Origin of the sequence: Arthrobacter gandavensis (assembly GCF_015355785.1) — a bacterium.
Lineage (GTDB): Bacteria > Actinomycetota > Actinomycetes > Actinomycetales > Micrococcaceae > Arthrobacter_B > Arthrobacter_B gandavensis_A.
In genome coordinates, this window is record NZ_JADKYW010000003.1 from 470028 (window position 1) to 583919 (window position 113892).

The window sequence follows — 113892 nt, forward strand, 5'->3', positions numbered from 1 at the left end:
AGCTCAACCTCCACGAAGGAGAACTCAGTGTCCGTCTTGTTGATGACGTTGTGTTTGCTGCCGGCTTCGCGTGCGTAGGAATCCCCCACTACCAGGTCCCGGGTGGCCTGGCCGCCGTAGGCCGTTTCGTAGCTCATGTGCCCGGCAGCGGTGGGAACCACCACGTAGTCCAGCTCATGCCGGTGCCAGCCGGTCTGGGTACCGGGAGGGAACCGCCATTCCGTGACGCGGACCCTGTCGTTGTCGATCTGCACGGTGGCAACGGCCTGTCCATAGTCCAGCGATGATGAGTTCATGGGTTGAACCTACCGTGGCAGGATCGGCCCCTCTGACCAGACGGGAGTTTGTTACCGCACCCATCAGCCCGCAGGCGAAAGCGACTGCAGCTGGCGCAGCAGAACTGCCACGTGCAGCGAGGTCCGGGACTCCGGATCGTCCAGCGAGACCCCCAGCCGAGACTCAAGCTTCTGCAGCCGGGCGTACAGCGTTGGACGGCTGAGGTAGCCGCTGCGGGCAAGCGCCGTCTTGTTGCCCCCGCACTCCAGGAACCGGGCCAGGAGCGCGAGGTCATCCGGTGCATCAATCCCCCGCAGCTCCGCCTCCGCAAAGGAAACCGCCCGCGGGTCTTCCCGCAGCAGCGCCAGGAGCCCGCGGAGCCGGACGTCGGTGGACCGGAAATACCGGTTGGCTCCCGCGGAAAGCGTGCTCGCCGTCTGCGCGACGTGCGCTGCCTCGTCCAGGCCGGCAGCGGCATCGGACAGCCGGGACCTGGCCCGGCCCACGCCGGCGGTCCAGCGCAGTTCCCCCGCCCCGGCGGAGGTACGCGCCGCAAGGTCCCCGCAGATGCGCTCCAGCAGGCTGTCCTCCAGCATCCGGGCCGGAAGCGCGAGCAGCACCGCCACCTGCCCGGTCCGCAGTGCAGCCGCGAGCGCGCTGTTCCGGGTGGCCGCAAGCACTGACTCGAGCATCTCCAGCAGGGCGCGTTCCTTGCGCTGCATTGACATCGGATCCTTGCCGGACCCGGAGTCAAGGTGGAGCACCAGCGGCAGGTAGGCCGGTGAAGGCTTCAGTCCCAGTGCGGATGCGCGGGTGAGGGCCTCATCCTCGTCCTGGGCCCGGGCGCCCCGCAGCTCATGAATCAGCCCGGCCTGTGCCTGCTGGGCCAGGCCGGCCTGGTCCCGTTCGGCCAGGCGGTTGATGGACAGCGCCTGCCCGCCACGCTCCAGGACCATGGAGGCCTCGGCGGCAGCGGCCGGACCCACCGGGACGCCGGGCAGCACCAGCCTGCCCCACTGAGCGCTGCCCAGCCCCACCGGTGTCTGCAGCCAGCGCTCGTCACCGGCCACCTTCGTCTCCGGGTAGGCGTGTACGGCCCGCGAGCGCCGCTGCCAGTCCCGCAGGAGTTCCTGGGCCGGCCAGCCGGCGGCGGCGAACGCCACTACCAGGTGCGAACTGTCCTCCAGTACCACCGGCGCTCCCAGCAGCTCAGCGGTGCGGTCCACAATCTCCTGCACGTCGGCGCTCTCTAGGCTCAGCATGGTGAAGACTTCATGCACCTGGCGGGCTTTTTCAACCTGCTCAAGCTGGCCGGCAACAATCCTGCGGTGCACCACCTCGGTGACCTCCACGAACCGCACGGTCCGGTGCAGGCGGACCACCGGCAGCCCGCGCCCGGCGGCAGAACTCACCGCCCGTGCCCCGGCGGCCAGTGCCTCCGCAGCCCTCGGCCGTTCCGCTGGAATCTCGACGACGACGCCGGCCACTCCCGCGGCCTGGAGCCCCGCGAGGTACTCCGCAGCCTGGTCCGCCGACTCTCCGAAGGCCAGACCGGTGGTCAGCACCAGCTCCCCGCCTTCGAGGAGATCTGCCAGGCTGAACAGCTCGGCCACGTGCACCCAGCGGACCGGCACATCCAGGATGTCCCTTCCCGCGAGGACTTCCGGTTCCCCGGCCCGGACCACGTCGAGGTCCAGGACGGTGCTCAGCTGCAGGCTCATGCTGGGAGTCTAGGCAGGACCCGCACAATCCGCCCGACGAAGTGTAAAGATTTCCGAATATTTCCTGACACCATGGCAATGTCCGCCATACGGCAGCTGCGGCTTAGATGGTGTCCAGCCCACCTTCTACGCCCCAAGGAGCAAACGTGCAGACCACGCAGCACTGGATCAACGGCGCCTTCACGGCACCGGCAGACACCCGCCTCGCCGACGTCACCAACCCGGCCACCGGCAAGACCACCTCCCAGGTAGCCCTGGCCAGCGAGGAAACCGTCAACGACGCCGTTGCAGCGGCCGCTGCCGCCTTCCCGGCCTGGCGCGACACATCCCTGGCCCGCCGGGTGCAGATCCTGTTCAACTTCCGCGAGCTGCTCAACGCCCGCAAGCCGGAGCTGGCCGCCATCATCACCGCGGAGCACGGCAAGGTCCTCGACGACGCACTCGGCGAAATCAGCCGCGGCCAGGAAGTGGTCGAATTCGCCTGCGGCATCCCCCACCTGCTCAAGGGCGGCTTCACGGAGAACGCCTCCACCAAGGTTGACGTCCACTCCATCCGCCAGCCGGTTGGGCCCGCAGCCATCATCAGCCCGTTCAACTTCCCGGCCATGGTTCCCATGTGGTTCTTCCCGGTGGCCATCGCCACCGGCAATACCGTTGTGGTCAAGCCCAGCGAGAAGGACCCGACGGCCGTCAACTGGATCGCCGAGCTGTGGAAGGAAGCCGGCCTGCCGGACGGCGTCTTCAATGTGGTGCACGGCGACAAGGTTGCCGTGGACACCCTGCTGCACCATCCGGACATCAAGTCCGTCTCCTTCGTGGGCTCCACCCCGATCGCGCAGTACGTCTACCGTGAAGGCACGGCCAGCGGCAAGCGCGTCCAGGCCCTGGGCGGCGCCAAGAACCACATGATCGTCCTGCCCGATGCCGACCTGGACCTGGCAGCCGATGCCGCTGTCAACGCCGGCTTCGGTTCCGCCGGGGAGCGCTGCATGGCCATCTCCGCGCTCGTCGCCGTCGGGCCCGTGGGTGACGAACTGGTTGCCAAGATCGCCGAGCGCACCCGCACGCTGCGCATTGGCGACGGCCTGCGCGGCACCGACATGGGCCCGCTGGTCACCTCCGCCCACCGGGACAAGGTTGCAGGCTACATCGACGCCGGCGAAGCCGCCGGAGCCACCGTTGTCCTGGACGGACGCAAGGTGGAAGCCGACGCGGACGGTGAAGGCTTCTTCCTGGGCCCGACCCTCTTCGACCACGTCACCCCTGAGATGTCCATCTACACCGATGAAATCTTCGGTCCCGTGCTCTCCGTGGTCCGCGCGGACAGCTATGACGAGGCACTCGCCCTCATCAACGCCAACCAGTACGGCAACGGCACCGCGATCTTCACCAACGACGGCGGTGCCGCCCGCCGTTTCCAGAACGAAGTCCAGGTGGGCATGGTGGGCATCAACGTGCCGATCCCCGTTCCCATGGCCTACTACTCCTTCGGCGGCTGGAAGAACTCGCTCTTCGGCGATTCCCACGCCCACGGCACCGAGGGCGTGCACTTCTTCACCCGCGGCAAGGTTGTCACCACCCGCTGGCTCGACCCGAGCCACGGTGGCCTGAACCTCGGCTTCCCGCAGAACGCCTAGGCACACGGAAGGATTTCAGAATGAGCACAACCGCCGAAACGGCAGTCACCGAAGAGGAACTGGCCGCAGGACGCCGCGCCCATGAGCTGGACCGCAAGCACGTGTTTCACTCCTGGTCCGCCCAGAAGCAGATCAACCCGATGACCATCACCCGGGCCGAAGGGTCCTACGTCTGGGACGGCGAGGGCCGCAAGCTGCTGGACTTCTCCTCCCAGCTGGTCAACACCAACATTGGCCACCAGCACCCCAAGGTAGTAGCGGCCATCCAGGAACAGGCCGGCAAGCTCTGCACCATTGCTCCGCAGTACGTCAACGATGCCCGGTCCGAAGCGGCGCGCCTGGTCTCCGAGCTGACCCCGGGGAACCTGGACACGGTGTTCTTCACCAACGGCGGCGCCGACGCCATTGAGCACGCCATTCGCATGGCCCGCCTGCACACGGGACGCTACAAGGTCCTGTCCGCGTACCGTTCCTACCACGGCGGCACCGCACTGGCCGTGAACGTGACGGGCGACCCGCGCCGGATTCCCAATGACTACGGCACCTCCGGAACCGTGCACTTCCATATTCCGTTCCTGTACCGCAGCCAGTTCCACGCCGCCACGCAGGAAGAAGAGGTCCAGCGGGCACTGGACCACCTGGAGCAGCTCATCCTCCTGGAAGGTCCCGGTGCCTTCGCCGCCCTGGTCCTTGAGTCGATTCCGGGAACCGCCGGGATCATGGTTCCCCCGCCCGGCTACCTGGCCGGAGTCCGGGAGCTGACCCGCAAGTACGGAATCGTGTTCATTGCCGACGAGGTCATGGCCGGTTTCGGCCGGTCCGGCAAGTGGTTCGCCGTAGAGCACGCCGACGGCGTGGAACCTGACCTGCTCACCTTCGCCAAGGGCGTGAACTCGGGCTACGTCCCGCTGGGCGGCGTGGCAATCTCCGACGAGATCGCCGGCACCTTTGCCAACTCGCCCTACCCGGGCGGCCTGACGTACTCCGGCCATCCGCTGGCCTGTGCGGCTGCCGTAGCCACCATCAATGCCATGCGCGAAGAAGGCATGGTGGAACACGCCGCGAACCTCGGTGAAACGGTCTTCGGACCGGCCCTGGCCGAACTCGCGCAGAAGCACCCTTCTGTGGGCGAAGTCCGCGGAACGGGCGCGTTCTGGGCCATTGAGTTCGTCCAAAACCGCGAAACCCGTGAACCGCTGGCCCCGTACGGCGGGTCCAGCCCGGCGATGAACGAACTCATTGCCGGCTGCAAGGAACGCGGACTCCTGCCGTTCGCCAATTTCAACCGCATCCATGTGGTGCCGCCGCTGAATATCACCGAGGAGGACGCCCGCACCGGCCTGGGCATCCTCGATGAAGTCATGGCGATTGCGGACGGTTACACCGAGTAATCCGGTACGCGGCATGTGTCCAGCGGCGGGATCATTCCGGATCCCGCCGCTGGACTCGCGCATGCAAAGACAGAATGAACGCCCCAACTACGCAGGCTTTCCGCGAGATTGCCGCCGTTGACAAGCCTGCAGGGCTCCCGTTTGATAAGAGCAGCCGTTGCTTATGAATGGCATTCATTTAAATGCCGGATCCGGCAAAGTGCTGGCTGCTGAACCCAATATCGACTGAAAGCATTCGAAGCGAAGCGAGGTTTTTGTGCCACAGTTCGAATGGATTTTCCATTCCGGGGCGGTCTTCGACGGCCACCGCCTGGTCCCCGGGGCCAGCGCCGTGGCCGTGTCCGGCGGCGTCGTCTCAGCAGTCGGAACAGACGCAGGGCTCAAAGCCCAGGCCGGCCCTGCGACCCGGACGGTGGACCTGGCCGGAAGGCTGATCACCCCGGGGTTCACCGATGCCCACATCCACGCTGCCTACGCCGGCGTGGAACGCCTGGGCTGCGACCTCGCTGAACTTAGCGGCGCACAGGCCTGCCTGGACCGCATCGCCGAGCACGCGGGACAGCCGGCCGGACCGGAGAACCCCGCCGGCTGGGTCACCGGCGGCGGCTGGTACAAAGGTGATTTTCCCGGCGGCTACCCGGACCGGCACGCGCTCGACGCCGTCGCACCCCACCGCCCGGTATACCTGATCAACCGGGACCACCACAGTGCCTGGGTAAACACCCTCGCCCTGGAGCTGGCCGGCATTGACGCTTCCACACCGGATCCCGCGGACGGGCGCATAGAGCGCGATGCGGACGGCTTCCCCTCCGGCACCCTGCACGAGGGCGCCATGGACCTGGTGGCCCGGGTGCTGCCGCCGGTGACGGACGAGTTGCTCGCGGCCGGAATCCGCCACGCCCAGGAACACCTCTTCTCGGCGGGCGTGACCGGCTGGCAGGAGGCCATTCTTGGCAGCTACGGCGGCTACCCTGATGCCTCCGCCGCGTACCGGTCCCTCGCCGCGGACGGAACGCTGAAGGCCCGCGCGGCCGGGGCGCTGTGGGTGCCGCGGGACACCACCGTGGATTCGGTTCCGGCCCTGGTGGAGTCTTTCGTGGAACGCCGGGAAGCAAACGCTGCAGCGGGTTTCCGGACCACCAGCGCGAAAATCATGGTGGACGGAGTTCCGGAAAACTACACCGCTGCCATGCTGGACCCCTACCTGCGCCCCTGCGCCTGCGCCGGCGACGCCCCGGCGGATGAACGGGGCCTGCTCTATCTCTCGCCCGAGGTCCTCACCGCTGTGTCCATCGCCCTGGACGCTGCCGGGTTCGACCTCCATTTGCACGTGATTGGGGACCGCGCGGTCCGTACCGGGCTCGACGCCGTTGCTGCCGCCCGCGCCGCCAACCCGGGCTCCGCCGGACGGCATCACATGGCGCACCTGCAGGTCATCCACCCCCGGGACGTTGGCCGGTTCGCCGAACTGGACGTAACTGTCAACGCCCAGGCGCTGTGGGCCTGCAACGATGACCAGATGACGGAGCTGACACTTCCCCTGCTCGGCGAGGAACGTTCGGGCTGGCAGTATCCTTTCGCCAGCCTCGAAGCTGCCGGTGCCAGGCTGGCGATGGGATCCGACTGGCCCGTGTCCAGCCCCGATCCATGGCAGGCGATCCATGTGGCCGTCAACCGTACCCACCCGGACTATCCCGATGCACCGCCGCTGGTCCCGGACCAGGCACTTGCCCTCACCAGCGCCCTCGCTGCCTACACCTCCGGCTCGGCCTGGCTCAACCGGTCCCGCGGCGGGACCCTGGCCCCGGGCACACCGGCGGACCTCGCCGTACACTCCGCCAATCCCTTCGACCTGGACCCCTCAGGCCTGTCCTCGCTGCAGAGCGACATGGTCCTGGTGGGCGGCGAACCCGTCTATATCCGTTCCACTGCCGATTCCGGCGAAGCATTACTCCAAAGGACCGCACCATGATGACCGTTTACGACCTCGCCGAGAACCAGTACGGCAAGCCGCGCGCCGCGAAGGCCCTCGCCGGAGCTGCCCGCGAGCCGTACTGGCTGGACGACCCGGAGCGGCCGGATGCCCTGCCCGCCCTGGAGATCGACACGGAGACGGACCTCGCCGTCGTCGGCGGCGGGTACACGGGCCTGTGGACGGCGCTGATGGCCAAGGAACGCGATCCCGGCCGCCGCGTGGTGCTGCTGGAGGCCTCCCGCATCGCCTGGGCGGCCTCCGGCCGCAACGGTGGTTTCTGCGAGGCGTCGCTGACCCACGGTGAGTCGAACGGGTTGAAGCATCTCCCGGACGAGGCCGAGCAGCTGGACCGGCTGGGCCGGGAAAACCTGCGCGAAATGGCCGAAACCATCCAGCGCTACGGCATCGACTGCGGCTTTGAACTCACCGGAAGCCTGTCCGTGGCCACCGAAGCCCACCAGGTCCGGTGGCTGGAGGAAGAAGCAGACGCGGACAATCCTGACCTGGTGTTCCTGGACCGGGACGAGGTGCGCAAGGAAGTTGCTTCCCCGCTCTACCTCGCCGGCCTCTGGGACCGCACCAGTACGGCGCTGCTCAACCCGGCCCGGCTCGCCTGGGGGCTGCAGCGGGCAGCCCTGGAAGCCGGCGTCGAAATCTACGAGGACTCTCCGGTGCGGGACCTCAGGAACGCGGGCGGAAAGGTCCGGGTACTGACCGACGGCGGGACCGTCACCGCTGCCCGGGTTGCCCTGGCCACCAACGTGTTTCCGTCCCTGCTCAGGCGCACCCGGCTGTTCACTGTCCCGGTCTACGACTATGCGCTGATGACCGAGCCCCTTTCCGCAGACCAGCTCGCAGCCATTGGCTGGCACAACCGCCAGGGCCTGAGCGACCTCAACAACCGGTTCCACTATTACCGGCTCACCACGGACCGCGACGGCGCGGCCCGCATCCTGTTCGGCGGCTACGACGCCGTGTACAACTACGGCCGCCGCATGAAGCCGGAGTATGAGCACCGGCAGGAAACCTACGAGCGGCTCGCGTCCCATTTCGCCGCCACCTTCCCCCAGCTCGCCGACGTGGGCTTCAGCCACGCCTGGGGCGGGGCGATCGATACCTGCAGCCGGTTCTTCGCCTTTTTCACCACCGCGTTCGGCGGAAAAGTCGCCTACTCCGCCGGTTACACCGGCCTCGGAGTGGGTGCAACGCGCTTCGGTGCCAACGTTCTGCTGGACCTGCTCTCCGGCGAGAAAACCGAACGAACGGAACTGCAGATGGTCAGACGCAAACCGCTCCCGTTCCCTCCCGAACCGGTGGCCTGGCTGGGCGTCAAGATCACCACCGCGGCCATGGTCCGGGCCGACCGCCGGCAGGGCCGCCGCGGCCCGTGGCTGAAGGTTATGGACGCAGTCGGGATGGGGTTCGACTCATGACCACCACCTTGCTGCCCGCCGGCGTGCCCGTGCAGCCCGAGGCCCTGGACCTGGTCCGCGAACCCGTCCCCGCCGAGGCTGTTGCCTCCGGAACCCCTGCCACCGCGGTCCACCCGCTGGGGAACTTCGGCGGAGTGGACCTGGGCGTCTGGGAGATGACCGAAGGCGGCATGTACGACACCGAAGCCGACGAGGTCTTCCTGGTGCTCTCCGGCGCCGCGGCCGTCGATTTCCTGGCCGAAGACGGCACGGTCGCCTCCACCGCCGCGCTGGGTCCGCACACCCTGATGCGGCTGGCCGCCGGAACCCGAACCCGCTGGACGGTCACCGAAACCCTTCGCAAGGTCTATCTGACCAGTTAGCGTCCGGAACCCCGGCCGCGACCAGTAACCCCAACACCTTCACGGAGTAAGACATGCACCAGTTTTCCGACGGACACCTCTTCATCAACGGCAGCTACCGGCAGGGCCGCGGAGAGGAGGCCAAGCGCATCAACCCGGCCACCGGGAACGCAGACGAGACCCTGCGCTACGCGGACGCAGCAGATGTAGACGACGCCGTTGCTGCTGCCAAGGCGGCGTTCGCCGGCTGGTCCCGCCGCACGCCCGGAGAGCGGTCCGAGGCAATGCTGGCGCTGGCCGCGGAGCTGGAGAAGCGCTCCGCGGAGCTGGCTGAACTGGAGACCGCGCAGACCGGCAAGTCCATCCGCATGTCCACCGAATTCGATGTGCCCGGAACCGTGGACAACGTGTCCTTCTTCGCTGGCGCGGCGCGCCAGCTGCACGGCCTCGCCGCGGGCGAGTACGGTGCCGGGGGCACGTCCATGATCCGCCGGGAGCCCATCGGCGTGATCGGATCCATCTCGCCGTGGAACTACCCGCTGCAGATGGCGGGGTGGAAGATCCTGCCCGCGATCGCCGCCGGCAACACCATCGTGCTCAAGCCCAGTGAGCTCACCCCCGGCACGTCCCTGATCTTCGCCGAGGCTGCCGCGGCGGCGGGAATTCCCGACGGCGTGATCAACGTGGTCACCGGTTCCGGCCCGGTGGCCGGCGAAGCCCTGGTAACCCACCCGGATGTTGTGATGACCTCGTTCACCGGTTCCACCGCCGTCGGCCGGAAGATCATGGCGATGGCGGCGCAGACCGGCAAGCGGGTGCACCTGGAGCTCGGCGGCAAGGCGCCGTTCCTGGTGTTCGACGACGCCGACGTCGAGGCCGCAGCCCACGGCGCCGTCGCCGGGTCCATCATCAACGGCGGGCAGGACTGCACCGCCGCTACCCGCGCCTACGTCCAGGCCCCGCTGTTCGACGCGTTCACTGCCCGGGTGGCCGAACTGATGGACGCCGTTGTGGTGGGCGACCCGACAGATCCGGACACCGACCTCGGTTCCCTGATCAGCCACGCCCACCGGGACAAGGTGGCCGGGTTCGTGGACCGGGCCCGCGAAGCCGGTGCCCGGATCATGGCGGGCGGCGTCGCCCCCGGAGGCGACCTCGCCGCGGGCGCCTACTACCGCCCCACCCTCGTTACCGGCGCGGCGCAGGACTCCGAGATTGTGCAGGACGAGATCTTCGGCCCGGTGCTCACCGTCCTGCCGTTCGGCTCCGATGACGAGGGTATTGCCCTGGCCAATGACACCCCCTACGGGCTGGCGGCCTCCGCCTGGACCCGGGACCTGAACCGGTCCCTGCGCGCCAGCGGGGAAATCGCCGCCGGCTGCGTGTGGGTGAACGACCACATTCCGATCGTGTCCGAAATGCCGCACGGCGGCTACAAGGCCTCCGGGTTCGGCAAGGACATGTCCGTGTACTCCTTCGAGGAATACACCAACGTCAAGCACGTGATGATGAGCCGCGACGCTGCCGCCCACAAGGAATGGCAGGACACGGTCTTCAGGGAGCGCTGACTGTCGCCTAGATTCCCAGCGAGGCGAGGTTCTGCTTCAGGGTCTCCGCGGAGTCCTGCAGCAGCTGCTCCTCCTGCTCGTCCAGCGGCATTTCCAGCATCTTGTACACGCCGCCGGACCCCACGATCGAGGGTAGGGACAGGGCGACGCCGGAGATCCCGTGCACGCCGCGCAGCAGCGCCGAGACCGGCAGGACGGCATTCTCGGCCTGGAAGACCGCCTCGACGATCCGTACTCCGGCCAGGCCGATCGCGTAGTTTGTTGCTCCCTTGCCTTCGATCACCTTGTAGGCCGCGTTGACGACGTCGTCCGTAATGGACGCCAGCACCTCGTCGGTAAAGACCTGCCGACCGCTGATGGTCCATTCGCGGATGGGGACGGGCCCAATGGTGGCACTGGACCAGACCGGGAATTCGCTGTCCCCGTGCTCGCCGATGATGGTGGCATGCACGCTGGTCATCAGCACGTGTGCCTGCCGGGCCACCAGCAGGCGCAGCCTCGAGGTGTCCAGCACCGTGCCGGAAGAGAAGATCCGGTTTGGCGGCAGGCCGGTGATCTTCTGCGCCGCGACCGTCAGCACATCGCACGGGTTAGTCACGAGGATGTAGACGGCCTCCGGTGCCTGCTCCATCAGGGCCGGCATCAGGGTCTCCATGATCCGGACGTTGGCGGCCGCCAGGTCCAGCCTGCTCTGCCCCGGCTTCTGCCGCGCCCCGGCGGTCACGACGATGACGTCCGACCCCGCCAGCGCTTCGATCCTGCCGCCGCCGGCCACGGTATTGGCGCCGGTGAACTGGGTTCCGTGGGAAAGGTCCAGCGCCTCCGCCTCGGCACGGGTCGCATCGATGTCATAGATGACGATTTCCCGGGCCGCCTCCCGGATCAGGGCAGCGTACGCGAGCGCGGTGCCCACGCTTCCCGCCCCGACAATTCCAAGTTTGGTGACTGGTCTGGTGGTGATGTTGGCCATGGCCCTGCGCCCCGCTCACGATAGGAGGATCCCCCTTTATGGCACTATAGGGTCGACTCCCCCGGCGGCGGAACGGCTTTCGGCACGGGCAGCGCCTCAGTTCGGGAAACGGCTCAGGAAGGACTGCTTTGACTGCTGGATGTGGGCACGCATCAGCGCCTCCGCCTCGGCAGCGCTGCCGGCGTCCACGGCCGCCAGGATGGGGCGGTGTTCGGACCATGAGTCCCGTCCGCGGAACCCGACGTCCGACGCGTAGAGCCACTCAATCTTTCCGGCCAGCTGGGCCAGCAGAGCCTGCAGGGACGCGCTGCCCGCCAGTTCGGCGATGCCCCGGTGGAAGTCAAGGTTCAGTTCCGGCAGGGCGTCCAGCCGGCCGTCTGCCGCGGCGGCATCCCCGGCAGCCAGGATTTCCCCGAGCCGGCGGCGAACCGCCCACCAGTCCGGATCCGGGGAACCCGCAGCTGCCTGCCGGGCAGCACGCTCCGCGGCCCGCCGCGCCGTCGCGCCTTCCACCGCTTCCCGGACCTCGAACAGGTCCCCGGCTTCTCCCGGGTCCAGCCGGGCAACACGGGACCCGGCGTAGGGCCGGGATTCAACGAACCCTTCTGCGGCGAGTGTCCGCAGCGCTTCGCGCACCGGAACCCGGGAGGATCCGTAGCGCGCGGCCAGGGCTGCCTCGGTGATCTTGGCCCCCGGTGCCAGTTCGCCGCGGATGATGTCTTGCCGGATCCGGTCCCGGATACCCGGCTCGCCGGGAAGCTCAGCGGCCCGCGGCATAGCCCTGCGCCCCGCGCGGATTGGCGGCCGCCATCAGCACGCCGGTCCGCGGATCACGCACGACGGCGGAAAGCCGGCCGAGTGCCCAGTCCCCGGCCCGGGTGATGACGTGTCCGCGGTCTGCCAGGGCCTCGATGACCCCATTCCCCAGCCGGTCTTCCACCACCGCGCCGCCCGGCGTCCAGGTCCGCGGCCAGAACGAGCCGGGCAGGGAGGTGGTATGGAAGGCCGGCGCGTCGATGGCCTGCTGCGGCGTGTACCCGCCCACGATCGTGCGCAGCAGGTACAGCAGCTGCCACTGGTCCTGCTGGTCTCCCCCGGGTGAGCCGAGGGCGGCAACCGGCTTTCCGTCCTTCAGGACGAGGGTGGGCGTCAGCGTGGTCCGCGGCCGTTTTCCCGCCCGCAGGGTCGAGGGCGCTCCTTCTTCCAGCCAGGTCATCTGCAGGCGCGTGCCCAAACAGAACCCAAGTTCCGGAACCGCGGGCGAGGACTGCAGCCACCCGCCGGACGGGGTGACCGAGACCATGTTGCCCCAGCGGTCAACCACGTCCACGTGGCAGGTGTCCCCGCGGGTTTCCCCGGTGGGAGAGACTGTCGGTTCGCCGGTTCCGTCACCGCCCGCTGCGGCGTCGCCCGCCAGTGCCGGCGGGACGTACCCGGTGCGCAGCGGCGGCAGGAACGGAGAGCGGCCGGGAACCTGTCCGGGACGGAATTCACGCGAGGCCTGAGGGGTGATCGCTTCGCGGCGCTGCGCTGCGTACTCTTCGCTGAGCAGGTAGTCCAGCGGGACGTGACTGTCCCCGTAGTAGGCCTCCCGGTCCGCGATGGCGAGTTTCTGCGCCTCCAGGATCGTGTGCGCTCCCAGCTCGGTGGAGGGGTCAAGGTATTCATCGGCGAACCCGTCCAGGATCGCCAGTGTCTGCAGCAGAGCCGGCCCCTGGCCCCAGGCGCCGGTCTTGGCGATGGTGTAGCCGCGGAACTCGAACGTGACCGCCGGCTCGTATCCGGCTTCGGACGCCGCGAAATCGGATGCCGTGATCACCCCGGCGTGGTCTGTTCCGGAGGAATGCCGGTGCGGTTTGGCGGCGAACCCTGCGGCAGCCTGCGCCACGAATCCGGTGCTCCACTCCCGGCGTGCGGCATCAATGCGCTCCTCGCGGGTGCCCGCACCGGCTCCGGCTTCGGCGAGCCGGTCAAGCACCTCGGCGTAGGCCGGGTTGGTAACCAGCTCCCCTTCTTCCGGCGGCCGGCCTTCGGGCATCCACAGTTGGGCGGAGGTGGGCCAGTGTTCCTGGAACAGCTTGGACACCTGCCCGATGGTGCGCCCCACCTGGGCCAGCACCGGGTGCCCGTCCCGGGCGTAGCCGGCGGCGTAGGCCAGCACATCCGCCAGCTCCCAGGTTCCGTGATCCCGGATCAGCAGCAGCCAGGCATCCACGGCGGCCGGAACAGCGGCCGCCAGCGCGCCGGACCCGGGAACCAGTTCCAGGCCCTCGGCCAGGAAGTGCTCCCGGGTCGCTGCTGCCGGAGCGCTTCCCTGTCCCATCAGGACCACCGGCTCGGACGGGTTGTCCGCGGTGGCAAAGACTCCGGTGAGGTCGCCGCCGGGACCATTCAGGTGCGGCTCCACAACGTGCAGGACAAAGCCGGCTGCCGCGGCGGCGTCGAACGCGTTTCCGCCGCGTTCAAGAACGGACTGCGCGGCGGCGGTGGCGAGCCAGTGGGTGGAAGCGCTCATCCCGAAGGTTCCCTGCAGGGTGGGCCGGGTGGTGAAGGTGCCGGGTTCGGTGAAGGACATGGTTTCGCTTTCGTAGGTTACGGCGGCGGCTGGAGTGCGGCGAATTGACTGAAGATTGAATACAAAACCCACATGTCAGTCGGTTTCGTATACATTAGGCGGCGTTACTGCGGAAAGGGAAGTTCATGAAACGCCTGAATGCCGTGCCTACCGAGCGGGTTCACTTATGGTTGATGCTGGCGCTGACGTTTTCCACCGGGGTGATCGACGCCGTCGGCTACCTCGGCCTGGACAACGTCTTCACCGGGAACATGACCGGCAACGTGGTGCTTCTTGGCATGGCCTTTGCCGGCGGCGCAGACCTGCCGGTGCTCCGGCCGGCCCTGGCCCTGGTGTTCTTTATGCTTGGGGCTGCACTGGCCGGGCGGATGCTGCGCAAGGGGCCCGAAGGATGGTCAGGCCGCGTTTCCGGGGCACTGATGGTCGTGGCCGGAGGGATTACCGCACTCGCCGTGTTCACCGCGGTGGTGGACGTGCAGGCGAACGATGCCCTCGGCAGCATCACCACCTCCTCCATGGCCACGCTGATGGGCGTCCAGGCAGCCACTGCCAAACGGCTGAAGGTCGCTGAGGTGACCACCGTCGTCGTTACCTCCACGATTACCGGCCTGGCCTCCGAATCGCGGCTGGCCGGCGGGGACGGCAAGTTCTGGGCGCGGCGGGCGCTGGCGATCGCACTGATCCTGGCCGGCGCCGTAGCCGGTGCGGCGGCCCTGAACGTGGGGCTGTGGCTGGGCCTGGCTCTGTCCGCCCTCCTCTCGACTTCGGTGGCCGTGTTCGGCTACGTCCGCCACCACCGCGAGCTGCGCGCCCTCCCCCAACCATCCAGATGACAGAAACTGCTCGACAGAGGGGCCTGACGAGCAGTTGCTGCAATCTCGATGAGGGCGGGAGGGGCTAGTAGCTGGCGGGAGCGGAATCGGATCCGGCGGAATCCTGCGGCACGTATGTAGCCGCGAGCGCCTCCGACGCGCGGGCCAGCAGTGCCACGTCCGCGCCCACGGCGATGAAGTCCGCTCCGGCGTCAAGGTAGCGCCGGGCCGTGGCCTCCACGAAGGCGTTCACACCCACGGGAACGCCGAGTTCCCTCGCGGTGCGGACACAGTGCTCGACGGCGGCAACGACGTCCGGGTGGTCCTGCCGGCCCAGATGCCCCATGGACGCCGCTAGGTCCGAGGGGCCGATGAAGATGCCGTCCACGCCGTCGGTCCCGGCGATCTGCGCCACATTGGCAACGGCTTCGGCGGTCTCAACCTGCACCAGCAGGGTGATGGTCTCCTCGGCACGGTCCAGGTAGCCCTCAATCCGGTTCCAGCGCGCTCCGCGGGCGAGCGCGCTGCCCACGCCGCGGACGCCGCGCGGCGGGTACCGGACCGCGGCAACGGCCTGTTCCGCCTGCTCCGCGTTATCCACCATGGGAACGATCAGGTTCTGGGCCCCGAGGTCCAGATACTGCTTGATCAGCACCGTGTCGTTGGACGGCACCCGCACCACGGGGAATACCGGGTAACCGGCCATCACCTGCAGCTGGATACTGATGGACTCCAGCGAATTGATGCTGTGTTCGCCGTCAACCAGCACCCAGTCGAAGCCTGATCCGGCGCAGATCTCCGCGAGCAGCGGGTTGCCGGTGCAGGCCCACATCCCCGCCTGGGCGCGCCGGCCGCTGCCCAGGACGGTCTTGAACGAGGGGGCAGGTTCTACTCGAAACGGCATGTCACCGACCCCAGCTGTCCGTAGTCTGCGTGGACGGTGTCCCCCTTATGGACCCACATCGGGCGGGTGAAGGAACCGGCCAGGATGATCTCACCGGCGCCAAGGCTCGCTCCGTGGGCCGCGATCTTGTTCGCCAGCCAGTAGACACCGGCGGCCGGGTGGTTCAGCACGCCGGCGGCCACACCGGTTTCCTCGATGGTCTGGTTCTTGTACAGCAGGGCGGAGATCCAGCGGAGGTCGACGTCGTCCACCTTCACCGGGCGTCCGCCCACCACCATGGCCCCCATCGCTGCGTTGTCCGCGATGGTGTCCACAATGGTGCGGCCTTCCATCTCGATCCGGGAGTCGAGGATTTCCAGGGCCGGAACCACATACTCCGTGGCATCCAAGACGTCGAAAATCGAGCAGTTCGGTCCGGAGAGGGGCTTGCCCAGCACGAAGGCCAGCTCCACTTCGATGCGCGGATGCGTGTACGCGTCCCACTGAACCGTGCAGCCGTTTTCCAGGACCATGTTGTCGAAGATGACGCCGTAGTCGGGCTCCGTGATTCCGGTAGCGTCCTGCATGGCCTTCGACGTCAGGCCAATCTTGCGGCCTGCCAGCTTTCGGCCCTGCTCCTGCATCCGGCGGCTCCACAGTTCCTGGACGGCGTAGGAGTCCTCCACCGTCATCTCCGGATACCGGGCCGTGAGCCGGGGCACCGGCGTGCGGCTGGCGCCCGCGGCCACCAGCTCATCGGCGATCTTTTCTATGGTCTGTTTCTCGAGCACGCTCACTGCACCACTTTCGAAGGAACACTGGTCCGATCCATACGGCTGAAAAGGATTGTATATGATCCAGGACACATTTCAGCTGAAACAGACCCGCTGCGCACCGCTACATTACGCTGAGGAGATGCCTGCTCCCCGCTTCCATCGCCTGCTGCCCGTGACCGCGGCGGCGGCCGCAGCAGGGGCCGTGGCCGCCTGCCTGCTCACGCCCCGGCCGGCAGCATTGCTGATCCGGGCGGTCTTTCACCGCGGCGCACAGGAGCTGGTCCGCCAGATGCGCCCGTACGCGCCAGCCGTGAGCGAGCACCGCGGCCTGGCTTATACGTCCGACGGCGGGACCCGCCGGCTGGACCTCTTCCTGCCTGCCGGGCACTCTGCCCGTACCGGCAAGAAAGTGCCCGTGATTCTCTGGGTGCACGGAGGGGCCTGGATTTCCGGTACACGCCACGATGTTGCCCCCTACCTGCGGATGCTGGCGGCCCGCGGGTACGCCGCCGTAGGAGTGGACTATTCGGTGGCTCCGGGAAGCAGGTACCCCCGGGCACTGCGGGACGTGGACGACGCGGCGTCGTTCCTGCAGGAGGCGGCCTCACGTTACGGCCTGGACATGGACCAGGTGATCCTGGCCGGAGACTCCGCCGGTGCACAGCTGGCCGCCCAGCTTGCCGCCGCGGTGGCCTCCCCCGGGTACGCCGCCGCGCTGGGCTTCTCACCGGCCCTGTCCCGGCAGCAGCTCCGCGCAGCCGTCCTGCACTGCGGCGTCTACGACCTGCGGGCCATGGGCCGGCTGACCGGTGTCCCGGGCTGGGGGTTCCGGACGGCGCTCTGGGCGTACATCGGCAAGCGGCGGTTCAGCGGCAGCGCCGCAGCCGAGCAGATGTCCGTCATTTCCCACGCCTCGCCCGCGTTTCCGCCCACGTATATCAGCGGCGGGAACGGAGACGGCCTGACTCTGCAGCAGTCGATGCCCTTTGCGGACCGGCTGCAGGACCTGGGCGTGCCCGTCACCAGGAAGTTCTGGCCGGCAGCGCTCTCTCCCGCACTGCCGCACGAAGCGCAGTTCCAGTTTTCCCGCCCCGAGGCACGGGCCGTCGTCGACGAGACGGCCGCCTTCCTCGCCGCAGTCCTGTCCGGCCGGGACGCGGCTCCGGCAAAGATCCCGGCAGGCATACCGGAAGCACCAGCCGTTGCCGGCAGCCTCCGTTCCGCCGCCAAGCAGCCCGCCTAACCGAACCGCCCGCCTATCCGAACCACACAAGGATTAGCCCATGCGCCGAATTCTGCTGACTCTCCTGACCGCCCTGCTGGCGGTAGCCGCACCGGCATCGGCGGCCATCGCCGTCGAACCCGTGGACATTGTGGTGGATGACAACGCCGGGGTCCTCGACCGGAACACGCTGCTGCCGGCGCTGGAACAGATCCAGTTCCGCGACCCCACCACCGTGGCCATCTACACCTACCGCGGCAATCCCGATTTTGAGTACGCCGACGATGACACCGTGATGAACGAAGAGACACTCCGCTACGCGCGGGCTGAGCACCCGGAGTGGATCAGTGCCGACGGACAGAAGTGGGCGGACGGCCTGTTCCTGTTCACGCTGGACCCGGACGGCCGCTGGATAGGCACCTATTTCGGGGAGGACCGGAAAGTGGACAGCTCCCAGGCGCAGCAGATCAGGGATGAAGCAGCGGAGCTGTTCAGGGACGCGCAATGGACAGACGGCACAATCGCCGCGGTGGAAGAGGCAGCCAAACTGATCAACCGGCCCTGGTACCTGGACCCGTTTGCCTGGTTCCTGGGCGGAGCCGCACTGCTGCTGGCGGGCGGCACCTGGGTGGCAGTGGTCCTGGTTCGGCGCAGCCGGCTAAAGACCAACCGAGCGCTTATTGCCGCAGGCGAGAAGTCCTATGCCAGTGTCAGCATGGATCTGGACGCTACTGAGCTGAACGCCCACACCATTCCCGACACCTCGCGGTACGGCGCAAAGGTGCTGGAAGAGCACCGCACGTTCCGCGCCCGCTACAACCGGGCCACAGAGCTGGGCAACACCGTGCGTGCTTTCACCGACAAGGACCTCAAACGGGCCAGGGCACGCAAGCCGGCGGAGGAGTTCGCCGAACTGTCCGCAGCGCTGGACGGCATTGACGACGTCATAGCGGACACCAACACACTGCTGAACATGGGTCCGGGCTGGCAGGCGGCCTGGGACCGCCAGTCCGGGCCGCTGCTGGAGGAACTGGACAAGCTTGAAGACCTGTTCGAAAAGGACAAGACCGCCGGTACGGCAACTGCGGCAGCGTTGCTCGCTTTCCGAACGGAATGCCGACGCCGGATGCAGGCGGCCGCTGCCGGCCTCGCGGATGGAAGCATGTCCCCGGAATCAGGACTCGACGTCATCCATGACTGCGGCCGGGAGCTCGCCGCACTCCTGAAGAACCACTCGGAAACCGTCATTGAGAAGGCCGCGAAGAACAGTGCCGAGAAGAAGATGATGCGGGAGGCACTGGAGGATCAGCGCACCCGCACCCCCAGATACCGGAACGGCTACCGCCCGGGCATCCTGGACACCGCCTACCCGAAATACTTTTGGAGCGTGGCGTCCTTCAACGCCGGGGTGCAGACCGGAACCAGCAAGATCGAGTCAGCCCGGAGCTCCGCTTCCTCGGGCTCGTCCTCCGGCTACGGTGCAAGCGGCGGCAGCTTCAGCGGTTCGGGCAGCTCCTCCCGGTTCTAGGTCTCGTCTCCCGCCAGGCCTCCGGGCCGGGCTCCCGTCCGGTCTCCGGGCCGGGCACGGAACCCAGTGCCCGGGCGCCTGCCCGGGACGTTAAACCGACCGTGGACACCGGACCGCCCGCTGGCTAGGGTGTTCGGCATGAACCCCGTGGACCCTGCCTCTTCGCTGCTGGCTGACTTCTCGCTCGAAATGACCGGAAAGGACGTCCCCGCCCTCACCGAAGCGCAGGACGTCCTGCCCTCCGGCACCCGCATCAATGTGACGTTCCTGGGCAATGAGGACCTGCCCATGCGCCTGGCCGCCGCCTCGGCGGTCAAGGCCGGCGGGCATGTGCCGGTGCCGCACATCTCCGCACGGCGGCTGGGATCTGCGGCAGAGCTGGAGAAGTTCCTCGGTGCCTTGTCCGAGGCCGGGGTCGTGGAGAACGTCTTTGTGGTGGCCGGGGATCCGGCGGAGCCTATGGGACCGTATGAGGATTCGCTGGCCGTCATCGCGTCCGGACTGCCGGCGGCGCACGGCGCCCGTCACATCAGCGTCTCCGGCTACCCCGAAGGCCATCCGGACATTGATGACCAAACCCTGTGGTCCGCCCTGGAGCAGAAGCTCGCAGCCGTCCGGGACCAGGGACTGGAGGCATCGATCATCACCCAGTTCGGCTTCGACACCGCCCCCGTGCTGGCGTGGCTGGAAGAACTGCGCAGCCGGGGCATCGACGTCCCGGTCCGGATCGGCGTTCCGGGGCCTGCCGGCGTCAAACGGCTGCTGGGCTACGCCCGGCGGTTCGGCGTCGGGACCTCCGCGTCCATCGCGCACAAGTACGGTTTCTCCCTGACGAACCTGCTCGGCACCGCAGGCCCGGACCGTTTCCTGAACCAGCTCTCTGCCGAGCATGATCCGGCCCGGCACGGCGTGGTGAAGCTGCACTTCTACACCTTTGGCGGCCTGCGCCCCACAGCCGAGTGGGTGCGCAGCTTCCGCGGCTACTAGGGACGCGAAAACGCTCCGCTTTGTGCTGTTCGCTCCGCCGCGGGGCGGAGCGTCAGGCACAAAGCGGAGCGTTGCTGCGAGACCTGTGGCCGGACTTAGTCCTGCGGCAGGAGCTCGTCCATGGCAGGCAGTTCCTCCACCAGGCCGCGGTCCTGGGAAATTCGGGCCACTTCCTCGACCGACGCGCGGTTCACCTCGGTGCCGTACCGCGGAAGGGTCAGCTGCTCGATGACCGCGGGTTCAAGCGAGGTGTACGCGGGCAGCACGGCCCGGACCTTGTCCGGGTTCTGCTCCGCGAACTCCTGCGAGGCGTTCATCGCCCGGGCAAACTTCTCCACGATTTCCGGGTTCTCCTGGACGTACTGGTCCGAGGTGAAGTAGACGGCCACCGTCAGGTCATCCACCGGCTCGGCGTAGTTGGAGAACACCGGCACGGCGCCGTCGGCCCCGGCAATGGTGACGAAGGGCTCGACGGCGGCGATCGCGTCCACGGTACCGGCCGCCAGCTGCCCGGACAGCTCCGGGAACGGAATCTCGACGAACTCGATGCTCTCGTACTCCCCGCCGGCCTGCTTTACTGCTTCCGAGATGGTGGAGTCGGAGATGTTGTTCAGCGTATTCACTCCGATTTTCTTGCCGGCCAGGTCCGTGACCGTCTCGATCCCTGAGTCCGGGAGCGTCATGACGGACGCGAAATCCGCGTCCGTGTCGCCCGTGGAGCTGCCTCCGGGGGCGACCATCGTCACCGGCAGTCCCTTGGACCGGCCAACGATCATGGACGTGATGTTGGAGAAACCGAAGTCCATCTGTCCGGCTGTCACGGCCGGAACAATCGCGGCCCCGCCCTGGGCCAGGGTGAGCGTGACGTCCAGGCCTTCCTCTTCGAAGAGCCCTTCCTGCACACCCAGGTAGATGGGTGCGACGTCGACGATGGGAATGACGCCCACCTCGATGGGAGTGAGTCCCTCCGCTCCCCCGGACGCCGATGCCGATTCCTCGCCCGAAGTCAGCGACCCCGATCCGCAGGCCGTCAGGCCGAGCAGCGCCGCCGTTGCCGCTGCCGCCAGCAGTTTCCTCATGGTGTGCCTCCTCGTTCGGGTACGGCCGTGCCGCACCGCGGGTGTGATGCAGCCCACACTATCTATCCAGATAGGCATTCACCAGACATTTCTTTGTGTTCCCGCAGACCCTCGACTTACCTATGTCGATAGATATAAAGTCGGCGGCACCGGCGTGCGGCCGGTCCCCCGTCCGACAGAAACAGAGGTTCACTGTGGCACCAAAGAATCTGCAGGAAGTCCTGGATGCGTCCGGGTCTGTGGTCGATCTGCTCCGCAACTCGCAGATCGGCGCGTACATCTACCCCGTCGTCGCCCCTGAATTCACGAACTGGCGCAGCGAGCAGCGCGCCTGGCGGGAAACCGCCGTGCTCTTCGACCAGTCGCACCACATGGACAATGTGTTCATCAAGGGCCCCGACGCCTTGAAACTCATTTCCGACACCGCCATCAACTCCGTGGCCAGCTTCCCGGTGAACAAGGCGAAGCAGTACGTGCCGACGACGCCGTCCGGCCACGTGATCGGCGACGGCATCCTCTTCCATCAGGACGAGGACGAGTACGTCTACGTGGGCCGCGCCCCCGCCGCCAACTGGCTGCTGTTCCACGCGGAGACCAGCGGCTACAACCTGGAGATCGAGGTGGACCGCCGCTCGTTGTCGCGCCCCATGGGCAAGCCGGTGAGCAGGCGCTACTGGCGGTTCCAGGTCCAGGGACCCAGCGCCTGGGACATCATCGAGAAGGCCAACGGCGGCCCGCTGGAACAGCTCAAGTTCTTCAACATGGACACCATGAACATTGCCGGCGAGCAGGTGCGCACGCTGCGGCACGGCATGGCCGGCGCGCCCGGGCTCGAAATCTGGGGCGACTACGCCTCCTATGACAAAGTCCGCGATGCCCTGATGGAAGCCGGCGCCGAGTTTGGCATGGCTGCCGTGGGTGCCCGCGCCTATCCCTCCAACACGCTCGAATCCGGCTGGATTCCCTCCCCGCTGCCGGCCATCTACACCGACGAGCGGTTGCGCCCGTACCGTGAATGGCTCGGAGCAGACAGCTATGAAGCGACCAACGCCGTCGCCGGCAGCTTCGTCTCCGACAACATCGAGGACTACTACCTGACCCCGTGGGAGCTGGGCTACGGTTCCTTCGTGAAGTTCGACCATGACTTCATTGGCCGGGAGGCGCTCGAAGCCATGAACCCGGCAGCGCAGCGGCGCAAGGTCACCCTCGCGTGGAACCCGGAGGACCTGGGCAGGATCTTCACCTCGCAGCTGGACACCGAGCAGACGCCGTACAAGTATTTCGACCTGCCGCTGGCCAACTACGGCTCCTCGAATTACGACTCGGTGATCGACGCCGACGGCAACGTAGTGGGCGTGTCGATGTTCACCGGCTACTCCGCCAACGAACGCCGCGGACTCTCACTGGCAACGGTGAACCCGGACGTCCCCGAAGGCAGCGAGCTGCGCGTGGTCTGGGGCGAGCCCGACGGCGGCACGGCCAAGACCACCGTTGAACCGCACCGCCAGCTTGAGGTGCGCGCGGTGGTCAGCCCGGTTCCGTATTCAGAGACCGTGCGGAAGGAGTACAAGGGCGGCTGGCGCACCGGCTACACGGAAGCCTGAGCGCGCAGAACCGAGAAGGAGGCCGGACCCGGCGGGCCCGGCCTCCTTCGGTAGACCCGTGCAGGTTCAGCGCGAACCGGCTAGCTGCGGACGATAATCACGTCCAGGGTGCGGGGACCGTGCACGCCCTCGACCCGTTCAAGCTCGATGTCGCTCGTGGCACTCGGACCGCTGATCCAGGTCAGCGGCCGGGTGCCGTCCAGGCGCCGCAGCGCTTCCGGCAGGATCATGGTGATGTCAGCGGCCCGCACCACGCACACGTGGTGGTCCGGAATCAGGGAGATGGCACGCCGGCCCACGCCTTCGCTGCCGTCCAGGATGATGGTTCCGGTCTCGGCCACCGAGACGGCGCTGACGGTCACCACAGCGGATGTACCGTCCAGTTCGGTGACGGTCAGCGGTTCGGTGCGGGAGTCGCTGCGGCGCCGGCCCGGCTGGGCCGCATCGGCGTCAGCGAACCAGGCTTCCTCGATCCCTGCCGGCACCACATAGCTGGCAGCACCGTCGAGCAGTTCCGCAATGCGGGGTCCGACGCCGGACTCCTCCACCACGGTGACGCCCGCCTTGTAGTCTTCCAGCCGGTCCACCAGCACGCTGATGCGTTCGTCTTCCGGAGCGTCGACGGCGGTGCGGTAGGTGCGGGGCACCTCGGGGACAGCCGGGGCGTCCTTCAGGGCACCGCGCAGGCGTTCCAGGATTTCTTCGCGTGCGCTCATGCCTTCTTCTCCCCCTGGGCCGGTTCCGCGGCCGCCCGGCCGCCCTCATGTTCCCTGGCCCACCAGTCCCGGAAAGACTGGGCGGGCGGCGCCGGAATGTCCCGGCTATGGGTCCAGCCGGCGGCGATGCCGGGGAGCTTGGTGATTTTGCGCTTCCGTCCGGCCGCCAGCCTGCCCAGCGGCAGGCCCTTTTCCAGCAGGCCGAGGTTCCGGCCGCGGGAGAACGCCCAGGAGGCGCCCTTCATCATCAGGTCCATCTGGGTGGGAACCTTCTTGGCGCGCTTGCTCTCCACGTCCACGGAGCGCAGGTGAACGAGGATTTCCGGAATGTTGATCTTCACCGGGCAGGCGTCGTAGCAGGCGCCGCAAAGGGACGAGGCGTAGGGCAGCGAGCTGTTTTCCTCGCTCTGGATGCCGGTCATCATCGGGGAGAGGATGGCTCCGATTGGCCCCGGGTAGGTGGAGCCGTAGGCGTGGCCGCCGGTGCGCTCGTAGACCGGGCAGACGTTCATGCAGGCGCTGCAGCGGATGCAATGCAGCGCGGAACGGCCCATTTCATCCGCCAGCGCGGCGCTGCGGCCGTTGTCCACCAGGACCAAGTGAACGTTCTGCGGCCCGTCTCCTTCGGTGACGCCGGTCCACAGCGAGGTGTACGGGTTCATCCGTTCCCCCGTGGAGGACCGCGGCAGCAGCTGCATGAAGACTTCGAGGTCGCTCCAGGCCGGCAGCAGCTTCTCCACGCCCATCACCGTGATCAGGGTTTCCGGCAGGGTCAGGCACATGCGGCCGTTGCCCTCGGATTCGACTACGGCAAGGGTGCCGGACTCGGCAATGGCGAAGTTGGCGCCGGAGATGGCGACCTTTGAGGACAGGAACTTGCGCCTCAGGTGGGAGCGGGCGGCTTCGGCCAGTTTTGCCGGCTCGTTGGTGAGGTCAGGATCCACGCCGGGCATCTCGCGCAGGAAGATATCCCGCACCTGGGTGCGGTTCTTGTGGATCGCGGGCACCAGGATGTGGCTTGGCTTGTCATGGTCCAGCTGGACGATCAGTTCCGCGAGGTCCGTCTCGAAGGCGGCGATGCCCTGCTCTTCGAGGTATTCATTCAGGCCGATTTCCTGCGTGGCCATGGACTTCACCTTGACCACCTCGTCCACGCCCTCGGCACGGATCAGGTCAGCGACAATTCCGTTGGCCTCGCCAGCGTCGCGGGCCCAGTGGATGATGCCGCCGCGGGCGGTGAAGTTCTTCTCGAACTCCTCCAGCAGTTCCGGCAGCCGCGCCATGACGGATTCCTTGACGGCACTGCCGGCACTGCGCAGGTCCTCCCAGTCCGCGAGTTCGCCGACCACGCGCAGCCGCTTGTCGCGGATGGTGTGCGTGGCGTGTTCGAGGTTGGCGCGGAGCTGGGTGTTGCCCAGTTCCCTGCGGGCAGCCGCGGGGAAGGAGTCGACGGCGTTGAGGTTGCCCTTGCCGTAGACCGGCAGGGTCGGCATGCCAAGGTAGGTGCTCATCGGACGGCCTTTCCGCTGACCAGGACGTCGCCGGTGATGGAAACGGGGTTTTCCCGGGTGCTGGCCAGGATCTCTGCAAAGTGCAGGGTGGAGACGTCGCTGCCCTCGCGGGACAGCCCGCCGCCGATGTGCAGCAGGCAGGAGGCATCGCCGCCGGAGCACAGCGAGGCGCCGGTGGCTTTGATGTTGGCTGCTTTGTCCTCGAGCATCGCGGAGGAGACGTCGGCGTTCTTCAGGGAGAAGGTTCCGCCGAATCCGCAGCACTGGTCTGCCTGCGGCAGTTCGGCAACCTCGATGCCGCCCACGCTTTGCAGCAGGTTCAGCTGCCGGTCGCCCAGCCGCAGCAGGCGCATGCCGTGGCAGCTGGGGTGGTAGGTGATCTTGTGCGGGAACCAGGAGCCAAGCTGCTCTGCGGCATTGGTGATGCCCATGACGTCCGTCAGCAGTTCGGAGAGTTCGTAGGTGCGGGCGCCTACGGCCTCGGCCCGGGCTTCCAGGTCCTTGTCCCCGGCGGAGCGGGCAACCATTGGGTGCTGATGCTTCACCGAGCCGACGCAGGAACCCGACGGCGCAACCGCGACGTCGTAGTCAGCGGCGGTGAATGCCTCAACGTGGTTGCGGACTACGGGCACCGCCTCGGGCAGGTAACCGGAATTGACGTGCATCTGGCCGCAGCAGGCCTGGCCGGAGGGGAACACCACTTCGTGTCCCAGCCGCTCCAGGATCTCTACGGTGGCGCGCGCCGTCCGCGGATACATCGCATCCACGATGCAGGTGGCAAATAGTGCAATTCTCATGGGTGCCTCTCAACGGGGATGCCCCGAAGCTCGTGTGGTCAGACCATAGTAGGCACGTTGCCTGCGACACACCAAAGCATCCGGAGCAGGTGGCCATGATCACATGCGCCGCAGGAGTGCGCTAGAGTTCCTTGGTCTGACCATTGTGGTCTGACCAACTTCCAACCAGTTCACCATTCCCCCGGAGGTCCCCCGTGGATCACTTCACCGCCACCACTGACCCGGTGTTCGGCAGCGTCGCCGCATCCGCCGTCGTGGCGCTTATTCCCCTGCTCACATTCTTTGTCCTGCTGGCCTTCGTGAAGGTGAAAGCCCATGTGGCAGGCGGACTGTCCCTGCTGGTGGCAATCGCCGTCGCCATCTGGGCCTTCAAGATGCCCGCCGGACTGGCACTGCTTTCCGCGTCCCAGGGCGCGGTGTTCGGCGCGTTCCCCGTGGTCTGGATCGTCATCATGGCCATCTGGCTCTACCAGGTCACCGTGGTCAGCGGCCGGTTCGAGGACCTACGCCGCGTCTTCGACGTCATCGGCGGCGGAGACGTCCGCATCCAGGCCATCCTGGTGGCGTTCTGCTTCGGCGGCCTGCTGGAAGCCCTGGCCGGATTTGGTGCCCCCGTGGCGATCACCGCCACCATGCTGGTAGCGCTGGGACTGAAGCCGATGAAGGCCGCAGCCGCCGTGCTGGTGGCCAACACCGCACCGGTCGCCTTCGGCGCCATGGCCATCCCGATCACTACTGCCGCCAACCTCACCGGCCTCGATGCGGACCACATCGGTGCCGTCGTCGGCCGCCAGGCGCCGCTGCTCGCCGTCGTGGTTCCGCTGATCCTGGTCTTCATCCTGGACGGTTTCCGGGGTATCCGGGAGACCTGGCCCGCCGCCGCCGTTACCGGTGTTGCCTTCTCCGCCGCGCAGGTGCTGTGCTCCACCTACTTCTCCTACGAACTCACCGACATTGTTGCCGCACTGGCAGGCCTGGGTGCCGCCGTCGTGTTCCTGCGCTTCTGGCAGCCGCGCGGCGTGGAGGGCGCACGGGTGCGCATGGGCCTCTCGGAAATGGCCGTATCCGGTGCCGGCACGTCCGGTTCCGCCGGCGGTTCCGTAGCCGTCCGCGACGGGAACTCGCTGACCGCGTCCCGCACCTGGCTGGCCCTGTTCCCGTACTTCCTGGTGATCATCATCTTCGGCGTCGCCAAGCTCTGGAAGATCGGCGTGGACATCCCCGCGTTCCTGGCGTCGACTGACGTCAAGGTTCCGTGGCCCATCCTGCACGAACGCCTGGTCGATGCGGCCGGGGAACCGGTCTCCTCCACCATCTACACGTTCAACTGGCTGTCCACCCCCGGCACGCTGCTGCTGATCACCGGCCTGATCGTCTCCTTGGTGTACTCCAGGTTCGACGACGGCGGACGCTACACCATGTCCGTGGGCGCCGGTGTGGCAGAGATCGGCCGGACCGTGTGGAACATGCGCTGGGCGGGCCTGACCATCCTCTCCGTGCTGTCCCTGGCCTACGTCATGAACTTCTCCGGGCAGACCGTTTCGATCGGCACCTGGCTGGCCGGTACCGGTGCGTTCTTCGCGTTCCTCTCCCCCGTGCTGGGCTGGGTGGGTACGGCCGTCACCGGTTCCGATACCTCCGCGAACGCACTGTTCGCCCGCCTGCAGCAGACCGCCGGCCTGGAAGCCGGGATTGATCCGAACCTGCTGGTGGCGGCGAACACTACCGGCGGCGTCGTAGGCAAGCTGATCAGTCCGCAGAACCTGGCCATTGCCGTGACGGCGGTCAAGCTGGACGGCCAGGAATCGGTGCTGTTGCGCAAGGTGGTGGGCTGGAGCGTCGCCCTGCTGCTGGTTCTCTGCACCGTTGTGTACCTGCAGTCCACGCCGGTCCTCGGCTGGATGCTTCCGTAACTGGACGAACGGCGGCCGGGCGAACCCTTAACCGGTTCTTCCGGCCGCCCTTTTTGTACCCTTACGACCAGCAGGACCAGCCTGCCCGCCGCGCCCGTGCAAGGATATTGCAGTGACTTCTCCCGCCTCCCTTCCGCCCCGCCGCAGCTATGACCTGCTGCTGGAGAACATCGAAGCCGACCTGCGCTCCGGTGCCATCAAACTCGGTGACCAGCTCCCGGGCGAGCGGACACTGGCCGAAACCTACGGCATCTCACGGGCATCTGTCCGGGAAGGCATCCGGATCCTGGACGCCATGGGGGTGCTGCGCTCCTCCGCCGGTTCCGGCCCCAAGTCCGGGGCGATCATCGTTTCCGAGCCTTCCGCCGGCCTCTCCTCCGCGCTGCGCCTGCATATGGCCAGCAGCAGGCTGTCTGTGGAAGACATCGTGGAGACCCGCGTGCTGCTGGAAACCTGGGCCGCGCAGGCTGCCGCCGGCGCCCCGGACAGCCCGGAAAAACAGGCGGCCCTGGACCGCGCCCGCGACCTGCTCGAGGCCATGGACCGCCCGGACCTGGACCGGGACACCTTTCACACCCTGGACGCCCGCTTCCACGTGGAGCTCAGTTCCCTGGCCGGAAACTCCGTCATCGAAACCATGATGGACTCCCTCAGCGGTGCGATCCGCGGGTACGTCAAGGAAGCCATGGACAACTTCGATGACTGGCCGCGCGTCCTCGCCTCGCTGCGGGAGCAGCACCACGGGATCTACGACGCCGTTGCTGCCCGCGACGGTGCACTGGCTGCCGACCGCCTGCGCGAGCACATCACCTGGTTCTACGCCCAGATTCCGGCAGCGGAGGGGTAGGGGCGGACCTGGCTGCCGGGTGCTGTCCCGTGCGGCACGTTTCCCTCCGGTTCGGGACATCCCCAAGTGAAGTGAAAAGGAAGTCAGCCGGCTCGCTCGGGGCGGTCATGCCTGGCAGGGCATCCGCAGCGCACTCTCCAACGCACCACCGAGCTGCACCCGGATAGCGCCGCCACACCGACCGAGACTGCGCCACGGCACGGCGACTGCACCCGGGCTTGCCGCCGCACCACCGGCAAAATCCCGCCTCCCCCGAAATACCCGGGGGAAAACCCCATGGTCCAAGCACACGGACACATAGGAAGCTGGATCCATGACCAACATCTACTCCGACCCCGGTGCCGTGCCGGAACCCGTGTTCGCACCCGCTCCAGCGCCCGCTCCCGGACAGGACAGGCAGCTCCGCCGGCCCGCGTTCTTCCGCAGCACCACCTGGCGTGCCTTCTGCTACCACTGCGTGAGCCTGCTCCTGGCACCTCTGGCCTTCACCTATGCGGTAACCACGGTGTCCCTCGGAGCTTCCCTGCTGGTGACCGTCGTGGGCCTGATCGTTGTCGCCGCCATGGTGGTCGCCGCCAGATACTGGGGCACCGTCAACCGCGGCCTTACCCGGTCCCTCCTGGACCGGCACGTCCCGGCACCGGTCCCCTTTGCCTCCCGGCCCGGATTCTTCGGCTTCCTGCGCTCCGGACTCGCTGACACTGCCGGCTGGCGTGCCATCGCCCACATGGGCGTCAGTTTCGTGACGTCCATAACCGCGGCCGTCCTCAGCATCACCTTCCTGGTCACCGGCCTGGGGTGCATGACGCACTGGTACTGGTCCCAGTGGCTCCCGCCGATGCAGGCCTCCGACGGCAGCTGGCACCGCGGCAGCATGATCGCCCCGGACGTGTTCGTAGACGGTTTCTGGTGGCAGGCGGCCTATGCGGGCGCCGGAGTGCTGCTGACCTTTGTACTCTGGCCAGCTGTCAACAACGGAGCCGCCAAGCTCCAGGGCCTCCTCGCGGCGTCGCTGCTGGGTCCTACCGCCGCGCAGGAGCGGGTCCGGGATCTGGAAGCCAGCCGCAGCAGCTCCGTCAACACCGCGGACGCACGGCTCGCCCGGATTGAACGCGACCTGCACGACGGCACGCAGGCGCAGCTGGTTGCCATCGCCATGAAACTCGGCGACGCCCGGGACCGGCTCTCCGCCGGGGACACGAACGAAGACCTGCAGCGCCTGCTGGACAGCGCCCACGGAACGGCAAAGGACGCTTTGGCGGACCTGCGCGGAATTGCCCGCGGCATCCGCCCTGCAGTTCTGAACGACGGACTCGACGCCGCCCTGGAGTCACTCGCTGCAACGGCACCGCTGCCGGTGGAGCTGGACTACCAGCTTGGCGTCCGGCCCGCTCCCGCAGTGGAGGCCATCGCCTATTACAGCGCGGCTGAAGTGCTGAACAACGCCGTCAAGCACTCCCGCGGCACCGGTGCCTGGATTTCAGTTTCCGGCCAGGACAACCGGCTCTTCCTCACCGTCACTGACAACGGGACCGGCGGCGCCGATCCGGCAGCCGGCACCGGACTTGCCGGTCTGGCCGAACGGGTCCGCACCGTGGACGGCACACTGCACATCTCTTCTCCGGCAGGCGGTCCCACAGCGGTGACGGTCAGCCTTCCGCTTGGGTAGCGGCACCGGGATGCAGGCGTACGGCAGTTCCATGCGGCAGGCTACAGGTATGAGGATTGCGATTGCCGAGGATTCGGCGCTGCTGCGCGCCGGACTGGTGGAACTGCTGGCCGGCCGCGGCCACGAGGTGGTGGCCGCAGCCGGGGACGCCGAACAGCTGTTCGCTGCACTTGAAACCGCACGGCCCGACGTCGTCATCCTGGACAACCGGATGCCGCCCACCCACACCAGCGAAGGCATCCGGGCTGCGCTAACCTTAAGGGAAACCCGGCCGGAGATCGGAGTCCTGCTGCTGTCCCAGTACGTGGAGACCCGCTACGCCACCCGGCTCTTTGCCGGCGAGCCCAGTGGCACAGGCTACCTGCTCAAGGACCGGGTGGCGGATGTGCGCACCTTCCTGGACACACTCGAACGGATCCGGGCCGGGGAAACCGTGCTGGACCCCGAAGTGGTGCGGCAGCTGATGGGTGCAGGGAAGGCCGCTGGCCTTGGATCGCTCACCCCGCGGGAGACGGATGTCCTGGACCTCATGGCGCAGGGACGGACAAATGCCGGCATTTGTGCTGAACTGTTCCTCTCCGCCGGCGCGGTGGAGAAGCACATCACTTCCATTTTCAGCAAGCTGAACCTGGCACCGGCGGCAGGGGACCATAGACGCGTCCTGGCCGTCCTGCAGTACCTCCAGGCCGCCTCGCCGGGTTTGGCCTGACCATTCCACCGTGTCCCGGGCATAGAGTTGAATCGGGAGACCAATCCCCGTCTATGTCATGGATCAGGATCGTATGTCAGTTACAGCACAGGAAACCGCCACCGCCATCTCCGAACTGGGGAGCGGAGGAATCAGCACCCGGGAAATCGACCGCCGGAAAATGGCACACGATGCATCCCATTACCTCCTGATCCCGCAGGCGGTCGCCACGCCCTCCACCACGGATGAAGTGGCACAGCTGATGCGCCGCAGCCGCGAACTGGGCATCCCGGCAACGTTCCGCTCCGGCGGCACCTCACTCTCCGGCCAGGCCGTGAGCGACAGCCTCCTGATCGATACCCGCCACCACTTCCGGGACATCGGAGTGCTCGACGGCGGCGCCCGCGTCCGCGTGGCTCCCGGCGCCACCGTACGCTCGGTCAACTCCAGGCTGGCAGCATTCGGCCGGAAGCTTGGCCCCGATCCCGCCAGCGAAATCGCCTGCACGATTGGCGGCGTCGTGGCCAACAACTCTTCCGGCATGGCCTGCGGCACCGAGTTCAACACCTACCGGACCCTCGAATCGATGGTCCTGGTGCTGGCCAGCGGCACGGTCCTGGACACCGGAGCGCCGGACGCCGAGGAGAGGCTGCGCGCCCTGGAACCCGAACTCTTCGAAGGACTGCTCCGCCTGCGCGGCCGGATCGTGGCGAACACGGACTCCGTTGCCACCATCACCCGCCTGTTCTCGATGAAAAACACCATGGGCTACGGGCTGAATTCATTCCTTGACTTCGAGAGCCCGGCAGACATCCTGGCGCACCTGATGATCGGCAGCGAGGGCACCCTGGGCTTCGTGGCGCAGGCGACCTTCCGCACGGTACCTGCCCTGCCCAAGGTCGCCACCGGCCTGATGTTCTTTGACACGCTCGACGCCGCTGCCACCGCCCTGCCCAGCCTCACCGCCACGGGCCTGGCAACCGTTGAGCTCATGGACGCCACCTCCCTGCGCGTGGCCCAGCTGGCAGCGGATGCACCGCTTGAACTGCGGGACCTGGAACTCAAGTCCCACGCCGCCCTCCTCGTGGAGCACCAGGCGGCCACTGCCGAGGAGCTGGAGGCCAAGCGGAATGCATCCCTGCCGCTCTTCGAGTCACTGAGCCTGGCAGCACCGTTCGCCATGACCACCGATGCCCGGGACCGCGCCGGCATGTGGCACATGCGCAAGGGCCTCTACACCACGGTGGCCGGTGCCCGCCCCTCCGGCACCAATGCCCTGCTGGAGGACATTGTGGTTCCGGTGCCGTCGCTGGCACGGACCTGCGCCGAGCTGGCCACCCTGTTCGCGGCCCACCACTACAAAGACTCCGTGATCTTCGGGCATGCCAAGGACGGCAACATCCACTTCATGCTCAATGAGAACTTCAGCGATCCGGCCGAGCTGGCCCGCTACGAGGCCTTCACCGAGGAGATGGTGGACCTGGTCCTCGGCGAAGGCGGCTCGCTGAAGGCCGAGCACGGCACCGGCCGGATCATGGCCCCCTACGTCCGGCGCCAGTACGGCGATGAGCTGTACGAAATCATGGTGGAGGTCAAGCGCCTGATCGACCCCGCGAACCTGCTCAACCCGGGCGTGCTGATCAATGAGGATCCGCGGTCCTACGTGCAGAACCTCAAGGTTGCGCCCACGGTCGAGACGGAAGTGGACCGCTGCGTCGAGTGCGGCTACTGCGAACCGGTATGCCCCAGCAAGGACCTGACCACCACGCCCCGCCAGCGCATTGTGCTCCGCCGCGAAATTGCCGACGCCGAAGCCCGCGGCGATTCGGAGCTCGCCGCCACCCTGCGGGCGGACTACGACTACGACGGCGTGCAGACCTGCGCCGTGGACGGAATGTGCGGCACGGCCTGCCCCGTGCTGATCAACACCGGCGACCTTGTTCGCCGGCTCCGCGCGGAGAACACCAGCAAGGCAGCAGACGCCGGCTGGAAAGCTGCCGCCGGACGCTGGGGGACCATGACCTCCGCGGGCGGCAAGGCCCTGACCCTGGCCAAGGCCGTCCCCCCTTCCCTGCCCAGGCTCGCCACCGCCGTCGGGCGTGCGGTCCTCGGTGCCGACAACGTGCAGTCCTACGAGACCGTGCTTCCCGCCGGAGGCACCCGGCGCACCCCGCATGAGGACGCGGATCCGGTGGCTGTGTTCTTCCCTGCCTGCATCGGCACCATGTTCGGGCCGGCCGCAGGCGGAGAAGGATCCGCCCCGGCGTTCATGGAAGTCTGCGGGCGCGCCGGGGTTGGGCTGCGCATCCCCAAGGGCATTGAAAACCTCTGCTGCGGCACTCCGTGGAAGTCCAAGGGCTTCTCCTCCGGCTACTCGGTGATGACGGAGAAGGTCCTGGCCAACCTGTGGGTGGCCACCAACGGCGGACAGCTCCCGGTGGTGTGCGACGCCGCATCCTGCACTGAAGGACTGGACACCATGAAGCGCCTGGCCGGGGAGAGCCCGGTCTACCCGGGCCTGAGGTTCGTGGACTCCGTTGACTTTGTCCGGGAGAGCATCCTTCCCCGGCTGGAAGTGACCCGAAAGCTGGGCTCGCTGGCGCTGCACCCCACCTGCTCCTCCACCCAGCTGGGGGCCAATGACGCGCTCAGCGAGATTGCCGCTGCCGTCAGCTCCGAGGTCTTCGTGCCGCCGAGCTGGGGCTGCTGCGCCTTCGCCGGGGACCGCGGCCTGCTGCATCCCGAGCTCACTGCGTCCGCAACCCGGAAGCAGGCCGGGGAAATCAATGCCCGGACCTTCGACGGGTACGCCTCGGTGAACCGCACCTGCGAAATCGGCATGAGCAAGGCCACGGGGCAGAGCTACCGCCACATCCTGGAGTACCTGGCCGAAGCCACGCGCTAATGTGCGCGCTGGCCGTCGGCGATTCCGCCGGGGCCGGCGCCGTTTCCATCGTCCCGCGCCGGTTCGCTAACCGGCGCGGGGTCCCCTGCTTCGAACACTGAGCGGGACATCCCCCCTCGGCGCACCGCCGTCGTCACGCAGGAAAAATTCCTTGCAATCTTACTTTCTTCACCGTATAAAGTAAGAATGTCGTCCACCTCACATGCACCAACCGGCCGCCGGGAACTCCGGCGGATCCGGGTGGAGTCCGTAATGGGGGCCCTGCTGTCCCACGGCCCCATCTCCCGCACCGACCTCGCTGCGGCCACCGGATACAGCCCCTCCACCGTCACCGGAATAGTGCATGAGCTGCAGGAACTGGGATACCTCCAGGAAGTCGGCCAGCGCGAATCCACCGGCGGGCGCCGGCGCACGCTGATGGAGATCGACCGCTCCGCCGTGGTCCTGGTGGTGGCCGAGGTGTCCCGCGGAGCCGTCCGCGCCAGCCTGGTGGACCTGGACGCCGCAGTCCTTGAAACCCGGGAGTCGGTGTTCGACGCCGGGGACCCCGTGTCCTCCACCGCCCGGGCAGTAGCGGAACTGGCTGCCGCCGCGCCCCGCAGGCCTGCCCGCCTCGTCCTGGCGCTCCCGGGCGTCGTAGGCACGGACGGTACGGTCAGCCTCGCACCGGATTTCGCCGCAGCCAACGGCTCCGAACTCGCCGGTGAACTGCAGCGCCGGACCGGACTGCAGGTCACGCTCGAGAATGACGTCAACCTGGTAGCCCTCGGCGAGCGCAGTGCCGGTGCCGCCGCCGGCGTCGATGACCTGGTGCTGATCCACGTGGCCGAGGGCATTGGCGCCACAATCCTGAGCGGCGGCAGGCTCCTCCACGGGGCGACGCGTTCCGCCGGTGAGGTTGGCTTCCTGCCCGTGGCGCCCCGCCCGCTCCCCCACGGAAACCGCGGCCCCTTCGAAGCTGCCTGGAGCACCCCCGCGATTGCAGCGGCTGCCTCCTCTGCAGGGCTCGACGCCGGCGGGCCGGTGATCGCACGGATCTGCAGCGACGAACGCACCCGTGCCCTGCGCGACGAGGTACTGGACGCCTGGGCGTGGGCCGCCGTCGTCTGCGCCTGTGTCCTGAACCCTGCGCTCGTTGTTTTCTCCGGCGACGCCGTGGACCTGGACAACCCGGCCCGCGCCGCACTGGCCGGCCGGATCCGCGCCGCAGCGCCGTCGGCCCCGGATGTCACTTTCGCGTCCCTGGGCGATGCCGGCATCCTGCACGGTGCCGTGGCCCGCGTCCTGGAAGACCCCTCAGCCCTCCTCACACCCGGCAGCTAACCCCGCCGGCATTACCAACCACCCGCACCACCCACACCCAAGGAGAAGTACATGATCCGCACTGTCCGCAAGCCGCTCGGCGCCGTTGCCGGCGGCCTCGCGCTGATGCTCGCTCTCTCGTCCTGCGGCCTGGACGATTCGTCCTCCGGTTCCGAAGGTTCCGACGGCGGCACCCTCACCATCTACACCGCCCGGGACAAGGGCCTGGCCGAAGCGGTCGTGGCCGATTTCGAGGCAGCCAACCCGGATTACGCCGGCAAGGTGGAGATCCTTACCCTCGGTGCCCAGGAAGCACTGGAGCGCATCCGTGCGGAGAAGGCCAACCCGCAGGGCGACATCTGGTGGGGCGGCACCGGCCAGCAGATGAAGCAGGCAGCCGGGGATGACATCCTCGCCGCCGCTCCGGAAGCAGTGATCGACGCCGTTCCCGAAGACCTGCGTGACCCCGCCGGCCTCTGGGTTGGCGAAATGCAGCTCGCCGAGGTGATCTTCTACAACCACGACATGCTCGGCGAAGAAGAAGCCCCCAAGGACTGGGATGACCTGGTTGCTCCGGAAATGGCGGACAAGCTGGCCATCCGCGACGTCGAGGCCTCCGGCACCATGCGCAGCATCTACTCCGCCATGATCGACCGCCAGTACGACGCCGCGGGCTCGCCCGAGGCAGGCTACGACTGGCTGCGCAAGCTCGACGCGAACACCAAGGTCTACGCTGCCAACCCCACCGATCTCTACCTGCGGGTAACCCGGCAGGAAGCCGCAGCCAGCGCCTGGAACCTGCAGGACGTCATGCTGCAGATCGAGAGCCAGAATGCCCCCTACACTCCGGTGATTCCCGAGTCCGGCGCTCCGATGCTCGTGGACGGCGTGGCCAAGATCAAGAACGGCCCGTCCAGCGACGCCGCTGACGCGTTCCTCGAGTTCCTCTTCAGCGAGGAGACCCAGAAGGACCTCTCCGAGACCTACTACCAGATCCCCTCGATCGAAATGACCGAGACCCCGGCCTGGCTGGCCGAACTGGACCTGGTTGAAATGGACGTCGACTGGGACCGCATTGGCCAGAACGAATCCGAGTGGATCGGCTACTGGGCCGAAAACATCAAGGGCAAGGGCTAACCCAGCCCGGACAGGCAGCCGGCGCCCCGGCGCCGGCTGCCTCCCCCACCTTCCAACCCCCTACCCCCTGCGGAGAGCAGCCATGACACGAGTCCTCCTCGAATCGATCGAAAAACGGTACCCGGGTGCCGCGCCTTCAGTGGCAGACCTTAACCTCACCATCGAAGACGGCGAGTTCTTCACCCTCCTGGGCCCGTCGGGGTGCGGCAAATCCACCACCCTGCGCATGGTTGCCGGCTTCATCCAGCCCTCCCGCGGGCGGATCCTGTTTAACGACCGCGATGTCACGAACACCGCGCCCAACCGCCGCGACACCGGCATGGTGTTCCAGAACTACGCCCTGTTCCCGCATATGACGGTGCGCGCCAACGTGGGCTACGGCCTCAGCGTGCGGCGCACCGCGCGGGCAGAGAAAAACAAGCGCGTGGACCGCGCCCTGCAGCAGGTTGGCCTAGACGGCTACGCAGAGCGCCGCATCGACATGCTCTCCGGCGGACAGCAGCAGCGCGTGGCGCTGGCCAGGGCCCTGGTCATCCAGCCCTCGGTCCTGCTGCTTGACGAGCCGCTCTCCAACCTGGACGCGAAGCTCCGCGAGGAAACACGGGCAGAAATCCGCGGGACCCAGAAGGCTGCCGGCATCACCAGCATCTATGTCACCCACGACCAGGCGGAAGCCATGGCCATGAGCGACCGCGTCGCCATCCTCGAGTCCGGCCGGCTGCACCAGGTTGCTCCCCCGCGCGAGGTTTACCACCGTCCGGCAACATCCTTCGTGGCCCGGTTCATCGGCCGTTCCAACGTGCTTGAATGCACCGTGCTGGAAACCGGCACCGACTCCGTGCACCTCAAGCTGGCCGACGGTTCGGTGCTGCGCGCCCCGCGGGTAGCCGGCACTGTCTCCGGAAGCGCCGGCGCCGGGGACATCGCCGCCGTCAGCCTGCGCCCCGAATCATTCACCATGCACACCGATGCCGGCGGCGAGAGCCGCCCGGGCACCCTGCGCGGCACGGTCAAGACAGCCGAGTTCACCGGTGCCGTCAACGTTTACGAAGTTGAATGGAACGGCCAGGACCTGGTGGTCTCCGTTCCCGATTCCGAGGACCGGGCACAGCCCGGGGACAGGGTCACCCTGTTCCCGCATCCGGACCGGGTCTGGCTGGTGGCCCCGTGACCGGCCTCGCTGCGAAGCTGCGCAACCGCAGCGGAACCACGTCCTCAGACCGGTTCATCTACTGGCTGGCCGTTCCGCTGGCCCTCATCCTCCTGCTGTACATCGTCATTCCCATGTTCGCGACCGCCCGCACCAGCGTCGACGGTGGAATCGGCAACTACAGCGGCTTCTTCGGCGGGAACTCCGGCCGGGCACTGGGCCTCTCCGTAGGCATCTCCGTGGTCTCCGTGATCACCACCGGCGTGATCGGCACGGCGCTGGCCGTGCTGCTGACCCGCTTCGACTTCCCCGGACGCAACGTGCTGCGGCTGTTCGCGATGCTGCCCATGGCACTGCCGCCGCTGATCGGTGCCGTCTCCTTCTACTTCCTCTACGCGGAAAGCGGGATCCTGCCGCGCTTCCTGGCGCAGTACTTCGGGGCAGACCCCGGAGCGGTTTCCGCCAACGGCGTCCTGGGCGTACTGCTGGTCCACACCATGACCATGTACCCCTACTTCTATCTGGCCGTCTCCTCCGGCCTGGCCGGTTCCGACGCCTCCATGGAAGAAGCCGCGCTGAACCTGGGTGCCAGCCGCTACACCATGTGGCGCACGGTGCTGCTGCCCATGCTGACTCCGGCCCTGGTTTCCGGCGCCCTGCTGACCTTCATGGTCTCCATGGCGTCCTTCACCGCACCGCAGTTCTACAACGTGCAGACGCTGACCATGCAGATCGTGGCCTCGCGGACCTCCGGTGCCTACGAACTCGCCGCTGCCCAGTCCACGGTGCTGTCCGTCGTCTCCATCCTGTTCCTGCTGGCAATGCGCTGGTACCAGAACCGGCGGGTGCACCGCAGTGCTTCCAAGGGGACGCCGCAGGCAGTGAAGGTCATCCACGGAGCCCTTCCCCGCCTTGGTGCGGGACTCGGTTCCGCCGTCCTGGTGCTAATCCTGATGGCACCGGCCGCCGTCATTGTGCTGCTGGCCTTCACCGTGGACGGTTCCTGGACCGTGCAGATCCTGCCCAGCCAGTACACGCTGGGGAACTTCTCCCGGATCTTCACCGATCCGGCGACCCTGCGCCCCATCCTGGTGAGCAGCCAGATGGCGTTCATCGCCATGATCGCGTGCACCGTCGTCGGCGTCATTGCCTCCTGGGTCGTCACGCGGTGGAAGGGTCCGGGCAAGGGACTGCTGGACGTGATGGTCATGATTCCCTGGGCACTGCCCGGCACCGTCGTCGGCGTCAACCTGGTGACCGCATTCGCCAGTCCCTCGCCCTTCAACCTGGGACAGGTGCTGATCGGTTCGCTGTGGATCCTCCCGGTCGCCTACTTTGTGCGGTTCCTTCCGCTGGTCTTCCGGTCCGCCAACGCGGCGCTGGCCCAGATTGACCCCTCCGTGGAGGAAGCGGCCCGCAACCTTGGTGCCGGCCACTGGCGGGTGCTGCGGACCGTGACGGTTCCGCTGATGTACCGCGGCATCCTGGCCGGCGCACTGATGGCGTTCATCCAGGGCTTCGGGGAGTACGTGGCTTCCGTGGTGATCTATCCGGCGCGCTTCGCACCGCTGTCCGTGGAGATCTACAACCGGATCTACTCCAACGAGTTCGGCACCGCCGCAGCGTACGGCACCCTGCAGATGGGCCTGATCCTGATTGTCCTGATCATCTCGCAGCGGCTTGAAAACCCGGGCAGCGGCGGCATCGCCAAGATGCTCAAGCGCCGCCGCCGCCCCACCGTGGAGACTCCGCTGGTTGGACCCATGCCGCCCACCGCCACCCCGCTGCCGATTCCCTCTTCCGCCGCCCCCGACCTGAAGCCGGTGAAATAAGCATGACTATCCCCTCCCGTCCCCTCCTGACCGACCGCCCGGACCTCTCCGTTTACTGGGACAACCACCTCCGCGATGCCTTCGAGGAAGCGGCAGCCAACATCTATCCGCCCATGGTGGAAGCCTCCCTGGCGCATGTCTGGATGCTCGACGACGAAGGCATCCTGCCGCGCGAACGCTCGGCCCGGCTGGAGAAGGGCCTGCTGGAACTCTGGGAACGGATTACCGACGGCCGGCAGGAATACGTCTTCGACGGCTCCGTGGAGGACCCGTACTACTTCATGGAACAGCAGCTGGCCGCTGCCTGCGGCATCTCCACCTCGGAGCTGGACGTCCAGCTGGCCCGCAGCCGCAACGACCTCGACGCGGGTGCCTTCCGGATGGTGCTCCGGCGCCAGATCCTGGACCAGGCGGACCTGGTGTTCCAGGCTGCCGCCGACGCCGCTGAACTGGCCCGCCGGCATGCGGACGCACTGATCATCGGCTTCACCCACCGCCGCCCGGCCCAGCCCACCACCATCGGCCATGTTCTGGGAGGCCTGGCCGAAGCCCTGCTGAGCCAGGGGCGGGAGCTGCTGGACATCTACGCGGAAATGAACGTTTCCCCGCTGGGTTCCGCCGCGTTCACCGGATCCGATGTGCCGATCAACCCGCAGACCGTCGCCGGCCTGCTGGGCTTCGATTCAACGTTCACGTCCAGCTACGAGGCGGTGGCCGGGGCGGAGCACTTCATGCGCCTGGCCGCTGCCCAGGCCCGGATCTGCGCCACCGGGGCCCGGTTCTCCCGCGTGCTGCTGGAATGGATGACTTTCGGCTGGGTGGCCACCCCGAATGCCTACACCCAGGGCTCCTCGATCATGCCGCAGAAGAAGAACCCCGTGGTCCTGGAGCACATGGTCTCCATGGCCGGTGCCGCCGCCGCGGACATGTCCGCCACCTACGCGAACATCAACTCCGGCTGGTACGAGGACTCCAACAACGCCACCACGGATGTGCAGAAGCACCTGTGGCGCGCCTCGGACCGGGTGATCCGGTTCGTGCGGATGCTGGACGGCCTGCTGGGCGAATTCACCGTGCTGCGGCTTCCGGACAAGGCGGAGATCGTCCGCTCGGGTGCCACCACCACGTCCGTTGCGGAGGCGCTGGCAGTCGCCGGGGTGCCCTGGCGCGGAGCGCATGACGTCGTCGGGCGGCTGTTCAAGTCCGCTGACCCCACGGCGTGGTCGCGGGAGCAGGTGACCGGGGCCCTGGCCGCCGGGAACATCAGCGCGGACCTGGCCGATCTGGTGCTCGCCGCCGGAACCGATCCGGGACGCATCCTGGACCGGCCGCAGGCCGGCAGCCCCGGTATCAAGGCCGTCACCGCAACCGCCGACCTGGCGGCGGAAGCTGCCCGCACCCTGGCCGTCCGTACCGCCGAACTGCGCGCCGGCATCGACGCAGCCCGCGCTGGCCTGCTGGAACGCGCCCGGGCGCTGGCGGCCGCGGCATGAGCGGTGCGCAGGCCGGCATCACCGTTGTAGGGAACACCAACCTGGACATCATGGTGTCCGGGACAGCAGAACTCCCGAAACCCGGAACCGAAGCGATCGTGCCGGGCATCGACATCCGGCTGGGCGGGTCTGCCGGGAACCTCGCTGTCCGCTGCGCCGGGCTGGGACAGGACACCGTCCTGGTCAGCAGGGTCGGAGACGACGCGTCCACCCGGCTGGTAGAGCAGGAACTGGCCCTGCCCGGGCTGTCGGCGATACTGGTGCGGGACACTGCGCTGCCCAGCGGCATCACCGTGGCCGTTGAGGCACCCGGCCGGGACCGTGCCTTCATATCCTCACTGGGAGCCATGGCGGAGCTGACGCCGCGGGATGTTCCTGCCTCCGCCCTCGGCGCCGGCACGGTGGTGCTGGCCGGCTACTTCCTGCTGCCCAAACTGCGCGGGAACGCCGCCGCTGGACTCTTCGCCGCGGCCCGTTCAAACGGGGCCCTCACCGTGCTGGACACGGGCTGGCCTGCCGAAGGCTGGACCGAAGAGGTCCGGGCGGAGGTCCGCGGCGTGCTTGATTCCGTTGACCTGTTCCTGCCGAACAACGATGAGCTCACCGGCCTGACCGGGAACCCGGATCCGCAGGCCGCCGCCCTGCTGCTGGCGGGGCAGACGTCCACGCTGGTGGCCGTGAAACTCGGAGCCGACGGCGCCGGGCTGGCGCTGCCTGACGGAACCTGGCTGCACTCGGCTGCCCGGCCGGTAATGCCGGTGGACAGCACCGGCGCCGGGGACGGCTTCAACGCCGCGTTCCTGGCCTGCCTCGCCCGCCGGGACACCCCCGCGCAGGCCCTGGCCGCCGCGGTCAGCTACGCCACCGAGCTGGTGGCCACCGCTCCCGAGCGGCGCAGCGCCGTCGTCCTGCCCGAAACCCAGCCGCTGTCCCTGTAGGAGGACCCCGTGCACGTCTCCCGCATTGGGAACCGCCCTGTAGTGCAGGGCCTGTCAATCGTCGATTTCCATCTGCATTTCAGGATGCCCTTCGATCCGCTGACCCGTCAGCTCTCCGGCGGCCAATTTGCCTGTGAGGAGTCCAGCGCCGCCGCCGCGGAACGGGCCGCCAAGGTGGCCGGAATGTCAGCGCAGTGGCGGCGCAGCTGGGACTTCGCTGACCCGGAGAGCACCGCGAAGGACGCCGGGTGGGAAGCGGAAGCAGACCGCTGGACGGCCGAGCTGGACCAGCACCATATTGAACACGCCACGTTCGTCACCGCCGGCGGGAACAAGGAAATGGCTGCGCTGGTGGAGCACGGAGCCGGGCGGTTCCTCGGCCTGGTGGCCATGGCCGATCCCTTCGCGCCGGGTGCGGTGGAGGAATTCCGGCGCGCGGTCCGCGACGACGGACTGCGCGGCCTGAAGCTCTTCGCCCCGCTGATGTCTTCCCGGATCGATGACCCCGCTGCGGATCCGCTCTGGCGGGTCGCCGCGGAGTACCAGGTGCCGGTGCTGATCCACTTTGGGCACTGCGGCTCCGCCGGCGGGATTGCGCACAACGCGATGATTGAACCGGCCTGGCTGGAGGCCGTGGCCAAACGGCATCCGGACGTGACGTTCGTGATTCCGCACTTCGGAATCCAGCACGTGCAGCAGGTGCTGTTCCTGATGTGGGCCTGCCCCAACGTGCTGGTAGATACCTCCGGCTCGAACCAGTGGGTGCGGTTCATGGCCCAAAAACTGACCCTTGAGGACCTGTTCCGCCGGTTCTACGAAACCCACGGACCGGAACGGATAGTCTTCGGCACCGATTCCTCCTGGTTCCCCCGCGGTTACGCCCGGCGCTACCTGGTGGACCAGCTGCGGACCTGCTGGGAGATGGGCATGCCTGCAGCTGACGTGCAGAAGATCTTCGGGGCCAACGCCGCCCGCCTGCTCGGACTGGCGGACTGGGCACCGGCAGATCCGGAGCTGGCGCGGGCTCTCTCCCGGGAAGGAGCCGGAGCATGAGCGTGCAGATTCTGGTTGCTTCCTCTGTTCAGGATCAGGGCGTTGCCGCAGCGGATGCCGTGCTTGACCGCCTGGCTGTCCGCCCCGACCCCGTGCTGGGCATCGCCACCGGTTCCTCCCCGCTGCCGCTGTACGCGCAGCTCGCCGGGCGGGCCGGGGAGCTGCCGCGCCTTCGCTGCTTCGCGCTCGATGAATACCTCGGCCTGCCGGCGGACCATCCGCAGAGCTACCACGCCGTGGTCCGGCGGGAGGTCATTGAACCGCTGGGCCTGGATCCGGCTGATGTGAAGGTGCCCGACGGCGCCGCGCCTGCTCCGGAACGCGCCGCCGCTGCCTACGAAGCCGCCATTCGGGCCGCCGGGGGCATCGACGTCCAAATCCTCGGTATTGGCAACAACGGGCACCTGGCCTTCAACGAACCCGGGTCCGCTCTGGATTCCCGCACTCGCGTGGTGGAGCTGACTCCCAGCACCCGCGAAGCGAACGCCCGCTTCTTTGCCTCGCCGGAGGACGTTCCCACGCACGCACTGACGCAGGGGCTGGGAACCATCCGTGAAGCGCGGTCCCTCGTCCTGCTGGCTTCTGGCCCGGCGAAGGCAGAGGCGATCGCCGCAGCACTGACCGGTCCGGTGACCCCGGACATTCCGGCGTCGGTCCTGCAGCTGCATCCGGATGTGACGGTGCTGCTTGCCGGCGGCGCCGAGACCCGGCTGGACCCGGGCAGTTACAGCCTGGTTAGAGAAACCCGTACCGCCGGGCGCTGACTACGCTGCTTCAGGTGCCCTGCTGCTTCCGGCTCCGCGCGCTTATTGGGCGGGCAGGGCCGGAAGTTCCTGCAGGAACCACTGGTTGCCGTCCGGGTCGCTGAAGTACACGAAGGTTCCCCAGTCCAGCGGCGTCACGTCGCTCACTCCCGCCACCCCGCCGTCGAGCAGGTGCTGGCGCGCTTCAGCGGCACTGGGCACCACTATTTGGATGCGTTGCGTGCCGGGAACCATATCCGTGGTTCCCTCACCGATCACTACCGAACAGGCCGAGCCGGGCGGGGTCAGCTGCACGAAACGCAGGGATTCATTTACCCGCTGATCATGGTCGGCAGCGAAACCCACCTGCTCGACGTAGAAGTGTTTGGCGGCGTCGACGTCGGACACCGGCACGGGCACTAGCTCAATTTTCCAGTCCATGCGCGGGAACATACGCCCGGCTGGAACCTGAAAAAACACCTGCGCGGACAGCTTTGGTCCGCATTGCCGCACACCACGGAATAAGCCTGCTTAGTATTGGGTTGTAACCCGACATGACTGAGCAGAGGAACAACACTTTGTCCGCAACCATCGACTTGAAGGATCTGGGCACCGTGAACCGGCTGGGCTTCGGTGCCATGCGCATCGTGGGTCCCGGAGTCTGGGGCGAACCCGAAAGCCGCGGCAGCGCCGTCGAGGTAGTGCGCCGCGCCGTCGAACTGGGCGTCGATTTCATCGACACCGCCGACTCCTACGGCCCCAACATCAGTGAAGAGATCATCGCCGAAGCGCTTTACCCCTATCCGGACGGCCTGAGGATCGGCACCAAGGCAGGGTTCGTGCGCACGGGACCGGATGAGTGGATTCCGCTGGGACGCCCCGAGTACCTTCGCCAGCAGGCCGAGCTGAGCCTGCGCAAGCTGAAGGTGGATTCCCTGGACCTGCTGCAGCTGCATCGGATCGATCCCACGGTGGACGCCGAAGAGCAGTTCGGCGTGCTGGCCGAGCTCCAGAAGGAAGGCAAGGTCAAGGCGCTCGGGCTCTCCCAGGTGAGCGTCGGGCAGCTGGAGGCAGCCGGCAGGCACTTCACCGTCTCCACCGTGCAGAACCGCTACAATCTCACGGACCGGTCTTCCGAGGACGTACTTGAATACGCCACTGCCAACGGAATCGGGTTCATCCCGTGGGCACCGATTTCAGCCGGTGAACTTGCCCGGCCGGGAGGCGTGCTGGACGACGCCGCCAAAAAGCTCGGCGCCACCACGTCCCAGGTGGCCCTGGCCTGGCTCCTGAAGCGTTCGCCGGTCATGATGCCTATTCCGGGCACCGGCTCGGTGGCCCACCTCGAAGAGAACCTGGGCGCCCGGGAGCTGGTGCTGGACGACGCCACGTTCGACGCGATCGACGCCGCCGCACGCTAGCAACCCCTACCCCGTGCTCCACACCCCCAAAGGAAGGACCCCCATGAACAACATCCTGATGGTTGTCTCCGCCGCTGATTCCCTCACCATGAAGGACGGCTCCGAACACCCCACCGGCTTCTGGGCCGAGGAACTGGTTGAGGCTCACCGCACGCTGACCGAGGCCGGGCACCGCATCACCTTCGCCACTCCCGGAGCCAAGGCGCCCACCGTTGATCAGGTCAGCCTGCAGCCGGACCAGGCCGGCGGTGAAGAGAAGGCCGAGCACCTGAAGTCCTACCTGGAGGAGCTGCGTCCGGAACTGAACTCCCCCATGGCCCTGGCGGACGTCGCGCCCCTCGAATACGACGCCGTCGTCATCCCCGGCGGGCACGGCCCCATGGCGGACCTTGCCAGCGACTGGGACATGGGACGGATCCTGATCGCAGCCAACGACGCCGGTATGCTCATTGCCCCGTTCTGCCACGGCCCGGCAGCGCTGCTCAGCGCCGAAACCCCCGAGACCGGCTTCGCCTTTTCCGGCCGCCGGCTCACCGTCTTCACCAACGAAGAGGAATTGAACGGCGGCACAGGGGAAAACACTCCCTGGATGGTTGCCGACGCGCTGGCCGAAAAGGGCGCGGTCGTCGATGGCGGACCTGCCTGGGAAAGCTTCGTGGTCACCGACGGCAACCTGATCACCGGACAGAACCCCCAGTCCAGCGTGGATGTGGCCCGCCAGGTCCTCGCGTCCCTGCCCGACTAGATCTTTGGCAGACTAAAGCCATGACTGTCCTGATTGCCGGCTGCGGCGACCTGGGCACGGAAGCCGGCCTGCGGTTCGCCGCGGCCGGCTTTTCCGTGCTGGGCTGGCGCCGTTCCGCCGAGAAGATTCCCGCTCCCCTTACCGGCCAGGCTGCCGACCTCACCGGCCGGCTGCCTGAAATCCCCGCTGACACCGGGATCGTGGTGATTTCGACTGCCGCCCGGGAACGTTCAGAAGCCGCCTACCGCGCGGCCTACGTGGACGGTACGGCAAACGTCCTGGATGCCCTGGAACGCGACGGCGTCCGGCCGGACCGGATCCTCTTCGTGTCCTCCACGGCCGTCTACGGCGACGCCGGCGGCGGCTGGCTGGAGGAGGACTCCCCCACCGCTCCCGCATCGGTGACCGGCGCCGTCATCCGCGAAGCCGAGGACCTGCTGCACTCCCGCCGGCCGGATGCGATCGTGCTGCGCCTGGCCGGGATCTACGGCCCCGGGCGCACCCGGCTGATGGACCGGGTCCGTGCCGGAGCGGCGGATCCAGGCCCGGGACAGCTGACCAACCGCATCCACCGGGATGACGCCGCCGCGGCGATCGTGCACCTGACCACCGCCGTTGCTGATCCCGCTCCGCTGTACTTGGGCGTCGACGACGAACCCGTGGAACAGCGCGAAGTGCTTCAGTTCCTGGCCGGTGAACTTGGTACGGAACTGGGTCCGGAAGAGCCGGCGAACCCGTCCCGCGGCGGCAACCGGCGCCTGTCCAACGCCCGGCTGCGTTCCACCGGGTTCGAGTTCAGGTACCCGACGTTCCGCGAGGGATACCGGGCGGTGCTGGCCGGGGACGGCGTGCGGCACGGCTGAACCGGAACCAGACGGCCGTTACAGCTCCGGGTACGTTCCAGCCCAGGGACGAAGCGCCTCAATGGCAGCACCGACGCGGAAGACGGATTCCTCCGCGAACGGGTGGCCCACTACCTGCACACCGGTGGGAACGCCGTCGGCTCCAAAACCGGAGGGCACGGCCAGAACCGGGCAGCGGTTGGTGATGTTGAACGGCGCCGTCAGGTGGCCTTCCCAGTAGTGCTGCAGCGTCCACCCGGCCACCGAAATGCCGTCCAGATAGTCCCCGTCCGCGGCGAGGGATCCGGCTCCCGAGGTGGGGCAGAGCAGCACGTCGAAGCCGGCCATTGCCGTTGCCAGCTCCGCCTGGATCCTGGCCTCCTCCGCCAGTCCCTCCACCAGCGTCCTTCGCTGCGCTGCGGAACGGGCGTCCGCCATGAACCGGCGGGTATAGGCAGCCAGTGAGTCAGCATTCCCGGCGGTGGCCTCCTCCATGGCTGGTCCCAGGATGTGGCCAAAGTGGGTGAAGATGGTTTCCCGAATGCCCGCGGTGGTCCACGGCAGGTCAACTTCTTCCACCACGGCACCGGCCGCCTGCAGCATGGCGGCAACGGCTTGGGTGTTGGCTTCGACCGCCGCGTCCAGCGGATAGTCCCCCAGCCGAAGACACAGCGCCACGCGCAGCCCGGCTGCTTCGCCGGCGTCGGGATAGCGCAGCGGCAGCACGCCTGGACCGCCGACGGAGGCGTGGTCCCCCGGGTGGCGTCCGGACATCACGTTGGCCAGCAGGGCGGTGTCCGCAACCGTGCGCGCCATGGGCCCGTCCCCGCGGTACCAGTCGGCGGAGAGCGGAGCCTGTCCGGGGATCCTGCCGTAGGGCGCCTTGTAGCCGACGGTTCCGGTGAACGCTGCCGGCAGGCGGGTGGATCCCGCTATATCCGACGCCGTTGCCAGCGGCGCCAGGCCCGCGGCCAGTGCCGCTCCCGCTCCACCGGAGGACCCCCCGGGTGAGCGGTCCAGGTTCCAGGGGTTGCGAGTGACGCCCCACATGGGACTGTGCGTCACAGTGGCGCAGCTGAACTCCGGAGACGTAGTGCGGGCGTGCACGATTCCGCCGGCGGCACGGATGCGCGCCACCACGGGATGGTCGGCCGGGGCCAGCGTGCCGGTGTGGGCAAGCAGCCCCTGGGAGAGGCTGCGCCCGGCCAGGGCGTGCTTCTCCTTGGTCGCCACGGGCAGTCCCAGGAGCGGAAGCTCCCCTGTGTCGCCGTTCAGGTACGCCGCTTCGGCTTCCCGTGCCTGCACCATGGCGTCGTCGAACAGCGTTTCAGTCAAGGCATTCACGGTCGGGTTCGCCGTGTCCGTCCGCTCCGCGACCGCCGTCAGCAGTTCAACGGGCGAGAGGGTGCCGGAGCGGAACAGCTCCAGCGCGGAGACGGCGTCCAGGTAATGCAGCGGCGGGTCCGCTGCGGGACGTGCGGCGAGGCCTTCGCCGGTCACCGGCGTGCTCATGCTGCCGGACCCGTGGCCTGGTCAGTCAGGGCACCGTGGATCAGCTTCCAGCCGAGTTCGGTGAGGGCATCCAGGCCGGTAGCCATGTCCTCGTCCGTGGTGAACTCGCGTTCGCAGTGGGAAACCCCGTCAACGGAGGGAATGAACATCATCACCGTGGGGGCGATGCGGTTCAGCGCCACGGAGTCGTGGCCTGCCATGGTCTGGATCCGGCGGATGCCGAGGCCCAGCCCGGCGGCAACCTTCTCGGCCAGCTCCAGCCCGTCCTCGGGGTAGTACTGGATGCCGCGGATATCGAAGTCGTTCACATTGATGGTGATGTCGTGTTCCCGGGCGATGGCGTCGATGTCCGCGAGCAGGGACGCACGGGCTTCGGCAACGATCTCCGGCGAGGCCGAGCGCAGGTCCGCCACCAGGTGGACGCGGCGGGCGACGACGATCGGCGAGTTCGGTTCCAGGGTCATCCGCCCCACCGAGGACACCAGTGCCTCATCCGCGAACTGCTTCGTCACGTCGTGGACCAGCAGCACCACCTTGGAGGCAGCCACCAGGGCATCGTGCCGGTCCGCCATGGCAGTGGCTCCGGTATGCGACTGTTCGCCAAGCACCTCGATATCCAGTTTCTGGGTGTACCAGGAATAGTCGACGGCGCCCAGCGGGAGCTGCTCTCGCTCCAGGATGCGGCCCTGTTCAATGTGGATCTCCGCGTAGCTGGCCACTTGGGGCCGCAGATCCGTGCCGAGGTACCCGATGCCGGAGAGTGCCTCCCGGACGGAAATCCCGGCAAGGTCGCGGACCTCCAGCATGGCTTCCTCTTCCATGAGTCCGGCAAATACGGAGCTGCCCATGATGGACGGTGCGAACCGCCCGCCTTCCTCGTTGAACCAGTTCACGACCGCCAGGTTGAAGACCGGCGTGCCCCCGGAGGCCCGCAGGCGTTCGGTGATCCGGGACGCCGCGTGCAGGCCCGCGATCACCCCGTACGCGCCATCGAACCTCCCGCCCAGCGGCTGGCTGTCCAGATGGGAGCCGACCAGGACGTACGGTGCGCCTGGAACCAGCTCGATCAGCGCGAACATGTTGCCGATGCCGTCCACCCGCACCTCCCAGCCGCGGGTCTCGGCATAGGCGGCAAACCAGTCCCTGGTCTGCTTGTCTTCAGCGGTGGCTGCTTGCCGGTCGACGCCGTTGGCAGCGGTGGCGCCAATGGCGGCGACGTCATGGAAGTCCTTCAGGAAGGCCTGGGGTGAAGTCATGGTTCTGGTCCTTTGAATCAGGCGGGCGCGGTCCGTGCGGTGTACGGGGCGGTGCTAGCCCATGCGGCCGCGGGTTTCCGGCACTTTGGTAAGGGTGAGCAGGAGCAGCACGATCACGGCTGCGGCACTCATGTAGAAGCCCGGCGAGTACGCCACGTCCGTGGCTGCCACCAGTGCGGTGCCCACGAACGGCGCGGTGCCGCCGAAGATGGCGTAGGCAACGTTGTAGCTGATGGCCGCGGAGGTGAAGCGGGTCTTGGTGGTGAAGATTTCCACGAAGAAGGTGTAGCAGCCGCCGCCGTAGATGCAGAGCGGAATAACGAAGAGCAGCTGGCCCAGAATGGCCAGTCCCAGCACGCCGCTGGTCACCAGCATGAAACAGGGAACGGCGAAGACGGCCAGTGCGGCCGAGCCGGCGATCAGCATGGGCTTGCGGCCCACCCGGTCGCCGAGAATTCCGCCCAGCGGCAGCAGGATTGCGTAGAACGCCATGGCGGCGGCGTTGGCCAGCAGTGACTGGTCCCGGCTGAGGTTTCCGGTGGTCTGGACGTAGGAGACGAAGTAGCCGGAGAGGAAGTAGAAGCCCATGGCGGTCAGGCCCATAACGAAGATGACCTGCAGCATGCGCACCTTGTTGGTGCGGAAGGTCTCGCGGATGGGGCTGTATTCCTTGGTCTGGTTCTTGGCCAGGACTGCCTTGAAGACTTCGCTTTCCTCGGTCTTGGCGCGGATCCACAGGCCAAAGAGGGACAGCGGCAGCGCCAGCAGGAACGGGATGCGCCAGCCCCAGCTCTGGAAGTCGGCTTCGCTCATGGACTGGCTGAGGACCAGGATCAGGGTTCCGGCCACCACTGAAGGCAGTGCGGTGGCCGCCAGGGTGATGTTGAGCCAGAAGCCGCGGCGGTTCGCCGGTGCGTGTTCAAAGACGAACGACGGCGCGCCTACCGATTCGCCGCCGGCCGAGAAGCCCTGCACCAGCCGGCACAGCACCAGCAGGGCCGGGGCCAGCGCGCCGATGGTGGCGTAGGTTGGCAGCAGGCCGATGCCGGCGGTGGCTGCACCGATGGAAACCAGCGTGATGTACAGGACGCGGCGCCGGCCGATCCGGTCCCCCAGCGCACCGAAGAAGAGTCCGCCCAGCGGCCGGATGAGGAAGGCGACGCCGAAGGTCGCGAAGGTGGAGAGCAGGCCGATGAAGGCGCTTTCGCTGGGGAAGAAAAGTTGGGAGAGCACCACGGCGGAGAGGCCGTAAAGGGCGAAGTCGTAGAACTCAATGAACTGGCCAACGCTGCCGCCGGCCAGGACACGCTTCTGCATCCCGGTGAGGCGGGGCTTGGTACCTTCCGCCGGAGCGGACTGGACACTGGTGTCCTTCGGAGTCACTTCGTTCGTAGTCATGGGAGCCACCGTACGCAAACCGGGTTTTGGCGGCGTTGCCCGCGGTTTCCGGAAAGTAACGCCTGGCTGAAGCGTATGTCGGCGGCGTTTCCCGCGGCCGGGCCGTGCTCCGCGGGTTGTGTAATGCCGCGGAAACGTGGGTCTGATCTGTTCAACTGCGCTCCTGGGGGATTCAGTACCGGCTTGGGCCGGGATCTCCGCGGCGTTGCGGGGATCCAGCGGCCTGCCACCGTCGGGCAGAGATGATGATGGGTCAACTCTGGTGACCTGCGTCACAGATGTCCAGTTGATGTTTCTGAAGTTACTAATCGATTTTTTCGATGCGAGGGTCAGTTGCCCGCGCCGTACAGCCTGCCGCAGACGGCTTCGAACGCCAGGGCGCGGCGGGTGGGGCGAACCCCCGCCGGACGGACCAGCATCACTTCGATTCCGGGAAGGTCGTCGGTCAGGCGAAGCGGAACCACCCGCCCGCCGGCATAGGTCTGGTCATGGTGCAGCCGCTGGTTCAGCACCGAGTAGCCGTGTCCACGGCCCACGAATGAGCGCACGGTCTCGTAGCCGGAGGCGCGGTGGCGGATCTTCGGGCGCACTCCGGCCGCCGCGAAAAGACTCATGAAGTACTCCCGGGTGTGCGGAAGGTCCAGCAGGATCAGCGGTTCATCTTCAAACTGGGCCAGGGACACCTCACCGTCCGGGCTGGCCGCCAGGGGATGGTCTTCCGCGACGATCACGTGTGCGGAAATCCGCTCGACAACCTTGGTGGTGAAACCTTCATCCAGCCCCAGGCCATACATCAGCGCGAGTTCGCACTCGCCTTCCAGCAGCGAACGGCGGAGGTATTCCTGGTCTCCTTCCAGGAATGAGAGCTGCACTCCCGGATGGGCTGTTTCGAAAGCCTGCAGGATCACCGGGGCCCGGAAAGCCGCCAGCGGCGCAAAGACCCCTACGCGCAGTTCGCCCGTGAGAGCATCCGAATAACCCCGCGCGGCTTCGTAGAGTGCATCGGCTTCTTCAAGGAAGGGCGCCAGGTCCTTGGCGAACTGCCTGCCGGGCGCAGTCAGCCGCATTCCCCGCTGCTGTCCACGGATGAACAGCTGGACGTCCAGGTCTCTCTCCAGCTGCGAGATCGCAGCGGAGAGCGCCGACTGGGTGACGTTGAGTTCCTTCGACGCCGCAGTCATGCTCTCTGCCGCCGCCACCGCGGAGAAGTAGCGCAGCTGCACCAGGGTAAACGGTTTGGCCATGCGCCCATCCTGCCAGCCCGGGTGTGCGCGGGGACGTCACATGACGCGGGTACATGACATCCGTGTCCACGGCCGGGATCACCGGGGCACGGCCGGGCAGCCGCAGCTGCCGGCCGCGCCCTGGCTGCGGCAATCAGCCGATGGGCTCGGCCATCCGGCGCACACCGTAGCCCAGCGAGAGGGTTTCACCGGTAACCGGATCAGACATTTCTACTTTCCAGCTGCGGGCAAACTGGTCCACTCCGTGCAGCATGGCCACGGTCCCGGAAATCAGGACAGTCCCGGGCTTGTCCAACCCGCGCCCAGCGAGGATGTCCAGCCAATAGTCAGGCGTCAGCAGGGCTGCCAGCGAGCTGTCCTGGATCAGGGTGTCCGGCGTTTCCCCTGCCCCAACCCAGGCCTTCAGCGTGATCTCATCCAGGTGGTCCCGGACGTCGTCCAGCCGCCAGGCCCGGCGGCCCAGGACGTCGGGGCTGGCATTCTTGCTCCAGGCAACGCCGTGGACTTCCAGTTCACGGTCCGTGTGGTCACATGCCACAGTGAGCAGCGTCCCGGCATCGCTGATGACCAGCGCCCATTCCGCCTCGCCGGACGTTTTGCCATGCTGAACGCTGACCTCATCCACCTGCTGGGCGAGGTACGGGGACACCGGATAGAGCGCCGGAGTTGCGGACGGGCCGGGGACGCCCAGTTCCGCCAGTTCCTGGATGTGCGCCTGGACTTCATCCTGTTCACGGCCTGCGTAACCGGCGTTGAGCAGGTGCTGGACGTCTACGGCAACGTCGGCGCCGTCCGGAAGCTCGAATGTCAGCGTTGTCATGTTTGGGCCCTTCGAAAGTGAGATTTTACAAACCGGAAATGGAAACCCTCGCCAATCTACATCAAGTATGCGTAATGTATACATCGTTCACACAAGTGGCTTGCATCACTCCCGTCCATACCCCGGAGGTCCAACAACCGTGACAACCACCCCCGCCCCCGGCGCCAGCCGGCCGCCGCAAACGTCCTCGCCGGACAGACCAGCAGGCCTCTACAAGGCCTTCGCCGCCAGCCTCACGGGGACCGCCCTGGAGTGGTACGACTTCGCGGTCTATTCAGCTGCAGCCGCTGTTGTCTTTCCCATCATCTTCTTCCCCTCCTCGGACCCGCTGACGGGCACCATCCTCGCCTTCTCCACCTACGCCGTGGGCTACGTGTCCCGCCCGGTCGGCGGAATCATCTTCGGCCGCCTCGGAGACCGGATCGGACGGAAGAAGGTGCTGGTTGCCACGCTGATGATCATCGGCGTGGCCACAGTGCTGATCGGCATCCTCCCCGGCTACGGCACCATCGGTATCGCTGCACCGCTCATCCTCGTCCTGCTCCGGTTTGCCCAGGGCGTGGGCGTGGGCGGGGAATGGGGTGGCGCCGTCCTGCTCTCAAGCGAATACGGGGATCCGAAGAAGCGCGGCTTCTGGGCTTCCGCTGCGCAGGTTGGTCCGCCGGCCGGCAACCTGATGGCAAACGGCGCCCTGGCCATCCTCACGGTTGCCATGACCGAGGACGCCTTCATCAGCTACGGCTGGCGCATTGCCTTCCTGTTCTCCGCCGTCCTGGTGGGCTTCGGACTCTGGATCCGCCTCAAGCTGGAAGACACCCCCGTCTTCAAGGCAATCGAAGCCCACGGTGACCGTCCGCAGGCGCCGGTCAAGGAAGTCTTCACCACCCAGCTGCGGCCCCTCGTTGCAGCCATCCTGAGCCGCGTGGGACCCGATGTACTCTATGCACTCTTCACCGTCTTCACCCTGACGTACGGCATCCAGTTCCTCGGTTACGAGCGCAACCAGGTCCTCACTGCCGTCCTGGTCGGATCCGCTTTCCAGCTCATCACCATTCCGCTGGCGGGAGCCGTTTCGGACCGCATCAACCGCCGGGTGGTCTACGCGGCAGCGGCGATCCTCGGCGCTGCGTGGACCTTTATCTTCTTCGGCATCCTGGGCAGCAACAACCAGGCAATCCTGGTTATCGGCATCGTCCTCGGCCTGACCTGCCACTCATTCATGTACGGACCGCAGGCCGCGTTCGTCGTCGAGCAGTTCTCCCCGCGGCTCCGCTCCACGGGCAGCTCACTGGCCTACACGTTTGCCGGTGTCATTGGCGGCGCCATTGCCCCGCTGATGTTCACGCTCCTGCTCAGCGAGTTCGGCAGCTGGGTCCCTGTTGCCGCCTACGTTGGCGTGGCAGGCATCCTGACCCTGATCGGCCTCGCACTCGGACGCGACCCGCACAACACCGAGGACGAGGAATACCGGACCATGCTGGAGAGCGAAAAGGTCTAGCCGCGGAGCAGGAGGCCCAGCGTCACGTCAAGGTGGCGGCTGATGGCCTCCTGCGCCGCGTCGGCACTCCCTGCAGCCAGCGCGTCGAGGATCCCCTGGTGCTCGCCGCACACCTGCCGCCTGCGGCCGGAGGTCCGGAAGAGCGCTTCAACGCCAACGAGGATCTGCCGGACCTGCAGCTTGGCGTAGGTGCTGGATATCAGCTCGTTGCCCACCGCATCCACGAGCAGCTGGTGGAAGGCCGCGTCGAGGCGGATGAACTCGCGGGCACTGGCCGCGTCCAGCAGGTCCGGGAGTCCGGCCTGCTGCTCGAGGGTAGCGCGCATCGCCTCTTCCGGAACGGTGCCCGCACCAATGGTGTGGACTGCAGCGTGGCGCTCCAGCACGCCGCGCAGCTCCATCAGCTCGGAGATCTGCCTGCCGGTGACCGCGGGAACGTAGGCTCCGCGCTGCGGGATCAGCTCCACCAGGCCGTCCGCCACCAGCAGGAGCAGCGCTTCACGCACGGGCGTCCGTGAGACTCCGATCTCAGCCGCCAGCTCCTGCTCATTGAGGAACGTACCCTGGCGCGCAGGGTCCACCAGGATGTTCTCCCGGAGGTAGGAAAAGGCTTTCTCGCGGCTGGATGCGGCTGTCCCCGTGATTTTAGGCATACATTATGTATACAACAAGGAAAGGGGAATCCCATGCGCATCGCGCTTGCCCAAGTTATCAGCAGTTCAGATCCGTCCTCCAACCTTGACCTGGTTAGCGACTACGCCGGCCGGGCGAAGGCGGCCGGTGCCGAGCTGGTTGTCTTCCCCGAAGCTGCCATGTGCGCGTTCGGGAATCCGCTCGGCTCTGTCGCGGAGCCGCTGGACGGGCCCTGGGCTTCCACGGTCCGGCAGATCGCCGCAGATCTCAGCATCACCATTGTGGCCGGCATGTTCACTCCCGGCAGCGACGGCCGGGTCCGCAACACCCTGCTGGTCACGGGCCCGGAGGCCGAGACTTCCTACGACAAGATCCACCTCTTCGACGCCTTCGGCTTCGCCGAGTCCGACGCCGTGGACGGCGGGGACGCACCGGTGACCTTCACCGTGGGCGGTATGACGTTCGGGCTGGCAACCTGCTACGACGTCCGCTTCCCTGCCCTCTTCACCGCGAACGCGCGTGCCGGTGCGGACGTAAACATTGTGTGCGCCTCCTGGGGGGCCGGCCCGGGAAAGACGGAGCAGTGGGACCTGCTCGTCCGGGCACGCGCACTGGACAGCACCACCTACGTCCTTGCCTGCGGACAGGGCGACCCGGCCTCGCTCGGCCGGCCCCAGGAAGGAACCGCACCCACCGGCGTCGGGCACAGCGCCGTCGTCTCGCCGCTGGGCGAGGAGCTGGCCTCCCTCGGGGAGGCACCCGGGCTGGCTGTCCTCGACCTGGATCCGGAGCTGGTAGCCCAGGTCCGCGAGCGCCTTCCGGTGCTGGCCAATGCGAAGGATTTCGCGGCGGCCTAGGCTGCAGGCACAAAAACGCGCCGGCGGTTCCCGATGGGGATCCGCCGGCGCGTTTTCTATAACAGCTCTTAGCCCTTCGGGATGGGCGGGCCCAGATACAGCAGGATGGAAAAGACGACGGCGACTCCGGCGACGGCAACCAGGGCGGCCGCCACGGGGCGGCGCAGCACCAGGGCCTGGACCTTGTCCACGAAGTTCTTCGGCTCCTCGCCGCCCGGGCCAAGGCGCCAGCCGCCGTCGAGCAGTCCGCGCTTATCCAGCGACTTCTCGAACGGAATGGTGGCCCAGGGAACGACGGCGAGCGCAACGCCCAGCACACCGGTAGCCGCTGACCACTTCTGGTTAACCCACACGAACACGGTCACCGCGGCATAGGAGAGGAACACGAAGCCGTGCAGTCCGCCGGCAGCGGGGGTGAACGCCTCGTTGCCGAAGGCATATTTGGCCACCAGGGCCGCGATCAGGAGGGTCCATGTGACGGCCTCGGCGAAGGCCAGGGTGGTGAACAGCTTGCGTGGAGTCATGGAGCAGGGCCGCCTTCCGAAGGGGGTTTACCAACATTATGTCAGCATGCCCCCGGATGGCCCTAATCGGGAAAGCCCCGCCTACCGCTGAGCCGGGGCCGGATAAGTCAGCGGTTCAGTGATCCACTCCAGGTCCGCCCAGCGGTCCATTCGCTGCACAATCTCGAAGCTCGAGCGGCACATGTCCAGCACCGCCTGTTCCGGATCCGGATAGGAGAAGGCGTCCTCCAGGGTGAGGATGAACTCGCTCATCTGCGGCTGGAACTCCGCACGGTCCGGCTTCAGCATGGACGCGTAGCTTCCGATGCCGGAAAAGAACGGATACGGCATGCCGAAGAACCCCGGCTGGGACATCTTCACGTCCCCGGGCCAGAACCCGTACTCCACGAACTTCTCGTCAAAGCAGTTCACTCCGATCACGTCGGTCCCGCTGTACGGTGCGGCCTGCCCGGCGAACACCGAGCCGGAGAGGTCCATGGTGCCAAACCAGAACTCCGGCATGTCCACCTTGCCGCGGAAGGGCGAGAGGAACCGGGACAGGCAGCGGTAGGCGAAGTGCAGGTTCTCCAGATAGGCCTCCACCGCTTGCCGGTCCCAGGAGCGGTGCTTGGTGTCCTCATCGAACGGCGTCTCGTCGTAGAACTCCTGCGGAGTGGTGTTGATCGTCGTCGGCGCCCCGATGTAGTCCAGTGCAGCCATCAGCTGCGAGTGGAACTCGGCCACGCTCAGTCCGTCACCGAGCGGAATACGTGACGTGACGCCGTCGGTGTTCTGCACGTCCACGTGGTGCCGGCGCAGGTTGAAGTAGATCTCAAAGCTGAATCCGCCGGCCGGAATGATCCCTGTGCCGATCCCGTTGATGGTCAGCGGCAGCCGCACATGGGCCCAGCCCGGCCGCTTGCTGCTGCGTTCAACCTTGACCTTGCCTGCCATCTGGAGGAACAGGTGCAGGGTGTCTGCCGTGTCCTGCCAGTCGGTGTAATCGAGGATCCGTTTTTCCATGCGTATCGCCTCAGCTCGGGTGGCAGCCAACGGGGGGACTCAACGGGGGCGGACTGTTCCTCCAGTGTGAAACCCCGTCCTGCCCCGGTCAACGCTTCCGTCCCCTCCCCGCCGAGATGACAGAAACTGCACGTATCAGCGCTGTAACGGGCAGTTTCTGTTATTTCGGCGGGACTATACTGGCCGAGGCCCACCGTCTTCATCATCCTGCTTAGGAGCGCTTACCCGGTGTCCAAAACCTCCCCCGCACGCACCTCCTCCCGCTCCCGCAGCCTGAAGTACATCCTGATGCTCGGTGCCCTCGCCGCGCTGCCCGCCGTGACCACCGACATGTACCTTCCGGCATTGCCTGAAGTCGCCTCGGACCTGGCAACGACGACGACGGCGGCCCAGTTCACGCTCTCCGGCACCCTGCTCGGAACCGCCGTGGGCCAGCTGGTGATCGGCCCGCTGTCCGACCGCTTCGGCCGGAGGCTGCCGCTGCTGATCGGCATCTCAATGCACGTGGTGACGTCGCTGCTGTGTGCGATTGCCCCGAACATCGGCCTGCTGATCGGCCTGCGCATTATGCAGGGCTTCTTCAACGCTGCTGCCTCCGTGGTGGCCATTGCGGTAATCCGCGACCGGTTCACCGGATCCGATGCCGCCCGCCTGCTGTCCCGGCTGATGCTGATGATCGGCCTCGCGCCGCTGCTGGCACCCACCCTGGGGCAGGCCGTTGCCGGGATCTGGGCCTGGCGGGCTGTGTTCTACGCGCTGGCGCTGATCGGGATCATCCTGGTGGTCATTGTCTGGCGCTGGATGCCCGAAACGCTTCCGCCCGAACGGCGCCTGGCCAAGGCGAAGAAGGGAACCCCGAACTCCGGCAGGCCCGGCGGCTACCGGATCCTGCTGCGCGACCGCCGTTTCCTGGCATTCGCCGTCATTCCCGGCCTGTCCATGGGCATCATCATGAGCTACGTGGTCGGTTCACCGTTCGTGATGCAGGAGGAGTACGGCCTTTCCCCCGCGACGTTCGCGCTGGTTTTCGCCATCAACGGCGTCGCCATGGTGACCTCCTCACAGGTGAATGCGTCCCTGCTGAACCGGTTCCCGTCCGCAGGAATCCTGCGCGTCGCCGCGCCGGTGCTGCTCCTGCTGGCCGTGATCCTGCCGATCATCATCGCCACCGGCTTCGGCGGTGTGGTCGGCCTGGTTGCCGGACTCTGGGTTACGCTGGGCATGCTCGGCTTCATCTTCTCCAACGCCACCTCCCTGGCACTGGACGGCTACGGGCACATGGCCGGAACAGCCGCGGCGCTGCTGGGCTGCCTGCAGGTGGGCCTTGCCGGGCTTATCAGCCCGCTGGTTGGCGTGTTCGGCGGCTCAGCATTGTCCATGGCCGGGGTGATCATCGGCTGCGCCGTGCTGATCAACCTAGTGCTGGCGACGACGCCGGCCTACCGCCGCGGCGGGCGCCGGCTTGGTGCCGCTCCCCGCCCTGACGGGATCGGCACGCCTGACCAGGCCTAGGCGGGGCGGACCCGGACGGCCGGATGCGGGGCGGATGCGGCGCGACTGCGACGAGCGGACCGGAGTCGGGAGGGGCAGCCGCTCTCTGGTCCGGGCTGTACCGCAGTACCGCGCACACTCTATGCATCCTGTGCTGCAGTAACGCTGTTTAGCTCCTATTTGCACATCTTCTGTCGCAATGACGCTGCCACAGGCAGCAGAAAACAACGGTAATGCGACACAGGACGTGCAAACCCCCGCCAAAACAACGGCAATGCGACACAGGATGCAGGTATGGGTTGGAGCCATCCTAAGGAGCCCAACCCAGGACCCCGCCCCCAAAGACAGCGCCCGGAAAACCGACGCATCGGACCGCGGCGCCGGGAGCCACTGCGAATCCGACTCGGCCGTGGCGCAGACTTATTCCCGGTTTAGGCCCCATCCCGGTCCGGCACGCAAATTCGCCCCCAACACCCCTGGCCGGAGGCTACTTGTTTCCTTCCGGCGGAACAGCAGTGCTTTGCCGAATCACCAGCGACGTCGACAGGTCCAAGCGCGTGTTTTTGGGCTGCTCCCCGTCCCGCAGCATCAGCACCATGCGCGCCGCTTCTTCCGCCATCTCAATCAGCGGCTGGTGCACGGTGGTCAGCGCGGGCGAAGACCAGCGGGCCACCTGAAGATCGTCATAACCCACCACGGAGAGCTGCTCGGGCACCGCAATCCCAAGCTGCCGGGCGGCGTCCAGCACGCCGAGCGCCTGCAGGTCGCTGCCGGCGAAGATGGCCGTAGGCCGGCCGGGCTGCGAGAGCAGGTCCAGCGCATGGCCGCGTCCGCCGTCAACGTGGAAGTTCCCGTACCGCACCAGCTCCGGATCGAAGTCCAGTCCAGCTGTATTGAGCGCTGAGCGGTAACCGTCAATCCGGGCGAGTGAACACATCAGGTCCTCCGGGCCGGTGATGGCGGCGATCCGCCGATGGCCCAGGTCAATGAGGTGGCGCGTCGCCATCATTCCGCCGGCCCAGTTCGCCGACCCCACCGAGGGAACATCCGGCGCCGGGTCCCCCGCCGGGTCGATAATCACGAACGGGATGCCGCGGGACTCAAGCAGGCGGCGGGACTCCTGCGCCAGGTCGGCAAAGACCAGTACGACGCCGGCAGGGCGCCGGGCGATCACACCCTCCACCCATTCGGGGCCGGGTGAATGCCGGGTGCCGCTCTCCGTGAGCACCACGCTCAGGCCGTGTTCGCGCGCCACGTTCTCCACGCCGCGGATGATTTCAAGTGCCCACGCGCTCTCCAGCTCATGGAACACCAGCTCCAGCAGCCCGGATTTGGCGCTGCGGCTCGCCCTGCGCTGGTAGCCGTGCCCGTCCAGGAGGGCCTCAACTTTCGTCCTGGTTTTGCGCGAGACATCGGAGCGCCCGTTCAGGACTTTCGAAATTGTCGACAGCGAGACCTCCGCCTCGGCCGCAAGTTCAGCCAGGGTGACGCGCCCGGCCGCAGGCGTTTCTGCCATTCGATTCTCCTCCGTGCGAAAGTCTCCGGCGCTATGTCACTCAAAGAAGTGTTGCGCATCACATCCTTGCATCCTAAGCTAGCCGCATTCCAGAACTTTCGGCAAGTGTTTCGAAACTTTCGGAACTCAGCTTCCCGGAAGACCTTCCAGTGAGGAGCAGTTCAATGAGGAACAACCGCAGCTGGCTGAAACCAGCTACCGCAGCCGCGGGCGCGCTGGCACTCGGCATGTCCATGGCCGCCTGTTCAAGCGGCGGCGACTCGGCCGCGAACAACCGCCCGGAAAACGAAATCCATGTCCTGGTCTACGGGGACGCCGCCAACGACGTCTAACGGGCCATGGTGGACAAGTTCAACGAAACCTCGGACGTCAAAGTGGTCCTGGACACCATCCCCGGGGCCGACTACCAGCAGAAGCTGCAGACGGTCATCGACACAGACTCCGCCCCGGATGTTTTCTTCAACTGGGGCGGCGGATCCATTACTGATTACGTGGACGCCGGCCTGCTGATGCCGCTGGACGACTTCATCGAGGAGGACCCGCAGCTCAGGGAGGCCTTCCTCCCCTCGGTCTTCGATACCGCCGTGGTGGACGGACAGGCGTACGGCATTCCCATGCGCGGCACGCAGCCGGTGATGCTCTTCAGCAACGAAGAGGTCCTGGCCGGCGCCGGCGTCGACGGCGCTCCGGAAACGTGGGACGAGCTGCTGGACGCGGTGGAGAAGCTCAAAGCGGCCGGGGTCACTCCCATTGCACTGGGCGGGGCGGACGAATGGCCCACCCTGATGTGGGTTGAGTACGTGTATGACCGCGTCGCCGGACCGGAGCTCTTCGAAAGCGCCCTCTCCGGGGACACCGAGGTCTGGGAATCCGAGGAAAGCAGGGAGGCCCTGGGCATGCTGCGTGAGCTGGTGGACGCCGGCGCCTTCGGCACCAACTTTCAGTCCGTGAAGTTTACCGACGGCGGCTCCGCATCGCTGCTCTCCAGCGGCCAGGCCGGCTTTGAGCTGATGGGCTCCTGGGCCTACTCAACACACCAGGACGCTGCTCCGGAGTTCGTGGAGGCAGGGTCCCTGGGCTACAGCGAGTTCCCCACGATCGACGGCGGCAAGGGCGACCCCGCCAATCTGGTGGGCAACACTAACAACTTCTACTCCCTCCTGGCGAACACCCGGTACCCGGACACAGTCCGCGATTTCCTGAAGCTGATGTACTCGGATGACTTCGTCCAGGAGCAGGTGGCGATCGGCAACCTGCCCACCACCACCAGTACGGAGCAGTTCCTGGATGCGTCCGCAGATCCGGATTACGCCCGCTTCCAGTACGGGCTGGTGGAGAAGGCACCGGCCTTCCAGCTCTCCTGGGACCAGGCCTACCCGCCCTCCGCGACCCCTGCCATCCACGGCGCCATGTCCGACTTCTTCAGCGGACGGATCGACGAAGACGGTTTCATTGCCGCCATGCAGGGCCTCTAGGAATACCTCCTCATGACTGCGCTGCTACCGCCCAAACCGCCGGCACTGCCGGACGGATCCGCACGGGTCCGTCCGGCAGCCTCCGGCCGCTCGGCCCGCACACCCCGCCCCGGGCTGGCCTGGACCCTCCCGGCCACCGTGTTCTTCCTGCTCTTCGCCGTGATCCCGCTGATCGCCGTCGTCGTGCTTTCCTTCATGAGCTGGCGCGGCATCGGTGATCCGAAGTTCGTGGGCACGGAGAACTGGCAGGAACTCGCCGGAGACCCGGTGATGCTCAAGAGTCTCTGGCTGTCCCTGCTCTTCATCGTCCTCGGTGTTGCCACCCAGACCCCGGTGAGCATGCTGCTGGGCGTGTGGGCTGCCGGGCCGCAGCGCAACCGCGCTGTCCTCAGCGCGATCTACTTCGTGCCGCTGCTGCTCTCCTCGGCCGCCATTTCGGTGCTGTGGCGGGCGCTGCTGGATCCCAACTTCGGTGTGCCGTCCCAGTTCCGCTGGCTGTTCGGGGACGGGAATCTGTTCGGCCACCAGGCGACTGCCATCGGCGTCATCATCTTTGTGAGCATGTGGCAGTTCACGCCGTTCCATACGCTGATCTACCAAGGTGCGGCCCGGGCCATTCCGCAGGTGCTCTACCAGGCCGCGGAGATCGACGGCGCCGGGCGGGTACGGACTTTCTTCAGCATCACGCTCCCCCAGCTTCGAAACTCCATCATCACGTCAGTGATCCTGATGGTGGTGGGCGGCCTGACCACCTTCGAGACCGTGCTGATCCTCACCAACGGCGGGCCGGGAACGGACACCACCATTACGGCCTTCTACATGTTCGAGCAGGCCTTCCGCCGCTTCGACTTCGGCATCGGAGCCGCCGTTGCCCTGGTGCTCGTGGTCGTGGCCACCACCATCTCGCTGATCATGGTCAAGGTCTCCGGCTACGACAAGATGCGCAGCACGCTGGAAGGGGTCTAGATGCGTACGCGACCCAATTACATTGCCGGAGCCGCCGCCGTCGTCTGGCTCCTGATCGTGGCCCTGCCGCTCTACGTGATGATCGCGGCCAGCGTCCAGACCCGCAGCGGGTTCAGCGCCGGCGGACCGCTGTCCTTTCCAACCAGCTTCACGCTGGAGAACTACGCGGGCGTGTTCCAAAGCGGGTTCGGGCTGTACTTCCTGAACACGCTGATCGTCACCGGCGGAGTGGTGGGAATCGTGCTGCTGGTGGTGCCGCCGCTGGCCTACGCCATTGTGCGCAACCAGTCCCGCACCACCACGCTGATCTTTCGGTTCTTCCTGCTGGGCCTGGCCATTCCGGTGCAGGCAGTGATTGTTCCGATGTTCTACCTGATCAACACGGCGGGGCTCTATGACACCCTGCTGGGCATCATCCTGCCCACCGCGGCGTTCGCCCTGCCGATCTGCACGCTGATCCTCTCCGGAACCATGCGGGACATCACCCCTGAGCTGTACGAGGCGATGGCCGTGGACGGTGCCGGAACCTGGCGGACGTTCGTGCGGCTGGTGCTGCCGCTGTCCAGGCCCGGGATCTCCACGATCGCCGTCTTCGCTGCCCTGCAGGGGTGGAACGGCTTCCTGCTGCCGCTGATCCTGACCCAGTCGGAGTCCACGCGGGTCATCACGCTTGGCCTCTTCAATTTCCAGACCCAGTACGGCATCAACGTTCCCGGCATCCTCGCTGCGGTGCTGCTTTCAATGATTCCCGTGCTGCTGGTGTACCTCTTTGCGCGCCGCGCACTAGTCCAGGGCCTTATGGGCGCTGGCGGAAAGTGACCCATGTTAAACACCACCACCAAGCGCGTCCCCTGGCGGGATGCCTCCCTTCCCCCCGCCCAACGCGCGGACGCCCTGCTGTCCCGGATGACCCTGGAGGAAAAGACCGCGCAGCTGATCGGCGTGTGGGTCGGCGCCTCAGCCGACGGCGCCGAGGTAGCGCCGCACCAGCATGAGATGAACGAGCCCCCGGACCTTGAGTCGCTGCTCCCCGCCGGGCTGGGCCAGCTCACCCGCCCGTTCGGCACCAAACCGGTCGACGCCGGTGCCGGCGCCCTCTCGCTGATGCGCACCCAGGAGCGGATCGCCGCCTCCAATCGGTTCGGCATTCCCGCGATGGCCCATGAAGAGTGCCTGGCCGGCTTCGCGGCCTGGGGCGCGACGGCGTATCCGGTGCCGCTGGCCTGGGGTGCCACGTTCGACCCGGAGCTCGTCCAGCGCATGGCCGGAGCGATCGGCGAGGATATGCGCCGGGTCGGCATCCATCAGGGACTGGCTCCGGTACTGGATGTTGTCCGCGACGCCCGCTGGGGCCGGGTGGAAGAGACCATCGGCGAGGACCCTTACCTGGTGGGCACCGTGGCCACCGCGTACATCCAGGGCCTGGAGCAGGCCGGAGTGGTGGCCACCCTGAAGCACTTCGCGGGCTACGCTGCGTCCCGGGCCGGCCGCAACCTCGCGCCGGTCTCCATGGGTCCGCGGGAATTCGCCGACGTCGTCCTGCCGCCGTTCGAGATGGCGGTGCGGGAATCCGGGGTGCGCTCGGTGATGCATGCCTACACGGATACCGACGGCGTGCCCTCCGCAGCAGACCGCTCACTGCTGACCGGGCTGCTGCGCGATACCTGGGGATTCGAAGGCACCGTGGTGGCCGACTACTTCGGCATCGGGTTCCTGCAGGACCTGCACGGCGTAGCCGGGAGCCGCGGTGAAGCGGCCGGCGCAGCGCTGCGCGCCGGGGTGGACGTGGAGCTGCCAACGGTCGACGCCTACGGGGAACACCTGCTGGCGGAGCTTGCCGCCGGCCGGGTTGATCCGGCCCTGGTGGACGCCGCCGCGCGTCGGGTCCTGCTGCAGAAGATCGGTCTTGGCCTGCTGGACGAGGACTGGAGCCCGGTTCCGGAAGCCCTGGCCGCCGGCGCCTCGAACCTCGAAGCCGTCCAGTCCACGGTGGATCTGGATCCGCCGGAGAACCGCAGGCTGGCCCGTGAGCTGGCGGAGGAGTCGATCGTCCTGCTCAGCAACAACGGGATGCTGCCCCTGCAGGCTCCGCGGCGCATCGCCGTCGTCGGCCCCAACGCGGAGAACCCGATGGCTTTCCTGGGCTGCTATTCCTTCCCGGCCCACGTCGGCTCGCAGTTCCCGGAGATTGCCGCGGGGATTGGGCTGCCCACGGTGGCGGCCGCGCTGCGGGACCAGTTCCCGCAGAGCAGCATCGACTACGTCCCGGGCTGCGGAATCGACGATCCCGACGCGTCCGGAATCGCTGCCGCCGTGGCAGCGGCACAGAACGCCGACGTCGTCATTGCAGCGCTCGGTGACCGCGCCGGACTCTTTGGCCGCGGCACCAGCGGCGAGGGATGCGACGTCGAATCCCTGGTGCTGCCCGGTGTGCAGCAGCAGCTGCTGGACGCACTGCTGGATTCCGGAACCCCGGTAGTGACTGTGCTGCTGACCGGCCGGCCGTATGCGCTGGGTACGGCGGTGTCCCGGGCCGCCGCCGTCGTGCAGGCCTTCTTCCCCGGTGAAGAAGGCGGACCGGCGATCGCCCGTGTGCTCAGCGGTGCGGTCAACCCATCCGGAAGGCTGCCGGTCAGCGTCCCGGCCACACCGGGCAGCCAGCCAGCCACGTATCTGGCGGCGCCGCTGGCCGGGCCCACGGATGTTTCCAGCATCGATCCCACGCCGGCCTTCGGATTTGGCCACGGGCTCAGCTACACGCAGTTTGCCTGGGACTCGCCGTCCGTGGACAACGCGGAGACCAGCACGGCGGGGAAAGCTGCTGCCTCCCTGACCGTGGCAAACACGGGCAGCCGCGACGGCGTGGAGGTGGTCCAGCTCTATCTTCACGATCCGGTGGCGTCCGTTGTGCGGCCCGTCCAGCGGCTGATCGGCTTCGCCCGGGTGCCGCTGCGGGCCGGGGAATCCGCCCGGGTCCGGTTCACCGTGCCGGCGGACCTCACGTCGTTTACCGGCACGGACGGGCAGCGGCGCGTGGAACCCGGCGCCCTGGAACTGCGGTTCGGCGCCTCCAGCTCCGACATACGGCTGGTTGCCGCGCTCACGCTCACCGGCCCGGTACGCTCGGTGGACCACACCCGGAAACTGCACTGTGCCGTGGAAGTACAGGCGCTGCCCGTGTAAGGGCAGCTGCTGCTGGCCGGGTGGGGAAAACAACGGCTTCGTAGGAGGAACAAACGTGTATTCGGATCTGCCCGCTGACCAGCTCACTGCCTACCGTGGCAGCCAGCAGGACCCGGAGGACTTCGACGCATTCTGGGCGCAGACCCTGGCCGAAGCCCAGGCCCATCCGCTGGATGTTCGGCTGGAACGCGCAGAAACGGTGCTGTCCACCGTGGACGTCTGGGACGTGACCTTCAATGGTTACGGCGGGGAACCCATCCGGGCCTGGCTGCGCCTGCCGGCCGGTTCAGGTGGACCCTTGCCCGGCGTCGTGCAGTTCGTGGGTTACGGCGGCGGCCGCGGGGACGCATCCGAGAACCTGTTCTGGTCCTCGGCCGGGTTCGCGCACCTGCAGATGGACACGCGCGGCCAGGGTGCCGGTTGGAGCAAGGGCGCGACGCCGGACGCCTCCGGCAGTGCCGGCCCGCAGGTCCCGGGAGTCATGACCCGCGGCGTCCTGGATCCGCACACCTACTATTACCGGCGGCTGTTCACCGACGCCGTCCGCGCAGTGGCCGCACTGCAGTCCCTGGACGCTGTGGATCCGGCGCGCTGCGCCGCGGTAGGAAGCAGCCAGGGCGGTGCGTCGGCTCTGGCTGCCGCTGCGCTGGCTCCGGGGCTGGCGGCCGTCTGTGCGAACGTGCCTTTCCTCGCGGACCTCCCGCGCGCCGTGCACGTGACCGACGCGTATCCGTACCGGGAAGTGCGCGATTACCTGGCCGTCCATCGGACTCAGGCAGCGCAGGTGATGGACACCCTGGCGTACTTCGACGTCGTCAACTTCTCCCGCCGGGCGCAGCCGCCGGCCCTGTTTTCGGTTGCACTGATGGATGTGGTCACTCCCCCCTTCACGGTGTACGCCGCCTACAACACCTACGCGGGCACCAAGGACCTGTTGGTGTGGCCGTACAACGGGCATGAGGGCGGCGGCGTTGAGGACCAGATCGCCGCTGCACGGTTCCTGCGCCGAACCCTGGCGCCAGTGAGTTCGGCGACGGACAGCGTCAATGCTGCGGCCGGCAGCACGGCATAGCTGCCGAGCCTTACGGCGCCCGTTACTGGTCCTTGAGCTCGACGAAGAACACATGAGTGTCCGTGTCGCCGATGTTCTCACCGACGTGTTCCTGGGCCGGAAGCCATTGGACCATGCCGGCAGGCAGCTCAACCTCCCGCTCCTGGCCGCCGGAGGTTAGCCGGCGCCGGAATGAGCTGGCGGTGATCATCACGCTGTCCGGGTGGCGATGGACGACGGTCTTTTTTCCAGGGCCGTCGCTGTATTCGAGCACCCGCACCCTGTCGTTCTCAAAGACCACTGCGTAGTTCTCCGGATTGGACTGGACTGGATCCTGTGTCATATCCCGAAGGGTAGGCCTGCCGGCAGCTTCGCTAAAGGGGGCCGGGCCAAAGGGCACCGGCCGGCACTACCAGAGCTGGCCGGGGAGCTTCAGCTTCTCCTTCCGCGGGAAGCGTGCGTCGAACGCGTAAACGTCCTCGTCGCTCAACGCATAGCCGGGGAGCGCCGTCATAGTAGATCCCCAATGCCTTCGCCTCCGGAATACGCACTAACCCGGTCCCGCTTCCTGACAGGAGGCGGGACCGGGTTAGCGGGTATTGACCGGGCTAGTGAACTGAGTTACTGAACTGAGTTGTTGTAGTTCTCGATTTCGGTCTTGAGCGCGTCAACGGACTTGGTCAGCTCCGTCTTGCTGTCTCCGCCGAGCAGTGCGCCTTCCAGCGCGTCCTCAGCGGCCTTCCGGGCCTGCGGCATGGAACCGGCGGCGCAGCCCTGGGTGGCAGCGGTCAGTTCAGTTGCCTCAAGCTGCTGCACGGCGACGTCGAACTGCGGGTACTGCTCGCGCCAGGCGATGTCCTCGGGCTCATCCAGTGCGGCCTTGGAGATCGGGAAGTAGCCGGTGCCGGTGTGCCAGGTGGCCTGTGTGGCCGGCTCGGCAAGGAACTGCATGAACTGCCAGGTAGCTTCCTTCTCGGCGTCGGAGTGGCCTTCACCGGAGATCCAGAGCGAGGCACCGCCGATGATGGGGCCGGAATCGTTCTGCTCGATCTTCGGGTAGAAGCCGACTCCCAGTTCGAAGCCCTGCTCCTCGGCTGCCTTCTGCATGCCGCCGAGGGCACCCGTTGATTCAAGGGTGATGCCAATGGTGCCGCTCTTGAAAGCGTTCTGCGCGTCCGCGGTGGCACGGCCGGTGTTGCCGGCAACCCCGTCAGCTACCAGGCCCTTCCACCAGTCCACGAACTCGACGGCGGTGTCATTGTTGAAGCTGTAGTCCGCAGCGCGTTCGCCGGAGCGGCCGTTGTCCGGGCTGCAGTAGAGAGCTCCGTTGGCTGCGATTTCCTGCTCCAGGAGCCAGCCGTAGATGGCGGCGTTGAACCCGAACTCCGCCGGTCCGCCGTTCGTCTTGGACAGCGCGGCGGCTGCTTCGCCCACCTCGTCCAGCGTTTCGGGTGCGGTCTCCGGGTCCAGCCCGGCCGCTTCGAACAGGGTCTTGTTGTAGTACAGCACCGGCATGGAGGTGTTGAACGGCATGGACCAGAGGTCCTCGTCGATCGTGTAGTAGCCGGCGATGTTGGGCTGCAGGTCCGAGACGTCATATTCGTCCCGGTCGATGAAGGACTGGGTGGGCACAACGGCGCCCGAGTCGATCATGAACTGGGTACCAATGTCATAGATCTGCACCATGCTGGGCGTGCTGTTGGACTGGACCGCCGCCTTGTACTTGGTGATAGTGGAGTCGTAATCGCCCTGGTAAACGCCCTTGACCTCAATTTTGCCCTCATTGGCAGCGTTGAATTCGTCAATGAGCTTGCCCAGGGTCTCGCCGTTGGTGCCGTCCATCGAGTGCCAGAAATTGACGGTGGTGACGCCGTCGGCTGACTCAAGTGCATCCGCGGCTGGCGCTTCGCCTGCCCCGCCCGTGCTGCTGCCTCCGCCGCAGGCGGACAGTACCAGGGCAAGCCCCGCGGCACCGGCAGCCATCATTGGCAGCCGGCGTCCTCTGGTTGTAGTTCGCAATGGATATCCCTTCAGGATTGGCCGGAGACAAGTCTCCGGATAGCCGTGGTGTTTGGCCGGGGTGCGTTTATTTGATGGAACCCGCGGTCAGGCCGCGGACAATGAACCGCTGGCCGAAGATGACCAGCAGCAGGGTGGGGATGATGGCCAGGACCGTTCCGGCCAGCACCAGCCCGGCGTTGAAGTTGTCCGCGGAGCGCAGCTGGGTGATGCCAATCTGGATGGTCTGCATCTGCGGGGTCTGGGTGACCAGCAGCGGCCAGAAGTACATGTTCCAGGCCGAGAGGAAGGCCCAGATGCCCAGTGCTGCCAGGGTGGGCTTGGACAGCGGCACCAGGACCGAGACCAGGAACCGGAAGTGCCCGGCGCCGTCGATCTTGGCTGCTTCCCAGAGTTCCGTGGGGAAGGACAGGAACGCCTGCCGGAGCAGGAAGATGCCGAATCCGTGTGCCAGGAAGGGCAGTGTCAGCGCCGGAATGGTGTTGATCAGTCCGGCGGAGGACATGGTCAAGTAGTTCGGGATGATGATGGCCTCGGCCGGCACCATCATGCTGCACAGGAACAGCGCGAACCAGAAGGCCCTGCCCCGCACCTTCAGGAAGACCAGCGCGTAGGCCGCCAGCAGGGAGGTCACCAGCTGGCCCAGCGTGATCAGGCCGGCCATCACCACCGAGTTCACGTACTGCCGGCCAAGCGGAATCGAGTTCAGCGCGCCGGCAAAGTTCTCCACGCGGAATCCGTTGAACGGCCACAGCGACGCCGGGTACGCATTGATGTCCGCCGGGCCCATGAAGGATCCGACGAACCCGAAATAAACCGGGAACAGGACGATCACGGCGCCTACGCTCAGCGCCGCGTAGGTCAGCACCCGTCCGGCTGTCAGGGGACGGCGCTGGCGCTTCTTCAGGTCCCTGGGACGGCTCGGCGCCGCCGCGGGTTTCGCGGGCGCGGGGGCTGCTGTACGGCTCATCGGTAGAAGACCTTCCGTTCCAGGACACCGAATTGGATGGCGGAAACCACTACCACGATGATCAGGAGCACCACGGCCTGCGCGGAGGCGTAGCCGAAGTTTGAGTTGTTGTTGGCGAATGCCTGCTCGTAAATGGAGTACACGAGCGTGGTGGTGCTGTCCTGCGGTCCGCCCTTGGTCAGGATGTGGATCTGGCCGAAGCTCTGCAGGGCGTGAATGGTTCCGGTGACCAGCAGGAAGAACATCTGCGGGGTGAGCAGCGGCATGATGATTGACCGCTGCATCCGCCAGCCGTGGGCGCCGTCCAGCCGGGCTGCTTCTACTACGTCTTCGGAGACTGCGCCGAGTCCGGCGGAGAGCACCAGCAGGTTGTAGCCAAGCTGCATCCACACCGTGGCCAGGGATACCGAGACAAGGGCCCAGGCCGGGTCCGTAAGCCAGCCGACCCGGTCAAGCCCGAAGAAGCCGAGCATACCGTTGAGCACACCCGTGGCCTGGTTGAACATCACGCCAAAGATGACCGACGCCGTGGCCACGGAGTACGCAAACGGAAGGGCAAAGGCAGTGCGGAAGAACCGGATGCCCTTGATCTTCTGGTGCAGCAGCAGCGCCAATGCCAGTGCGATGCCGATCGAGGGAATCACGGTCAGCACCGTGAATCCCAGGGTTACGCCCATCACCGTCCAGAAACCGGTATCCGTGAACATGCGGGTGTACTGGTCGAAACCCACAAATCCGGAGGGACGGCCGAACAGGTCGCTGCCCTGGAAGGAAAGAAAAACGGAGCGGCCCAGCGGGTAGAAGAGGAACAGCGCGAAAACCACCAGCGCCGGAACGAGGTACCACAGCGCGCGGATGCTGCCGCGGTCCGTGACGCGCTCGGGCAGGGTTTTCGGTGTTTCCTGTTTGGGTGCGGTGGCCGGTTTGAGGGCGCTCATGCCCCGGCGCCCGGGAGGGGCCGGCCGGGGTGGCGATACGAACAGCGGACGGTTCCATCCGGCTGCAGCGATTCACTGCAGGTAGCTTTCATTGACTCATTCCGTCCATCATTCTGCGGCGCGCCAATGCGCCGGATACAGGAGTTACGCCCGTCACAGTACCCAGTAATTTTTACCCATGGCAAACGGGCTTGCCGTTGCCGTGGGTAAAGCTTCGCCGCAGGTCAGCCGGCGGACCCGTGCATGCGCTGCGCTGCGGCACGGTAACGCTCCAGCACCAGGGGCGCCGCCGGGGCAGAAACCGTCAATGAGTCCTGGGTTTTCCACTCCGGCCAGGCTCCGGAAAGCACTGCGGCAGCCTGGCGGGCAGCGCCGTCGGCCACGTACTCCCCCGGCTCCGGAACGTCCACGGGCATGCCCAGCACGGAGGACAGCGTCTGCTGCATGGCCACCGAGCGCGCCCCTCCGCCCACCAGGATGACGCGCCGCGCCTCGATCCCCAGACCGGTCACGGCGCGGAAGGCGTCCGCCAGCGAGCACGCCACGCCTTCGAAGGCCGCGCGGGCCAGGTTGGCTGGCGTGTAGTTGGCCAGCGTCATGCCGTGCAGGCTGGCCTGCGCCTCGGGCAGGTTGGGCGTGCGCTCCCCTTCGAAGTAGGGAACCAGGGACAGTCCTCCGGCGCCGGGCTCGGCGGTCAGGGCCAGTTCGGTGAGGGTCGGAAGGTCGACGCCGAGCACACCTGCCGTGGCATCCAGGACCCGGGAGGCATTCAGCGTCGCGGCCAGCGGAAGGAAGTTGCCGGTGGCATCCGCGAACCCTGCCACCAGTCCGGTGACATCCGCCGTGGGGTCCTCGGTCACCGCGAAGACGGTCCCGGAGGTTCCCACGGACACCACAACATCGCCCACAACGGCGCCGACGCCGAGTGCTGCACCGGCGTTGTCACCGGTTCCGGGCCCGATGACGGTCCCCGTGGCAGTCTGCAGCCCGGGCTCCAGCGGACCAAGGACCACGGGCAGCGCGGGAACGTGCCCGAGCGTCGCGTCCAGGACCTCCGGCAGGTACTGGCCGGTCGCCGGAGACCAGTAGCCGGTGCCGGAAGCGTCTGAGCGGTCCGTGCGCAGGGCCGCCAGGCCTCCGCTGCCCGGCCCGTGTCCGGCCAGCCGCCAGGAGAGCCAGTCATGCGGCAGGCACACCGCGGCGGTCCTAGCGGCATTCTCGGGTTCGTTGTCCGCCAGCCATTTCAGCTTCGCGGCCGTAATGGAGGCAACCGGAACGGTGCCGGTGGTCTGCGCCCAGTAGGCCGCGCCGTCGGGCCCGGCGTCTTCAATCATGTGCCGGGCCGCGGCGGCGGACCGTGTGTCATTCCACAGCAGCGCATCGCGCACCACTGCCCCGTCTGCGTCCAGGCAGACCATGCCGTGCTGCTGGCCGGACACCGCTACGGCGGCGACGTCATCCAGGCCGCCGGCGGCCGCGGCAGCCTCCAGCAGCGCCCGCCACCAGGTTTCCGGATCCACCTCGGTCCCGGGCGCGTGCCGGGCTGTTCCCTGGCGGTGCAGGGCCCCGGTTTCGGCGTCGCGGATAACGACCTTGCAGGACTGCGTGGAGCTGTCCACTCCTGCGACAAGCGGCATATCGGACCTTTCAACAGGCGGAGCGGGCTTCAGTGCCCGGCCCTTGGATGCTAGCAAACCGCTCTGCAGCGCCAGGTCAGCGCGCGCCGAGCAGGTGCTCCAGGGCAAGCTGGTTCAGCCGGATAAAGCCGAAGGAGCGCTGGGCGGCAGCATCGGCGTCGAACTCCTCGAACGCGGCGGTGTCCGCGAGCAGGTCCGCGGTGCTCTCCCCCGCTGCCAGCGTGGGTTCGGCCAGTTCGCCGACGCCGGACGCCGCCAGGGCTTCCTGGACTTCCGGATCGGCGCGGAAAGCCTGGGCGCGTTCCTTCAGCAGCAGGTACATGGACATGTTCGCCGCGGCCGACTCCCACACGCCGTCGTACCCGTCGGTCCGGGAGGGCTTGTAGTCGAAGTGCCGCGGGCCGTCGTAGACCGGCCCGCCGTTCGGGAAGCCGTTCTCCAGCAGGTCCACCGTGAAGAAGGCGCTGGTCAGGTCACCGTGCCCGAAGACGAGGTCCTGGTCATACTTGATGGATTTCTGGCCGTTGAGGTCGATGTGGAAGAGCTTGCCGGCCCAGAGTGCCTGCGCGATGCCGTGCGTGTAGTTCAGCCCGGCCATCTGCTCGTGCCCGGTTTCCGGGTTCAGCCCCACGATGTCATGGTGTTCCAGCTGGGCGATGAATCCCAGAGCGTGGCCGACGGTGGGCAACAGGATGTCCCCGCGCGGTTCGTTGGGCTTGGGCTCGAGCGCGAGCCGCAGGTCATAGCCCTGCTCCTTGATGTACCCGGCCGCGGTGTCCACGCCTTCGCGCATGCGGTCCAGCGCCGCGGAGATGTCCTTGGAGCCGTCATACTCCGCGCCTTCGCGCCCGCCCCACATCACGAACGTCTTCGCACCAAGGTCTGCGGCCAGGTCCAGGTTGCGCAGCACCTTGCGGAGGGCGAAGCGCCGCACCGAGCGGTCATTGGAGGAGAACCCGCCGTCCTTGAACACCGGGTGGCTGAACAGGTTGGTGGTGACCATGGGAACCTGCAGTCCGGTGTCCGCCAGCGCGGCCCGGAAGCGCTTGAGGATGAGGTCCCGCTCCTGCTTGGAAGAGCCGAAGGGAACCAGGTCGTCGTCGTGGAAGGTGACGCCGTAGGCGCCCAGGTCCGCCAGCTTATGAAGGGCTTCGACTGGGTCCAGGTCTGCCCGGGTCGCGGTGCCGAACGGGTCATTGCCCGTCCATCCCACGGTCCAGAGTCCAAAGGTGAAGCGGTCGGCAGGTGTTGGCGTCTTTGTCATGGTGCTCTGCTCCAGAATGTGGGTCCACTGAATTAGTTGTGGTCAACAACATATGCATGCCCCAAGCCGCTGTCAATGGGTTCCCGGCACACCTTTCCTAACGCAACGTGCTGTTGAAAATGGTGTTCCGTGCAACAATCAAGCGTCCAGTTCTCTCCGTAAAGGACCCAGCGCATGCCGAGCAAACCGGCCACCGACAGCATCCGCGTGCAGAACCTGTCCCGGGTGCTGACCCTGCTGCACCGACGCAGAGCGCTCTCCCGGGCAGAGCTGACCCGGCTCACCGGGTTCAACCGGTCAACCATTGGTGCACTTGCCGCCGAGCTGTCCCGTCTGGGGCTGGCTTATGAGACCGAGCCCGCCGCTGCCGGCCGGGCCGGGCGGCCCAGCCCCCTGGTCCACCCCAACGAACGAATCGCTGCGCTGGCCGTGCATCCCGACGTCGACGCCGTCACTGTGGGCCTGGTGGGCCTGGGCGGGAAGGTGCACCGCCGGGTCCGGTACGACGCCGGCACAGTGCCGGGAGTTCCGGAAACCCTGAGCATCACCCGGGCGGTGGTGGAAGGCATGGCCGCCGAACTGGCCACGATGGACCGGGTTGTGGGAGTGGGCGCCGCCGTTCCCGGACTGGTGGACAGCGCCGACGGATCGGTACGGCTGGCACCCCACCTGGGCTGGACGGATGAACCGCTCGCGCAGGCCCTGTCCTCGGCACTCGGGCTCCCCGCGTTCGCAGGAAACGACGCCACCCTTGGCACGCTCGCCGAGTCCGTCTTCGGTGCAGGCGTGGGACAGGACGATGTGGTGTATCTCAACGGCAGTGCCAGCGGAATCGGCGGCGGCGCCGTCGTCGGCGGTGTGCCGCTCGGCGGGCAGGCCGGATTTGCCGGGGAACTGGGCCACACGCTGGTCCGCTCGGACGGGCTGCCCTGCTTCTGCGGCCGCCGGGGCTGCCTTGAAACGGAAGTGAACCTGGGCGGGCTGCTGGCGCCGCTGGGACTCGAGCACGCGGACCTCGATGAACTTGAGGCCGCCATGTCCGGCCGCCGGACCGCGGAGTTCGACGCCGTTGCCGCCCGCCAGCTGGACCTGCTCGCCGAAGCGCTGGTCAACTTCGTGAACATCTTCAATCCGCGCACCATTCTCTTGGGCGGCTTCCTGGGCGTGCTGTTCTCCTTTGACCCGGAACGGCTGCAGGACGCCGTAGCTCAGGGCGCCATCGGAGGCCTGGGCCGGCAGGTGCAGATCAGCAGGGCGGCGCTCGGCGCGGACCTGCTGCTGGTCGGCGCGGCCGAACTGGCGTTCTCCGGGCTGCTGGCTGCGCCTGCGGCTGCGCCGGCCCCGGCTTCGGAGCCTGCGGCCCAGGCGGCCGCCCGGTCTTAGTTCCTCTGGCTCCCGGACTGACGGTTCGGCTGGGGCCAACCGCCCGGCGATTTGCCCGCCGCCGTCAAGATTCCCATCCGAAGTCGAAGCGTTCGGGCCGGAACGGCTCCAGCAGGGGATGCCGGCGGCCGGTAAGGATTTCATCCGCCACCAGCTCACCGGCGATCAGCCCCAGCGTGGCGCCGGAGTGCGTGAACACCGCCCAGCATCCCGGCAGCGCGCGCAGTTCGCCCAGCACGGGTTCACCGTCGCCGGGCACGGGCTTCAGCCCCGCATGCCAGGACTTGATCCGCACCTCCGGGTTTCCTGCCAGCAGCCGTCCTGCCTCGGCAGCCACGTCCTCCAGGACATCTGCGGGAACGTCCCAGCTGCCGTCCTCCCGCCGGTGGACCAGGTCCAGGTACCAGGTGTGGTCCATGGCCAGCCGGCTTCCCGGGTGCGGACGGACGGAAAGCCGCGGCGTATTCAGTACGGCCCGGAGCCCGTGGTGCAGCGGCTCCGAGACCAGGAGCACGGCGGGATCGGAGGCGTCCGGCAGCACGATCCCGGCCCCGGCCAGCACGGCGGGGGTGCCCGCACCGCAGGCCACCACCACCGTTCCGGCTTCGTACTCGTCGCCGTCCGTGGTCCGCACCCCGGATGCCCTGCCGTCCTCCCCAGCGACGACGGAACACAGCCCCGCATCCTCGACCAGCGTGCCGCCGCGCGCGGTGAACTCTTCAGCCAGCAGCCGCATCAGCTGCGGCAGCGCCACCCAGCCTTCGCCGGGGTTGAAGAGTACCCGGTGCGGAAGGACACCCGGATCGATTCCGGGCACCCGGGCCGCGGCGTCGCCGCGCTCCAGCATCCGGGCTTCATAACCGTCCCGGGTCTGCCGGTTGTGGCGCTCAATGACCTCGAACGGGTCATCATCCCAGTACAGGCCGCCGTCGAACGCCAGCCAGTCCGCCCCGGGACGGCGTGCCAGCAGCGAGCGGTAGCGGTCGATTCCGGCCATCCGCAGCCGGAAGTACTGCTCCCCGTACGCCCCGCCGGCATTCAGCCAGGACAGTGAACGCTCGGAGGCCCCGCCGCTCGCTTTCGCCTCGGTCAGCAGCAGCACCTCCGCCCTGCCGCGCAGCAGCTCCACCGCGGTGGACAGGCCCAGGACGCCGCCGCCGAGTATGGCGGTCCGATCAGTCACGGGTTGGGCACCAGGACCGCCCGGCCGGTGAGTTTTCCGGCGTCGAGGTCATGCAGTGCCTGCACCGCGTCAAGCAGGTCATAGGAGGTGGTGTGCAGGGCGATCTCCCCCTGTGAGCTCAGCGTCATCAGTTCCACCAGGTCCTGGTAGGTGCCCACCAGGTTTCCCACCACGCTGATTTCCCGGGAGATCAGGTCAATGGTGGGCAGCGCCAGAGTGCCGCCGTAGCCGATGGCGTAATAGCTGCCGCGGTTGCGGACCATAGCCGGTCCGGTGATTTCGGTGCCGTGCTCACCCACGAAATCGAAGACCACGTGCGCGCCCCCGCAGGTGATATCCAGGACCGCCAGCACGACGGCGTCTGCCGGGGGTCCGCCGACGGCGCGGGCCGCCGGATGCAGGTCGTTGGGATTCACGGTTGCGTCGGCACCAAGTTCCTTGGCCAGTGCCAGGGCTGCGTCCGAGGTGTCCACCACGGTGATGTGCGCTCCAGTCAGTGCCTTCAGGGACTGCACGCCAATGTGCCCCAGCCCGCCGGCACCGATCACCACGGCTTCGGAACCGGGCGGCAGCAGCGGCACGGCCTTGCGCGCCGCGTGGTAGGCGGTCAGGCCGGCGTCGGCCAGGGCCGCCACGTCCGCCGGCGCTACGGAGGAGTCCAGCTTGACCACCGCCCTGGCGCTGGTCTTGAGCAGCTCCGCCATGCCGCCGTCGGCGTTCAGGCCGGGAAAGCTTGAGGCCTCGCAATGCGAATCTTCCCCGGCCCGGCACGCGGCGCAGAACCCGCAGGTGACCACGGGGTGCATAATCACCGTGTCCCCGGGCTGGACACTGGTCACCGCTGAACCGGTTTCCAGCACCCAGCCGGCGTTCTCGTGCCCCAGGATATAGGGCAGTTCCGGCCGCTGGATCGCATCCCACTGTCCCTCCAGGACGTGCAGGTCCGTCCGGCAGACTCCGGCCGCGCCCACTTTCACCAGCACATCCCACGGGCCGGTGATTTCCGGCTCCGGCACATCGTCGATGGAGGCGTCTTCCCCGTAGCGGTGCACTCGTACAGCTTTCATGCCTGCTCCTTTGCCATGAACTATGTCTGCAATGGATTGTGTCTGCAATGGACTGTGGCCGGAATCGTATCCCGCGGCTCAGCGCCGCCAACAGTCCTGAACCGCTCAGGCCGCCTGCGCACCGCCGTCGTCCTCCGCCAGCATGTGCGGCGCGGTGGTGACCACCAGCCAGGCGGGCAGCACGGCAAGGCACAGCATTGCGGTCACGGCCGCGTCCCCGGAGATAACGACGCCGATGAACAGTGCCAGCCACCCGTCGCGGGCAATGGCAAGTACCAGTCCCAGCACTGCGGCCGACACCGCGACGTCCGCGCGGATATCCGGCAGGAGGGCCGCTGCGGCCAGCCCGAACGCCACGCCCACAAACACGGACGGGAAGATCCGGCCGCCGCGGAACCCCGCGGAGGCGGCAACTACCAGCGCCGCCAGCTTCACGACGGCCAGGACGGCCAGCGTGGCGAGGGATTCGCTGGGGTCGTGCAGCAGTTCCTCGGATTCTTCGGCGCCCTTGAACAGCGTGAGCGGTCCGCCAAGGACACCCAGCAGGCCCAGCAGCGCTCCGCCGAGGGTGGTGAACAGGACGGGGTTGCGCAGCCTGTGGAACATCCGGTGCGCCGAGCGGAACGCGAACACCCCGGCCAGGCCAAACCCCGCCGCAAGCGGGGCGATGACCATGGCGGCCAGCACGTCCCAGCCTCCGGGGTTACCGGCGGCTTCCGGAATACCGGCCGGCAGCATTGTCCCGCCCAGCATGGTCATGGCGGCCGCGCCGGCCCCGGCGGAGACCAGCGGCAGGAACAGCTTGTCGAACAGCGCTCCGGGGCCCGTCATTGCCCCGGCCATGCCGGTAAAGAGCAGGGCCGCGGCCACCGGAGTGCCGAACAGCGCCCCCACCGTACCGGCCACCGTGAGGCCAACCACCAGCCGTGCCGGTATCCGGCTGAAGAACCGGGCCAGCAGGGCGGTAAGCACGGCGGTGTTGATGGCGATGACCGGGTTCTCCGGGCCCAGGCTCACCCCGCCGGCCAGGCCGAGGACGGCCACGGCGGCCAGCGAGGGAACCACTTTCAGCGGCAGGGCGGAGCCGCCCAGTTCCGCGGCTGCGGAGTCGGGTCCGGCATGGCCCGGGAGGTACCGCACCATCAGGCCCACCGCCAGTCCGGTGCCGGTCAGCATCCCGAAGATCCACCAGCCGCCGTCCGGATCAATGCCCGCAGCGTGCGGCAGGACGTCCCAGAGCACGTCCTGGAGCAGCCGGCTCAGCTCATCCAGGCCGTAGAGGCTCACGGCCGAGACGGCGCCGATGAGGACCGCCGGGACCGAGAGTACGGCCAGCGTCCGGATGCGGTTTTGTCCCAGGCCTGGTTGGGGTTCGGTCATCGCTCACCTCCTGGGCCGGCGGGAGCCTGCGCACTGCTAAGCCCAGCGTACGGCGCAGCAAAGATGTCCGGACAGGGAGTGCGGAACTTCAGGTGCTCAAAACGCAGGACGACGGCGGCACCGCAAAGCGCCGCCGTCGTCCTCTGTTGACGTGTACTAGTGCTGCACCTGGCGCGCCGGGAGCAGCGGGGCGAAGAACTCGGCCAGCTCTGCCGTGGCCGTCAGCGGCAGCACGTTGGCGACGTACTGGTCCGGGCGGACCACCACCACGACGCCGGAGCGGTCCAGGCCGCGCGCCTCGAAGATGTCTTCCTCCGGGTTGGCGCCGTAGACCTTGTTCAGGTCGGTCAGGCGGAACGGGCCAACCTGCGGTTTGAAGACGGAGGGCACGGCGTTGATGTCGATGCCGGTGTGGTCCTGCTGGTAGATGACTTTCACGTCGAACCAGGCGTCGGCGTCGCCTCCGGCCGGCTGGGCTGCGAGCGGGGATTCAGGTGCGTTCTGCAGCCACTCGGCCAGTTCGGTCACACCCGACTGCGCGCCGGCGGGGGCTGCGTCTGCGAAGACGTAGATGCGCCACCGCCCGTCGGCCTTGGCCTGGTGGCCCAGCTGCAGCGGGTTGGTATCGCTGACACGCAGCACCGGTGCGGACTTGAAGCGCTTGCCGATGGTAAAGCCGGCGGCCAGGTCCTGGTGCCTGGCCTCGCCGATCAGCATGGACGGCGTGTATTCGGTCATGAAGCCGGCCGGGAACTCGGCGGTGCGGACGTAGAAGTCCTCCAGGTCCGAGGGGTTCTCGAACTCCTCCGGCTTCTTGGCCATGAGGGTGGACCATTCCTTGTCGAAGTCGATCAGGTTCTTGGCCACCACCTGGCGCTCCGCGGAGTACGTGGTGAGCAGGGATTCCGGGGCGCGGCCGTCCAGCACGTGGCCGAGCTTCCAGGCGATGTTGAAGCCGTCCTGCATTGAAACGTTCATGCCCTGTCCCGCCTTGGCGCTGTGGGTGTGGCAGGCGTCGCCGGTGATGAAGACGCGCGGGGTGCGGGTGCCCACTTCCTCCGGCTTGACGTCGTCAAACCGGTCGGTGAGCCGGTGGCCTACCTCGTACACGCTGTGCCAGGCCACGTTGCGCACGTCCAGGGTGTAGGGGTGCAGGATGGCGTTGGCCTTGGCGATGATCTCCTCGATGCTGGTCTTGCGGACGGCGCCGTTGTCCCCTTCGGGGACCTCGCCCAGGTCCACGTACATGCGGAAAAGGTGTCCGCCTTCGCGCGGGATGTGCAGGATCGAGCCGCCGTTGGAGGACTGGATGGCGCACTTGGTGCGGATGTCCGGGAAGTCTGTGGAGGCCAGGACGTCCATGACGCCCCAGGCGTGGTTGGCGGCGTCGCCGGCCAGGGTGGAGCCAATCGCCTGGCGGACCTTGCTGCGGGCGCCGTCGCAGCCCACCACGTACTTGGCCTTGACCGTGCGCTCGGTGCCCTCGTCATCGCCGGCAGTGCGGCGCAGGGTAACGGTGACCGGGTACTCGGCGGCGTCGTCGACCTCCAGGTCCACGAACTCGTAGCCGTAGTCCGGCTTCATGCGCGCCGGGGAGTTGGCCATGTACCGGGAGAAGTAATCCAGGACGCGGGCCTGGTTGACGATCAGGTGCGGGAATTCGCTGATCCCGGCCGGGTCATCCAGCGCGCGGCCGGAGCGCACGATGTTTTCCGGGTTCTCCGGGTCCGGGCGCCAGAAGCACATCTCGGTGATCCGGTATGCCTCGGCGGTGATTTCCTCCGCGAAGCCGAAGGCCTGGAAGGTTTCCACGCTGCGGGCCTGGATGCCGTCGGCCTGGCCGATGACCAGGCGGCCCGGGCGGCGCTCCACGATGCGGGTGGTGATGTTGGGGAACTGGGACAGCTGTGCCGCAGCAAGCATCCCGGCCGGGCCGGAGCCCACGATCAGGACGTCGACTTCCCCGGGGAGCTCTTCGGGGCGGTCAATGCCGACGCCGGCTGCCGGCTCGATGCGGGGATCTCCGGAAACGTAGCCGTGGTGGTGGAACTGCACAGTGTCCTCACTTCTCTGGTTCTTCGTGTTCGATATTTGAACAACTAGTTCAATATTCGAATCAAGCTCGGGATTACTGTACTTGAGGCATGACGCAGGTCACAACAGGGTGCGGGGTTGTGACATGCGCGCTCCGATCCTCCCCGAAATGGCAGAAACAGTTATGGACTTTGCTAAGCACTTAGGCAATTATGGCTAAGTGCTTAGAAAAATACTCGGGGTACTGTTCCTGACCGCCCTGGCTCCGGCAGCCTGGGGCACCACCTATCTTGTGACTACCGAGCTGCTGCCGCCGGACCGCCCCCTGCTGGCTGCCGTCCTGCGTTCCCTGCCCGCCGGGCTGGTGCTGCTGGCGCTGCTCCGCCGACTGCCGGCCGGCGCCTGGTGGTGGAAATCGGCCGTGCTGGGCCTGCTCAACTTCGGTGCGTTCTTCGCGCTGCTGTTCATCGCCGCCTACCGGTTGCCGGGCGGCGTCGCGGCGATGGTGGGGGCGGTGCAGCCGCTGCTGGTGGCGGTCCTGGCGGCGCGGGTGCTCGGCGAGCGCCTGGGTCCGGTGAAGCTCAGCGCCGGCGTCGCAGGAATTGCCGGGGTGGGCCTGCTGGTCCTGTCCGCGGACGCCAGGCTCGACGCCGTCGGAGTCCTGGCAGCCCTTGGCGGGGCGGCTTCGATGGCAGCGGGCATCGTGCTGACCAAGCGCTGGCAGCCTCACGCCGGACCGCTGGCGTCCACCGCCTGGCAGCTGGTGGCCGGCGGGGTGTTCCTGGTGCCGGTCATGCTCGCCGTCGAAGGTCCCGCCCTGCCCGTCTTCACCGGCGCGAACCTTGCCGGCTACCTCTACCTGGCCTTGGTGGGAACCGTGCTGGCTTACTGGCTGTGGTTCCGCGGGATCGCACGGCTGCCGGCATCAAGCGTGAGCTTCCTGTCCCTGCTCAGCCCCGTGGTCGCTGCCTCTGCCGGTGCTGCCGTGCTTGGCGAAGCTTTCTCGCCGGGGCAGCTGGCCGGCCTTGCCCTCATCCTCGGAGCCCTGGCCGCCGCCAACACTGCAGGGCTGACTGTCCGTTCGAGCTCGGGCCCGACCGGAAGAGGACGACGGCGCCCGGTTACTCGGTCTGCCAGCTCGCCTCGGTCGGTTCGGTAAGTCCGAAGGTGTCCTCCACCAGGACGCGCTGGCCCGGAAGCGCCGCGGCGGGAACGTCCATGCAGACCTCATACTGGGCCTCGCCGCCGTTTTCCAGCGTGGGCACCGAAGTTCCCTGGAGATCCAGGACAGCGAGGCACGTCGACTCGTCATATTGGCGGTTGTCGGAGCCCACAAAGTTCGTCCTTAGGTCCAGCCACGGATCTCCCTCTTCGGTGCCGTTGTAAACCACGTCAAGGGTGATCAGTACGTACTGCCCCTCGGGTGCCTGGTTGAACTCGTTGAAGCCAAGGATCGCGTCGGTCGCGCCCAGCTGGACGCTGGAAACCGTGACGGCGTAATCCCCCACCTCCCCTGCGGTGCCCAGCGGAAGCAGTTGAGCACTCGCCGTGGCCGAGGCAGAAGAGGACGAGGTCGCGGAACCGGACACGGGCGGACTGTCCGTGGCACCCCGAGTGATTGTGGAGGAGGAGTTGTTGCTCGCCTCGTCATCCACCGCGCTGAAGAGCGCACCCCAGAACGCCGTAACCAAAATGGAGGCAAGCAGGGCTACACCGGAAACCACCACGGCGGCGATGGACAGCCCCCTCGCCGACGTCCGCTCGCGGACCGCAGTTACCAGGGCTGCTATGCCGAGTCCCAGGCCCACGAGCGCCATGACCAGCGCCACCCAGCTGATAATCGGAATCCAGAACAGGAACAGTGCCACAATGCCCAGGATCAGTCCTGCCAGGGCCATCCCCCTGCCCTTGTTGGATTGTAGAAGTCCCGGCGGGGGCGGATACCCCTGTCCGCCGTAGCCGTACATCGGATCGTCTGGACCTGTACCCATGATCGCCTCGCCTGGATTCGGACGCCGCAGCAAGGGAACCCTGTTTCTGGCCCTCCCGGCAGCGGGTCGATTTTTCGGGTCACTCAACGGTAGGCGCGCACGGCAGGGGCTTCAAGGATCTGCCGGATTACCGGGCCGGCCACACCGGATTACTCACTGGATCAGCGGGAGGCGGTGGCACCGCTGGTCGGCACGGCGGGCGGGGAAGTTGTCCCGGCCGTTCCGGTGGGAGTGGACGACGACGGCGGGCTGGCGGTCCCGGCCGTCGTGGACGGCGGCGCGGCGGTGCGGGTGACCGTGCCGGTGGGCTCGGGCGAGGGGGTCACGGTATTCCGCTCCATCGGCGTGAACAGTGAGGCCCACATGATCGCCCCGAGGACGCTCATCGCCAGCGCGGCAGCGGAAATGATCACTGCCGCAACCGAGAGTCCCTTTGCCGAGCTCCGGGCCCGGCCGGCGGCTGCCAGCGCGCCGATGCCCAGGCCCAGCCCGATGATGGCGAGCACCACGGCCGCGAGGTTGAGCACAGGAAACCAGAACAGCAGCAGCGCGAGGATGCCGGCGACCAGGCCGGCGGCCGCCAGCCCCCTGCCCGCGTTCGGGTTCGGGTTCCGGTTCGGCGGCGGATATCCCTGGGAGTCCCGGGGATCGAACGGCTGGGAGCCCATAATCGCCTCGCTGGTCCGGACTCGGCAGGAAAGCCTGCGGGTCAGTGGTTTCGCACTTCTCCCACGGTAGGTGCGCCCGGTAGACCCGGCAACGCGGAGGGCGGTTCCGGCCCCTCCCCTGCGAGCTTTTCCACCTGCGTCCTCAACGCGGATTCCAGCACCGGCCCCGGCTCCGGCCCGGCACGCCCGCCGGGCCGGGCCCGGAGCGCCTCGGGACCGCAGTCGTCCGCGTTCCGCGCATCCGGGGCAGCCGGGGATGGCATCCGCGCCGCCGCCGGGCCTGGCTCCGCACCGGCGGCGAGCTCCTCCCGGGCCGTCGCTCCGATCAGCCGGAACAGCTCCTGGTCTTCCCGGGTCGCCAGCGAGGAAGTCTTCAGGTCATTGAGCACGGCGAGTCCGGCCAGCGACCTGCGCGGATTAGCGCTCAGCGAAGCCTCGAGTGCCCACTGCGCCCGCACCCACCACTGCGCCCGGCGGTCTGCCTCGAGCTTCTGGCGGTACGCAAAATAGGCAACGAGCGCCGTCGCCAGGATTCCCAGCGGACCCAGCACCGGTATCCACGTGATGGCCCAGTCCGTGACTGCCGGCCAGAATTCTCCCCAACCCATGCCCGGAGCCTAGCCCCGGGGACGGACACCGCGGGAGGGCGGACGTCAGTCCAGCACGGCCACGGCTTCGATCTCCACCAGCAGTCCGGGGCCTGCCAGGGCCGCCACGCCAATGCCGGTGAACGGCGGAAGCGGCTCGGTGATGCCCAGCCTGGAGATGGCGCGGTTCCGGCCTTCCATGAACAGCGGGAAGTCCTCCGGCGCGTAGTCCACCAGGTAGCAGGTCAGCTTGGCTACGTCGGCAAACGTTGCGCCCGCTGCCTCCAGGGCTGCGGCCAGGTTCAGGTACACCTGCTCTGACTGAGCGGCGAGATCCCCTTTCCCCACGAGGCCGCCGGAGGAGTCCACGGCAACCTGGCCGGCGATGAAGACCATTCTTGATCCGGAGGCGACGGCGACCTGACGGTACAGCGGCACTTCGGGGAGGGCATGAGGGTTCAGCAGTGTCACGGCCATTGCCGAATCCTACCGCCAGCACGGCATCAACCGTCCTGGCCAGCGATCCGCTCACCGCTCCTCCACAGAACCTGCTGGCCAACCGCGTGTTACTGACCGTTACCGGCGGTGAAACGGTCTTCGACGCCGCTGCCGCTACCCTGAGCTAAACGACCCGTAAGGATCCACCCATATGTCTTCGAGCACCACTTTCATGCCGGCCGAGTGGGCACGCCACGAGCGCACCTGGATGGCCTTCCCGCCGTCGAATGAGACCTTCGGCAAGCCCGGCAGCAGCACCCTGCACCGGGCCCGTACCGCCTGGTCCGCCGTCGCCCGCACCATCGCCCGATACGAGCCGGTCACGGTGCTGGCCGAACCGGCAGACCTGGATGCCGCCCGCGAATACCTCGGCGACGGGATTAGGGTCCTGGCCGCAGAGCTGGACGACGCATGGCTGCGGGACTCCGGGCCCACGTTCGTCCACGCCGCGGACGGCTCCGTGGCGGCCGTGGATTGGATCTTTAACGGCTGGGGCGCCCAGGACTGGGCAGCGTGGGACAAGGACCAGCACCTGGGCCGGTTCGTGGCCGGGCAGGCCGGCGTGCCGGTGCACTCCAGTGGCCTGGTCAATGAAGGCGGCGGCTTCCACACCGACGGCGAGGGCACCGTGCTGCTCACCGAAACGGTGCAGCTGGATCCGGGGCGCAACCCCGGCGCCACCCGGAAATCCGTCGAAGCTCAAATCCACGCCCGGCTCGGCACCACCAAGGCCGTCTGGCTGCCGCGCGGCCTGACCAGGGACTACGACGAGTTCGGCACCCGCGGCCACGTGGACATCGTCGCGTGCTTCGCCTCCCCGGGCACCGTCCTGCTGCACCGGCAGGACAACCCGGCCCATCCGGACCACGAAGTGATGCGGGAAATCCGGGCGGTCCTCGACGCCGCAACGGACGCCCGTGGCCGGAAGCTGGAGCTTATCGACGTCCCCGCCCCCGCGGTGATCGATGCCGGCGACGGTTTCGTGGACTACTCCTACATCAACCACTACGTCGCCAATGACGCCGTGATCCTCTGCGGTTTCAATGACGCGAACGACGCCGCCGCCGCGGACATCCTGTCCCGCGTCTACCCGGGCCGCACCATCGAACTCGTGGACGCCCGGGACATCTTCGAATTCGGCGGCGGCATCCACTGCATCACCCAGCAGCAGCAAACTCCCCGTCCTGGTCTTGCAGGAGCAGATGCCTGATGTTCGACGTCGTTGAAGCCGGCATTGCCGAGCTGCGGGAGGCGCTTGAATCCGGGAAAACCACCAGCGAGGAACTCGTCGCCGCGTACCTGGCGCGAATCGAGGCGTATGACAGGTCCGGGCCTGCGCTGAACTCGGTCATCGTGGAGAACCCGGACGTGTTGGAGGAGGCCCGTGCCTCCGACGCCCGGCGCGCCCGCGGGAAAACCCTGGGCCCGCTGGACGGCATTCCGTACACCGCGAAGGACAGTTTCAAGGTCCGCGGGCTCACCGTCGCTGCCGGTTCGCCGGCCTTCGCGGACCTGGTGGCCCGACAGGACGCGTTCACCATTTCCCGGCTGCGGGAGGCCGGCGCCGTACTGATCGGCCTGACGAACATGCCGCCCATGGCCAACGGCGGTATGCAGCGCGGACTGTACGGCCGCGCTGAAAGCCCGTACAACGCGCAGTACCTGACCTCGGCGTTCGCGTCCGGTTCCTCCAACGGGTCCGGGACGGCGACCGCAGCAAGCTTCGCGGCCTTCGGCCTGGGTGAGGAGACGTGGTCTTCGGGCCGCGCACCGGCGTCGTGCAATGCGCTCTGCGCCTACACTCCCTCCCGCGGCGTGATCTCCATCCGCGGCAACTGGCCCCTGGTTCCCACCATGGACGTGGTGGTTCCGCATACCCGCACCATGGCGGACCTGCTGGAGGTCCTGGACGTGATCGTGGCGGACGACGCCGAGACGCGCGGAGATTTCTGGCGCGCCCAGCCGTGGGTGAAGCTGCCTTGCGCATCCGCGGTGCGTCCGCCGTCGTACCCGTCCCTGGCGATTGGCACCGAGGCCCGCGCAGTGCTGGCCGGAAAACGGTTCGGCGTGCCGAAGATGTACCTCAACGCCGATCCCGAGGCCGGCACTGCGGACTCCCCCGGCATCGGCGGGCCGACCGGGCAGCGGATCGACACCCGGGCCAGCGTGCTGGATCTGTGGCAGGCCGCGCGGCGTGACCTGGAAGCTGCCGGGGCCGAGGTGGTGGAGGTCGACTTCCCGGTGGTCTCCAACTACGAGGGCGACCGGCCCGGCGCCCCGACCGTCGCCACCCGCGGGCTGGTCAGCCCGGAGTTCCTGCGGCGGGAAATCGTGGACCTCTCGGCCTGGGCATGGGATGACTTCCTGGCGGCCAACGGCGATCCGGCGCTGAACTCGCTGGCCGACGTCGACGGCGCCGCCATCTTCCCGCATCCCGAAGGCGCGCTGCCGGACCGGTACACCGGGTTCGATGACGACATCGCCATGTACCCGCAGCATGTGCGGGAGCACCCGGCGGACTCCTTCACCGACATTCAGCATCTGGCAGACGGCGTGCGCGGACTGGAGGAAACCCGGCGGATCGACCTCGAGGAGTGGATGGATTCGCTCGGGCTGGATGCCGTGGTGTTTCCGGCCGTGGCGGACATCGGGCCTGCCGACGCCGACATAAACCCGGATTCCGCGGATCTCGCCTGGCGCAACGGCGTGTGGGTGGCAAACGGAAACCTGGTGCTGCGGCATCTGGGCATTCCGACAGTTACGGTGCCGATGGGTACCCTGCCGGATATTGGCATGCCGGTGGGGCTGACCTTCGCCGGGCGAGGCTGGGAAGACAACGCGCTGCTCCGGCTGGGTGCTGCGTTCGAGGCCACCGGATCCCGCCGTACCGATCCTCCCCGAACGCCCCGGCTGTAGCGGAGGCGAGGGGCGGGCCCCACCCCGGAAACAGCAAAAGCCAGCGAATCCTCTTCGCTGGCTTTCACCCGCAATCTCCGCTGGTCCCCCACAGGCAGCGGATGTTGCTCGACCGTCCGGGCGTACCGGAGACGGCCCAAGAACGCGGACGGGGTGCGCGGCTCCGGAACTAATCCTCATGCCAGGGCCGCAGGCGTGATCCCCCAATCACATAGTGCCTGCGGCTTCACCGTTGGGTGAGCGCATTCCCCGTCCGTCATTCTTGGTTTCACTCATGTTTCACACATGTGTGAGACATGAGTGACACCATAGCAGTGCACTCCGGACCGGTCAAAACGTCCCTAGTCGGTTTCGTCCAGGATCCTGGCGATGGCCCGCAGCGCTTCCGGGTCCACCGGGCCCAGGGCGCGGGCAGCGAAGTTGCGGACTTCGGCGCGGCGCAGGCTGCGGATCAGCTCGAGTTCGGCTTCAACCCGTTCGGGCAGTTTCCCGCCCTCCTGGAGCAGGTACTCGGGATCGACGTCGAACACCGCGGCGATGGCATGCAGGGCCTCGTCAGGAACCACCTGTTCCTTGCCGGACTTCAGCAGCGACCACCGGGTCCGGGAGAGGTAATAGCCGGCTTGCTGGGCGCCGTCGCGGATAGCCGGGTAGTCGAAGGGCTTGCCGGATTCGGACATGATCACGTCCAGGAGCAGGTTGATCTTCCGGGCCAGCGTTTCCGCGCGCCGCAGTCCCGCTGCCCTCTCAGGGGGAAGATCGAGGTTCTCCACGTTCAGCTCCATGTCATTGCTATGAGGAAACAGCAGAAGGTAGCCGTTCCCAGTGCCGCGCCGGAAAATGCCTCCGGCCAGGTGTGCTCACGGAGAGAAACCCTGCTGAACATCATCAACGGCGATAATATCAACAGCCAGGCCCACGCTCCTCCGAATACGGCCACGACCCACAGCGCACCGAACGTTAGAACGGACACATGCGCGGACACGTTGAGCCAGCGGCGGAAGAACACCAGCCCAACGTTGCCCACAAAGAGCGCCGCCACGGTCAGCGGAACCGGTGAATCGAGCCCCAGCAGGAAGCAGGCCACCGTACCGGCGAAGGTCGCCGCTCCCAGCAGCTGGACCCGCAGCCCGTCCGGCAGTCCACGCCGCCGGAACGGCTGCTTCACCAGTTTGTAGAGCAGGCCGGGTACGCCAATGATCGCCGCCAGCAGCACGCCGGCACCGAAAATACCCAGCCCGGCCTCGAGCCCGGCCAGAAGCACCAGGACCGCCAGCACCAGTGCCGGCGGCAGGACCCGGGAGAGGTTAGCGGCCAGCGCCAGTGGAGCGCGGGACCGGTGAACCGTTGTGCTCAATGCGTTTGCCTATCTCGTCAAGAACTGCGGTTTCCTGCCGGGAGAGCAGCGCCGGATCCAGGATCCGGACGTCCCCCACGAAGATGAACCAGCGGTAAAGCTGGACCCTGGATGGGCGCTCTTCCAGGAAAATCCTTTCAGCACCCATCGCACTGCGTCCCTCCGGTGTCTGCACCAGTCTCGCGAGAATGGGCCTCAGCGTGGCAATGTCCTGTTCCCGCTGGCCCCGGGCCCTGAAGGTGGACCTGATCCTTTCAGCGGAAGGAAGAATAAAGCCGACGGCGAATCCTCCAACCATCAGTGCCAGCAGCACCTGGTAGGCCGCCGCCAGAGCTCCCCCGGAATCAGTGAAGCCCCGCTGTTCCATCCCAATCTGAATCATCTTCAGGACCGCCGCCGCAACGCCCAGCACGCACCCGGCGCCCAGCACATCGAATCCGATCCGGAACGCCCGGGATTCTCCGCTGCGGTTGCGGAGCATCATTTCAATGGCGGTGTAGACGCAAATCATGGCGAACCAGCCAAAGAACGTCGCCTGGTACCAGGCGATGGTGGGGATGCTGCCGAAGGTGTCCGTGAAACTGGCAGCGGACCCCCGGGTGTCGGAAACGGCCAGCAGCACGATCTGTCCTGCCGCGACGACCAGCCACACCGCGAACAGCACCTTCACCCGCCGGCCCCGGCCGGTCACCTGCAGCAGCAGGCGGCTAAGCAGGGTCATGCCGGCGCCCACCAGCAGGTGGATCAGCAGGTTCAGCACGTTCCGGCCGCCCAGGGCCTGGTCCACCGCCAGGTACACCGGATCGATGTTCAGGGTTCCGGCGAGTGCCACTGCGGTCACGGCCGGCAGCACCCCTGCCTTCCAGCCGTAGCGCAGCCCGAGAAGCCGGATGGCCACCACGGCCCACAGCACCAGGACGGGCAGGACCTGCAGGCAAGTCATATGAACGTCCGCTCGAAGTCGCTGGAACTCCAGCGGTCCCCGGCCAGCAGTGCGAGGGAGAGCAGGTAGGCAACGTGCTCGGCGGCACGTTCGGTCTCATTCCAGTCCAGGGACCGGGCAAGCATCGTCTTGATTCCCCTGCGGCTGCCGATGTGCGCAAAGACCGACGGCGTTGCGGTCTCCACTCCCCCGCAGCCCTGGTGCTGCAGGAGGATGTGGCCGAATTCGTGGCAGGCCGCGTGGGTGCGGTGGAGACGGTTGTCCCCGGCAGGCAGCAGGATGACGGACTTATGTTCCCTTTCGACCCACAGGCCGGTGACGGCGGGAATGATCGCATGGTCTATGTCCCGCAGCTCAATGGGTTTGCCGTGGGCCGTGGCTACGGCTGCCAGCAGGTCCTCGAAGCTCACGTGCTCGGGCAGATTCAGTGCCTCCACTACTGCCCTGGAAGCCGCACGTTCCCGCTCACTGCCCGCTGACTTGGTAAAACGCAGTGCCATTGAATCCCCATCGTTGTCCTACACCCGCAGCCGCGCCCTTGGTGACGGCGCGGACCCTGCGACTTTATCCCACATTCGGGGCACGGGGCTGCTGCCCCTCAACGTCAGGGCGGCGGTGCCGGTGCGGCGGGTCTCAGGGCAGCAGCAGTGCGGCAGCGAAGGCAATGCAGCCGGCCAGGTGACCGGCCAGCACCTGGGTGGGCGTGTGGTCGCCGAGCTTGATCCGGGACCAGCCGGTCGCCGAGGCAAGCATGAGCGCCAGGGCGGGTCCAAAGACCGGAACGGGGGCGAGCAGTGCCAGGCCCACGTAGGCCGCGACGGCGGCATGGACGGAGAGTTTCCAGGCCAGGTTCGCTGCCATGCAGATCATCAGTCCGATGAACACGCCGCCAATTTCACCGAAGAGGCCGGCCGGGGCGTCCAGCAGGAGCAGGACCAGCGCTCCCACGCCCAGGGACACCGCCGACGCCGCCAGGATCGGGGCGCGCTGCGAGCGCACCCCCACGTGGTGGTCGGTGACGGACCCGCGCCCCTTGAGCCAAAGGATGAGGCAGAACGGCAGACCCACCGTAAAGACGGCCGCTGTGATGCCCTGCAGCCAGGTCACGTCAGGACGAAGCGGCTGCAGGAGCAGGAGGATGCCCACCAGGACGGCCGGGGCCGTGGTTTCGGTGACGAGGCGCGCCAGCCGCAGGGACGCTGACGCGGACGGGCCGGCTGCGGCCTGCTGGGTTTCTGGCATCCGTCGATTCTACGGGTGGACGGGTTACCGGCTGACCGGGGCGGCGACGAATCCCAGCTGCTTGTCCACCACGTTCTCCAGCGGCTTCCCCTCCAGGTACGCCCGCAGGTTCGCCTCGAACTGCGCCGCCATCGCCGGCAGGTGCGACCGGGAGTCCCCGGACAGGTGCGGGGTGATAAGCACGTTCTCCAGCCCCCAGAGCGGACTGGACTTCGGCAGCGGTTCGGGACTGGTCACGTCCAGCACCGCGCCGCGGATCCGCCCGTCCCGCAGCATGCCCTCCAGGGCGCACTGCACCACAAGCTCACCGCGGCCCATGTTCACCAGCACGGCGGAGGAACGCATGGCACCCAGGACCTCGGCGTCGAGCATGCCGCGGGTATCGTCGGTTAGCGGCGCGACGAGCACAATCCAGTCATAGTTTCCTGCTGCCGCGGCGAAGTCCGCACTGGCGTGCACGGCGCCAAAGTCCGCATCGCCGTCGCGCGCCGTCCGCCCCAGCCCGTCGGTTTCAATGCCGACGGCGCGCAGCAGCCGGGCTGTTGTCCGTCCAATGCTTCCGGTTCCGGCGACCAGCGCCCGGGTCCCGGCCAGGTTGGAGGTGCCGAAGTGCTGCCAGCGCCGCTCGGCCTGGTTCAACCGGGCGGCCGGGACGTTCTTGGCGAAGTACAGGATTCCGGCCAGCGCGTACTCGGCCATCGCGGCGTCGAAGATCCCGCGGGCGTTCGTGACGGTGACGTTGGAGGCGGCGAGCTCGGGGAACAGCAGCCGGTCCACTCCGGCGGCGGGCAGGTGCACCCACTGCAGGGCGTCGGCCCGGTCCCAGCCCGCGCGCAGGCCGTCGGCGAAGTAGTTCCACAGATACACGATTTCGGTGCCCGGCAGCGCGGCGGCCAGCTCATCGGCGTCGGCGGCCAGCCGCACGTCGGCGAGCGCACGGAGGTTTTCAAGCCCGGTCACGTCGCGGTTGCCGGTGAGGATGGTCAGCACTGGTTTAGCCATGCGCTCAGGCTAGGCGATCGGCGCCGCCCGGCCTGCATCCGTTACGCCTGTCCGGCGTTCAACCACGTGGTGCCGCCCCAGCGGCAGGACCAGCGGTTTGCCGGAGGCCGGATCCGTGATGACCCGGTTCTCCAGGCCGTAGACCGCCCGCACGTTCTCCTCCGTAAGCACCTCGACGGGCGTGCCGGCGGCGTGGATCTTCCCGCCGGCCATGGCCACCAGGTGGTCCGCATAGCGGCCGGCCAGGTTGAGGTCATGCAGCACCATGACGATCGTGGTGCCGCGGCTGCGGTTCAGGTCGGTGAGCAGGTCCAGGACTTCCACCTGGTGGCTGACGTCCAGGAACGTGGTGGGCTCATCGAGCAGCAGCAGGTCCGTCTGCTGGGCCAGGGCCATGGCGATCCAGACGCGCTGGCGCTGCCCGCCGGAGAGTTCGTCCACGGAGCGCTCGGCCAGCCCCGCCGTTTCGGTGGCGTCCAGCGCGGCGGCGACGGCGGCGTCGTCGTCCGCGGTCCACCGGGCCAGCAGCCGCTGGTGCGGGTGCCGGCCGCGGCCCACCAGGTCCGCCACCGTGATGCCTTCGGGCGCCACCGGGGACTGCGGCAGCAGGCCCAGGGTGCGGGCCAGTTGCTTGGGCGGCATCCGGTGGACCTCCTTGCCGTCCAGCAGCACGTGCCCCTTCTTCGGGACGAGCAGCCGGGACATGGAGCGCAGCAGCGTGGACTTGCCGCAGGCGTTGGCGCCAATGACGGCGGTGACCTGGCCGGGCGGTACCAGCAGGTCCAGGGAATCGATGACCGTGCGGTCTCCGTAGCCGAGGGTGAGGCCTTCGACGGCGAGGGTGTGGGCAGCGGTCACAGTGAGGCTCCTGCACGGTTGACGCGGACAATGAGGTATACGAGGTAGGGGGCGCCGAGCACGCCGGTGACCACTCCCACCGGGAAGCGGGTGCCGAAGGCGTACTGCCCGCAGAAGTCGGCCACGAGCACCAGCAGCGCTCCCATCAGGGCGGCGGGGACCAGCAGGGACGGTCCGGGGCCCACCAGCCGGGCGGCGATCGGTCCGGCGAGGAAGGCGACGAACGCGATGGGTCCGGTGGCCGCCGTCGCAAAGGAAATCAGCAGCACCGCGGAGATGATGATCACCAGCCGGGTGCGGCCCACGCGCACGCCGAGGGCGGAGGCGGTGTCATCGCCCAGCCGGCTGGCGCCCAGGTTGCGGGCCTGACCGAGCAGCACCGGACCGCAGATCAGCAGGGCGGCAAGGACGGGCAGGGCCTGGTTCCAGGAGGCGCCGTTGAGGCTGCCGGTGAGCCAGCGCATGGCTTCCTGCAGTTCCCAGTCGGGCGCCTGGTTCAGGATGTACGCGGTGACCGATTCGAGCATCGCGGCGATCCCGATGCCCACCAGGATCAGCCGGGTATCCGCCACACCGGCCTTGTAGGACAGGGCATAGACCACCAGCGCGACGGCGAGCCCGGCGGTGATCGCGAACAGGGACACCGGCGCTCCGCCCAGGCCCAGCCCCACGATCGCGAACGCGGCACCCGCTCCGGCGCCGGAGCTGATGCCGATGATGTCCGGGCTGGCCAGCGGGTTGCGCAGCATGGTCTGGAAGGCGACGCCGGCCAGTCCGAAGCTGGCACCGGCGAGCACTGCCAGGACCGCGCGGGGCAGGCGCAGGCGGCCGACGGCGAAGGACGCTCCGGGCACATCCTCGCCGAAGACCACCCGCAGCACGTCGCCGAGCGGATAGAAGGTACGTCCGGCCATCACGCTGAGTGCAAAGACGGCGAGGATCAGGAGAGCCAGGACCGCGACGACGGCGCGCAGCCGGACGCCGCGGTTGCGGCGGCCGCGGACGACGGCGGCGACTGTGGCGCTGCTGCCGGTTTCTCTATCCGGGGCCATGTCCGCGGCTGGAGCGGAAGAGACGTTCACAGGGCTCGGACTTTCTGCCGGCGGACAATCCAGATGAAGACGGGGGCGCCGATCAGCGCGGTGATGATGCCGACGTCGATCTCCGCAGGGCGGGCGATGACCCGGCCCAGCACATCCGCGGACGTGACCAGTGCGGCCCCGGCGACGGCGGAGAAGGGCAGCAGCCAGCGGTGATCCACGCCGGTGAGCAGCCGGCAGGCGTGCGGCACCATCAGGCCCACGAAGGCAATCGGTCCGGTCACGGCGGTGGACGCCCCGCACAGCAGTACCGCTCCCAGGGCGGCGGTGCCCCGGGCCAGCGCGACGCGTTCACCCAGGCCGGCAGCCAGTTCGTCACCCAGCGCCAGGGAGTTCAGCGACTGGGCCGTGACCAGGCAGACCAGGAGGCCGGCCGCGAGGAACGGCAGCACCTGCCCAACTGCGTCGAAGGATCCGCCGCCCACGCCGCCGATCTGCCAGGACCGCACGCCCCCGGCGAGGTCGTTCCGCGGAAGCACCACGGCGGAGATGAAGGAGGCCAGGGCCGCGGAGATCGCGGTGCCGGCCAGGGCGAGTTTCAGCGGGGTGGCCCCGCCGCGGCCCAGCGAACCCACAACGTAGACAAACAGCGCGGTGAGTCCGGCGCCGAGGATCGCTGCCCAGACGAAGCTGTTGGCGGCGGTCAGGCCGAAGAACGCCATGCCCACCACCACGGCGATGGAGGCGCCCATGTTCACGCCGAGGATGCCCGGGTCCGCCAGCGGGTTGCGGGTCACGCCCTGCATCACCGCTCCGGCGACGCCCAGCGCGGCACCGGCGAGCACAGCCAGCAGGGTGCGCGGAATCCGTTTGGCCACGGCGGCTTCGCTGAAGCCGTCCGCCGAGCCGCCCAGTGCGGCAGCAATGTCCGCCCACCCGACGTCGCGCGCCCCCACCGTCACGGAGGCCAGCATCAGCAGGCCCAGGATTACGACGGCGGCGGCGAGCCAGAGGGCGCGCAGCCGCCCCGGGCGCCGTGCCGCAGATCCGGAAGCGAGGAACTCCGGGGAGTCCTGGTTTCCGGGTGCGGGGGCAGCGGCCGGGTCGGCTGGGCGGGAAGGATTTGTCACTTGGCGGCGTCGGCTGCTTCTGCGAGCACGGTCAGGTAATCGTCCAGGACCCAGCTGATGGCCAGCGGAGTGGGGTTGGCGGCGGTGCCCAGCGGATTGTCGCCGGGCAGGGTGACAATCGCGCCGTTGGCAACGGCTGGAATCTGGGAGAGCAGCGGATCGGATTCGAGGGCGGTGACCAGTTCGTCGCCGCCGTAGGTGACAATGATGTCCACGTCGGCGAAGGCGTCGGCCTGCTCGGCGCTCTGGCTAAGGGAGAACTTCTCGGTTTCGGCGGAGGCCTTGGCGATGCTGCCGGCCACGCTCATGCCCAGGTCTTCGAAGAACAGGGTGCGCGGGTCATGCGTGGTGTAGAAGCTGACTTCGCTGAGGTCCGTGGTGTCCACGTGGGTCATGAACATGGCGGACTTGCCGGCCAGGGACGGGAACTTGGCGGCGGCGTCGGTCATTTCCCGCTCCAGGTCCGCGACGAGCTGCCCGCCTTCCTCGGCGAGGCCCAGGGCGGTGGCGTTGTATTCGACCATTTCGCGCCAGGAGGTGCCCCAGGCGGTTTCCGGGTAGGCGACCACGGGGGCGATTTCGCTCAGGGTGTCGTAGTCCTCCTGGGTCAGGCCGGAGTAGGCGGCCAGGATGACGTCCGGCTGGGTGTCCGCCACGGCCTCGAAGTCGATGCCGTCGTTCTCGTCGAACAGCACCGGTGCGTCGCCGCCCAGTTCCTCGAGCTTTTCCTCGACCCACGGGAGGATGCCGTCGCCGTCGTCGTCGCCGAAGTTCGCCGCTGCCATGCCCACGGGCACAATGCCCAGGGCCAGCGGTACTTCGTGGTTGGCCCAGTTGACCGTTGCCACGCGCTCGGGCTTTTCGTCGATGACCGTGGTGCCCAGGGCGTGGTCGATGGTGATGGTTTCCCAGTCGCCCTCCGGTGCGGCCTGGCTTTCCGCCGGAGCGGAGGAGCAGGCGGCGAGGGATGCGGTGAGCAGGGCGGCGGCTGAGAGCGCAGCGAGTTTGGAGGAGCGCAAGTGTCGTGTCCTTTAATGCAGGTGCGGGCCGGTCCCGGTTGGGGCCGGCGGAAGCCTTCCTGCGACGCTCCGGATACGTACTTAGGTCAGGCTAACCAAGGCAAGCCTAAGGCGATTTGTGGCGCCTGTGAAATTTGGTGACAGAAAGATGTCCTAATTCGTGCACGGACGGGTTCCGGCACGGACATGATGGGCTGCAAACTCCCCGATCATCACAGCGGTCGCGGCGGGTCCGCGCAGTGGAACGGTTGGAAGAACCGACGTATCCGCCACGCGCAGCCCCTGGACTCCGTGCACCTTCCCATACGGATCGACCACGGCCTCCGGGTCCTCCGCGGGCCCCATCTTCGCTGTTCCGCTCAGGTGCAGGGCTGTCCCGAGCCGGGTTTGTACCCAGTCATCGAGGAGGTTGTCAGCTGCCAGGATGTCCGGGGAAGGCTCTGAAATCCCCCGGCTCAGGGGACGGAAGGCCGCCGTTGCGAGCAGGGCTGCGGCGGTACGGACGGCCAGCCGCATCCGTGCCCGGTCCTCGGCCGTGGAGAGGTAGTGGTAGTCCAGCCGGGGCGGTTCATGCGGATCGGCGGACTGCAGGGTCAGCTGCCCCCGGGCGGTCTCCGACTGCAGCGCCACGAGCAACTCCAGCTCGTCCTGGTGCCGCCAGTCCTGCAGCAGCCGCCGCACCGGGATGGACCGCAGCGCCCGAAAGGTCCGCAGGGGATGCCGGAGGGCAGGGCGGATGCCCAGGCTCATGGACTGTTCGGATCCGGAGAGGAGATAGCCCGTGGGCTTAAGCAGCGGGAGGATCTCCAGGTCCCCAGATGCGGCACTGCCGGGCAGTCCGGAGGAAAAGTTGAGGCAGCTCTCCATGGCCCGGGGCAGGGCGTTATCCACCACTCCCCGCCGCGGGCGCCACCGCACGGAGACCTCCGGATGGTCGGTGAAATTGCGTCCGACGCCGGGGCGGTGAACCACGGGCGCGATCGAGTGGGCCGCGAGGTCCTCCGTAGAGCCGATCCCGGACAGCAGGAGCAGGTGGGCAGTCTGAATGGCTCCGGCACAGAGAAAGATCCTGGGGCACCGCAGCTCCGACACCTTGCCGCTCCGTTCCACTTCCACGCCGGCGGCACGGGTGCCCTCGAAGAGGATCCGGCGCACCAGGGTGCCGCCCTGGACGGTGAGGTTCTTCCGGCCCGCGGCCGGTTCAAGGTAGGCCAGCGCGGTGTTGAGCCGCACGCCGTCGGCAACGTTCATCGGCAGGGGCCCGACGCCGGGGAGCTGGCTGCCGTTTTTGTCCGGCTCGTCCGGAAACCCGAGGGTGTGGGCTGCTTCGCGGAAGGCACGGGTGATGGGATGTTCCTGCGGCGGCCGCTCGATGAGCATTGGGCCTTCGGATCCGTGGCCCGGCAGGTGAGCGAACTGCCGGTCCGTTTCGAGGCGGGCGTAGAACTCCCCCATCCTCGCGGCGGACCAGTCCGGTCCGGCAGCGGTTTCCCAGCGGTCGAAGTCCTCCTGGCGGGCCCGGACGAAGTAGCCGCCGTTCACCGCGGTTGACCCGCCGGCCGTCTTGCCCCGGGCAATGGCATACGCCAGGGCGGGCGTAAGCTGCCCGGGGAAGGACCAGTTGTTCGGGTGGCCCGGCATGGCAGCCTGGATGGTTCCGGCATCAAGCAGTTCGGGCGGGTACTGGTCCCGCGAGGCGTAAGCCGGTCCCGCTTCAAGCAGCAGGACCCGCCTGGCGGGGTCCTCGGAGAGGCGGGCGGCCAGCGGGGCGCCGCTGCCGCCGGCACCCACTACGATGCAGTCCGCGTCCATTTGCTCCCCCGCCTGTTCGCCATTGGTCCAGTGTTTCCCCGGGCATCTGTCCCGGTTGTGTCCCCTGCCGTGTCCGGGCAGCCTAGGGCAGGCCGGCCGGCTCGTCGAGCACACCTTCAACCAGCTTCAGCGACTCCAGCAGCACTTCGGTCAGGTCTGCATCTTCCTGCAGCAGCCACTGTTCATACGCGGCCAGGCATAGGCCCAGCAGCGCCCACGCCACGGCCTGCGGCTTCAGGCTCGCCTCGGGCAGCTGCATCCTCCGGGCCACGTGCTCGGCGATCACCTGACGCCAGGCAGTGTAGCGGAGGGTCGAATGCGCCAGGAGGGTGGGCACGTGGAGCAGCAGTTCCATCCGCTGACGGTGGTACGGGATCTCTTCCGGCGGAAGCCGGTTGAACTCGATCACTGCCTGACACAGGCCCGTGCCCAGCGGCTGGTCCCCGGGCAGCCCGGCCAGGAACCCACGCATGCGTTCCAGCAGTGCTTCGAAGTCACCCCACGGCAAATCGTTCTTGGACGGGAAATAGCGGAAGAACGTGCGGCGCCCAATTCCGCCGGCCGCGGCAATCTCATCCACCGTCACTGCGTCGAAACCGCGCTCGTTGAACAGCATCAGCGCAACGTGGCTGAGTTCGTCCCTGGTGGTCACCGGCTTCCGTCCGGTCCGGACCTGCGGTGTCTGTCCGGCTGAAGCAAGCACGAATTACCCTTCCCTTTGGCACTGGGTGCCGTTACTGTCTCCGGCACAGAGTATCGCCACCGACGCCGGTTTCTGACAGAGGAGCAAAACAATGTCCGTCATTCCCGCTTCAACCGAAGGTTCTGCCACCCAGGATCCCGCGTCCGGAACACCGGAGGCGGCCGAAGACCTGCTGGTGGAGGAAGTGTCCATCGACGGCATGTGCGGCGTCTACTAGGCGCCGGCGCCATGCCCAGCTTCGATATCAACCGCGCCTGGCAGCTCCACCCGCAGGTCTCCGTCCGCCCCGAACCTTTCGGGGCGCTCCTGTACCACTTCGGAACACGGCGGCTGTCCTTCCTTAAGGACCGGACCCTGCTGGCCCTGGTGCAGCGGCTGCGGACAGAACCATCCGCCCGGTCCGCCTGTACCGCCGTCGGACTTTCCGGAACGGACCTGCAGCGGTACGAACAGGCGCTCGGCGTGCTTGCTGCCTCCGCCATGGTCATTGAGAGGACGCCATGACCCTTCTGCACCCCGCCCCGCCGCTTCCCGTGAACCGGCCACCGGCCAAACCCGGCACGCTGGTCGACCTGTTTGAAACAGGACTCGACGCGCCCATCTGCCTGACCTGGGAGCTGACCTACGCATGCAACCTGTCCTGCGTCCATTGCCTGTCGAGTTCAGGCCGCCGGGATCCGCGGGAGCTCAGCACCGAGGAGTGCAAGGCAGTCATCGACGAGCTCGAACGCATGCAGGTTTTCTACGTGAATATCGGGGGCGGGGAGCCCACGGTGCGTCCCGACTTCTGGGAACTCGTGGACTACGCCACCACGCATCACGTGGGGGTGAAGTTCTCCACGAACGGCGTCAAGATTACGCCCGACGTCGCAGCGCGGCTGGCCGCCTCCGATTACGTGGACGTGCAGATCTCCCTGGATGGAGCCACGGCCGAGGTCAATGACCAGGTGCGGGGGCCCGGATCCTTCGACACCGCGCTGCGGGCCATGCAGAACATGGCCGACGCAGGGTTCACCGGGTTCAAGATCTCTGTGGTCTGCACCCGGCAGAACATCCCCCAGCTCGATGAGTTCAAGGCCATCGCAGACCGGTACAGCGCTCAGCTGCGGCTGACCCGGCTGCGTCCTTCCGGCCGCGGTGCGGATGTCTGGGACGAACTTCATCCCACGGCCGCCCAGCAGCGGGAGCTGTACGACTGGCTGGTGGCCAACGGAGAAAACGTCCTGACCGGCGATTCGTTCTTCCACCTCTCTGCCTATGGCGGTGCGCTGCCCGGGCTGAACATGTGCGGTGCCGGCCGGGTGGTGTGCCTGATCGATCCCGTGGGTGACGTGTATGCCTGCCCGTTTGCGATCCATGACTCGTTCCTGGCCGGCAACATCCGCACACCCGGCGGATTCACCGAGGTCTGGCGGCATTCTGAACTCTTTACGGAACTGCGCAGCCCGCAGACCGGCGGAGCCTGCGCGTCCTGCAGTTTCTTCGATTCATGCCGCGGCGGCTGCATGGCCGCCAAGTTCTTCACCGGACTGCCCCTGGACGGCCCGGACCCGGAGTGTGTGCGCGGCCTGGGCGCAGAGGCACTTGAGGCCCGGGATGCGGCCGAGGTGCCGCGCACCGGCGTCGACCATTCCCACCGCACCTCACCCCCGCGTCCGCGGCCGGTCCCGGTGACCCTCTCCGTGCGCCGCCCGGACTCGCCGCCGGTGAGCGCCTGCGCGGAGAACCCGCTGGCCGGGTTCGACCCGGGCCGGCAAACAAGCGGCTGCGGCACCGGGGGCTGCGGCTGCGGCTAACAGAGTTCGGGCTGCAGAAGGCGGCCCGCCGATAAAGAAAGAAGGTGCACGCAATGGGGCGAGTAGAAGGAAAAGTCGCATTCATTACCGGTGCTGCCCGCGGGCAGGGCCGCAGCCACGCACTCCGTCTCGCCGAGGAGGGCGCCGACATTATCGCCGTGGATATCTGCAGCCAGGTGGAGACGGTGAATTATCCAATGGCAACGTCCGAGGACCTGCAGCAGACGGTCCGGGACGTTGAGGCGCTGGACCGCCGCATCGTCGCCGTCGAGGCCGATGTCCGGGACCTCGCGGCGCTCAAGGCGGCAGTGGACTCCGGCGTGGCCGAGCTGGGCCGGTTGGACATTGTCTGCGGCAACGCCGGCATTGCCGGATTCGGGCCGGCAGACGAGCTCACGGATGAAGAGTGGGGGGACATGCTGGACATCAACCTCACCGGCGTGTGGCATACGGCCCGGGCCGCCATTCCGCACCTGAAGGCCGGCGGCAACGGCGGTTCCATGATCCTCACCAGCTCCACTGCCGGCCTGATGGCCATGGAGAACCTGGCGCACTACATCGCCGCAAAACACGGAGTGGTGGGCCTGATGCGGGCCCTCGCGCTGGAGCTCGCGCCGCACATGATCCGGGTCAATTCCGTCCACCCCACCAGCGTGGACACTGACATGATCCACAATTCGGCCACGTACAAGCTCTTCGCCCCGGATCTGGACTCCCCCACCCGGGAACAAATCGGTGAACGGTTCCGGACGTTGAACGCCCTCCCCATCAACTGGGTGGACCCGCGGGACATCAGCAACGCCGTCCTGTTCCTCGCCTCGGACGAAGCCCGCTACATCACCGGCGTGACCCTCCCGGTCGATGCCGGATCCGTCATCAAGTAGGCCCCGAAACCACAGCAGGAGGCATGCCATGGGGCGTGTAGAAGGCAAAGTTGCATTCATAACGGGAGCGGCGCGGGGGCAGGGCCGCAGCCATGCAGTCCGGCTGGCACAGGAGGGCGCGGACATCATCGCCGTCGACCTTTGCGACGACATCCCGGGCATCGGTTATCCGTCCGCGACCGCCGAAGACCTCGCTCAGACCGTCAAGGAAGTTGAGGCCCTGGACCGGCGGATCATCGCCACCAAAACGGACGTCCGGGACCGGGCAGCCATGAAGCAGGCCATCGACGCCGGTGTAGCCGAGCTGGGACGGCTGGACATTGTGGTGGCCAACGCCGGCATCTGCATCATGAAGCCGTGGAATGAGGTGACCCCGCAGATCTGGGACGAGACGGTCAGCACCAACCTCACCGGCGTGTGGAACACGGTGCAGCTGGCCGCTCCGCACCTGATCGATTCCGGCGGCGGGTCGGTGATCCTGACCAGCTCGGCGGCCGGGCTGAAGGGGCTGCCCTTCCTGACCCCCTACGTCGCGGCGAAACACGGCGTCGTGGGGCTGATGCATGCCTTTGCCACGGAACTGGCCGAGCACTCCGTCCGGGTGAACTCCGTCCATCCCACCGGTGTCAACACTCCCATGGCGTCCGGCGACGGCATGGCGGCCATGGGTAACATGCTCGCCGCGCATCCCCGTCTCGGCCCCATGATGACCAACCTGCTGCCGGTTGAAATCACCGAACCGGTGGATATTTCCAACGCCGTGCTGTTCCTGGCCTCCGACGAGGCACGTTACGTCACATCCCTGACCATGACCGTGGACGCGGGGAACACCCAGTACTAGCCAGAGAGGCAACACAATATGGGAAATCTTGAAGGCAAAGTCGCCTTTATCACCGGGGCCGCCCGGGGCCAGGGCCGCAGCCACGCGCTGCGCCTGGCCCGCGAGGGCGCGGACATCATCGCGGTGGACCTCTGCGCCCCGGTTGAAAGCGTCACCGGTTTCTATCCCCCGGCCACGCCGGAGGACCTGAAGGAAACCGTCCGCCAGGTCGAGGCACTGGACCGCCGGATCGTAGCGGTGGAAGCGGACGTGCGGGATATCGACGCCATGACCGCTGCCGTGAATGAGGGTGTGGCCCAGCTTGGCAGGCTGGACATTGTGGTGGCCAACGCCGGGATCTTCACCTTCGGTGAGGACACCCATAAGGTCTCCGAACAGTCCTGGACCGAGCTGATGGACATCAACGTCACCGGTGTGTGGCACACCTACAAGGCAGCAGCCGAGCATTTGATGGCCGCGGGTCCCGGGGGCTCGGTGATCATCATTTCCTCGCTCGCCGGATTCAAGGGCCTGGCCAACGTCGCGGCATACACCACCACCAAACATGCGGTGGTGGGCCTGATGAAGGTGCTCGCCAACGAACTGGGTCCGCTGGGCATCCGGGTGAATACCATCCATCCAAACTCGGTGGACACCCCGATGGTGAAGAACCAAAAAACCTACCGGCTGTTCCGTCCGGAGCTTGAGGATCCGCAGCCCGAAGACGCCGAATCGGCCTTTGCCGGCCTTAATCCCATGGGCAAGGCCTGGATTGAACCGGAGCACATCTCCAATGCGGTGGCCTGGCTGGCCTCGGACCAGTCCTACTACGTCTCCGGCGGGCAGATTCCGGTCGATGCAGGCGGAGCGGTCCACTAGGTACGAGGGGACACAACACCGTGCAGACAACGGCTATCACCGAAACCCGGGACCGGATTGCCGCGCACCTCGTCGGCCGCGAGCGGGAGCTTGAACTCACGCTCGCGGCCGTCGCCGCCGGACGCGACATTGTGCTCGAAGGCCCGCCTGGCACCAGCAAAACCACCATGCTGCGGGCCATCACCGGTGAATGGGGAATCCCGCTGCTCTTCGTGGAAGGCAACGCCGACCTCACTCCGGCCAAACTCGTGGGCCACCACAACCCGGCCCGGGTGCTGCGGGAGGACTACAGTGCGGACAACTTCGTGGCCGGCCCGCTGGTGGAAGCCATGCAAACCGGCGGGTTCCTCTATATCGAGGAGTTCAACCGCGCACCGGAGGACACCCTGAACACACTGCTGACCGCCATGGCGGACCGGTCCATCGCCGTCCCCCGGGTTGGAAGCATCACCGCGCTTCCCACCTTCCGGGTCATCGCGTCGATGAATCCCTACGACAATCTAGGCACCACCCGGCTTTCCACCTCCGTACACGACCGGCTTAACCGCCTGTCCATCGGTTACCAGGATGACGCCGCCGAGCGCGGGATCGTCACGCTGCGCACCAATGCGTCCGGCAGCCTGGGAGCTGCGCTGACGTCCGACGCCGTCGCCGTCACCCGCGCAACGCGGGAACATCCGGACGTCCGCCAGGGCTCCAGCGTGCGCGGGGCCATTGACTGCGTGCTGGTCGCGCGGCAGCTGGCTGGGCTCCGGACGCTTACCGATCCGCAGGATGAGCGGTACGCGGAAATGGTCTTTGACGCCATGGTGGTCTCCCTGTCCGGCCGGATCCATCTGGATGAGGCAGCAGACACCACGCCGGAGCGGGTGCTGCGGGAGATCTGGGAGGACCACTTCGTGCTTCATCCGGCAGCGGCGGCACCCGGATGAAGAGAAGTCGCCGCCGATTCACCGTTGGCGAGGCGGAGCAGCCGGCGCCCGCAGACTGCGCTGCGCCGCACGCCCAAGAAGCTCTCCGAGGAACCCACGGTGTTTGAACCCGTGCCGGGCAGCGGCGGAGCAGCGATCCGTGCCCTGCCCTCCCGCGGCCGGGACCGGCCCGCTGCGAATGTCCCCGGCGCTTCCCGGCCGGGCTTCACCGACGAGGAGGCCACGCTGGTCACGCCCGGGGTGTCCGACGCCGCGGTGGATCCGGCCGTACGGGCGCGGATGCAGCAAATTGCGGCGCGGCTTTCAGTGCGCCGCCCGCGGCGGGACTCCGATGCGCACCGCGGAAGCGGCACACTGGCCAGCATGCCGTACCGCGGAGGCAGCGATGAGATTGACCTGGACCGGACGCTGGAACTCCTGGCGGAACGGCCCGTCCCGGAGGATGAGGACATCATTGTCCGTGACCGGATCCGCACCCGCCGCTCGGTGGTGCTGGCGGTGGACGTCTCCGGCTCCATGAAAGGCGAGCGCCTTCAGACAGCCGCCGCTGCGGTGGGCGCGCTGGCTTCAGAGCTGCACCGCGATGCCCTGGGCGTCATCGCGTTCTGGTCCGACGCCGCGCGCCTCCTGCCGCTGGGCGGGGAACTGAAACCGATCGAGCTGCTGGACGCGCTGCTCCGGATGCCCGCACGGGGGCTGACCAACATCAGTTTTCCCCTGGAACTGGCGCTCAAAGAGCTCTCCCGTGTGCCGGTCCGTGACGCCCGGGTGCTGCTGCTCTCCGACTGCGTCCACAACGCCGGCCCTGATCCGCGGATCGTGGCAGCCCGGCTCCCGCGCCTGGACGTGCTGATCGACGTGAGCGCGGAAACCGATGCCGAGCTTGGCCGGGAACTCGCTCGGGCCGGCCGCGGCCAGGCCCGCCAGATCCGCAGTTACCGGGATGTTGCTCCCGCCGTCGGAGAGATTTTCGACTCGTGAAACCTTGCCGCACCAACGAAGAAAGGCAGTGCCATGTTCAGGAACCCATGGTTTGAAACAGTCGCCGAGGCCCAGCGCCGCGCGGAGAAGAAACTTCCCCGGTCCGTCTACGGCGCACTCGTGGCCGGGTCGGAACGGGGTGTGACGGTGGAGGACAACATCGCGGCCTACTCGGAGCTGGGCTTCGCACCGCATGTGGTGGGAATGTCCTCCACCTGGGATATGAACACCACCGTCATGGGCCAGGAAATCTCCCTGCCGGTCATCATCTCCCCCACCGGCGTGCAGGCCGTGCATCCTGACGGGGAAGTCGCCGTCGCCCGGGCCGCTGCCAGCCGCGGCACCGTGATGGGGCTGAGTTCCTTTGCCAGCAAACCCGTGGAAGACGTCGCCGCCACCGGCGCGCCCGTGTTCTTCCAGATGTACTGGAGCGGCACCCGGGAAGCGATGGTCCAGCGGATGAACCGTGCCCGCGAGGCCGGCGCCGTCGGCATGATCTCCACCCTGGACTGGTCCTTCTCCAACGGCCGGGACTGGGGCAGCCCGGTGATCCCGGACAAACTCACGCTCAAAGCCATGGCCCGGCTGTCCCCGGAAGTCCTGCCGCGCCCTGCCTGGCTGCTGGACTTTGTCCGCTCGGGCAAGCTCCCGGACTTGACCGTCCCGAATCTGGCGCCTCCCGGCGGACCCGCGCCCACGTTCTTCGGTGCCTACGGCGAGTGGATGCAGACCCCGCCTCCCACCTGGGAAGACGTTGAATGGCTCCGGAGGGAATGGGGCGGGCCGTTTATGCTCAAGGGCGTCTCCCGGGTGGATGACGCGCGCCGGGCCGTCGACGCCGGTGTCACCGCCATCTCGGTGTCCAACCACGGCGGCAACAACCTGGACGGCACCCCGGCCACCATCCGGATCCTGCCCACGGTGGCGGACGCGGTGGGAGACCAGGTGGAGATACTGCTCGACGGCGGTGTCCGCCGCGGCAGCGACGTCGCCAAGGCCCTGGCGATGGGAGCCCGCGCCGTCATGATTGGCCGGGCGTATCTGTGGGGGCTGGCGGCCAACGGCCAGGCCGGGGTGGAGAACGTCCTGGACATCCTGCGCGGTGGACTGAGTTCTGCACTGCGCGGGCTGGGACACACTTCCATCCACCAGCTGAGTCCGGCAGACCTTGTGATTCCGCCCGGGTTCAGCCGCACGCTGGGTGTACCGCTGGCGGTGCGGGAATCAGAAGTTGGCTGACCCGAGGTCGGCGGGTCCAGAACCGTCAGCCCCGGGCCCGCGTGGCCCGACCTCGGCTGAGTCGGACCTGACGGCACTGACCTGGCCGCAGGTTCCGGCCGGGCCGGTGGTCCTGGTTCCCGTTGGGTCCACCGAACAGCACGGCCCTCATTTGCCGCTGGACACGGATACCGTGATCGCCGCTGGGGTGGCGCACGCCGCCGCAGAAGAGTGGGCCCGGACGGCGGACGGGAGCAGGGCGGCCGCCGTCGTTGCGCCTGCCCTGGCTTACGGCGCCAGCGGCGAGCACCAGCACTTTCCCGGCACCGTGTCCATTGGTCAGGAGGCCCTGGGCACGGTGCTGGTGGAGCTGGTGCGGTCACTCGCCGTCTGGGCGGGAAGCGTGGTGTTTGTGAACGCGCACGGCGGGAACGTGCAGACGCTGGCCCGGACAGTGCCGCAGCTGATCGCGGAGGGGCACCGGGCAGGATGGGTGCACTGCCGGTTCGACGGCGCTGATGCGCACGCCGGGCGGACAGAGACCTCGCTGATGCTGCACCTCGCCCCCGAGCGGGTGCAGCTGCACCGTGCGGAGCCAGGCAACACCGCGACGGTCGCTGAGCTTCTGCCGGCCATGACCGCCGGTGGCGTGCAGGCGGTGTCCGCCAACGGGGTCCTGGGCGATCCGGTAGGTGCCAGTGCCGAAGAGGGGCGGATCCTGCTGGGTGGTGCCGTTGCGGATCTGCTCCGCCGGCTGCCGGGCGGTGCTGACCGGCATGGCATTCTCCAGCCGCTTCCGGAGGGTGGGCCAGTACCGGACGGCATGCCAGTGCCGAAGGGCGGGCCGACGCCGGACGGTTGCCTGATGCCGGACGGCCGGGTAGTGCCGCAGAGCCTGCCAGTACCGGAGGGTGGGCCGGCCCCGGAACGTGTTCCGGCCACGGGGCACGCGGAGGCGCCCGCGGAGCCGGCATCGGTGCCGGGGGCCGCCGGATGAGCCGGCCGGTCGGGCCGCCGCCCGCCGGGCTGCCGGACGGCTTCCGGGTCCGGCTCTCACCGACGGTGCGGGTGAGCAGGGACCGGACGGTGCTGAGTGGCGGTTCACCGGTACGGGTGCTCTTTCCGGGCGCGGCGGCCCGGCAGCTGCTGGCCGGTCCGGAGATCGAGGTGCGGAACCCGGTCTCCCGGCACCTGGTGGACAAGCTGCTGGGCTACGGCCTGGCGAATCCGGTCCCGGACGGCATTGAAGCCGCCGCTCCGGACAGCATTACCTATGTGATTCCGGTCCGGGACCGGCCGGAATCACTGGACCGTCTGCTCGTCAGCATCGGATCCGGCAAACGGGTAATTGTGGTTGACGATGCGTCGGTGGACGGGGACGCCGTGGCCTGCACCGCTGCCTCGCATGGCGCCGAGTACGTTCCGCTGGCCGTCAATGTGGGGCCGGCCGGAGCGCGGAATGCGGGGCTGCGCCGGGTCCTGACCCCGCTGGTGGTGTTTATCGACTCGGATGTGGTGCTGGAGCCAGGCACCGTGGATTCCCTGATGCGCCACTTCGCTGACCCGCGGGTTGCTGCGGCAGCGCCTCGGATTCGGGCGCTGGAAACCGCTCCGGACGGTTCCCGGGCAGCCGGCGGACCGGGCTGGATCGGCAGGTATGAGGCCGCCCGGTCCTCCCTGGATTTAGGTCCGGCGTCCGCACTGGTCCAGCCGCGGGGAACGGTCTCCTGGCTGCCGGCGGCCTGCATTGTGGCCCGGGTGGAGGCTCTCGGCCCGGGCTTCAGCGACGGTCTGCGGGTGGCCGAGGACGTGGATCTGGTGTGGACCCTGATCCGCCGGGGCTGGCGGGTCCGCTACGACGCAGCCGTTGCCGTGCGGCACGACCACCGGCAGGCATTCGGTTCGTGGCTGGCGCGGAAAGCCTTCTACGGCTCCGGGGCTCACGAACTGGCGCGGCGGCATGGGCGCAATGTTGCCCCCGCGGTCCTGGCTCCGTGGAGCGCGGCGATGCTGGTGGCGCTGCTGGCTCAGCGGCGCTGGTCCGTGCCCGCGGCTGCCTGCCTTGCCGCGGCGACTGCGCTGCGGCTGGGCGGCAAACTCAAGCGTGCTCCCCGTCCCCTGCCGTTTGCCCTCCGGCTGACGGGGCAGGGCGTCGTTGCCTCCCTTGGCCAGGGATCGGCGCTGCTGCTGCGGCACTGGTGGCCGGTGGCAGCGGCAGGCTGCGTGGTCTCCCGCCGGATCCGGCGTGCTGTGCTGGCTGCTGCCGCTGCCGACGTCGTTGTTGAATACGTGCGCACCCGCCCGGACCTGGACATTCTACGGTTTGGGCTGGCCCGCCGGCTGGATGATCTGGCCTACGGCGCCGGCGTGTGGCGGGGTGCCGTTCGCGGCCGGTCGGTGTCAGCGTTAATGCCGGAGATCACCGGGCTCCGCCGGCGCTAGGACCAGTGCACCGGCACCGTGAGCCGGCGCTGTTCAGGGGCTGCCTGTGCGGGCACCGGAAGGCCGCGCACTTCCAGGGCACGCAGGTCAAGCCGCCGCAGCAGCAGCTCCACCGCCTGCCGCCCTATCTGCGTTCCGTCCACGTCCACCGAGGGCACGCCGGAGGAACCCAGCGCGCGGGCGATCCGGGCGTCCCCGCTCACCACGATGTCCTGCGGCACCCCGATGCCGCGCAGCTGCAGGGCGTACATGAGGCCCAGGGCGATCGGGGCGGCGTAGACCAGGACGGCGGTGGCGCGGGCGGCAAGTACGTCCTCGGCAAGGCGGATGCCGCTTTCGGCCAGCGGAGGCAGCGGACCAAGGACCGTCAGCTCCGCCTTCCCCGCCAGGGCATCCTGCACGGCTTGGGTGCGCATGCTGTCCGGCCAGGAACCGTCCGGCCCGCCCACGTACACGATCCGGGTGTGGCCCCGGGCCGCGAACTCCGCGGCGAGTTTGCCGAAAGCCGCGGGGGTGTCCGCCACCACCGAGGGGATGCCGGAGAGTTCCCGTTCGATCAGCACGGTCAGCGCTAGGGACTCGGCATGGCGGACCACTTCGGGACTGGCTTGTGACGCGTTGAGGATCAGGCCGTCCACCTGGCTTGCCAGGCGTTCAAGAGCGGCGTTGTCCGCCGGCGATGCCAGGTTGCTGACGGCGATGGTCAGGTGGTTGCCCGATTCCTCGGCGGCCGCCTGGGCGCCTTCGATGATCGGCGCAAAGAAGATGTTCTGCAGGCTGGGAACCACCAGCGCCAGCAGCCCGGTGCGGCCGCGGGCCAGGGCCCGGGCAATCCGGCTCGGCTGGAAACCAAGGGAGTCTGCGGCGGCACGGACCCGCTCGATGGTGTGCCGGGCCACCAGCTCGGGCCGGCCCAGGGCGCGGGAGGCAGTCGCCTTGGACACGCCGGCCAGCGCGGCGACGTCGTCCAGTGTTGCCATGAGTTCCCCCTCTCCCTAGCCCGTCATCTTAGCCGTGACGTGGGAACACGACTGCCTGTGAAGTTCGGTAACAATGCCGAAACACGATCCTACTAGGCTAGGGTGCAATCGGTTCCACAACCGGTTTCATCACTCCATTCGGATTCGGGGATATCGCTTTATGCTGCGCAGACCCAAGCTCCTGCTTGCGCCGGGGGCCGTAGTTCTGGTGCTGGGATTCGCCATCCCGGCGCTGGTAATGCTCTTCAGCCCGCCCGGCACCGGTCCGGGTGAGGTGTTCGCCCGTCTCTGGCAGATGCTTGGCGACCCCTATGACCTCGCCATCATTGGCCGCACGCTGTTCTTCGGGCTCACCGTTACGGCGCTGTGCATTCTCCTTGGCTTCCCCATCGCGTTCCTGCTGGCCCGTTCCACCTCGCGCTTTGCCGGGGTCTGGCTGGCCCTGGCCATCTTCCCGCTGCTGCTGAGCAACGTGGTGCGCACGTTCGGCTGGCTGGTGATCCTGGGCAGCAACGGCGCCGTGGGCCAGCTGATCGTCTGGCTGGGCCTCAGCGAGCGCGGACCGCAGCTGCTCTACACGCCGCTGGCCGTGATCCTGGGCATGCTGCAGCTGTTCCTGCCGCTGGCCATCATCACCTGCTATTCCGCGATCGCGCAGGTGGACAAGAACCTCGACGACGCCGCCCGCGGCCTGGGCGCTTCCCGCACCCGCACGCTGTGGAGCGTGGTGGTGCCGCTCTCCCTGCCCGGCGTCGTGGTGGCCGCCACGCTGGTCTTTGCCGGCGCGGCCACCGCCTACACCACCCCGTACCTGCTCGGCGGCACCGGACAGCGGGTGCTCTCCACCCAGCTGTTCACCTATTCCTCCGTGACCGTGAACTGGGAAGCGGCCTCGGCCACGGCCCTGATCATGACCGTGCTGGTCTTCGCGGTCTCCGGCCTGTCCTCCGCCCTCGGATCACGTAAGGGAAAGGTCGAATGAGAACCCGTCCAGTCCTGCTCAGCCTCGCGGTGATCGGCTACCTCGTGATGATCGTGCCGATCCTGTTCGTCGTCCTGACTTCCTTCACCGCCGGACGCTCCCTGGCCTTCCCGCCGTCGGGCTTCTCCCTGCAGTGGTTCGAAAAGGCGCTCTCCTACGCGCCGTTCATGGATTCGCTTGTCTCGTCGCTGCTGCTGGCCGTGGTTGCCACCGTGCTGGCCCTGCTGCTCGGTGTGCCGGCAGCCCTGGCCATTGCCCGCAGCCGGTTCGCCGCGAAGGGCGCGGTGCAGACGTTCTTCGCTTCGCCGCTGATCGTGCCGGAGCTGGTGATTGGCCTGGCGCTGTACCAGCAGCTGGTGATCGCGCTGCGGGCGGACACCTTCTGGGTGCTGCTGCTGGGGCACGTGGTGATCCTCATGCCGTACACCGTCCGGGTCACCGGTTCCACCCTGGTGCTCAGCGACCTCAGCGTTGAAGACGCGGCCCGCGGGCTGGGGGCGACGCCGCTGCACACCTTCCGCACCGTGACGCTGCCGCTGATGCGCCCGGGCCTGATTTCCGCGGCGCTGCTGAGCTTCATCACCTCGTTCAACAACGTTCCGCTGTCCCTGCTGCTGCAGAGCCGGGACTTCAGCACCTTCCCCATCACCATGCTGGATTACGTCCAGCAGTCCTACGACCCCATGATTGCCGCCATGTCCACGCTGATCATGGCCGGAACAGTCGTCATCGCCATTATTGCCGAGCGGACCGTGGGCTTCGCCAAAATCTTCGGAGGTATCAACTCGTGAGCACGCCCGCAGCAGAATTCGTGAACGTGAGCCAGAACTACGGCTCCTCCCTGGCCGTGGACTCCATCAACCTCCAGATCGAGGAGGGCAAGCTCACCACCCTCCTGGGCCCCAGCGGCTGCGGCAAGACCACCAGCCTGCGGATGCTCGCCGGGTACCTGCAGCCCACCGCGGGGCAGATCATCATCGGCGGCTCCGATGCCACCCGGCTGCCGCCGGAGAAGCGGAACCTGGGCATGGTGTTCCAGTCCTACGCCCTCTTCCCGCACCTGAGCATCGCGGACAACGTGGGGTACGGCCTGAAGCTGCGCAAGGTTCCCGCTCCGGAGCGCAAAGCCCGCATCGCCGAGTGCCTGGACATGGTGGGGCTGGGACACCTGGCCGGCCGCAAGCCCAAGGCGCTGTCCGGCGGGCAGCAGCAGCGCGTGGCTCTGGCCCGGGCCATCGCCATCCGCCCGCGGCTGCTGCTGCTGGATGAGCCGCTCTCCAACCTCGATGCCCGGCTGCGCGTGCAGATGCGCGCCGAGATCCGCCGCATCCAGGCCGAAACCGGCCTGACCGTGGTGCTGGTGACGCATGACCAGGACGAGGCCCTGGAAATGTCCGACTCAATGGTGGTGATGCGTGCCGGCAGGATCGAGCAGACGGGCTCCCCGTCCGAGGTGTTTACCGCGCCGGCCAGCCGCTTCGTCGCCGACTTCCTGGGCTACGAGAACTTCCTGGAGCTGCCCGGCCGCGGCCTGGTGACCATCCGTCCGGAGCACCTGCACCTCGCCTCCGCGAACCAGGTGCACGACGCCGGCGGGCTGGATGTTCCTGCTGTGGTCACCTCGGTGGCCTACCGCGGAACGGACGAGATCCTCACCGTGGACGCTGCCGGAACGCTGCTGAAGGTCTCCGTGCACCGCAACTCGCAGAGCGCGGCCCTGCCCGCGCTTCGCCCCGGCGACCCGGTGCGGGTCACCGCCTCCGGCGGGGACATCGTGGCGCTGCCCGCCGACGTCGTTCCCTCCGCCGCCTAGACCGGACGGGAGGCGCCGAGTTCTCCCCCAACCGGCGCCTTCCGTCCTTTCCCCATCCCTGTATTGCCCTGAACCTACGCGGCACAGCTGTGCCGGGTACCACCGAAAGGAAATCCCCATGTCCCTCCCCCGCAACCGTGCAGCGAAATTCTCCGTTGCCGCCGTCGCCGCTGCGCTGCTCCTGTCCGGCTGCGGCTCGGATTCTTCCGCCGACGGGGATTCCAAGACCCTGGTGCTCAGCGCTTTCCCGTTCGGCGCTGAAGCGTTCGAGGAAGCCGTGGTGAAGCCTTTCGAGGACAAGACCGGCATCACCGTTGAAATCGAGACCGGCTCCAACGCTGACCGGCTCTCCTCGCTGGAACTGGCCGGCGGTGACTCCGGCGTGGACGTGATGCTGATGTCCGACTTCTACGCCGCCATGGGCGAAGAGAAGGACCTGTTCCAGGCCGTGGACGCGGAGAAGATCCCCAACCTGGAGAACATCGCGGACTTCGCCGTCTCCGATGACTTCTCCGGCCCGTCCTACAGCTACCAGCTCAACGGCGTGCTGTACCGCACCGGGGACGTCTCCGCTGAGGAAGCCGCCAGCTGGGACCTCTACGGGAACTCCGACTACGCCGGCCGGGTAGCCTTCCCGGACATCTCCACCACCGGCGGCCAGCTCTCCGTGACCGGGGTGGCGGACACCTACGGCCAGGATCCGTATGACATCGATGCGGCGCTGGAGGCGATTGGCGGCTGGTCCCCGAACATCCTGAAGTTCGTCTCCTCCTCCACCGAAATCACCAACCTGCTGGTGCAGGGCGAGATCGTGGCATCCCCCACGCTGAACGGTTTCGCCACGGACCTGATCGAAAACGGCGAGCCGGTGGCCTGGACCGCCACGGATGAAGGCCGCTACATGGCCACCAACCGGGTGCTGATCCCCTCGGGCGCCAAAAACGTGGATGCCGCACACGAGTTCATCGACTACCTGCTCTCCACCGAGGCGCAGACCGCTTCGGCCGAGCTGGTGGGCGACCTGCCGGTGAACCCGGAAGCCACCGTTCCGGATTCGCTGACCGCCGTGGTGGGCGACATTGCGCAGGATCCGATCGCTGCCGGGTTCTCCACCCTGGATTTCCCCACCATCGTGGCCAACTACGACACCTGGGTTGACCGCTTTGCCCGGGAAGCTTCCTCCAAGTAGTGCCGGCGGGTTCCGGTTCCGGCCGTCGCGCCGGAACCGGAACCCGTTCGTTTTTTGCCAGCATTTTCCGTCTTTACCGCAGCACTGAAAGCCAGGACGCATGACCACCGAGACCTCTTCCGAGACAGCAGCAGCCACCGAGTCCACAGCCCTGCAGCAGTTCGCTGCCCGGATTCCGAAAACGGACCTGCACTGCCACCTCATCGGCACCGTGCGTGCTTCCACGTTTGCTGATCTGGCCGCCAAGGCCGGGATGGTGCTGCCGGAGGATCCGGAGATGATCTTCGCGAACATTTCCTCGGTGATGCGGGACTTCACGCCGTATGAGAATGCCCGGATTCCGATCGTGGAGGACTACTCACTGGACCCCTCCGGCGACCGGTATTCGCTCTTCCAGGCCTCGGACTGGGTCATGCAGGCCCTGACCGA

The 113892-nt window shown here is 67.5% G+C and carries 105 protein-coding genes (1 of these 105 cut by a window edge); 57 read left to right on the plus strand and 48 right to left on the minus strand.

What is annotated here, in order from left to right; all coding sequences use genetic code 11:
• Both ITX31_RS03485 and ITX31_RS03490 read right to left on the minus strand, forming a co-directional pair.
• Nucleotides 1-296 (minus strand): cupin domain-containing protein (locus ITX31_RS03485; RefSeq protein ID WP_194782384.1); only part of this gene is annotated, 296 nt, incomplete at its 3' end.
• Between the two features lie 63 nt (nt 297-359).
• Nucleotides 360-1997, minus strand: a complete 1638-nt coding sequence (locus ITX31_RS03490; RefSeq protein ID WP_194782063.1) for a PucR family transcriptional regulator — start codon at nt 1995-1997, stop codon at nt 360-362.
• Between the two features lie 146 nt (nt 1998-2143).
• Here ITX31_RS03490 and ITX31_RS03495 point away from each other — a divergent pair, with 146 nt between their 5' ends.
• The 6 genes from ITX31_RS03495 (at nt 2144) to ITX31_RS03520 (ending at nt 10342) form a co-directional block, all read left to right on the plus strand.
• Nucleotides 2144-3634 (plus strand): CoA-acylating methylmalonate-semialdehyde dehydrogenase, encoded by a 1491-nt coding sequence (locus ITX31_RS03495; protein WP_194782064.1) that lies wholly within the window; start codon nt 2144-2146, stop codon nt 3632-3634.
• Between the two features lie 20 nt (nt 3635-3654).
• Nucleotides 3655-5025: an aspartate aminotransferase family protein gene (locus ITX31_RS03500; RefSeq protein WP_194782065.1), complete on the plus strand. Its 1371-nt coding sequence runs from the start codon at nt 3655-3657 to the stop codon at nt 5023-5025.
• Between the two features lie 256 nt (nt 5026-5281).
• Nucleotides 5282-6997, plus strand: coding sequence for an amidohydrolase (locus ITX31_RS03505; protein WP_194782066.1), 1716 nt, complete (start codon nt 5282-5284; stop codon nt 6995-6997).
• The gene (locus ITX31_RS03510; RefSeq protein WP_228528932.1) at nt 6994-8433 is read left to right on the plus strand and encodes an NAD(P)/FAD-dependent oxidoreductase; all 1440 of its coding nucleotides are present in this window, start codon (nt 6994-6996) and stop codon (nt 8431-8433) included. Before ITX31_RS03505 ends, ITX31_RS03510 begins: the two co-directional genes overlap by 4 nt.
• Nucleotides 8430-8795 (plus strand): cupin domain-containing protein, encoded by a 366-nt coding sequence (locus ITX31_RS03515; RefSeq protein ID WP_194782067.1) that lies wholly within the window; start codon nt 8430-8432, stop codon nt 8793-8795. Before ITX31_RS03510 ends, ITX31_RS03515 begins: the two co-directional genes overlap by 4 nt.
• A 53-nt stretch (nt 8796-8848) precedes the next feature.
• Nucleotides 8849-10342, plus strand: a complete 1494-nt coding sequence (locus tag ITX31_RS03520) for a gamma-aminobutyraldehyde dehydrogenase (RefSeq protein WP_194782068.1) — start codon at nt 8849-8851, stop codon at nt 10340-10342.
• 7 nt (nt 10343-10349) lie between these two features.
• On the opposite strand, the gene ITX31_RS03525 is transcribed toward ITX31_RS03520, so the two are convergent.
• From ITX31_RS03525 to ITX31_RS03535, 3 genes are all read right to left on the minus strand, one after another.
• Nucleotides 10350-11312 carry an L-lactate dehydrogenase gene (locus tag ITX31_RS03525; RefSeq protein WP_194782069.1) on the minus strand — a complete coding sequence of 321 codons (963 nt, stop codon included), beginning with the start codon at nt 11310-11312 and terminating at the stop codon, nt 10350-10352.
• 96 nt (nt 11313-11408) lie between these two features.
• Nucleotides 11409-12089 carry a GntR family transcriptional regulator gene (locus ITX31_RS03530; protein ID WP_194782070.1) on the minus strand — a complete coding sequence of 227 codons (681 nt, stop codon included), beginning with the start codon at nt 12087-12089 and terminating at the stop codon, nt 11409-11411.
• Nucleotides 12073-13887, minus strand: coding sequence for a gamma-glutamyltransferase family protein (locus ITX31_RS03535; RefSeq protein ID WP_194782071.1), 1815 nt, complete (start codon nt 13885-13887; stop codon nt 12073-12075). The genes ITX31_RS03530 and ITX31_RS03535 overlap by 17 nt, the downstream gene beginning before the upstream one ends.
• 125 nt (nt 13888-14012) lie before the next feature.
• On the opposite strand from ITX31_RS03535, the gene ITX31_RS03540 reads away from it, so the two are divergent.
• Nucleotides 14013-14720, plus strand: a complete 708-nt coding sequence (locus tag ITX31_RS03540; protein ID WP_194782072.1) for a YoaK family protein — start codon at nt 14013-14015, stop codon at nt 14718-14720.
• A gap of 64 nt (nt 14721-14784) precedes the next feature.
• Here the strand turns inward: ITX31_RS03540 and ITX31_RS03545 are convergent, their stop codons facing one another.
• Nucleotides 14785-15603, minus strand: coding sequence for an HpcH/HpaI aldolase family protein (locus tag ITX31_RS03545; RefSeq protein WP_194782073.1), 819 nt, complete (start codon nt 15601-15603; stop codon nt 14785-14787).
• On the minus strand, nt 15588-16373 hold the full coding sequence (gene hpaH / locus ITX31_RS03550; protein ID WP_194782386.1) for a 2-oxo-hept-4-ene-1,7-dioate hydratase: 786 nt from the start codon (nt 16371-16373) through the stop codon (nt 15588-15590). The genes ITX31_RS03545 and hpaH overlap by 16 nt, the downstream gene beginning before the upstream one ends.
• A 124-nt stretch (nt 16374-16497) precedes the next feature.
• Between hpaH and ITX31_RS03555 the strand changes: the two genes are divergently transcribed.
• The 3 genes from ITX31_RS03555 to ITX31_RS03565 all read left to right on the plus strand — a co-directional run bounded on the left by ITX31_RS03555 (nt 16498) and on the right by ITX31_RS03565 (nt 20095).
• Entirely contained in the window at nt 16498-17601 is a 1104-nt protein-coding gene (locus ITX31_RS03555; RefSeq protein WP_194782074.1) for an alpha/beta hydrolase, read from the plus strand.
• A 40-nt stretch (nt 17602-17641) separates the two neighbouring features.
• Nucleotides 17642-19108 (plus strand): DUF5129 domain-containing protein, encoded by a 1467-nt coding sequence (locus ITX31_RS03560; RefSeq protein WP_194782075.1) that lies wholly within the window; start codon nt 17642-17644, stop codon nt 19106-19108.
• Nucleotides 19109-19246: 138 nt separating this feature from the next.
• Nucleotides 19247-20095: a methylenetetrahydrofolate reductase gene (locus ITX31_RS03565; protein WP_194782076.1), complete on the plus strand. Its 849-nt coding sequence runs from the start codon at nt 19247-19249 to the stop codon at nt 20093-20095.
• A gap of 95 nt (nt 20096-20190) precedes the next feature.
• Here the strand turns inward: ITX31_RS03565 and ITX31_RS03570 are convergent, their stop codons facing one another.
• Complete coding sequence (locus ITX31_RS03570; RefSeq protein ID WP_194782077.1) at nt 20191-21174, minus strand: ABC transporter substrate-binding protein; 984 nt, start codon at nt 21172-21174, stop codon at nt 20191-20193.
• Between the two features lie 194 nt (nt 21175-21368).
• On the opposite strand from ITX31_RS03570, the gene ligM reads away from it, so the two are divergent.
• A complete protein-coding gene (gene ligM / locus ITX31_RS03575; protein WP_194782078.1) occupies nt 21369-22778 on the plus strand; it encodes a vanillate/3-O-methylgallate O-demethylase in 1410 nt (469 codons plus the stop codon).
• 80 nt (nt 22779-22858) lie between these two features.
• On the opposite strand, the gene ITX31_RS03580 is transcribed toward ligM, so the two are convergent.
• The 3 genes from ITX31_RS03580 to ITX31_RS03590 are packed head-to-tail and all read right to left on the minus strand — an operon-like array spanning nt 22859 to nt 25802.
• Complete coding sequence (locus ITX31_RS03580) at nt 22859-23494, minus strand: LutC/YkgG family protein (protein WP_194782079.1); 636 nt, start codon at nt 23492-23494, stop codon at nt 22859-22861.
• Nucleotides 23491-25005, minus strand: a complete 1515-nt coding sequence (locus ITX31_RS03585; RefSeq protein ID WP_194782080.1) for a LutB/LldF family L-lactate oxidation iron-sulfur protein — start codon at nt 25003-25005, stop codon at nt 23491-23493. Before ITX31_RS03585 ends, ITX31_RS03580 begins: the two co-directional genes overlap by 4 nt.
• Complete coding sequence (locus ITX31_RS03590; RefSeq protein WP_194782081.1) at nt 25002-25802, minus strand: (Fe-S)-binding protein; 801 nt, start codon at nt 25800-25802, stop codon at nt 25002-25004. The genes ITX31_RS03585 and ITX31_RS03590 overlap by 4 nt, the downstream gene beginning before the upstream one ends.
• Before the next feature lie 194 nt (nt 25803-25996).
• Here ITX31_RS03590 and ITX31_RS03595 point away from each other — a divergent pair, with 194 nt between their 5' ends.
• The 13 genes from ITX31_RS03595 to ITX31_RS03655 all read left to right on the plus strand — a co-directional run bounded on the left by ITX31_RS03595 (nt 25997) and on the right by ITX31_RS03655 (nt 43493).
• Nucleotides 25997-27715, plus strand: coding sequence for an L-lactate permease (locus ITX31_RS03595; protein ID WP_194782082.1), 1719 nt, complete (start codon nt 25997-25999; stop codon nt 27713-27715).
• Nucleotides 27716-27827: 112 nt separating this feature from the next.
• On the plus strand, nt 27828-28562 hold the full coding sequence (locus ITX31_RS03600) for a FadR/GntR family transcriptional regulator (RefSeq protein ID WP_194782083.1): 735 nt from the start codon (nt 27828-27830) through the stop codon (nt 28560-28562).
• A 313-nt stretch (nt 28563-28875) separates the two neighbouring features.
• A complete protein-coding gene (locus ITX31_RS03605; RefSeq protein ID WP_194782084.1) occupies nt 28876-30231 on the plus strand; it encodes a sensor histidine kinase in 1356 nt (451 codons plus the stop codon).
• A gap of 49 nt (nt 30232-30280) precedes the next feature.
• Nucleotides 30281-30940, plus strand: a complete 660-nt coding sequence (locus ITX31_RS03610; protein WP_194782085.1) for a response regulator transcription factor — start codon at nt 30281-30283, stop codon at nt 30938-30940.
• Between the two features lie 73 nt (nt 30941-31013).
• Nucleotides 31014-33824 (plus strand): FAD-binding and (Fe-S)-binding domain-containing protein, encoded by a 2811-nt coding sequence (locus tag ITX31_RS03615; RefSeq protein WP_194782086.1) that lies wholly within the window; start codon nt 31014-31016, stop codon nt 33822-33824.
• 186 nt (nt 33825-34010) lie between these two features.
• Nucleotides 34011-35147, plus strand: a complete 1137-nt coding sequence (locus tag ITX31_RS03620; RefSeq protein WP_194782087.1) for an ROK family transcriptional regulator — start codon at nt 34011-34013, stop codon at nt 35145-35147.
• A gap of 51 nt (nt 35148-35198) precedes the next feature.
• Nucleotides 35199-36263, plus strand: coding sequence for an extracellular solute-binding protein (locus tag ITX31_RS03625; protein ID WP_194782088.1), 1065 nt, complete (start codon nt 35199-35201; stop codon nt 36261-36263).
• Nucleotides 36264-36345: 82 nt separating this feature from the next.
• Entirely contained in the window at nt 36346-37434 is a 1089-nt protein-coding gene (locus ITX31_RS03630) for an ABC transporter ATP-binding protein (RefSeq protein ID WP_194782089.1), read from the plus strand.
• Nucleotides 37431-39245: an iron ABC transporter permease gene (locus ITX31_RS03635; protein WP_323745570.1), complete on the plus strand. Its 1815-nt coding sequence runs from the start codon at nt 37431-37433 to the stop codon at nt 39243-39245. The genes ITX31_RS03630 and ITX31_RS03635 overlap by 4 nt, the downstream gene beginning before the upstream one ends.
• A gap of 2 nt (nt 39246-39247) precedes the next feature.
• Nucleotides 39248-40738 (plus strand): lyase family protein, encoded by a 1491-nt coding sequence (locus ITX31_RS03640; protein WP_194782091.1) that lies wholly within the window; start codon nt 39248-39250, stop codon nt 40736-40738.
• Entirely contained in the window at nt 40735-41676 is a 942-nt protein-coding gene (locus ITX31_RS03645) for a carbohydrate kinase family protein (protein WP_194782092.1), read from the plus strand. Before ITX31_RS03640 ends, ITX31_RS03645 begins: the two co-directional genes overlap by 4 nt.
• Nucleotides 41677-41685: 9 nt before the next feature.
• On the plus strand, nt 41686-42729 hold the full coding sequence (locus tag ITX31_RS03650) for an amidohydrolase family protein (protein WP_323745571.1): 1044 nt from the start codon (nt 41686-41688) through the stop codon (nt 42727-42729).
• The gene (locus tag ITX31_RS03655; RefSeq protein ID WP_194782093.1) at nt 42726-43493 is read left to right on the plus strand and encodes a glucosamine-6-phosphate deaminase; all 768 of its coding nucleotides are present in this window, start codon (nt 42726-42728) and stop codon (nt 43491-43493) included. The genes ITX31_RS03650 and ITX31_RS03655 overlap by 4 nt, the downstream gene beginning before the upstream one ends.
• Nucleotides 43494-43535: 42 nt before the next feature.
• Here the strand turns inward: ITX31_RS03655 and ITX31_RS03660 are convergent, their stop codons facing one another.
• The gene (locus ITX31_RS03660; protein WP_194782094.1) at nt 43536-43913 is read right to left on the minus strand and encodes a VOC family protein; all 378 of its coding nucleotides are present in this window, start codon (nt 43911-43913) and stop codon (nt 43536-43538) included.
• Between the two features lie 113 nt (nt 43914-44026).
• On the opposite strand from ITX31_RS03660, the gene ITX31_RS03665 reads away from it, so the two are divergent.
• The 3 genes from ITX31_RS03665 to ITX31_RS03675 are packed head-to-tail and all read left to right on the plus strand — an operon-like array spanning nt 44027 to nt 46501.
• Entirely contained in the window at nt 44027-44893 is an 867-nt protein-coding gene (locus ITX31_RS03665) for an aldo/keto reductase (protein ID WP_194782095.1), read from the plus strand.
• A gap of 43 nt (nt 44894-44936) precedes the next feature.
• Nucleotides 44937-45638 (plus strand): type 1 glutamine amidotransferase domain-containing protein, encoded by a 702-nt coding sequence (locus ITX31_RS03670; protein ID WP_194782096.1) that lies wholly within the window; start codon nt 44937-44939, stop codon nt 45636-45638.
• Nucleotides 45639-45658: 20 nt separating this feature from the next.
• Nucleotides 45659-46501, plus strand: a complete 843-nt coding sequence (locus ITX31_RS03675; RefSeq protein WP_194782097.1) for an SDR family oxidoreductase — start codon at nt 45659-45661, stop codon at nt 46499-46501.
• An 18-nt stretch (nt 46502-46519) separates the two neighbouring features.
• Here the strand turns inward: ITX31_RS03675 and ITX31_RS03680 are convergent, their stop codons facing one another.
• The 5 genes from ITX31_RS03680 to ITX31_RS03700 all read right to left on the minus strand — a co-directional run bounded on the left by ITX31_RS03680 (nt 46520) and on the right by ITX31_RS03700 (nt 52710).
• A complete protein-coding gene (locus ITX31_RS03680) occupies nt 46520-47992 on the minus strand; it encodes an amidase (RefSeq protein ID WP_194782098.1) in 1473 nt (490 codons plus the stop codon).
• Nucleotides 47989-49248 (minus strand): M20 family metallo-hydrolase, encoded by a 1260-nt coding sequence (locus tag ITX31_RS03685; RefSeq protein ID WP_194782099.1) that lies wholly within the window; start codon nt 49246-49248, stop codon nt 47989-47991. Before ITX31_RS03685 ends, ITX31_RS03680 begins: the two co-directional genes overlap by 4 nt.
• Nucleotides 49249-49302: 54 nt before the next feature.
• Nucleotides 49303-50646 carry an MFS transporter gene (locus tag ITX31_RS03690; RefSeq protein WP_194782100.1) on the minus strand — a complete coding sequence of 448 codons (1344 nt, stop codon included), beginning with the start codon at nt 50644-50646 and terminating at the stop codon, nt 49303-49305.
• Nucleotides 50647-50975: 329 nt separating this feature from the next.
• Nucleotides 50976-51890, minus strand: coding sequence for a LysR family transcriptional regulator (locus ITX31_RS03695; protein ID WP_194782101.1), 915 nt, complete (start codon nt 51888-51890; stop codon nt 50976-50978).
• 133 nt (nt 51891-52023) lie between these two features.
• Nucleotides 52024-52710, minus strand: a complete 687-nt coding sequence (locus ITX31_RS03700; protein WP_194782102.1) for a DUF2848 domain-containing protein — start codon at nt 52708-52710, stop codon at nt 52024-52026.
• Nucleotides 52711-52849: 139 nt separating this feature from the next.
• Here ITX31_RS03700 and ITX31_RS03705 point away from each other — a divergent pair, with 139 nt between their 5' ends.
• Complete coding sequence (locus ITX31_RS03705) at nt 52850-54208, plus strand: MFS transporter (RefSeq protein WP_323745572.1); 1359 nt, start codon at nt 52850-52852, stop codon at nt 54206-54208.
• Here ITX31_RS03705 and ITX31_RS03710 read toward each other — a convergent pair.
• A complete protein-coding gene (locus ITX31_RS03710; protein ID WP_194782104.1) occupies nt 54205-54861 on the minus strand; it encodes a GntR family transcriptional regulator in 657 nt (218 codons plus the stop codon). The genes ITX31_RS03705 and ITX31_RS03710 overlap by 4 nt on opposite strands.
• Nucleotides 54862-54894: 33 nt before the next feature.
• Here ITX31_RS03710 and ITX31_RS03715 point away from each other — a divergent pair, with 33 nt between their 5' ends.
• Nucleotides 54895-55698, plus strand: coding sequence for a carbon-nitrogen hydrolase family protein (locus ITX31_RS03715; protein WP_194782105.1), 804 nt, complete (start codon nt 54895-54897; stop codon nt 55696-55698).
• A gap of 68 nt (nt 55699-55766) precedes the next feature.
• On the opposite strand, the gene ITX31_RS03720 is transcribed toward ITX31_RS03715, so the two are convergent.
• Together ITX31_RS03720 and ITX31_RS03725 are read right to left on the minus strand one after the other, a co-directional pair.
• Nucleotides 55767-56222 (minus strand): DUF3817 domain-containing protein, encoded by a 456-nt coding sequence (locus ITX31_RS03720; protein ID WP_194782106.1) that lies wholly within the window; start codon nt 56220-56222, stop codon nt 55767-55769.
• 81 nt (nt 56223-56303) lie between these two features.
• Nucleotides 56304-57224, minus strand: a complete 921-nt coding sequence (locus tag ITX31_RS03725; RefSeq protein ID WP_194782107.1) for a DUF5996 family protein — start codon at nt 57222-57224, stop codon at nt 56304-56306.
• Between the two features lie 228 nt (nt 57225-57452).
• Between ITX31_RS03725 and ITX31_RS03730 the strand changes: the two genes are divergently transcribed.
• Nucleotides 57453-58736 (plus strand): multidrug effflux MFS transporter, encoded by a 1284-nt coding sequence (locus ITX31_RS03730; protein ID WP_323745573.1) that lies wholly within the window; start codon nt 57453-57455, stop codon nt 58734-58736.
• A 466-nt stretch (nt 58737-59202) separates the two neighbouring features.
• Here ITX31_RS03730 and ITX31_RS03735 read toward each other — a convergent pair whose 3' ends face one another.
• The gene (locus ITX31_RS03735; protein WP_194782108.1) at nt 59203-60231 is read right to left on the minus strand and encodes a LacI family DNA-binding transcriptional regulator; all 1029 of its coding nucleotides are present in this window, start codon (nt 60229-60231) and stop codon (nt 59203-59205) included.
• Between the two features lie 164 nt (nt 60232-60395).
• On the opposite strand from ITX31_RS03735, the gene ITX31_RS15760 reads away from it, so the two are divergent.
• Genes ITX31_RS15760 through ITX31_RS03760 form a run of 6 tightly spaced genes read left to right on the plus strand, consistent with a single transcriptional unit; the run spans nt 60396 to nt 66927 of the window.
• Nucleotides 60396-60563 (plus strand): hypothetical protein, encoded by a 168-nt coding sequence (locus tag ITX31_RS15760; protein ID WP_228528934.1) that lies wholly within the window; start codon nt 60396-60398, stop codon nt 60561-60563.
• Between the two features lie 9 nt (nt 60564-60572).
• Nucleotides 60573-61706: an ABC transporter substrate-binding protein gene (locus tag ITX31_RS03740; protein WP_323745574.1), complete on the plus strand. Its 1134-nt coding sequence runs from the start codon at nt 60573-60575 to the stop codon at nt 61704-61706.
• 12 nt (nt 61707-61718) lie between these two features.
• A complete protein-coding gene (locus ITX31_RS03745; protein WP_194782109.1) occupies nt 61719-62672 on the plus strand; it encodes a carbohydrate ABC transporter permease in 954 nt (317 codons plus the stop codon).
• Nucleotides 62673-63491 (plus strand): carbohydrate ABC transporter permease, encoded by an 819-nt coding sequence (locus ITX31_RS03750; protein WP_194782110.1) that lies wholly within the window; start codon nt 62673-62675, stop codon nt 63489-63491.
• Nucleotides 63492-63494: 3 nt separating this feature from the next.
• Nucleotides 63495-65855 carry a beta-glucosidase family protein gene (locus tag ITX31_RS03755; protein ID WP_194782111.1) on the plus strand — a complete coding sequence of 787 codons (2361 nt, stop codon included), beginning with the start codon at nt 63495-63497 and terminating at the stop codon, nt 65853-65855.
• Between the two features lie 55 nt (nt 65856-65910).
• The gene (locus ITX31_RS03760; RefSeq protein WP_194782112.1) at nt 65911-66927 is read left to right on the plus strand and encodes an acetylxylan esterase; all 1017 of its coding nucleotides are present in this window, start codon (nt 65911-65913) and stop codon (nt 66925-66927) included.
• 22 nt (nt 66928-66949) lie between these two features.
• Here the strand turns inward: ITX31_RS03760 and ITX31_RS03765 are convergent, their stop codons facing one another.
• The 6 genes from ITX31_RS03765 to xylA all read right to left on the minus strand — a co-directional run bounded on the left by ITX31_RS03765 (nt 66950) and on the right by xylA (nt 73734).
• A complete protein-coding gene (locus ITX31_RS03765) occupies nt 66950-67249 on the minus strand; it encodes a cupin domain-containing protein (protein ID WP_194782113.1) in 300 nt (99 codons plus the stop codon).
• 278 nt (nt 67250-67527) lie between these two features.
• Nucleotides 67528-68925, minus strand: a complete 1398-nt coding sequence (locus ITX31_RS03770) for an ABC transporter substrate-binding protein (protein WP_228528936.1) — start codon at nt 68923-68925, stop codon at nt 67528-67530.
• A 67-nt stretch (nt 68926-68992) separates the two neighbouring features.
• On the minus strand, nt 68993-69895 hold the full coding sequence (locus tag ITX31_RS03775; RefSeq protein WP_194782114.1) for a carbohydrate ABC transporter permease: 903 nt from the start codon (nt 69893-69895) through the stop codon (nt 68993-68995).
• On the minus strand, nt 69892-70833 hold the full coding sequence (locus ITX31_RS03780) for a carbohydrate ABC transporter permease (RefSeq protein ID WP_194782115.1): 942 nt from the start codon (nt 70831-70833) through the stop codon (nt 69892-69894). The genes ITX31_RS03775 and ITX31_RS03780 overlap by 4 nt, the downstream gene beginning before the upstream one ends.
• Before the next feature lie 224 nt (nt 70834-71057).
• A complete protein-coding gene (locus tag ITX31_RS03785) occupies nt 71058-72470 on the minus strand; it encodes an FGGY family carbohydrate kinase (protein ID WP_194782116.1) in 1413 nt (470 codons plus the stop codon).
• Nucleotides 72471-72546: 76 nt separating this feature from the next.
• On the minus strand, nt 72547-73734 hold the full coding sequence (gene xylA, locus ITX31_RS03790; RefSeq protein ID WP_194782117.1) for a xylose isomerase: 1188 nt from the start codon (nt 73732-73734) through the stop codon (nt 72547-72549).
• Between the two features lie 174 nt (nt 73735-73908).
• On the opposite strand from xylA, the gene ITX31_RS03795 reads away from it, so the two are divergent.
• Nucleotides 73909-75117 (plus strand): ROK family transcriptional regulator, encoded by a 1209-nt coding sequence (locus ITX31_RS03795; RefSeq protein ID WP_194782118.1) that lies wholly within the window; start codon nt 73909-73911, stop codon nt 75115-75117.
• Between the two features lie 64 nt (nt 75118-75181).
• On the opposite strand, the gene ITX31_RS03800 is transcribed toward ITX31_RS03795, so the two are convergent.
• From ITX31_RS03800 to ITX31_RS03815, 4 genes are all read right to left on the minus strand, one after another.
• Nucleotides 75182-76300 carry an NAD(P)/FAD-dependent oxidoreductase gene (locus tag ITX31_RS03800; RefSeq protein ID WP_194782119.1) on the minus strand — a complete coding sequence of 373 codons (1119 nt, stop codon included), beginning with the start codon at nt 76298-76300 and terminating at the stop codon, nt 75182-75184.
• Complete coding sequence (locus ITX31_RS03805; RefSeq protein WP_194782120.1) at nt 76297-77367, minus strand: NAD(P)-dependent alcohol dehydrogenase; 1071 nt, start codon at nt 77365-77367, stop codon at nt 76297-76299. Before ITX31_RS03805 ends, ITX31_RS03800 begins: the two co-directional genes overlap by 4 nt.
• A 105-nt stretch (nt 77368-77472) precedes the next feature.
• The gene (locus ITX31_RS03810) at nt 77473-78747 is read right to left on the minus strand and encodes an ion channel protein (RefSeq protein ID WP_194782121.1); all 1275 of its coding nucleotides are present in this window, start codon (nt 78745-78747) and stop codon (nt 77473-77475) included.
• 156 nt (nt 78748-78903) lie between these two features.
• Complete coding sequence (locus tag ITX31_RS03815) at nt 78904-80802, minus strand: FAD-binding monooxygenase (protein WP_194782122.1); 1899 nt, start codon at nt 80800-80802, stop codon at nt 78904-78906.
• 199 nt (nt 80803-81001) lie between these two features.
• Between ITX31_RS03815 and ITX31_RS03820 the strand changes: the two genes are divergently transcribed.
• Nucleotides 81002-81940, plus strand: a complete 939-nt coding sequence (locus ITX31_RS03820; protein WP_194782123.1) for an EamA family transporter — start codon at nt 81002-81004, stop codon at nt 81938-81940.
• On the opposite strand, the gene ITX31_RS03825 is transcribed toward ITX31_RS03820, so the two are convergent.
• The 4 genes from ITX31_RS03825 to ITX31_RS03840 form a co-directional block, all read right to left on the minus strand.
• Nucleotides 81903-82772, minus strand: a complete 870-nt coding sequence (locus ITX31_RS03825) for a DUF4190 domain-containing protein (RefSeq protein WP_194782124.1) — start codon at nt 82770-82772, stop codon at nt 81903-81905. The two genes, ITX31_RS03820 and ITX31_RS03825, sit on opposite strands and share 38 nt — an antisense overlap.
• Before the next feature lie 161 nt (nt 82773-82933).
• The gene (locus ITX31_RS03830; protein ID WP_194782125.1) at nt 82934-83440 is read right to left on the minus strand and encodes a hypothetical protein; all 507 of its coding nucleotides are present in this window, start codon (nt 83438-83440) and stop codon (nt 82934-82936) included.
• A gap of 41 nt (nt 83441-83481) precedes the next feature.
• On the minus strand, nt 83482-84048 hold the full coding sequence (locus ITX31_RS03835) for a hypothetical protein (RefSeq protein ID WP_194782126.1): 567 nt from the start codon (nt 84046-84048) through the stop codon (nt 83482-83484).
• A gap of 45 nt (nt 84049-84093) precedes the next feature.
• Nucleotides 84094-84504: a RidA family protein gene (locus tag ITX31_RS03840; protein ID WP_194782127.1), complete on the minus strand. Its 411-nt coding sequence runs from the start codon at nt 84502-84504 to the stop codon at nt 84094-84096.
• On the opposite strand from ITX31_RS03840, the gene ITX31_RS03845 reads away from it, so the two are divergent.
• Genes ITX31_RS03845 through ITX31_RS03855 form a run of 3 tightly spaced genes read left to right on the plus strand, consistent with a single transcriptional unit; the run spans nt 84504 to nt 87441 of the window.
• A complete protein-coding gene (locus ITX31_RS03845; RefSeq protein WP_194782128.1) occupies nt 84504-84653 on the plus strand; it encodes a hypothetical protein in 150 nt (49 codons plus the stop codon). The genes ITX31_RS03840 and ITX31_RS03845 overlap by 1 nt on opposite strands.
• Before the next feature lie 23 nt (nt 84654-84676).
• Nucleotides 84677-85735, plus strand: a complete 1059-nt coding sequence (locus ITX31_RS03850) for an agmatine deiminase family protein (RefSeq protein WP_228528937.1) — start codon at nt 84677-84679, stop codon at nt 85733-85735.
• Nucleotides 85735-87441 carry an amidase gene (locus tag ITX31_RS03855; protein WP_194782129.1) on the plus strand — a complete coding sequence of 569 codons (1707 nt, stop codon included), beginning with the start codon at nt 85735-85737 and terminating at the stop codon, nt 87439-87441. Before ITX31_RS03850 ends, ITX31_RS03855 begins: the two co-directional genes overlap by 1 nt.
• A gap of 341 nt (nt 87442-87782) precedes the next feature.
• Here the strand turns inward: ITX31_RS03855 and ITX31_RS15765 are convergent, their stop codons facing one another.
• The 12 genes from ITX31_RS15765 to mftR all read right to left on the minus strand — a co-directional run bounded on the left by ITX31_RS15765 (nt 87783) and on the right by mftR (nt 98547).
• Complete coding sequence (locus ITX31_RS15765; RefSeq protein WP_228528938.1) at nt 87783-88226, minus strand: hypothetical protein; 444 nt, start codon at nt 88224-88226, stop codon at nt 87783-87785.
• Entirely contained in the window at nt 88217-88798 is a 582-nt protein-coding gene (locus tag ITX31_RS03865; protein ID WP_194782130.1) for a hypothetical protein, read from the minus strand. The genes ITX31_RS15765 and ITX31_RS03865 overlap by 10 nt, the downstream gene beginning before the upstream one ends.
• Nucleotides 88749-89741 carry a hypothetical protein gene (locus tag ITX31_RS03870; protein WP_194782131.1) on the minus strand — a complete coding sequence of 331 codons (993 nt, stop codon included), beginning with the start codon at nt 89739-89741 and terminating at the stop codon, nt 88749-88751. The genes ITX31_RS03865 and ITX31_RS03870 overlap by 50 nt, the downstream gene beginning before the upstream one ends.
• The gene (locus ITX31_RS03875; RefSeq protein ID WP_194782132.1) at nt 89738-90241 is read right to left on the minus strand and encodes a hypothetical protein; all 504 of its coding nucleotides are present in this window, start codon (nt 90239-90241) and stop codon (nt 89738-89740) included. The genes ITX31_RS03870 and ITX31_RS03875 overlap by 4 nt, the downstream gene beginning before the upstream one ends.
• Nucleotides 90242-90374: 133 nt before the next feature.
• Nucleotides 90375-90983 (minus strand): hypothetical protein, encoded by a 609-nt coding sequence (locus ITX31_RS03880; protein WP_194782133.1) that lies wholly within the window; start codon nt 90981-90983, stop codon nt 90375-90377.
• A 24-nt stretch (nt 90984-91007) separates the two neighbouring features.
• Entirely contained in the window at nt 91008-91985 is a 978-nt protein-coding gene (locus ITX31_RS03885; protein ID WP_194782134.1) for a D-2-hydroxyacid dehydrogenase, read from the minus strand.
• 9 nt (nt 91986-91994) lie between these two features.
• Nucleotides 91995-92843: an ABC transporter ATP-binding protein gene (locus ITX31_RS03890; protein ID WP_194782135.1), complete on the minus strand. Its 849-nt coding sequence runs from the start codon at nt 92841-92843 to the stop codon at nt 91995-91997.
• Nucleotides 92840-93895: a FecCD family ABC transporter permease gene (locus ITX31_RS03895; protein WP_194782392.1), complete on the minus strand. Its 1056-nt coding sequence runs from the start codon at nt 93893-93895 to the stop codon at nt 92840-92842. Before ITX31_RS03895 ends, ITX31_RS03890 begins: the two co-directional genes overlap by 4 nt.
• Nucleotides 93896-93921: 26 nt before the next feature.
• Nucleotides 93922-95013 (minus strand): FecCD family ABC transporter permease, encoded by a 1092-nt coding sequence (locus ITX31_RS03900; RefSeq protein ID WP_416354775.1) that lies wholly within the window; start codon nt 95011-95013, stop codon nt 93922-93924.
• The gene (locus tag ITX31_RS03905; RefSeq protein ID WP_194782136.1) at nt 95010-96032 is read right to left on the minus strand and encodes an iron-siderophore ABC transporter substrate-binding protein; all 1023 of its coding nucleotides are present in this window, start codon (nt 96030-96032) and stop codon (nt 95010-95012) included. Before ITX31_RS03905 ends, ITX31_RS03900 begins: the two co-directional genes overlap by 4 nt.
• 153 nt (nt 96033-96185) lie before the next feature.
• Nucleotides 96186-97844, minus strand: coding sequence for a GMC family oxidoreductase (locus ITX31_RS03910; RefSeq protein WP_194782137.1), 1659 nt, complete (start codon nt 97842-97844; stop codon nt 96186-96188).
• Between the two features lie 82 nt (nt 97845-97926).
• Nucleotides 97927-98547 (minus strand): mycofactocin system transcriptional regulator, encoded by a 621-nt coding sequence (gene mftR, locus ITX31_RS03915; protein ID WP_194782138.1) that lies wholly within the window; start codon nt 98545-98547, stop codon nt 97927-97929.
• Between the two features lie 91 nt (nt 98548-98638).
• On the opposite strand from mftR, the gene mftA reads away from it, so the two are divergent.
• The 11 genes from mftA (at nt 98639) to mftF (ending at nt 108499) form a co-directional block, all read left to right on the plus strand.
• Nucleotides 98639-98764, plus strand: a complete 126-nt coding sequence (gene mftA, locus ITX31_RS03920; protein ID WP_194782139.1) for a mycofactocin precursor MftA — start codon at nt 98639-98641, stop codon at nt 98762-98764.
• A gap of 11 nt (nt 98765-98775) precedes the next feature.
• Nucleotides 98776-99051 (plus strand): mycofactocin biosynthesis chaperone MftB, encoded by a 276-nt coding sequence (mftB, locus tag ITX31_RS03925; protein ID WP_194782140.1) that lies wholly within the window; start codon nt 98776-98778, stop codon nt 99049-99051.
• Nucleotides 99048-100343 carry a mycofactocin radical SAM maturase gene (gene mftC, locus ITX31_RS03930; protein WP_194782141.1) on the plus strand — a complete coding sequence of 432 codons (1296 nt, stop codon included), beginning with the start codon at nt 99048-99050 and terminating at the stop codon, nt 100341-100343. Before mftB ends, mftC begins: the two co-directional genes overlap by 4 nt.
• A 53-nt stretch (nt 100344-100396) precedes the next feature.
• Nucleotides 100397-101227: a mycofactocin-coupled SDR family oxidoreductase gene (locus ITX31_RS03935; protein ID WP_194782142.1), complete on the plus strand. Its 831-nt coding sequence runs from the start codon at nt 100397-100399 to the stop codon at nt 101225-101227.
• A 28-nt stretch (nt 101228-101255) separates the two neighbouring features.
• Complete coding sequence (locus tag ITX31_RS03940) at nt 101256-102068, plus strand: mycofactocin-coupled SDR family oxidoreductase (RefSeq protein ID WP_194782143.1); 813 nt, start codon at nt 101256-101258, stop codon at nt 102066-102068.
• 18 nt (nt 102069-102086) lie between these two features.
• Complete coding sequence (locus ITX31_RS03945; protein ID WP_194782144.1) at nt 102087-102926, plus strand: mycofactocin-coupled SDR family oxidoreductase; 840 nt, start codon at nt 102087-102089, stop codon at nt 102924-102926.
• A 20-nt stretch (nt 102927-102946) separates the two neighbouring features.
• Nucleotides 102947-103858, plus strand: a complete 912-nt coding sequence (locus ITX31_RS03950) for an AAA family ATPase (RefSeq protein WP_194782145.1) — start codon at nt 102947-102949, stop codon at nt 103856-103858.
• Between the two features lie 99 nt (nt 103859-103957).
• On the plus strand, nt 103958-104839 hold the full coding sequence (locus tag ITX31_RS03955; RefSeq protein WP_323745575.1) for a vWA domain-containing protein: 882 nt from the start codon (nt 103958-103960) through the stop codon (nt 104837-104839).
• Nucleotides 104840-104872: 33 nt separating this feature from the next.
• Nucleotides 104873-106078: a pre-mycofactocin synthase MftD gene (mftD, locus tag ITX31_RS03960; RefSeq protein ID WP_194782146.1), complete on the plus strand. Its 1206-nt coding sequence runs from the start codon at nt 104873-104875 to the stop codon at nt 106076-106078.
• On the plus strand, nt 106071-107054 hold the full coding sequence (mftE, locus tag ITX31_RS03965; protein ID WP_228528939.1) for a mycofactocin biosynthesis peptidyl-dipeptidase MftE: 984 nt from the start codon (nt 106071-106073) through the stop codon (nt 107052-107054). Before mftD ends, mftE begins: the two co-directional genes overlap by 8 nt.
• Nucleotides 107051-108499: a mycofactocin biosynthesis glycosyltransferase MftF gene (gene mftF, locus ITX31_RS03970; RefSeq protein WP_194782147.1), complete on the plus strand. Its 1449-nt coding sequence runs from the start codon at nt 107051-107053 to the stop codon at nt 108497-108499. The genes mftE and mftF overlap by 4 nt, the downstream gene beginning before the upstream one ends.
• Here mftF and ITX31_RS03975 read toward each other — a convergent pair.
• Nucleotides 108496-109479: a LacI family DNA-binding transcriptional regulator gene (locus ITX31_RS03975; protein ID WP_194782148.1), complete on the minus strand. Its 984-nt coding sequence runs from the start codon at nt 109477-109479 to the stop codon at nt 108496-108498. The two genes, mftF and ITX31_RS03975, sit on opposite strands and share 4 nt — an antisense overlap.
• A 160-nt stretch (nt 109480-109639) precedes the next feature.
• On the opposite strand from ITX31_RS03975, the gene ITX31_RS03980 reads away from it, so the two are divergent.
• The 5 genes from ITX31_RS03980 to ITX31_RS04000 form a co-directional block, all read left to right on the plus strand.
• The gene (locus ITX31_RS03980) at nt 109640-110461 is read left to right on the plus strand and encodes an ABC transporter permease (protein WP_194782149.1); all 822 of its coding nucleotides are present in this window, start codon (nt 109640-109642) and stop codon (nt 110459-110461) included.
• Complete coding sequence (locus ITX31_RS03985) at nt 110458-111252, plus strand: ABC transporter permease (protein ID WP_194782150.1); 795 nt, start codon at nt 110458-110460, stop codon at nt 111250-111252. Before ITX31_RS03980 ends, ITX31_RS03985 begins: the two co-directional genes overlap by 4 nt.
• Entirely contained in the window at nt 111249-112274 is a 1026-nt protein-coding gene (locus ITX31_RS03990) for an ABC transporter ATP-binding protein (protein ID WP_194782151.1), read from the plus strand. Before ITX31_RS03985 ends, ITX31_RS03990 begins: the two co-directional genes overlap by 4 nt.
• A 118-nt stretch (nt 112275-112392) precedes the next feature.
• Complete coding sequence (locus ITX31_RS03995) at nt 112393-113463, plus strand: ABC transporter substrate-binding protein (RefSeq protein WP_194782152.1); 1071 nt, start codon at nt 112393-112395, stop codon at nt 113461-113463.
• Between the two features lie 100 nt (nt 113464-113563).
• Nucleotides 113564-113892, plus strand: the 5' end (the start) of a protein-coding gene (locus tag ITX31_RS04000; RefSeq protein ID WP_194782153.1) for an adenosine deaminase family protein. Its footprint extends 817 nt past the window's final position; only the first 329 of its 1146 coding nucleotides appear in the window; it begins with the start codon at nt 113564-113566; its stop codon lies beyond the right edge, outside the window.

Bases quoted from the DNA above. Each gene is read 5' to 3' on its own strand.
- ITX31_RS03490 (WP_194782063.1), bottom strand. From the start codon at position 1,997: ATGAGCCTGCAGCTGAGCACCGTCCTGGACCTCGACGTGGTCCGGGCC.
- ITX31_RS03500 (WP_194782065.1), top strand. From the start codon at position 3,655: ATGAGCACAACCGCCGAAACGGCAGTCACCGAAGAGGAACTGGCCGCA.
- ITX31_RS03510 (WP_228528932.1), top strand. From the start codon at position 6,994: ATGATGACCGTTTACGACCTCGCCGAGAACCAGTACGGCAAGCCGCGC.
- ITX31_RS03515 (WP_194782067.1), top strand. From the start codon at position 8,430: ATGACCACCACCTTGCTGCCCGCCGGCGTGCCCGTGCAGCCCGAGGCC.
- ITX31_RS03520 (WP_194782068.1), top strand. From the start codon at position 8,849: ATGCACCAGTTTTCCGACGGACACCTCTTCATCAACGGCAGCTACCGG.
- ITX31_RS03525 (WP_194782069.1), bottom strand. From the start codon at position 11,312: ATGGCCAACATCACCACCAGACCAGTCACCAAACTTGGAATTGTCGGG.
- ITX31_RS03530 (WP_194782070.1), bottom strand. From the start codon at position 12,089: ATGCCGCGGGCCGCTGAGCTTCCCGGCGAGCCGGGTATCCGGGACCGG.
- ITX31_RS03535 (WP_194782071.1), bottom strand. From the start codon at position 13,887: ATGTCCTTCACCGAACCCGGCACCTTCACCACCCGGCCCACCCTGCAG.
- ITX31_RS03540 (WP_194782072.1), top strand. From the start codon at position 14,013: ATGAAACGCCTGAATGCCGTGCCTACCGAGCGGGTTCACTTATGGTTG.
- ITX31_RS03545 (WP_194782073.1), bottom strand. From the start codon at position 15,603: ATGCCGTTTCGAGTAGAACCTGCCCCCTCGTTCAAGACCGTCCTGGGC.
- ITX31_RS03555 (WP_194782074.1), top strand. From the start codon at position 16,498: ATGCCTGCTCCCCGCTTCCATCGCCTGCTGCCCGTGACCGCGGCGGCG.
- ITX31_RS03560 (WP_194782075.1), top strand. From the start codon at position 17,642: ATGCGCCGAATTCTGCTGACTCTCCTGACCGCCCTGCTGGCGGTAGCC.
- ITX31_RS03565 (WP_194782076.1), top strand. From the start codon at position 19,247: ATGAACCCCGTGGACCCTGCCTCTTCGCTGCTGGCTGACTTCTCGCTC.
- ITX31_RS03570 (WP_194782077.1), bottom strand. From the start codon at position 21,174: ATGAGGAAACTGCTGGCGGCAGCGGCAACGGCGGCGCTGCTCGGCCTG.
- ITX31_RS03580 (WP_194782079.1), bottom strand. From the start codon at position 23,494: ATGAGCGCACGCGAAGAAATCCTGGAACGCCTGCGCGGTGCCCTGAAG.
- ITX31_RS03585 (WP_194782080.1), bottom strand. From the start codon at position 25,005: ATGAGCACCTACCTTGGCATGCCGACCCTGCCGGTCTACGGCAAGGGC.
- ITX31_RS03590 (WP_194782081.1), bottom strand. From the start codon at position 25,802: ATGAGAATTGCACTATTTGCCACCTGCATCGTGGATGCGATGTATCCG.
- ITX31_RS03605 (WP_194782084.1), top strand. From the start codon at position 28,876: ATGACCAACATCTACTCCGACCCCGGTGCCGTGCCGGAACCCGTGTTC.
- ITX31_RS03610 (WP_194782085.1), top strand. From the start codon at position 30,281: ATGAGGATTGCGATTGCCGAGGATTCGGCGCTGCTGCGCGCCGGACTG.
- ITX31_RS03615 (WP_194782086.1), top strand. From the start codon at position 31,014: ATGTCAGTTACAGCACAGGAAACCGCCACCGCCATCTCCGAACTGGGG.
- ITX31_RS03620 (WP_194782087.1), top strand. From the start codon at position 34,011: ATGTCGTCCACCTCACATGCACCAACCGGCCGCCGGGAACTCCGGCGG.
- ITX31_RS03625 (WP_194782088.1), top strand. From the start codon at position 35,199: ATGATCCGCACTGTCCGCAAGCCGCTCGGCGCCGTTGCCGGCGGCCTC.
- ITX31_RS03630 (WP_194782089.1), top strand. From the start codon at position 36,346: ATGACACGAGTCCTCCTCGAATCGATCGAAAAACGGTACCCGGGTGCC.
- ITX31_RS03640 (WP_194782091.1), top strand. From the start codon at position 39,248: ATGACTATCCCCTCCCGTCCCCTCCTGACCGACCGCCCGGACCTCTCC.
- ITX31_RS03645 (WP_194782092.1), top strand. From the start codon at position 40,735: ATGAGCGGTGCGCAGGCCGGCATCACCGTTGTAGGGAACACCAACCTG.
- ITX31_RS03655 (WP_194782093.1), top strand. From the start codon at position 42,726: ATGAGCGTGCAGATTCTGGTTGCTTCCTCTGTTCAGGATCAGGGCGTT.
- ITX31_RS03660 (WP_194782094.1), bottom strand. From the start codon at position 43,913: ATGGACTGGAAAATTGAGCTAGTGCCCGTGCCGGTGTCCGACGTCGAC.
- ITX31_RS03665 (WP_194782095.1), top strand. From the start codon at position 44,027: ATGACTGAGCAGAGGAACAACACTTTGTCCGCAACCATCGACTTGAAG.
- ITX31_RS03670 (WP_194782096.1), top strand. From the start codon at position 44,937: ATGAACAACATCCTGATGGTTGTCTCCGCCGCTGATTCCCTCACCATG.
- ITX31_RS03675 (WP_194782097.1), top strand. From the start codon at position 45,659: ATGACTGTCCTGATTGCCGGCTGCGGCGACCTGGGCACGGAAGCCGGC.
- ITX31_RS03680 (WP_194782098.1), bottom strand. From the start codon at position 47,992: ATGAGCACGCCGGTGACCGGCGAAGGCCTCGCCGCACGTCCCGCAGCG.
- ITX31_RS03685 (WP_194782099.1), bottom strand. From the start codon at position 49,248: ATGACTTCACCCCAGGCCTTCCTGAAGGACTTCCATGACGTCGCCGCC.
- ITX31_RS03690 (WP_194782100.1), bottom strand. From the start codon at position 50,646: ATGACTACGAACGAAGTGACTCCGAAGGACACCAGTGTCCAGTCCGCT.
- ITX31_RS03695 (WP_194782101.1), bottom strand. From the start codon at position 51,890: ATGGCCAAACCGTTTACCCTGGTGCAGCTGCGCTACTTCTCCGCGGTG.
- ITX31_RS03700 (WP_194782102.1), bottom strand. From the start codon at position 52,710: ATGACAACGCTGACATTCGAGCTTCCGGACGGCGCCGACGTTGCCGTA.
- ITX31_RS03710 (WP_194782104.1), bottom strand. From the start codon at position 54,861: ATGCCTAAAATCACGGGGACAGCCGCATCCAGCCGCGAGAAAGCCTTT.
- ITX31_RS03715 (WP_194782105.1), top strand. From the start codon at position 54,895: ATGCGCATCGCGCTTGCCCAAGTTATCAGCAGTTCAGATCCGTCCTCC.
- ITX31_RS03720 (WP_194782106.1), bottom strand. From the start codon at position 56,222: ATGACTCCACGCAAGCTGTTCACCACCCTGGCCTTCGCCGAGGCCGTC.
- ITX31_RS03725 (WP_194782107.1), bottom strand. From the start codon at position 57,224: ATGGAAAAACGGATCCTCGATTACACCGACTGGCAGGACACGGCAGAC.
- ITX31_RS03735 (WP_194782108.1), bottom strand. From the start codon at position 60,231: ATGGCAGAAACGCCTGCGGCCGGGCGCGTCACCCTGGCTGAACTTGCG.
- ITX31_RS15760 (WP_228528934.1), top strand. From the start codon at position 60,396: ATGAGGAACAACCGCAGCTGGCTGAAACCAGCTACCGCAGCCGCGGGC.
- ITX31_RS03745 (WP_194782109.1), top strand. From the start codon at position 61,719: ATGACTGCGCTGCTACCGCCCAAACCGCCGGCACTGCCGGACGGATCC.
- ITX31_RS03750 (WP_194782110.1), top strand. From the start codon at position 62,673: ATGCGTACGCGACCCAATTACATTGCCGGAGCCGCCGCCGTCGTCTGG.
- ITX31_RS03755 (WP_194782111.1), top strand. From the start codon at position 63,495: ATGTTAAACACCACCACCAAGCGCGTCCCCTGGCGGGATGCCTCCCTT.
- ITX31_RS03765 (WP_194782113.1), bottom strand. From the start codon at position 67,249: ATGACACAGGATCCAGTCCAGTCCAATCCGGAGAACTACGCAGTGGTC.
- ITX31_RS03775 (WP_194782114.1), bottom strand. From the start codon at position 69,895: ATGAGCCGTACAGCAGCCCCCGCGCCCGCGAAACCCGCGGCGGCGCCG.
- ITX31_RS03780 (WP_194782115.1), bottom strand. From the start codon at position 70,833: ATGAGCGCCCTCAAACCGGCCACCGCACCCAAACAGGAAACACCGAAA.
- ITX31_RS03785 (WP_194782116.1), bottom strand. From the start codon at position 72,470: ATGCCGCTTGTCGCAGGAGTGGACAGCTCCACGCAGTCCTGCAAGGTC.
- xylA (WP_194782117.1), bottom strand. From the start codon at position 73,734: ATGACAAAGACGCCAACACCTGCCGACCGCTTCACCTTTGGACTCTGG.
- ITX31_RS03795 (WP_194782118.1), top strand. From the start codon at position 73,909: ATGCCGAGCAAACCGGCCACCGACAGCATCCGCGTGCAGAACCTGTCC.
- ITX31_RS03805 (WP_194782120.1), bottom strand. From the start codon at position 77,367: ATGAAAGCTGTACGAGTGCACCGCTACGGGGAAGACGCCTCCATCGAC.
- ITX31_RS03810 (WP_194782121.1), bottom strand. From the start codon at position 78,747: ATGACCGAACCCCAACCAGGCCTGGGACAAAACCGCATCCGGACGCTG.
- ITX31_RS03825 (WP_194782124.1), bottom strand. From the start codon at position 82,772: ATGGGTACAGGTCCAGACGATCCGATGTACGGCTACGGCGGACAGGGG.
- ITX31_RS03830 (WP_194782125.1), bottom strand. From the start codon at position 83,440: ATGGGCTCCCAGCCGTTCGATCCCCGGGACTCCCAGGGATATCCGCCG.
- ITX31_RS03835 (WP_194782126.1), bottom strand. From the start codon at position 84,048: ATGGGTTGGGGAGAATTCTGGCCGGCAGTCACGGACTGGGCCATCACG.
- ITX31_RS03840 (WP_194782127.1), bottom strand. From the start codon at position 84,504: ATGGCCGTGACACTGCTGAACCCTCATGCCCTCCCCGAAGTGCCGCTG.
- ITX31_RS03850 (WP_228528937.1), top strand. From the start codon at position 84,677: ATGTCTTCGAGCACCACTTTCATGCCGGCCGAGTGGGCACGCCACGAG.
- ITX31_RS03855 (WP_194782129.1), top strand. From the start codon at position 85,735: ATGTTCGACGTCGTTGAAGCCGGCATTGCCGAGCTGCGGGAGGCGCTT.
- ITX31_RS15765 (WP_228528938.1), bottom strand. From the start codon at position 88,226: ATGGAGCTGAACGTGGAGAACCTCGATCTTCCCCCTGAGAGGGCAGCG.
- ITX31_RS03870 (WP_194782131.1), bottom strand. From the start codon at position 89,741: ATGACTTGCCTGCAGGTCCTGCCCGTCCTGGTGCTGTGGGCCGTGGTG.
- ITX31_RS03875 (WP_194782132.1), bottom strand. From the start codon at position 90,241: ATGGCACTGCGTTTTACCAAGTCAGCGGGCAGTGAGCGGGAACGTGCG.
- ITX31_RS03880 (WP_194782133.1), bottom strand. From the start codon at position 90,983: ATGCCAGAAACCCAGCAGGCCGCAGCCGGCCCGTCCGCGTCAGCGTCC.
- ITX31_RS03885 (WP_194782134.1), bottom strand. From the start codon at position 91,985: ATGGCTAAACCAGTGCTGACCATCCTCACCGGCAACCGCGACGTGACC.
- ITX31_RS03895 (WP_194782392.1), bottom strand. From the start codon at position 93,895: ATGGCCCCGGATAGAGAAACCGGCAGCAGCGCCACAGTCGCCGCCGTC.
- ITX31_RS03910 (WP_194782137.1), bottom strand. From the start codon at position 97,844: ATGGACGCGGACTGCATCGTAGTGGGTGCCGGCGGCAGCGGCGCCCCG.
- mftA (WP_194782139.1), top strand. From the start codon at position 98,639: ATGTCCGTCATTCCCGCTTCAACCGAAGGTTCTGCCACCCAGGATCCC.
- mftB (WP_194782140.1), top strand. From the start codon at position 98,776: ATGCCCAGCTTCGATATCAACCGCGCCTGGCAGCTCCACCCGCAGGTC.
- mftC (WP_194782141.1), top strand. From the start codon at position 99,048: ATGACCCTTCTGCACCCCGCCCCGCCGCTTCCCGTGAACCGGCCACCG.
- ITX31_RS03935 (WP_194782142.1), top strand. From the start codon at position 100,397: ATGGGGCGAGTAGAAGGAAAAGTCGCATTCATTACCGGTGCTGCCCGC.
- ITX31_RS03940 (WP_194782143.1), top strand. From the start codon at position 101,256: ATGGGGCGTGTAGAAGGCAAAGTTGCATTCATAACGGGAGCGGCGCGG.
- ITX31_RS03945 (WP_194782144.1), top strand. From the start codon at position 102,087: ATGGGAAATCTTGAAGGCAAAGTCGCCTTTATCACCGGGGCCGCCCGG.
- mftD (WP_194782146.1), top strand. From the start codon at position 104,873: ATGTTCAGGAACCCATGGTTTGAAACAGTCGCCGAGGCCCAGCGCCGC.
- mftF (WP_194782147.1), top strand. From the start codon at position 107,051: ATGAGCCGGCCGGTCGGGCCGCCGCCCGCCGGGCTGCCGGACGGCTTC.
- ITX31_RS03975 (WP_194782148.1), bottom strand. From the start codon at position 109,479: ATGGCAACACTGGACGACGTCGCCGCGCTGGCCGGCGTGTCCAAGGCG.
- ITX31_RS03980 (WP_194782149.1), top strand. From the start codon at position 109,640: ATGCTGCGCAGACCCAAGCTCCTGCTTGCGCCGGGGGCCGTAGTTCTG.
- ITX31_RS03985 (WP_194782150.1), top strand. From the start codon at position 110,458: ATGAGAACCCGTCCAGTCCTGCTCAGCCTCGCGGTGATCGGCTACCTC.
- ITX31_RS03995 (WP_194782152.1), top strand. From the start codon at position 112,393: ATGTCCCTCCCCCGCAACCGTGCAGCGAAATTCTCCGTTGCCGCCGTC.